The 92065-nt window shown below is 71.8% G+C and carries 87 protein-coding genes and 3 pseudogenes; 44 read left to right on the top strand and 46 right to left on the bottom strand.

Features of this window, described 5'->3' with window-relative positions; all coding sequences use genetic code 11:
- Positions 1-99 precede the first annotated feature (99 nt).
- Both ACFW48_RS06015 and ACFW48_RS06010 read right to left on the bottom strand, forming a co-directional pair.
- The gene (locus ACFW48_RS06015; RefSeq protein ID WP_386310847.1) at positions 100-1287 is read right to left on the bottom strand and encodes a cytochrome P450; all 1188 of its coding nucleotides are present in this window, start codon (positions 1285-1287) and stop codon (positions 100-102) included.
- Between the two features lie 52 nt (positions 1288-1339).
- Positions 1340-2536: a cytochrome P450 gene (locus ACFW48_RS06010; RefSeq protein WP_386310846.1), complete on the bottom strand. Its 1197-nt coding sequence runs from the start codon at positions 2534-2536 to the stop codon at positions 1340-1342.
- 84 nt (positions 2537-2620) lie between these two features.
- On the opposite strand from ACFW48_RS06010, the gene ACFW48_RS06005 reads away from it, so the two are divergent.
- From ACFW48_RS06005 to ACFW48_RS05990, 4 genes are all read left to right on the top strand, one after another.
- A complete protein-coding gene (locus ACFW48_RS06005) occupies positions 2621-3226 on the top strand; it encodes a TetR/AcrR family transcriptional regulator (RefSeq protein WP_386310844.1) in 606 nt (201 codons plus the stop codon).
- Between the two features lie 95 nt (positions 3227-3321).
- A complete protein-coding gene (locus ACFW48_RS06000) occupies positions 3322-4086 on the top strand; it encodes an ABC transporter permease (protein WP_386310843.1) in 765 nt (254 codons plus the stop codon).
- Positions 4087-4332: 246 nt separating this feature from the next.
- Complete coding sequence (selD, locus tag ACFW48_RS05995; protein WP_386310841.1) at positions 4333-5406, top strand: selenide, water dikinase SelD; 1074 nt, start codon at positions 4333-4335, stop codon at positions 5404-5406.
- Between the two features lie 102 nt (positions 5407-5508).
- Positions 5509-6144, top strand: a complete 636-nt coding sequence (locus ACFW48_RS05990) for a class I SAM-dependent methyltransferase (protein WP_386310840.1) — start codon at positions 5509-5511, stop codon at positions 6142-6144.
- Positions 6145-6250: 106 nt separating this feature from the next.
- On the opposite strand, the gene ACFW48_RS05985 is transcribed toward ACFW48_RS05990, so the two are convergent.
- Positions 6251-6424: a rubredoxin gene (locus tag ACFW48_RS05985; protein WP_386310839.1), complete on the bottom strand. Its 174-nt coding sequence runs from the start codon at positions 6422-6424 to the stop codon at positions 6251-6253.
- 142 nt (positions 6425-6566) lie between these two features.
- Between ACFW48_RS05985 and ACFW48_RS05980 the strand changes: the two genes are divergently transcribed.
- Both ACFW48_RS05980 and ACFW48_RS05975 read left to right on the top strand, forming a co-directional pair.
- Positions 6567-7574, top strand: a complete 1008-nt coding sequence (locus tag ACFW48_RS05980) for a polyprenyl synthetase family protein (RefSeq protein WP_386310838.1) — start codon at positions 6567-6569, stop codon at positions 7572-7574.
- Between the two features lie 65 nt (positions 7575-7639).
- A complete protein-coding gene (locus tag ACFW48_RS05975; RefSeq protein WP_386310836.1) occupies positions 7640-8461 on the top strand; it encodes an IclR family transcriptional regulator in 822 nt (273 codons plus the stop codon).
- Between the two features lie 82 nt (positions 8462-8543).
- Here the strand turns inward: ACFW48_RS05975 and ACFW48_RS05970 are convergent, their stop codons facing one another.
- Together ACFW48_RS05970 and ACFW48_RS05965 are read right to left on the bottom strand one after the other, a co-directional pair.
- Complete coding sequence (locus ACFW48_RS05970) at positions 8544-9206, bottom strand: ArsR/SmtB family transcription factor (RefSeq protein ID WP_386310834.1); 663 nt, start codon at positions 9204-9206, stop codon at positions 8544-8546.
- Between the two features lie 91 nt (positions 9207-9297).
- Positions 9298-10023 carry an ArsR/SmtB family transcription factor gene (locus ACFW48_RS05965; protein WP_386310833.1) on the bottom strand — a complete coding sequence of 242 codons (726 nt, stop codon included), beginning with the start codon at positions 10021-10023 and terminating at the stop codon, positions 9298-9300.
- Positions 10024-10151: 128 nt separating this feature from the next.
- Here ACFW48_RS05965 and ACFW48_RS05960 point away from each other — a divergent pair, with 128 nt between their 5' ends.
- Positions 10152-11087: a 4-(cytidine 5'-diphospho)-2-C-methyl-D-erythritol kinase gene (locus ACFW48_RS05960; RefSeq protein ID WP_386310831.1), complete on the top strand. Its 936-nt coding sequence runs from the start codon at positions 10152-10154 to the stop codon at positions 11085-11087.
- Between the two features lie 55 nt (positions 11088-11142).
- Here ACFW48_RS05960 and ACFW48_RS05955 read toward each other — a convergent pair whose 3' ends face one another.
- Together ACFW48_RS05955 and ACFW48_RS05950 are read right to left on the bottom strand one after the other, a co-directional pair.
- Positions 11143-12414 (bottom strand): MFS transporter, encoded by a 1272-nt coding sequence (locus ACFW48_RS05955; RefSeq protein WP_386310830.1) that lies wholly within the window; start codon positions 12412-12414, stop codon positions 11143-11145.
- A gap of 43 nt (positions 12415-12457) precedes the next feature.
- Complete coding sequence (locus ACFW48_RS05950) at positions 12458-13828, bottom strand: rhodanese-like domain-containing protein (RefSeq protein WP_386310829.1); 1371 nt, start codon at positions 13826-13828, stop codon at positions 12458-12460.
- A gap of 88 nt (positions 13829-13916) precedes the next feature.
- Here ACFW48_RS05950 and ACFW48_RS05945 point away from each other — a divergent pair, with 88 nt between their 5' ends.
- From ACFW48_RS05945 to ACFW48_RS05925, 5 genes are all read left to right on the top strand, one after another.
- Positions 13917-15092 carry a cysteine desulfurase family protein gene (locus ACFW48_RS05945; RefSeq protein WP_386310828.1) on the top strand — a complete coding sequence of 392 codons (1176 nt, stop codon included), beginning with the start codon at positions 13917-13919 and terminating at the stop codon, positions 15090-15092.
- Between the two features lie 125 nt (positions 15093-15217).
- Positions 15218-16486 carry an MFS transporter gene (locus ACFW48_RS05940; protein ID WP_386310826.1) on the top strand — a complete coding sequence of 423 codons (1269 nt, stop codon included), beginning with the start codon at positions 15218-15220 and terminating at the stop codon, positions 16484-16486.
- Positions 16487-17163: 677 nt separating this feature from the next.
- Positions 17164-18156, top strand: a complete 993-nt coding sequence (gene dhaK, locus ACFW48_RS05935; protein WP_386310825.1) for a dihydroxyacetone kinase subunit DhaK — start codon at positions 17164-17166, stop codon at positions 18154-18156.
- A gap of 49 nt (positions 18157-18205) precedes the next feature.
- Positions 18206-18805 carry a dihydroxyacetone kinase subunit DhaL gene (gene dhaL, locus ACFW48_RS05930; protein ID WP_386310823.1) on the top strand — a complete coding sequence of 200 codons (600 nt, stop codon included), beginning with the start codon at positions 18206-18208 and terminating at the stop codon, positions 18803-18805.
- The gene (locus ACFW48_RS05925) at positions 18798-19208 is read left to right on the top strand and encodes a PTS-dependent dihydroxyacetone kinase phosphotransferase subunit DhaM (RefSeq protein ID WP_386310822.1); all 411 of its coding nucleotides are present in this window, start codon (positions 18798-18800) and stop codon (positions 19206-19208) included. Before dhaL ends, ACFW48_RS05925 begins: the two co-directional genes overlap by 8 nt.
- A gap of 284 nt (positions 19209-19492) precedes the next feature.
- Here ACFW48_RS05925 and ACFW48_RS05920 read toward each other — a convergent pair whose 3' ends face one another.
- A complete protein-coding gene (locus ACFW48_RS05920) occupies positions 19493-20137 on the bottom strand; it encodes a TetR/AcrR family transcriptional regulator (RefSeq protein WP_386310820.1) in 645 nt (214 codons plus the stop codon).
- 137 nt (positions 20138-20274) lie between these two features.
- Between ACFW48_RS05920 and ACFW48_RS05915 the strand changes: the two genes are divergently transcribed.
- Positions 20275-21036 carry an SDR family NAD(P)-dependent oxidoreductase gene (locus ACFW48_RS05915; protein ID WP_386310819.1) on the top strand — a complete coding sequence of 254 codons (762 nt, stop codon included), beginning with the start codon at positions 20275-20277 and terminating at the stop codon, positions 21034-21036.
- A gap of 30 nt (positions 21037-21066) precedes the next feature.
- Here the strand turns inward: ACFW48_RS05915 and ACFW48_RS05910 are convergent, their stop codons facing one another.
- Positions 21067-21921 (bottom strand): glycoside hydrolase family 75 protein, encoded by an 855-nt coding sequence (locus ACFW48_RS05910; RefSeq protein WP_386310818.1) that lies wholly within the window; start codon positions 21919-21921, stop codon positions 21067-21069.
- A gap of 434 nt (positions 21922-22355) precedes the next feature.
- On the opposite strand from ACFW48_RS05910, the gene ACFW48_RS05905 reads away from it, so the two are divergent.
- Both ACFW48_RS05905 and ACFW48_RS05900 read left to right on the top strand, forming a co-directional pair.
- On the top strand, positions 22356-23360 hold the full coding sequence (locus ACFW48_RS05905) for a fibronectin type III domain-containing protein (protein WP_386310816.1): 1005 nt from the start codon (positions 22356-22358) through the stop codon (positions 23358-23360).
- 168 nt (positions 23361-23528) lie between these two features.
- Positions 23529-24080: a hypothetical protein gene (locus tag ACFW48_RS05900; RefSeq protein ID WP_386310815.1), complete on the top strand. Its 552-nt coding sequence runs from the start codon at positions 23529-23531 to the stop codon at positions 24078-24080.
- 13 nt (positions 24081-24093) lie between these two features.
- On the opposite strand, the gene ACFW48_RS05895 is transcribed toward ACFW48_RS05900, so the two are convergent.
- The 4 genes from ACFW48_RS05895 to ACFW48_RS05880 form a co-directional block, all read right to left on the bottom strand.
- Positions 24094-24645, bottom strand: a complete 552-nt coding sequence (locus ACFW48_RS05895) for a PadR family transcriptional regulator (RefSeq protein ID WP_386310814.1) — start codon at positions 24643-24645, stop codon at positions 24094-24096.
- A gap of 46 nt (positions 24646-24691) precedes the next feature.
- Positions 24692-26707: an FAD-dependent oxidoreductase gene (locus tag ACFW48_RS05890; RefSeq protein WP_386310812.1), complete on the bottom strand. Its 2016-nt coding sequence runs from the start codon at positions 26705-26707 to the stop codon at positions 24692-24694.
- Between the two features lie 113 nt (positions 26708-26820).
- A complete protein-coding gene (locus ACFW48_RS05885; protein ID WP_386310811.1) occupies positions 26821-27189 on the bottom strand; it encodes a hypothetical protein in 369 nt (122 codons plus the stop codon).
- 97 nt (positions 27190-27286) lie between these two features.
- Positions 27287-28168 carry a hypothetical protein gene (locus ACFW48_RS05880; RefSeq protein ID WP_386310809.1) on the bottom strand — a complete coding sequence of 294 codons (882 nt, stop codon included), beginning with the start codon at positions 28166-28168 and terminating at the stop codon, positions 27287-27289.
- A 243-nt stretch (positions 28169-28411) separates the two neighbouring features.
- On the opposite strand from ACFW48_RS05880, the gene ACFW48_RS05875 reads away from it, so the two are divergent.
- Positions 28412-30499, top strand: coding sequence for a SpoIIE family protein phosphatase (locus tag ACFW48_RS05875; protein WP_386310807.1), 2088 nt, complete (start codon positions 28412-28414; stop codon positions 30497-30499).
- On the opposite strand, the gene ACFW48_RS05870 is transcribed toward ACFW48_RS05875, so the two are convergent.
- The gene (locus ACFW48_RS05870; RefSeq protein WP_386310806.1) at positions 30492-31325 is read right to left on the bottom strand and encodes a putative protein N(5)-glutamine methyltransferase; all 834 of its coding nucleotides are present in this window, start codon (positions 31323-31325) and stop codon (positions 30492-30494) included. The two genes, ACFW48_RS05875 and ACFW48_RS05870, sit on opposite strands and share 8 nt — an antisense overlap.
- 172 nt (positions 31326-31497) lie before the next feature.
- A complete protein-coding gene (locus ACFW48_RS05865; RefSeq protein ID WP_386310805.1) occupies positions 31498-32562 on the bottom strand; it encodes a hypothetical protein in 1065 nt (354 codons plus the stop codon).
- Positions 32563-32704: 142 nt separating this feature from the next.
- Here ACFW48_RS05865 and ACFW48_RS05860 point away from each other — a divergent pair, with 142 nt between their 5' ends.
- The 7 genes and pseudogenes from ACFW48_RS05860 to ACFW48_RS05830 all read left to right on the top strand — a co-directional run bounded on the left by ACFW48_RS05860 (position 32705) and on the right by ACFW48_RS05830 (position 38922).
- Entirely contained in the window at positions 32705-33181 is a 477-nt protein-coding gene (locus ACFW48_RS05860; protein ID WP_386311121.1) for a MarR family winged helix-turn-helix transcriptional regulator, read from the top strand.
- 94 nt (positions 33182-33275) lie between these two features.
- A complete protein-coding gene (locus ACFW48_RS05855; RefSeq protein ID WP_386310803.1) occupies positions 33276-33881 on the top strand; it encodes a sulfite oxidase-like oxidoreductase in 606 nt (201 codons plus the stop codon).
- Positions 33874-34650 (top strand): ferredoxin reductase, encoded by a 777-nt coding sequence (locus ACFW48_RS05850; protein ID WP_386310802.1) that lies wholly within the window; start codon positions 33874-33876, stop codon positions 34648-34650. Before ACFW48_RS05855 ends, ACFW48_RS05850 begins: the two co-directional genes overlap by 8 nt.
- Positions 34651-34960: 310 nt before the next feature.
- Positions 34961-35545: a hypothetical protein gene (locus ACFW48_RS05845; RefSeq protein WP_386310800.1), complete on the top strand. Its 585-nt coding sequence runs from the start codon at positions 34961-34963 to the stop codon at positions 35543-35545.
- A gap of 193 nt (positions 35546-35738) precedes the next feature.
- The gene (locus ACFW48_RS05840) at positions 35739-36707 is read left to right on the top strand and encodes an acetylxylan esterase (RefSeq protein ID WP_386310799.1); all 969 of its coding nucleotides are present in this window, start codon (positions 35739-35741) and stop codon (positions 36705-36707) included.
- Positions 36708-36890: 183 nt separating this feature from the next.
- Positions 36891-38036 (top strand): annotated as a pseudogene (locus ACFW48_RS05835) (serine hydrolase domain-containing protein); the annotation flags it as partial.
- A 142-nt stretch (positions 38037-38178) separates the two neighbouring features.
- Complete coding sequence (locus ACFW48_RS05830) at positions 38179-38922, top strand: GntR family transcriptional regulator (RefSeq protein WP_386310797.1); 744 nt, start codon at positions 38179-38181, stop codon at positions 38920-38922.
- A gap of 18 nt (positions 38923-38940) precedes the next feature.
- On the opposite strand, the gene ACFW48_RS05825 is transcribed toward ACFW48_RS05830, so the two are convergent.
- Both ACFW48_RS05825 and ACFW48_RS05820 read right to left on the bottom strand, forming a co-directional pair.
- A complete protein-coding gene (locus tag ACFW48_RS05825) occupies positions 38941-39666 on the bottom strand; it encodes a class I SAM-dependent methyltransferase (protein WP_386310795.1) in 726 nt (241 codons plus the stop codon).
- A gap of 4 nt (positions 39667-39670) precedes the next feature.
- Positions 39671-40258: a PadR family transcriptional regulator gene (locus ACFW48_RS05820; protein WP_386310794.1), complete on the bottom strand. Its 588-nt coding sequence runs from the start codon at positions 40256-40258 to the stop codon at positions 39671-39673.
- Positions 40259-40336: 78 nt separating this feature from the next.
- Between ACFW48_RS05820 and ACFW48_RS05815 the strand changes: the two genes are divergently transcribed.
- The 3 genes from ACFW48_RS05815 to ACFW48_RS05805 all read left to right on the top strand — a co-directional run bounded on the left by ACFW48_RS05815 (position 40337) and on the right by ACFW48_RS05805 (position 43546).
- Positions 40337-40747, top strand: coding sequence for a nuclear transport factor 2 family protein (locus tag ACFW48_RS05815; protein WP_386310792.1), 411 nt, complete (start codon positions 40337-40339; stop codon positions 40745-40747).
- Positions 40748-41106: 359 nt separating this feature from the next.
- Positions 41107-42246, top strand: a complete 1140-nt coding sequence (gene rho / locus ACFW48_RS05810; protein ID WP_386310791.1) for a transcription termination factor Rho — start codon at positions 41107-41109, stop codon at positions 42244-42246.
- A 118-nt stretch (positions 42247-42364) separates the two neighbouring features.
- The gene (locus tag ACFW48_RS05805; RefSeq protein WP_386310789.1) at positions 42365-43546 is read left to right on the top strand and encodes a D-alanyl-D-alanine carboxypeptidase family protein; all 1182 of its coding nucleotides are present in this window, start codon (positions 42365-42367) and stop codon (positions 43544-43546) included.
- A 19-nt stretch (positions 43547-43565) separates the two neighbouring features.
- Here the strand turns inward: ACFW48_RS05805 and ACFW48_RS05800 are convergent, their stop codons facing one another.
- From ACFW48_RS05800 to ACFW48_RS05785, 4 genes are read right to left on the bottom strand one after another with little or no spacing between them, the layout of a single operon-like run.
- Positions 43566-44489, bottom strand: coding sequence for a glutaminase (locus ACFW48_RS05800; protein ID WP_383554045.1), 924 nt, complete (start codon positions 44487-44489; stop codon positions 43566-43568).
- Positions 44486-44638: a hypothetical protein gene (locus tag ACFW48_RS05795; RefSeq protein WP_386310787.1), complete on the bottom strand. Its 153-nt coding sequence runs from the start codon at positions 44636-44638 to the stop codon at positions 44486-44488. The genes ACFW48_RS05800 and ACFW48_RS05795 overlap by 4 nt, the downstream gene beginning before the upstream one ends.
- 37 nt (positions 44639-44675) lie before the next feature.
- Complete coding sequence (locus ACFW48_RS05790; RefSeq protein WP_386311120.1) at positions 44676-45692, bottom strand: asparaginase; 1017 nt, start codon at positions 45690-45692, stop codon at positions 44676-44678.
- A gap of 53 nt (positions 45693-45745) precedes the next feature.
- Positions 45746-46423: a FadR/GntR family transcriptional regulator gene (locus tag ACFW48_RS05785; protein WP_386311118.1), complete on the bottom strand. Its 678-nt coding sequence runs from the start codon at positions 46421-46423 to the stop codon at positions 45746-45748.
- Between the two features lie 186 nt (positions 46424-46609).
- Between ACFW48_RS05785 and ACFW48_RS05780 the strand changes: the two genes are divergently transcribed.
- The gene (locus ACFW48_RS05780) at positions 46610-47668 is read left to right on the top strand and encodes a fatty acid desaturase family protein (RefSeq protein ID WP_386310785.1); all 1059 of its coding nucleotides are present in this window, start codon (positions 46610-46612) and stop codon (positions 47666-47668) included.
- 14 nt (positions 47669-47682) lie between these two features.
- Here the strand turns inward: ACFW48_RS05780 and ACFW48_RS05775 are convergent, their stop codons facing one another.
- From ACFW48_RS05775 to ACFW48_RS05745, 7 genes are all read right to left on the bottom strand, one after another.
- Complete coding sequence (locus ACFW48_RS05775) at positions 47683-48519, bottom strand: undecaprenyl-diphosphate phosphatase (protein WP_386310783.1); 837 nt, start codon at positions 48517-48519, stop codon at positions 47683-47685.
- A gap of 121 nt (positions 48520-48640) precedes the next feature.
- Entirely contained in the window at positions 48641-49015 is a 375-nt protein-coding gene (gene crcB / locus ACFW48_RS05770) for a fluoride efflux transporter CrcB (protein ID WP_386310782.1), read from the bottom strand.
- Positions 49012-49401, bottom strand: a complete 390-nt coding sequence (locus tag ACFW48_RS05765; protein ID WP_386310780.1) for a DUF190 domain-containing protein — start codon at positions 49399-49401, stop codon at positions 49012-49014. The genes crcB (ACFW48_RS05770) and ACFW48_RS05765 overlap by 4 nt, the downstream gene beginning before the upstream one ends.
- Positions 49398-49841 carry a fluoride efflux transporter CrcB gene (crcB, locus tag ACFW48_RS05760; protein ID WP_386310778.1) on the bottom strand — a complete coding sequence of 148 codons (444 nt, stop codon included), beginning with the start codon at positions 49839-49841 and terminating at the stop codon, positions 49398-49400. Before crcB (ACFW48_RS05760) ends, ACFW48_RS05765 begins: the two co-directional genes overlap by 4 nt.
- 188 nt (positions 49842-50029) lie before the next feature.
- Positions 50030-50317 carry an ArsR family transcriptional regulator gene (locus ACFW48_RS05755; RefSeq protein WP_386310777.1) on the bottom strand — a complete coding sequence of 96 codons (288 nt, stop codon included), beginning with the start codon at positions 50315-50317 and terminating at the stop codon, positions 50030-50032.
- Between the two features lie 125 nt (positions 50318-50442).
- On the bottom strand, positions 50443-52008 hold the full coding sequence (locus ACFW48_RS05750; protein ID WP_386310775.1) for an arabinogalactan endo-beta-1,4-galactanase: 1566 nt from the start codon (positions 52006-52008) through the stop codon (positions 50443-50445).
- 56 nt (positions 52009-52064) lie between these two features.
- Positions 52065-54086 carry a beta-galactosidase gene (locus ACFW48_RS05745; RefSeq protein WP_386310773.1) on the bottom strand — a complete coding sequence of 674 codons (2022 nt, stop codon included), beginning with the start codon at positions 54084-54086 and terminating at the stop codon, positions 52065-52067.
- A gap of 184 nt (positions 54087-54270) precedes the next feature.
- On the opposite strand from ACFW48_RS05745, the gene ACFW48_RS05740 reads away from it, so the two are divergent.
- From ACFW48_RS05740 to ACFW48_RS05720, 5 genes are all read left to right on the top strand, one after another.
- Positions 54271-55596, top strand: a complete 1326-nt coding sequence (locus ACFW48_RS05740) for an ABC transporter substrate-binding protein (RefSeq protein ID WP_386310772.1) — start codon at positions 54271-54273, stop codon at positions 55594-55596.
- Positions 55593-56522: a carbohydrate ABC transporter permease gene (locus tag ACFW48_RS05735; RefSeq protein WP_386310770.1), complete on the top strand. Its 930-nt coding sequence runs from the start codon at positions 55593-55595 to the stop codon at positions 56520-56522. The genes ACFW48_RS05740 and ACFW48_RS05735 overlap by 4 nt, the downstream gene beginning before the upstream one ends.
- Positions 56519-57424 (top strand): carbohydrate ABC transporter permease, encoded by a 906-nt coding sequence (locus ACFW48_RS05730; RefSeq protein WP_386310769.1) that lies wholly within the window; start codon positions 56519-56521, stop codon positions 57422-57424. Before ACFW48_RS05735 ends, ACFW48_RS05730 begins: the two co-directional genes overlap by 4 nt.
- Complete coding sequence (locus tag ACFW48_RS05725; RefSeq protein ID WP_386310767.1) at positions 57421-58452, top strand: LacI family DNA-binding transcriptional regulator; 1032 nt, start codon at positions 57421-57423, stop codon at positions 58450-58452. The genes ACFW48_RS05730 and ACFW48_RS05725 overlap by 4 nt, the downstream gene beginning before the upstream one ends.
- Before the next feature lie 90 nt (positions 58453-58542).
- A complete protein-coding gene (locus ACFW48_RS05720; protein ID WP_386310765.1) occupies positions 58543-58959 on the top strand; it encodes a MarR family winged helix-turn-helix transcriptional regulator in 417 nt (138 codons plus the stop codon).
- Between the two features lie 15 nt (positions 58960-58974).
- Here the strand turns inward: ACFW48_RS05720 and ACFW48_RS05715 are convergent, their stop codons facing one another.
- Positions 58975-59376, bottom strand: coding sequence for an SseB family protein (locus tag ACFW48_RS05715; protein WP_386310764.1), 402 nt, complete (start codon positions 59374-59376; stop codon positions 58975-58977).
- A gap of 266 nt (positions 59377-59642) precedes the next feature.
- On the opposite strand from ACFW48_RS05715, the gene ACFW48_RS05710 reads away from it, so the two are divergent.
- Positions 59643-60245, top strand: a complete 603-nt coding sequence (locus ACFW48_RS05710) for a hypothetical protein (protein WP_386310762.1) — start codon at positions 59643-59645, stop codon at positions 60243-60245.
- Between the two features lie 176 nt (positions 60246-60421).
- Positions 60422-61867, top strand: a complete 1446-nt coding sequence (locus ACFW48_RS05705; RefSeq protein ID WP_386310761.1) for a glyceraldehyde-3-phosphate dehydrogenase — start codon at positions 60422-60424, stop codon at positions 61865-61867.
- Between the two features lie 477 nt (positions 61868-62344).
- On the opposite strand, the pseudogene ACFW48_RS05700 reads toward ACFW48_RS05705, so the two are convergent.
- Positions 62345-62741 (bottom strand): annotated as a pseudogene (locus tag ACFW48_RS05700) (FadR/GntR family transcriptional regulator); the annotation flags it as partial.
- Between ACFW48_RS05700 and ACFW48_RS05695 the strand changes: the two are divergent.
- The 3 genes and pseudogenes from ACFW48_RS05695 to ACFW48_RS05685 form a co-directional block, all read left to right on the top strand.
- Positions 62736-63169 (top strand): annotated as a pseudogene (locus ACFW48_RS05695) (oligopeptide/dipeptide ABC transporter ATP-binding protein); the annotation flags it as partial. The pseudogenes ACFW48_RS05700 and ACFW48_RS05695 sit on opposite strands and share 6 nt — an antisense overlap.
- Positions 63170-63264: 95 nt before the next feature.
- Positions 63265-65529 (top strand): hypothetical protein, encoded by a 2265-nt coding sequence (locus tag ACFW48_RS05690; protein ID WP_386310759.1) that lies wholly within the window; start codon positions 63265-63267, stop codon positions 65527-65529.
- Positions 65526-66209 (top strand): DUF6215 domain-containing protein, encoded by a 684-nt coding sequence (locus tag ACFW48_RS05685; RefSeq protein ID WP_386310758.1) that lies wholly within the window; start codon positions 65526-65528, stop codon positions 66207-66209. The genes ACFW48_RS05690 and ACFW48_RS05685 overlap by 4 nt, the downstream gene beginning before the upstream one ends.
- 2 nt (positions 66210-66211) lie before the next feature.
- Here ACFW48_RS05685 and ACFW48_RS05680 read toward each other — a convergent pair whose 3' ends face one another.
- From ACFW48_RS05680 to ACFW48_RS05665, 4 genes are all read right to left on the bottom strand, one after another.
- The gene (locus tag ACFW48_RS05680) at positions 66212-69595 is read right to left on the bottom strand and encodes a CARDB domain-containing protein (RefSeq protein WP_386310757.1); all 3384 of its coding nucleotides are present in this window, start codon (positions 69593-69595) and stop codon (positions 66212-66214) included.
- A 375-nt stretch (positions 69596-69970) separates the two neighbouring features.
- Positions 69971-71416: an argininosuccinate synthase gene (gene argG / locus ACFW48_RS05675; RefSeq protein WP_386310755.1), complete on the bottom strand. Its 1446-nt coding sequence runs from the start codon at positions 71414-71416 to the stop codon at positions 69971-69973.
- Positions 71417-71462: 46 nt separating this feature from the next.
- A complete protein-coding gene (locus ACFW48_RS05670) occupies positions 71463-72902 on the bottom strand; it encodes an NAD-dependent succinate-semialdehyde dehydrogenase (RefSeq protein ID WP_386310753.1) in 1440 nt (479 codons plus the stop codon).
- A 20-nt stretch (positions 72903-72922) separates the two neighbouring features.
- On the bottom strand, positions 72923-74191 hold the full coding sequence (locus tag ACFW48_RS05665; protein ID WP_386310751.1) for an aspartate aminotransferase family protein: 1269 nt from the start codon (positions 74189-74191) through the stop codon (positions 72923-72925).
- A gap of 220 nt (positions 74192-74411) precedes the next feature.
- Here ACFW48_RS05665 and ACFW48_RS05660 point away from each other — a divergent pair, with 220 nt between their 5' ends.
- On the top strand, positions 74412-76049 hold the full coding sequence (locus tag ACFW48_RS05660; RefSeq protein ID WP_386310749.1) for a PucR family transcriptional regulator: 1638 nt from the start codon (positions 74412-74414) through the stop codon (positions 76047-76049).
- A gap of 5 nt (positions 76050-76054) precedes the next feature.
- On the opposite strand, the gene ACFW48_RS05655 is transcribed toward ACFW48_RS05660, so the two are convergent.
- The gene (locus ACFW48_RS05655) at positions 76055-76177 is read right to left on the bottom strand and encodes a DUF6629 family protein (RefSeq protein WP_386310747.1); all 123 of its coding nucleotides are present in this window, start codon (positions 76175-76177) and stop codon (positions 76055-76057) included.
- Positions 76178-76274: 97 nt separating this feature from the next.
- Here ACFW48_RS05655 and ACFW48_RS05650 point away from each other — a divergent pair, with 97 nt between their 5' ends.
- Together ACFW48_RS05650 and ACFW48_RS05645 are read left to right on the top strand one after the other, a co-directional pair.
- Positions 76275-76487, top strand: a complete 213-nt coding sequence (locus tag ACFW48_RS05650) for a hypothetical protein (RefSeq protein WP_386310745.1) — start codon at positions 76275-76277, stop codon at positions 76485-76487.
- 76 nt (positions 76488-76563) lie between these two features.
- On the top strand, positions 76564-77244 hold the full coding sequence (locus ACFW48_RS05645) for a GPP34 family phosphoprotein (RefSeq protein WP_386310743.1): 681 nt from the start codon (positions 76564-76566) through the stop codon (positions 77242-77244).
- Between the two features lie 9 nt (positions 77245-77253).
- Here ACFW48_RS05645 and ACFW48_RS05640 read toward each other — a convergent pair whose 3' ends face one another.
- Positions 77254-78270, bottom strand: coding sequence for a hypothetical protein (locus tag ACFW48_RS05640; protein WP_386310741.1), 1017 nt, complete (start codon positions 78268-78270; stop codon positions 77254-77256).
- 28 nt (positions 78271-78298) lie between these two features.
- A complete protein-coding gene (locus tag ACFW48_RS05635) occupies positions 78299-79276 on the bottom strand; it encodes an LLM class flavin-dependent oxidoreductase (RefSeq protein WP_307852039.1) in 978 nt (325 codons plus the stop codon).
- A 64-nt stretch (positions 79277-79340) separates the two neighbouring features.
- On the opposite strand from ACFW48_RS05635, the gene ACFW48_RS05630 reads away from it, so the two are divergent.
- The gene (locus ACFW48_RS05630; RefSeq protein WP_386310739.1) at positions 79341-79613 is read left to right on the top strand and encodes a helix-turn-helix transcriptional regulator; all 273 of its coding nucleotides are present in this window, start codon (positions 79341-79343) and stop codon (positions 79611-79613) included.
- A gap of 53 nt (positions 79614-79666) precedes the next feature.
- On the top strand, positions 79667-80077 hold the full coding sequence (locus tag ACFW48_RS05625; protein WP_386310737.1) for a hypothetical protein: 411 nt from the start codon (positions 79667-79669) through the stop codon (positions 80075-80077).
- Between the two features lie 100 nt (positions 80078-80177).
- On the opposite strand, the gene ACFW48_RS05620 is transcribed toward ACFW48_RS05625, so the two are convergent.
- Complete coding sequence (locus ACFW48_RS05620; protein ID WP_375925592.1) at positions 80178-80357, bottom strand: hypothetical protein; 180 nt, start codon at positions 80355-80357, stop codon at positions 80178-80180.
- A 197-nt stretch (positions 80358-80554) separates the two neighbouring features.
- Here ACFW48_RS05620 and ACFW48_RS05615 point away from each other — a divergent pair, with 197 nt between their 5' ends.
- Together ACFW48_RS05615 and ACFW48_RS05610 are read left to right on the top strand one after the other, a co-directional pair.
- Entirely contained in the window at positions 80555-81877 is a 1323-nt protein-coding gene (locus ACFW48_RS05615; protein ID WP_386310736.1) for a M16 family metallopeptidase, read from the top strand.
- Positions 81874-83202, top strand: a complete 1329-nt coding sequence (locus ACFW48_RS05610) for a M16 family metallopeptidase (protein WP_386310734.1) — start codon at positions 81874-81876, stop codon at positions 83200-83202. The genes ACFW48_RS05615 and ACFW48_RS05610 overlap by 4 nt, the downstream gene beginning before the upstream one ends.
- A 278-nt stretch (positions 83203-83480) precedes the next feature.
- Here the strand turns inward: ACFW48_RS05610 and ACFW48_RS05605 are convergent, their stop codons facing one another.
- From ACFW48_RS05605 to ACFW48_RS05570, 8 genes are all read right to left on the bottom strand, one after another.
- Positions 83481-84767 (bottom strand): ABC transporter permease, encoded by a 1287-nt coding sequence (locus ACFW48_RS05605; protein ID WP_386310733.1) that lies wholly within the window; start codon positions 84765-84767, stop codon positions 83481-83483.
- Positions 84764-85762, bottom strand: a complete 999-nt coding sequence (locus ACFW48_RS05600; protein ID WP_386310731.1) for an ABC transporter ATP-binding protein — start codon at positions 85760-85762, stop codon at positions 84764-84766. Before ACFW48_RS05600 ends, ACFW48_RS05605 begins: the two co-directional genes overlap by 4 nt.
- A gap of 71 nt (positions 85763-85833) precedes the next feature.
- Positions 85834-86616: a class I SAM-dependent methyltransferase gene (locus ACFW48_RS05595; protein WP_386310730.1), complete on the bottom strand. Its 783-nt coding sequence runs from the start codon at positions 86614-86616 to the stop codon at positions 85834-85836.
- A gap of 18 nt (positions 86617-86634) precedes the next feature.
- Entirely contained in the window at positions 86635-87276 is a 642-nt protein-coding gene (locus ACFW48_RS05590) for a flavoprotein (protein WP_386310728.1), read from the bottom strand.
- Positions 87273-89120, bottom strand: a complete 1848-nt coding sequence (locus ACFW48_RS05585) for an ABC transporter ATP-binding protein (RefSeq protein ID WP_386310726.1) — start codon at positions 89118-89120, stop codon at positions 87273-87275. Before ACFW48_RS05585 ends, ACFW48_RS05590 begins: the two co-directional genes overlap by 4 nt.
- Before the next feature lie 61 nt (positions 89121-89181).
- Positions 89182-90258 carry a T3SS effector HopA1 family protein gene (locus ACFW48_RS05580; protein ID WP_386310724.1) on the bottom strand — a complete coding sequence of 359 codons (1077 nt, stop codon included), beginning with the start codon at positions 90256-90258 and terminating at the stop codon, positions 89182-89184.
- A complete protein-coding gene (gene lxmK, locus ACFW48_RS05575) occupies positions 90255-91427 on the bottom strand; it encodes a class V lanthionine synthetase subunit LxmK (RefSeq protein WP_386310722.1) in 1173 nt (390 codons plus the stop codon). The genes ACFW48_RS05580 and lxmK overlap by 4 nt, the downstream gene beginning before the upstream one ends.
- A gap of 135 nt (positions 91428-91562) precedes the next feature.
- The gene (locus tag ACFW48_RS05570) at positions 91563-91787 is read right to left on the bottom strand and encodes a LuxR C-terminal-related transcriptional regulator (protein WP_386310720.1); all 225 of its coding nucleotides are present in this window, start codon (positions 91785-91787) and stop codon (positions 91563-91565) included.
- Positions 91788-92065: the final 278 nt, after the last annotated feature.

Genomic DNA, 92065 nt, shown 5'->3' with positions numbered 1-92065 from the left:
CTGTCGGCGTCCGGGGGGGTCCCGCCGCGCGCGCCGGGGGCGCCGCCCCCCCAGCCGGGGGGGGGCGCCCCCCCCGGCCCCGTCCGTCGTGTACAACGGCTACCAGGTCACCAGTACCTGCTCGAATCCGGCCGTCAGCTTGCCCTTGCGGGCGGGCATCTCCTCGATCGGCACGGCGGGACGCAACCCGGGGAACCGCGGCAACAGCCGCGAGAAGAGGATCTCCAGCTGGAGCCGGGCCAGCGGCGCCCCCATGCAGTAGTGGTCACCCTGACCGAAGGCGATGTGCGGGTTGGGCGAGCGCCGGATGTCGAACGTCTCCGGATCAGGGTGGACCTCACCGTCGTGGTCGGCGCTGGGGCGGTCGAGAAGCACCAGTTCACCGGCCTTGACGCGCACTCCGCCTATGTCGAGGTCCTGCTTGGCGTACCGAGGGGACCAGCCCTCGGAGTGCGGCGCGATGCGCAGGATCTCGTCCAGGGCCGACGGCAGCAGGGTCATGTCGTCGAGCAGCTCCCGATGCGCCTCGGGATGGGCGAGAAGCAGCAGGACGCCGATGTCGATCATCGGAATCGTGGCCTCGTGGCCGGCGAACACCATCATCATCGCCTGGCGGGTGACGTAGTCGTCGTCGAGCGTCCCTCCCTCCGCCAGGCAGAGCGTGGACGTCAGGTCCTCGCCGGGCTCCTTGCGCTTCTTCCTGGTCAGCTCGCTCATGTAGGCGTACAGCTCCCCCAGGGAGGCCTGGGAGTGCTCGGCGTCGGTCATGTCGGAGATGCCGAGCGAGATCCTGCGGATCAGCTGGTGGTCCTCGGTGGGCACCCCGAGCAGTTCACAGATCATCAACGCCGGCAGCGGGAAGGAGACGATCGCGTGCAGATCCGCCGGCTGCGGCGAGGCCTCCAGCTGGTCGAGCAGCTGATCGGTGAGTTCCTCCAGTCGCGGCCGCAGCGTCCGCATGCGCTTCGGTGAGAAGTACGGCTGGATCAGTCGACGCTGCTTGGCGTGATCGGCCTCCTCCGTCTCGTACACCCCCGAGGGCCCGCCGAACCAGACGGAGTCGCTGGCCCTCGGCGCGCTGTCCGGGTCCGGATGGGAGTAGCCCAGCCTCCGGTCGGCCATCAGCTGCTTCACCACCTTGTGCCCCAGCGCGAGCCACGCCTCGTCACCGGCGGGCGTGATGACACGGTGGATGGGGGCCTGCTCGCGCAGCTCCGCGTAGCGTGGTGGAACGGTGAGTGCGTGCGGACAGGCGAATGGCAGCTCGGGCAACTCGTCGGTGGTCATGCATTCCTCCCCTGAGTACGTGATGGAGCCGTGTGAGCGGTTGTCGAGCGGGCTACCAGTTCACCGGGACCTCATGGAACCCGGCCGTGAGCAGCCCCCGGCGGATCGTCATCTCCTCGACCGGCACGGCGGGACGCAGGCGGGGAAAGCGGGGGACGAGCCGGGAGAACAACACCTCGAGTTCGAGGCGGGCGAGCGGCGCCCCCATGCAGTAGCGGGGTCCATAGCCGAAGGCCAGGTGTGGGTTGGGGCTGCGCCGGACGTCGAACTCGTCCGGGCGCACGTGGGCACTCTCGTCCCGATCGGCGCCCGGGCGTTCGAGGAGCACACAGTCGCCGGCGCGGATGGTCATGCCCGCGATGTCGATGTCCTCCCGGGCGTACCGCAGAGCCCAGGCCTCGGCGTGGGCGGACGCCCTGAGGATCTCATCGACGGCGCTCGGCACCAGATCGATGTCGTCGAGGAGGGCCTGGTGCTGGGCCGGGTTGGTCAGCAGCAGCAGTACTCCGAGATCGATGCTGGTGACGGTGGTCTCGTGACCGGCGAAGACCGTCATCATGGCCAGGTAGGTGATGTAGTCGTCGTCCAGGGTGCCGCCTTCGGCGGCGCACAGTACGGCGATCAGGTCGTCGCCGGGATCGCCGCTCTCCCGCTTCTTGCCGGTCAGTCGACTCATGTAGTCGTACAGCGCGGCCAACGACGCGCTGGATCGCCGCTGGTCGGCCATGTCGGAGATGCCGTCGGACCACTCACGGATGAGGGAGCGGTCCTCGGCGGGCACGCCGAGCATCTCGCAGATCACCAACGCGGGCAGCGGAAAGGCCACGAGCTCATGGAGGTTGGCGGGCTGGCCGACGTCCTCCATCTCGTCCAGGAGATCGTCGACGAGGACCTCGATACGGGGGCGCAGGGTGCGCATCCGCCTGGGCGAGAAGTACGGCTGCAGCAGATCGCGCATCCGCGTGTGGTCCGTCTCCTCCGTTTCGTAGTTGCCGGCGGGCCCTCCCAGCCAGGCTGAGTCACTGACGCGGGCGGCCTCCTCGGGGTTCGGGTGGGCCCGTCCCAACCGCTTGTCGGCGAAGAGCTGCTTGACGACGTCGTGCCCTACGGCGAACCAGGCCTCGTCACCTGCGGGGGTGAGCACTCGGTGCAGGGGACCGTCCTTGCGGAGCTCATGCACGCGCGGCGGTATGGACAGGCCGTCGGGGCGGGCGAAGGGCAGCCGAGGCAACTCGGCGGAACTGCTCATGGTTCCTCCCGCAACAGTGCAACTTCGGTTTGTATATCCTAGAGTTAACACTCCGAAGTAGACAACGCCCTTCGGAGGAACACCATGTCGTTGACGAGGGATCAGGCGCCCGCACCTCAAGGCCGTTCGGGAGGGGAGCGCCGGCTGCGCCGGCCCGAACGCCGGGAGCAGATCCTCGCCGCGGCCACTCGCGCCTTCTCCCGCGCCGGCTACGCGGACACGGGCCTCGACGCCATCGCCGCAGAGGCGGGCATCACGCGCGTACTGCTCTATCGGCACTTCGATTCGAAGAGCGACCTCTACCGCGCCGTGCTCGACCGAGCTTTCACCCGGCTGTCCGACGCGGTGGGGAGCGGCGGTTTCGGCGATGACAGCATCCCGGCCCTTCTCCGCGCCGCCGGCGAGGACCCCGAGGGTTTCCGACTCCTCTTCAGGTACGCGGCCAGGGAAGCGGAGTTCCGCGACCAGATGGACCGCTTCAGCGCCGACGCCGAGGCCGCCGCGGCACACTACCTCGCCGCCGTCGTCCCTGATCCGACCTGGGCGAAATGGGCGTCACAACTCGTGCCCACCGTGGCCATCGAGGCCGTTCTGTGCTGGCTCGACGCGGGCAGGCCGGACGCCGAGGCGGCAGCCCGGCGCATCGATCAGGCCATTCGCGGCGTCATCGCCAGCGTCATCGAGAGCTAGAGCCGGAGCAACACTATGCAATGAGTTCACGATGTTCTATGCTCACGATCTGTGTGAACCAGCAGCCTGCCCTGCCTTCAAGGATGTGAGCCCACATGCGTCGGCTGATCGCCGCAGAGTTCCAGAAGATGTTCACGACACGGCTGTGGCTGTGGCTACTCCTCATCTCGATGTGGCTGACATGGGTGTTCGTCTACATCGCCATCGAATACGGCGACGAGGCGGGCAACGCGCAGTCGGCACTCGACACAGCCGCGGGACAGCGCACCGTACTGGCCGCGTCGGTCATGGGTGCCGCACCACTGATCGCCGTACTGGCCGCGATCGGCATGTCCGGCGAGTACCGCCACAAGACCGCGACCTCGACCTTCCTCGCCACACCCCGGCGAGACCGGGTCGTCTTCGCCAAGATGATCACGTACCCACTGGTCGGCGTCGTCTACGGCGCGGTCAACTTCGCCTTGGCGGCAGCGATCGCCGTCCCCTGGCTGTCGAACAAGGACATCGACGTCTCACTCACCGGCAGCGGAATCCCAGGGGCCTTCCTCGGAGTCGTCCTTGCCGTCATGCTCTACGCCGTGCTGGGCGTGGCCCTCGGCGCCCTGATCCGGGAGCAGGTCGCCACCGTCGTGGCCCTCCTGCTGTACACCCTCCTCATCGAGGGACTCCTGGCCCGACTCGAGCCGCTGAGCGGGGTCGCGACGTACCTCCCAGGAGTCGCGGAACGCGCTCTCGCCCAAGTCCACCAATGGGACGTCGACTTCCTGGAGCCCTGGCAGGGAGGCATCGTCCTCGCCCTCTACGCGGCGGCTCTCGCGGCCTTCGGTGTGTTCCTCACCAAGCGGCGCGACGTGACCTGATCCGACCGCCGCACCCCGGCTCGGCAAGATCACCGACCACCCACTCCAGCAGCCTGCGGACTCCATACCACCTCCTGATCAGCCTGCCCGGCAGAGCCACCCCCGCCTCTGCCGGGCAGGCCTTCGCCCTGCGCGCACCGCGTCCCCTCACAGAACGCCGCACAACCGGCGTGCACCCTTTCGCCGACACCGGGCAAACTGCTAGCGTCATCAAGTCACGCAATTCCAAAGACATTTGGAGCATTGATGACCACCACTCCCTCGCCCCAACTTCCCCGCCTCACCTCGCTCTCCCCCGGCGCCGGGTGCGCATGCAAGCTGCCCATGAGCAAGCTCGAGACCCTCTTCTCCTCCTTGACTGCCGGCCTTCAGCCCGCATCCGGGGACCTGCTCATCGGGGCCCTCGAGGGTGACGACGCCGCCGTCCTGCGCCTCGACGAGGAGCGGGCGATCGTGCTCACCACGGACTTCTTCACCCCCATCGTCGACAACCCCAGGGACTGGGGCCGGATCGCCGCGGCCAACGCCCTGTCGGACGTCTACGCGATGGGCGGCAAGCCGCTCATCGCCGTCAATCTGGCCGCCTGGCCGGGCAGCGACCTGCCCATCGAGATGCTGGGCGATGTGCTGCGCGGTGGGGCCGACATCGCCACCTCGGCGCAGTGCGCGGTCGTGGGTGGTCACACCGTCGACGACCCCATCCCCAAGTACGGCATGGCCGTTGTCGGAATCGCCCACCCGGACCGTCTGTTCGCGATCGACAAGGTGAGCCCGGGCAACCAGCTGATTCTCACCAAGGCGATCGGCACCGGTGTCATCTCGACCGCGCTCAAGAAGGGCGCCGCCGACGAGGCGACCATCCAGGCCGCCGTGGACTCGATGACACAGCTGAACGCCGGCGGGAGCGAGGCCGCCCTGGAGGCGGGCGTCCGAGCGGCGACCGATGTCACCGGTTTCAGTCTGCTGGGGCACCTGCACCGCATGCTGCGGGCCAGCGGACTCGCCGCCTCGATCGACGCGGCGGCGGTTCCCCTGCTGCCCCAGGCGGCCGATCTCGTGGGTGAGGGGTTCGTGTCCGGCGGCACACGGGCCAACATGGACCGGCTGAAGGACGTGGTCGCCGTCGACAGCTCCGTGCCCGAGGAACTGTCGACCCTCCTGTTCGACGCGCAGACCTCCGGCGGCCTCCTCCTCGCCGTACCGGAGGACGACACCACGCTGCTCGACACACTGAAGAGCCAGGGCCTGCCGGCCGCCGTGGTGGGCCGCGCGGCAGCGGGCACACCGGGCGCGGTGACGGTCACCCACTCGTTCGCCTGACGACACTCTCGTCCACGGCTGGCATCCCGGAGGATCGTGTATATACTTCATGATGAAGTAGCTACGACATCTTGCGGGGTGTCGGCGAGGAAACGGGGGGCCATGACGACAAGCCGTCCGATCTTTGGACGCCTCTACCCTCGGATGAACCGGGCCATGCAAAAGGCCGGTATCTCCGTTCACCGGGAGCGACTGCTTGCCGGGCTGACCGGCAGAGTGATCGAAATCGGAGCGGGCGACGGCGCCAGCTTCCCTTTCTATCCGGCCGATGTGACTCACCTTTCCGCCGTGGAACCGGAACCTCACCTCCGAAAGCACGCGGAAAGCGCCACTGAGGGCGCGAAAATTCCGACCGAGGTGGTTGACGCGGCAGCCGATCACCTGCCGTTCCCGGATGCTCATTTCGACGCGGCCGTCGTCTCGCTCGTCCTGTGCTCCGTACAGGAGCAAACTGAGGCGCTGAACGAGATCATGCGCGTCCTGCGGCCGGGCGGTCAGCTGCGCTTCTTTGAGCACGTCCGGGCCGAGTCACCGGGGCTGCGCAGGGCCCAGCGCGTACTCGACGCCACCGTCGGCCCGACCTTGTGCGGCGGATGCCACAGCGGACGGGACACCCTTTCGGCGATCACCCGGACGGGGTTCCGTATCGAACAGTTCGAGCGGTTCCGCTTCCCCGAGACCCCCGTCCCCATGCCGGCCTCCCAGCACGTCCTGGGGACGGCCGTCGCGCCGGCCTGACCTTCCCCCGGTCCCGGCCGCACGCGACAGTTCCGGCGTCGCTCGAAGTTCCGGGCGGCGCCGGAATTCACTCCGACGCCGCCCGGACGAAATCGCGAGATCTCCGTCAGCGCAGAGTGATCTCGACCATCTCGAAAGTCGCCTTCGCGGCACCACACTCAGGACACGCCCAGTCATCGGGTATATCCGCCCACTGAGTACCCGGCGGGAATCCTTCTTCGGGCCAGCCCTTGGCCTCGTCATAAATAAAGCCACAGACCTGGCATTCCCAGACCTTCACATCGACTCCCTGATGTCGAACGTGCTTGGCAATCCTCTTGCACTTCACGGTGCGGTCTGTATGATAACAGCTAATCCATAGATACAGAAACTTATGGATTAATGGACAATCGGCGGAACGTACCAGGAAGCGGGGTGGCAGCATGCCTGTCCAAGACAGCCTTATACAGCGCGACGGCGTCGAACCTCTCGGGCAGCTCGTGGCGGACGAGCTGGAGAGGCGGTGGGCCGGCGGAGCGGGCGCACTCGACGCGATCTGCTACTACTCGCTGGTGCCGACAGGCAAGTTGTTCCGGCCCATCCTGCTGCTGGACTCGGCCCAGGCAGTCGGCGGCGATCCCGTGGCGGTGCTTCCCGCGGCCGCGGGGGCGGAGTGCGGCCACGTCGCCAGCCTCATCCATGACGACATCATCGATCAGGACGACCTGCGGCGCGGACGGCCGTCGGTACAGAGCAAGTACGGGATAAACGACGCCATAGTCGCCGGTGACGCCCTGATCTTCGACCTGTTCGCCTCGCTCGCCGAGTGCCGGCGAACCGGTGTCCCCGACAGTCGCGTCGCCAGGGCGCTGGGGGCCGTCGCCCACGCCGGCCTGGACCTGTGCCGGGGGCAGAGCCTGGAGGCGGAGCTCACCGCCAGTCGACGGTTCGACGCGGCCACCTACATCCAGGTCGCCATACTGAAGACCGCCGCGTTCTTCCGAGGGGCCTGTGAGAGCGGCGCCATCCTGGGCGGGGGCTCGTCGGAGCAGGTGGCGGCGCTGCGCCTGTACGGCGAGACGATCGGTACGGCCTTCCAGATCCACGACGACCTGCTGTCCTACCTCAGCAAGAGCGAGGTGACCGGCAAACCCGACGTCAGCGACGTGCAGAACGGCCGCGTCACGCTGCCGGTGATCCTCGCCCATGAGGCCGGCACTCCGGACGAGAGGCGGCAGTTGACGGATGCGCTGTTCCGGTCCTCGGACGCCGAGCAGGCTCTGACGGTGGTCACACGGATCGCCCGGAACACCGGGGCGATCGCCGCTGCCACCCACATGGCCCGCACCTACGCGGAGACGGCCAAGAACGCCGTGCTGACCCTGCCTCCCTCACCGAGTCGCGAGCGGCTCACCTTCTTCGCCGACGCCGTCATCAACCGGGACTACTGACATCACAGTCCTCTGACATCACAGTCCTCAATGGCGGCGAAAGGAGGCCGGCGTTCATGAATCCCGTGCGCAACGCAGCTTCCGAGGACACCCCCTCGGGTGCGGTCGAGAAGGCGGCACTGGTGCTGGAGGCCTTTCCGCCGGGGCGCACGGCTCTCGGCGTCACCGAGCTCGCCCGGAGGTGTCGCCTTCCCAAGTCGACGACCCACAGGATCCTGCAGGTCCTGGAAACCATCGGCATGGTCGAGCGCCAAGAGACCGGGTACCTGCTGGGGGCGCGTATCCGGCTGCTGGCCGACACTTACGACGGCAGATCACCCTCACAACTGAGGAACTGCGTGCTGCCCTGTCTGCTGGACCTCTACGAGGCCACACATCTCACGGTTCACCTCGGCGTCTGGAGCGGGGGGAGGGTTCTCATCGTGGAGAGCCTGCACGGCAGAACCGCCGCCATGACCTTCACCGAGGCCGGCTCACTCGTCCCCGCCCACTGCACCGCGCTGGGACGAGTGCTGCTGGCCCACGCCGGCGAATACGCACGCCTACGCGCTCTACGGGGCGGCCTGCGCTCCTACACAGCAGAGACCATGGTGTCGCCTGTGCTGCTGGCGCGGGAGCTGGAAGGTGTGCACCGCCTCGGGGTGGCGCACACGGCGAACCAGTTCCTGCCCGGAACGACGGAGGTGGCAGCACCGATCGTCGACGGCAACCGGTCCGTCGTCGCGGCCGTCTCCGTATCGGGGCCCACGGGGCGCTTCGACGGCGAAGGCGTCTCACGGCTGGTCCGTCATGCGGCGCAGGAGGCATCGCTGTCCCCCTGCCTGGGAGGCACGTCCCGGCCTGTCCGACGCCTGGAACGTCCGGACGGGGCCCTGCAGTACGTGTGAAGGGCCCGCAGCCCACGACCTGGCCGGCAGGGCTCCGCGGCCGAGTCCCGGAGGATGTCCCCGAGGAGGCTCGAAGGCACGCTCAGACCTTCTCGGCGGTCACCGGCAGACCGTCGACGCGCCACTCCAGCATGCCGTCCTCGAGGCGCACGGCCGAGCGGCCCTGGCCCCTGAGCAGGCGAACGGCCTCGTGGGCGAGTACGCAGTAGCTGCCGCGGCAGTACGCCACGATGTCCCGGTCCGACGGCAGGGCGGTGAGCCGTTCACCCAACTCCTCCAGGGGAATGCTGAGCGCACCGGGGATGTGCCCGGACAGGTACTCCTCGTGAGACCGCACGTCCAGCACTATCACATTGCCTTCCTTGGCCCTGGCCAGGAGTTCCTCCCTGCCGATGGCCTCGGTCTCCTCACCTAGGTATGCGGCGCGCGCCCGCTCGGTCTCGGCAATGTGGTTCTGCGCGACGTTGCGGATCAGCACATAGAGGGCGGCCACGTCATCACCGGCAAGCCGGTAGTAGACACGCGTGCCCTCTTTGCGCGTCGTGACGACGCCGGCACGCTTGAGCGCCTGCAGATGAGCCGAGGCAGTGGTGAGACCCAGCTCAGCCGCCTTGGCGAGCGACTCCACGGTCCGCTCGCCCTGGGCGATCAGATCGAGCAGCTCCAGGCGCTTGCCGCTGCCGAAGGCCTTCCCGATCCGCGCGAACTGTTCGTACAGCTCCGTCTTGAGCTGCGAGTTACCCATATCCACTCCCCAAGTATTCCTAGGATTACGGTAACAGCTCTTGACGGTCCTCTACCAGAGCGAGTCCGCCCTGTGAAGGGGGTACCGTCGGTCAAAAGGACTGATCCCGTACATCCCTTCCCCCCGCCCTGGGCGCGGGCGGCCGCCAGCCGCCCATGCCCGGGCTTTCCACCGGCAGTCCGGCGAGCCGCCACTCGAGCATCCCGTCCGCCAGGCGAACGGTCCTGCGCCCTCGGGCGGAGAGCAGCCTGGCCGCCTCTCTGGACAGCACGCAGTTGGCGCCACGGCAGTAGGCGACGACCTCCACAGTGTCCGCCAACTCCTCGAGCCGGGCCTCGAGCTCCACCAGGGGGATCGACAGGGCGCCGGGAATGTGGCCCGCCAGATATTCTTCGAGGGGCCGGACGTCCAGGACGACCGCCGTGCCTTCGGCCACCCTTTCCAGTAGTTCGTCGCGCGTGAGCTGGACCGTGTCGTCGGCACCGAGGTAGGCCTCCCTCGCGACACCGACCTCGGCCAGATGGCGCTGCGCGACCTGCTGCAGCATCACGCAGAGCCGTGCGACATCCTCACCGGCGAGGCGATAGCAGATACGCACGCCGTCGCGGCGCGCGGTGACCAGGCCCGTCTGCTTCAGCGTCTGCAGGTGCGCCGATGCCGTGGTCAGGTTCAGCCCCGCTGCCGCGGCGAGGATCTCGACACTCCGCTCTCCCTGGGCAAGCAGCTGCAACAGCTCCAGACGCTTGCCATTGGCCAGCGCTCGGCCTGCCGTTGCCAGCGTGTCGAAGAGAGCGGACTTGAGAGCAGCATCCACCATCACATCCTCCAGTTATTCATGGATAATGATATGAGAACCTCTTCCTTCGGTGCCACCCTTTCTTGGTCGTTTCCGCTCCACCGGCTCCGGGGGAGTCCGCCGACGCAGCTGGAGACAAGGAGAGTCCTGTGCAGGCAACAGCGCGTGTACCGGCGAAGGTGAACGTCCGTCTGAGTGTGGGCCCGCTGCGCGCGGACGGCTTCCATGAGCTCGTGAACGTCTTTCTCGCCGTCGGCTTGTACGACACCGTGACCGTCACACCCGCCGACCGGTTGCGAGTCACGTGCTCGGGGGAATCCGCCGACCAGGTTCCTCTCGATGCGACGAACCTCGCGGTCCGAGCGGCCGAGCTGTTCGCCGAACGCACGGGCCGCTCCCCCGGTGTGCGCATCCACATCGACAAGAACATTCCCGTGGCCGGCGGAATGGCGGGCGGCAGCGCGGACGCCGCAGGAACCTTGCTCGCCTGTGACGCGCTGTGGAGAACGGGCATGCCGCGTGCCGAACTCCTCTCCCTGTGCGCCGAACTGGGCAGTGACGTTCCCTTCGCTCTCATCGGAGGCGCGGCGATAGGCACCGGCCGGGGTGAGCGCCTGCGGCCCGTGGCGACGACGGGCACCTTCCACTGGGTGTTCGCCATCGCCGACGGGAGCCTGTCGACGCCGACGGTCTACCACGAGCACGATCGTCTCCCCCGGGACACGGTCGGTCCGCCGTCCACGCCGCCCGAACTGCTGGCGGCCCTGCGCCATGGTGACGCGGCGACCCTGGCGGACCATCTCGGCAACGACCTGCAGCCCGCCGCCCTCTCCTTGCGTCCGTCGCTGGCGGACACCCTTGAGGTGGGCACCGCGGCGGGAGCGCTGGCCGCGCTGGTGTCGGGCTCCGGGCCGACCACGGCGTTCCTCGTGAGGGATCAGGAATCCGCCCGGCATGTGGCCGCGGCCCTCCAGCGCTCCGGCACATGCCGTACGACCCGCGTCGCCTCCTCGCCCGCGCCAGGAGCGACTCTCGGCGGCGCCGAGCCGCCCTTCCGACCGGCTCACCTGAACCGTTGTCGCTGAGCGACTCCGAACGGGCTGCCCCACGGGCATGCCAGGCGCCCGGCGACGGGAGGACTCACCGAACTGGATGCTCGGTGATCCAGCGCGCGGCCACTAGGCCCGAGGCCGCGGTGAGGACGGCTGCGGCGATCACTGTCGCGTTCAGGCCGAGCGTGTCGGCGAGGATTCCGGCTACCAGCGCGCCCACCGCATAGCCGATGTCCCGCCAGAAGCGGTACGTGCCGAGCGCGCCCACCCGCCAGGCCGGGTGGGCGTGGTCGGAGACGGAGGCGATCAGGGCCGGGTAGACCATCGCGGTGCCGATGCCCAGGGCCACCGCGGAAAGAAGCCCGGCGAGCAAGGGCCGGTCCAGCAGGGCCAGGGCGAGGACGAATCCGGCGGCCTGGACCAGCATGCCGTACACAATCAGCGGTTTGCGGCCGACCCGGTCGGCGAGGTGGCCGGTGGGAATCTGTCCCATGCCCCAAAGGATCGGATAGAGGCCCTTGATGAGACCGACGGCGGCCAGGCCCAGGCCGTGCTCGGTGAACAGCAGCGGGAACACGCCCCACGTGAGGCCGTCGTTGAGGTTGTTGACCAGCCCCGCCTGGCTGGCGCCGCGCAGGGAACGGTCGCGCCAGGACGTACGGGCGAAGATGGCGGCCGTGGTCGTTTGCTGACCGGACGGCAACGGCTTGGAATGTTGGGCGAGTTCGAGGGCGACGTGGGCCGCGGTGTCCCGTACCGCCAGGGACAGGACGAGTCCGGCGGCAACGAAGACGACACCGATGAGCTCAGGGGCGGGACGCAGACCGTATTCGGTGGCGAGATAGCCAGTCAGCAGGGCCGTGGCACCGACGGCCGTATATCCCGCGGCCTCGTTCAGCCCCGTCGCCAGCCCCCGGCGCGCCGGTCCGACCAGGTCGATCTTCATGTTGACGGTCATCGACCAGGTCAAGCCCTGGTTGAGGCCGAGCAACACGTTCGCGGCGACAATCCAGCCCCAGGACGGCGCCCACGCCAGCGCGAAGGGCACCGGTATCCCGATCAGCCAGCCCGCCAGCAGCAGCTGCCGACGGCGGAACCGGGCGGTGAGGGAGCCGACGGCGAGGTTGGTCAGGGCCTTGGTGACACCGAACGCGATGATGAACGAGAAGACCGCCAGATCGCTCGTCAGTCCGAAGACGTCTGTGCCGATCAGCGGCACGGTGGTGCGCTCCAGGCCCACCAGTGCACCCACGCACACGTTGACGACAACGAGCAGGGTGAACTGGCCCAGGTTCTCGCGGAGTCCGAGCCTGACCGGTGGCATCGGCGCCGTCGTGTCATGGTCGATCGGGTCGTGCATCAGGCCCTCCGCGGGCTGTCTCGTCGGGGGCTCGTCGTTTCCTTCACTGGGCGTCGCCCTGGGCGAGCCGCTGCCCATGTGCCACGGCGTAGTCCTCCGGCGCGCCCCTCAGCACGGCAAAGTCACGATGGCCCGCGCGCTCGAGCAGGCTCGCAGCGGTCATCGCGCGCTCGCCGTGGCCACAGGCCAGCACCGCACCCCTGGGCGCTTCGGCGGTCCGTGCGGCGAGGTCGCCGAGTTCGATGTGGACGGCGCCGGGGACATGCCCGGCGGTGTACTCGGCCGCCTGCCGGACGTCGACGTAGGGTCGGTCCCCGGTCCGCTCGGCGGTGAGGAAGTCCGTGGCCAGCTGCGGGTTTCCGGCAGCGAGCCAGGCCGCCATACCGCCGTCCAGGTGGCCGGCCAGCCGCTCATAGCCGATTTTGTACGACTGCCAGACGACCTCGGCGAGGTTCTGGTCGTCGCGGGCGACGAAGGCGAGAGGCGCGTGCTGCGGCAGGAGCCAACCGAGCCAGGTGGCGAACTGGGCGCGCAGCGGGATGGACAGGGAGCCGGGGACATGGCCGGCGGCGTAGTCGGCCGCGGGCCGGACGTCCACGACCAGGCCACCCTCGGCGAGCAGCGCCCCCACCCGCGCGGGGTCCAGTGCGGGCAGCTCCGGCGCGGGGGGCAGGACGGCGGGGCCGCGCCGGTTGGCCTCGGAGAGCCGGTCGAAGTAGGCAGGGTAGGAACCGAGACCTGCGAGCAGCCGACGCACGAAGACGTCCTCGTTCGGAGCGGCCAGGAGCGGGTTGGCCCGCTTCTCGGCGCCGATCGTCGTGGTGCGCTCCGCTCCGGGCGGCGCTGAACAGAACGAGCCGGCTCCGTGAGTGGGCCACACCGCTGTCTCGTCCGGCAGACTCGACAGCCTGCGCAGCGAGCGGTACTGGGCACGCGTGAGCTCTTCTGCGCGGTCGGCGCCCAGGAGGTCAGTGCGGGCGGCGGAGCGCACGATCAGGGAGCCACCGGTGAACACGCCCAGTTCACGGTTGCCGTCCGCGAGAAGGAAGGCGAGGTGTTCGTCGGTGTGCCCGGGGGTGGCCAGGGCGCGCAGGGTGAGGCCGCCCAGATCCACCTCGTCGCCGTCCGCCAGGGGCGTGTGAGGGAACGCGCGCCGTCCTGATGCGGACGCCAGCACGGTGGCGCCGTGGTCGTGACCGAGCTGGACTGCACCCGAGAGGAAGTCGGCGTGCAGATGTGTGTCGGCCGCGTAGGCGACGGAGAGGCCGCGCCGCTCGGCGACCGCGCTCAGTGCGCGCAGGTCTCGGGCGGCGTCCACAGCGAGCGCGCGGCCGTCGCCCAGGTCGACGAGGTAGGCGCTGTTGCCGAGCCCTTCGTCGATGAGCGGTATCAGGTGGTCATCGGCGAAGCCCATGGCAGTCCTCCGTCCTGGGTGCGTCGGCTCATCCGAACCGACGCTTTCACTATTCCATGGATGTATGGAAGGTACCATGTCGGACACTATGACTCCTCGATCGAAGCCCCGGCACCCGGGCCTGGCCCATGGCCCGGTCTATCTGGACTACAACGCCACCACACCCGTCGATCCTCGAGTGGTCGAGGCGATGTCCCCGCATCTGACGGAGTTCTTCGGCAACCCCTCCAGCAGCCACTCGTACGGCGCCGAGCCCGGGACGGCCCTGGCCGATGCACGGGCGGAGGTCGCCGCACTGATCGGTGCCTGTCCCCACGAGATGGTTTTCACCGCCTCCGGCTCCGAGGCCGACCTCCTCGCACTGCGCGGCGTGGTGCTGGGCTCGGGCAGATCCCGCCCCCATGTGATCACTCAGGTCACGGAACATCCGGCCGTGCTGGAGACCTGCCGCGCGCTCCAACGGTTGCACGGGGTGAGGGTCACCGTGCTGCCCGTCGACGGCGACGGGCTGGTCGATCCGGCCACGCTGGCCGGCGCCTTCACGAAGGAAACGGTCCTTGTATCGGTGATGGCCGCCAACAACGAGACCGGTGCGCTCCAGCCGGTCACCGAGCTGGCCGCCCTGGCCCATGAGCACGGGGCTCTTTTCCACTGTGACGCCGCCCAGGCCGTCGGCAAGATCCGGGTCGATGTCGGCGCTTGGGACGTGGACCTGCTCACCGTGGTCGGGCACAAGATGTACGCCCCGAGGGGCGCCGCTGCCCTCTACGTGCGCGACGGTGTGCACCTGGAGCCGGTGGTGTACGGCGGCGGCCAGGAGCGTGGACTGCGCGCCGGCACCGCGAATGTCGCCCTCGCGGTGGCACTCGGTGCTGCGGCCCGGCTGGCCGACGAGGAGCTCGCCGACGGCACCGCCGACCGGATCGCGGCCCTGCGCGACGACCTCCACCAGCGCCTGACAACCGCGCTGCCCGGCCGCGTCCACCTCAACGGACCCGAGCGAAGGCGTCTGCCGAACACGCTCAACATCAGCGTTGACGGTGCGCTCGGGCATGAACTCCTCGCTTCCGCCCCCGAGATCGCCGCCTCGACCGGCTCCGCCTGCCACAGCGGTGCGCACACCCCTTCCCCCGTCCTGACCGCGATGGATGTGCCCACCGAGCGGGCCCTCGGCGCGCTGCGGCTCACTCTGGGGCGCTGGACCACCGAAGGAGACATCGACGTGGCGGCAACAGCCCTCGTGCGCGCCGCTGCGACAAACTGACCGGCCCCCGCCGACTGGGCCGAGGGCCCACGCTGAGCACGAGAGAGACAACCGATACCAACGCAACTCGCCCTCCGGCCCTGGTCGCCCCACCGATCCGCGCCTCACACACTTCCGGAAGCGACATGATCAGTACTGCGCCCACCAGCACGACAACCTCCATACCCGACCCCGGCCAAGCGCAGCACCACGTCCTGCGCGTTCTGGTGGCGTCCCAAGTCCTCAGCGGTGCCGGTCTGGCCGCCGGTATCACCGTCGGCGCGCTGCTCGCTCAGGACATGCTGGGCACCACCAGTCTCGCGGGGCTGCCGAGCGCCCTGTTCACCGCTGGATCCGCGCTCGCCGCCGTCCTCGTCGGCCGCATCTCCCAGGCCCGCGGCCGCCGTCCGGGCCTTGCGGCCGGATATTTCACTGGTGCCCTCGGCTCCGCCGGCGTCATCACCGCCGCCGTTCTGGACAACCCCGTCCTGCTGTTCATCGCCCTGTTCGTCTACGGCGCGGGCACCGCCACCAACCTCCAGGCCCGCTACGCCGGAGCCGACCTCGCCCCGGCCGGCCACCGCGCCCGCGCAGTCTCCACCGTCCTGGTCGCCACCACCCTCGGCGGCGTCGCCGGACCCAACCTCGCCGCCCCCGCAGGCACCCTGGCCGAACACCTCGGCATCCCCCACCTCGCCGGACTCTTCGTCATCTCCGGCGCCGCCTACGCGCTGGCCGCACTCGTCCTCGCCATCTGGCTGCGCCCCGACCCGCTGCTCCTGGCCCGCACCGTCGCCCAGGCCAAGGAAGCCGCCGCCGCGACCGACCCGGCCGCCGACGGCGGTGACGCCGACACCAGCGAGGGCCGCGGAGGCGTGGTCCCAGGCGCCCTGGTCATGATCCTCACCCAGCTCGTCATGGTCGCGATCATGACGATGACGCCCGTCCACATGCACGACCACGGCCACTCCACCGCCGCCTCCGGCCTCGTCATCGGCATCCACATCGGCGCCATGTACCTGCCCTCACCCCTGACCGGCTGGCTCGTCGACCGCTACGGCCGCATGAAGATCGCCGCCGCCTCCGGCATCACTCTCCTGGCCGCCGGCATCCTCGCCGCCGCAGCCCCCGGCGACTCCGTCGCCCTCCTCGCGCTCGCCCTCGCCCTGCTCGGGCTCGGCTGGAACTTCGGCCTCGTCTCCGGCACCGCGATCATCACCGACACCGTCCCGCTCGCCACCCGCGCCAAGACCCAGGGCCTGGTCGACGTCTCCATCGCCATCGCCGGAGCCACCGGCGGCATCGCCTCGGGCATCATGGTCGCCGCCACCAGCTACCCCGCCCTCGCCCTCACCGGCGGCGCGCTCTCCCTCGCCCTCCTGCCCGCCGTCGCAGCCACCGCCTACCGCCGATGAACCCGAGGAACGGTCGGTATTCGCGCTCCAGCTGACCGCCGAGGCCCGGCTGACCCGGACAGCGGCTCCCTGGCGCCCCGTCAGGGAGTAGACAACGCCCGCAGTGGCCCTACGAGCGCTCGGCGCCTCGGGGCAGCCTTGCCAACGAAGTTGGTCGTCGCAGGTCGGAGACATCCACCCGACTGACTTCGCTGACGACGGACAACTGCCGTCCGAGTCATATGGTGCGTCGGCACCATCACCTTCCGCCTGCCCCAGGCCCCCTAGGTCTCCTACACCGCCACGGCGTACGACGTCATCGAGTGCAACGGGAAGCTGCGACTGGAGCGGAGCCCGTCATCTGAAGCTTCTCCAGCCAGTGCGACAGCACCAGGGCCTCGTCACTCGTGAGCTTGATCATGGGCTACCGCTCATGCGCGCCCCTACGGCTCGCCCCGCCCTTGACCGCACAAACCTACTGGCCTCATACCTTGACCAACCACAAAGGGGCGCCCCCACGTCCGGACTCGGGACAGGGGCGCGCCCATGACGTTCTCGCGCGTGACCTTTCGCTGCCGCAAGGCCGATACTGCCGACAGCAACGCTCGGGTCGAGACCCGCCCGTCCGACCGACTTGACACTCCGTCACCAAAACGCAGGTCAAGGACTCGCCTGCGGCCCCTTCCCAGGAGGTATCCATGAAAATGCTCATCAACGTCCCGGAGACCGTGGTCGCGGACGCGCTGCGCGGTATGGCGGCCGCCCATCCCGAGCTGACCGTGGATGTCGAGAACAGGGTGATCGTGCGGCGGGACGCTCCCGTGGCCGGGAAGGTCGCCCTGGTGTCGGGGGGCGGCTCCGGGCACGAGCCGCTGCACGGCGGGTTCGTGGGGCCCGGGATGCTGTCGGCGGCCTGTCCGGGTGAGGTGTTCACCTCGCCGGTGCCGGACCAGATGGTGCGGGCGGCGGCGGCCGTGGACAGCGGGGCCGGGGTGCTGTTCGTCGTCAAGAACTACACCGGTGACGTGCTCAACTTCGACATGGCCGCCGAACTGGCCGAGGACGAGGGCATCCAGGTCGCCAAGGTGCTGGTCAACGACGACGTGGCGGTGACGGACAGCCTGTACACGGCCGGGCGGCGCGGTACGGGGGCGACGCTGTTCGTGGAGAAGATCGCCGGGGCCGCGGCGGACGAGGGCCGGCCGCTGGAGCGGGTGGAGGCGATCGCCCGGCAGGTGAACGACAGTTCCCGCAGTTTCGGTGTCGCGCTCAGTGCCTGCACCACCCCGGCCAAGGGCAGCCCCACCTTCGACCTGCCGGTCGGCGAGCTGGAACTGGGCATCGGCATCCACGGGGAGCCGGGCCGGGAGCGGCGCCCGATGATGACCTCGGGAGAGATCGCCGAGGCGGCCGTGGACGCGGTCCTGACGGACCTCACCCCGCGCAACCCGGTCCTGGTCCTGGTCAACGGCATGGGCGCGACGCCGCTGCTGGAGCTGTACGGCTTCAACGCGGAGGTTCAGCGCGTACTCGGTGAGCGCGGTGTCGCCGTCGCCCGCACCCTCGTCGGCAACTACGTCACCTCGCTGGACATGGCGGGGGCGTCGGTCACCCTGTGCGAGATCGACGAGGAGCTGCTCGCTCTGTGGGACGCGCCGGTGAAGACGCCCGGTCTGAGGTGGGGCATGTGAGGGTGGACGGGGAAGGGATCGCAAGGTACCTACCAGGCAAGGAGATCCAGTGCTCGACGCCGACTTCTTCCGCCGTTGGATGACGGCGACCGCCGCGTCGGTCGACCGCGAGGCGGAACGGCTCACCGCCCTCGACTCGCCCATCGGCGACGCCGACCACGGCAGCAACCTCCAGCGCGGCTTCACGGCCGTGGCGGCCACGCTGGAGAAGGAGGCGCCCGACACGCCCGGCGCCGTCCTGACGCTCGCCGGACGGCAGCTCATCTCCACGGTCGGCGGTGCCTCGGGGCCGCTGTACGGGACGCTGCTGCGCCGCACCGGGAAGGCGCTCGGGGACGCCGCCGAGGTGAGTCGGGAGCAGCTGGCCGAGGCGTTGCGGACGGGGGTGGACGCCGTCCGGACGCTCGGGGGTGCCGCACCGGGTGACAAGACCATGATCGACGCCCTGGTGCCCGCCGTGGACGCCCTCGGCGGCTCGTTCGCCGCGGCCCGCGCCGCGGCCGAGGAGGGGGCCGGGGCGACCGTGCCGTTGCAGGCGCGCAAGGGCAGGGCGAGCTATCTCGGCGAGCGCAGCATCGGGCACCAGGACCCCGGGGCGACCTCGGCGGCGCTGCTCGTCGCGGCGCTGGAGGAGGCGGCCGGTGAGTGACGGGAAGCTGGTCGGGATCGTGCTGGTGTCGCACAGCGCCGAGGTCGCCGCGTCCGTGGCCGAACTGGCGAAGGCCCTGTCGGGCGGTGGCGTGACGGTGCCGATCGCGCCCGCCGGCGGGACCGCGTCCGGCGGGTTCGGAACCAGCTCCGAGCTGGTGTCCGCCTCCGCCGCGTCCGTGGACCGGGGCGCCGGGGTCGCCGTCCTCACCGACCTCGGCAGCGCGGTGCTCACCGTCAAGGCGCTGCTCGCCGAGGGCGACGAGCTCCCGGAGAACACCCGTCTGGTGGACGCCCCCTTCGTCGAGGGCGCGGTGGCCGCGGTCGTGACGGCCGCGACGGGCGCCGACCTCGCGACCGTGGAGGCGGCGGCCGCCGAGGCGTACTCCTACCGGAAGGTCTAGGGGGTGTCGTTCGGATCTTGCCGGCGTCGCGGGGCGTGGCACGCGCATCCGCGGCGTTGTCGTCGGTTGCCAGGGCTCCGCCCTGCCGCCCTCCTCCGCCTTGCGGCCGCACGCACCACGCCCCGCTCGGGTGGACTGAAAGGCGCGGTCCCCCTCAGCCGACCTGATCCGAACGACACCCCCTAGCCGGGACCGTCCGGTGCCCCGGGAGGCGGCGGGAGGGCGCGCCCCCGCCGCACCGCATCGCCGTCTCCCCGCCCGGGCCACGCCACCGGCGTGGTGCGTCAGGTGAGGCCGCCCGCCGCCGCCCGGACCGCGGTGCGCAGGGTCGCGGCCAGTTCCGCCCGTGCCGTCGCGGCGTCGGCGCGGGTGTCTGGCGTGTGCCAGGCGTGGTGTTCGACCGCCGCGCGCAGCGCCGCGTTGAACATGGCCGCCCAGATCGCCGGCCGCAGATCGTCGGCGGGCAGCCCGGCCCGTTCGGCGAGGGCGCGGGCGAATGCCGGTTCGGCCTCGTCGTAGGTCTGCAGCCACACCGCGCGCAGGCCCGGTTCGGTGCGGGTCAGCCGTACCAGTGCCCCGACGGTGGCGTGGGCGGGTCCGGCGAGGAGTCGGTCGTCGTCCGCCGCCCGCTGCTCGAAGTCGAAGACCTCGTCGAGGGGGCGGCCGGGCCGCCACTGCCGCAGCGAGTCGGCGATCAGCTCGACGCCGGCCGCGAGCAGCGGGCGTACGCAGCTCTCCTTGGTCGGGAAGTAGCGCCACACCGTGCGCGCCGAGATGCCGGCCGCGCGGCCGATCTGCTCGCCCGTGGTCGCGGCGACCCCCTGGGTGACGAAGAGGTCCACGGCGGCGCGGGCGATCGCCAACCGGATCTCGGCCTTGCGTTCCTCGGTCAGGGGCGGTCGTCCTGTGCGTCCGCGAACTGCGGCCATCTGGTCCTCCGGGGCCGGTGGTGGTCTCCCGGAATTCTCCACGACTACTTTTTGTCGCTCACCGACATTAAGTCGTAGGCTGGCCCGGCAGCGGGCTCGGTCCCCTGGACCCTGGACCTCACGAGAAGGAGCACCACATGAGCGGCGCACCGGGCGGGCGCAGTGTCATCGTCACCGGAGCGGGATCCGGTATCGGGCGGGCCGCCGCCCTGGCCTTCGCCGCGCAGGGTGACCGCGTCGTGCTGGCGGACCTCAACGCCGAGGGCGCGGACGCGGCGGCCCGGGAGATCGAGGGCGCGGGCGGCACCGCCGTGGCCGTGGCGGGCGATCTGAGCGAGCAGGCCGTCGTCGACCGGGTGACGGCGACCGCGGTCGAGCGGTTCGGCGGGATCGACGTCCTGGTGAACAACGCCGGGATCATGGACCGGATGTCGGCGCTCGCGGACGTGAGCGACGCCGAGTGGGAGCGGGTGCTGAGGGTCAATCTCACCGCTCCCTTCCTGCTGACCCGCGCGGTGCTGCCGCACATGCTGGCGGCGGGCCGGGGTGCCGTGGTCAACACCGCCTCCGAGGCGGCCCTGCGCGGCAGCGCGGCGGGCGCCGCCTACACGGCCTCCAAGCACGGCGTGGTGGGGCTGACCAAGTCCCTGGCGGTGATGTACCGGGGGCGGGGCATCCGCGCCAACGCGATCTGCCCGGGCGGCACGCAGACCGCCATCACCGTCGACCCCGCTCAGGGCGCCCACGGGCCGGCCACGCTCGGCCCGCACTTCGTCAACCTCGGCCGGGTGTCGCAGCCCGAGGAGCAGGCCGCGGCGATCGTGTTCCTCGCCTCGGAAGCGGCGAGCAACATCAACGGCGCGATCCTGCCCGTCGACGACGGCTGGTCCGCGGTCTGACGCACCCCGCGCCCACGGGGCGCCAGGGGCTCACCCGCCGTCCACGAACTCCCGCGCCAGGCGCTCCCCCGACTTCTCGGCGGCGACCTCGTCCCCGATGGGCTCGACCTCACTGCCCTTGAAGACGATGTACGTCACACCGGACGCGGCACCGCCCCCGTGCGGGTCGGCCGGGATGCCGAGCGACTCCGCGGCGGCGTAGGAGGCCTCGCCGATGAGGTCGCGCGGGCCGATGTCGCCGACGACCGCGTAGCGCACCCGGTCCCCGTGGACGACCGCCGCGACCGATCCGCCGTGGACGTCGTACTCGCGGTGGTCCCAGATGTCGCTCGGCTCGGGCACGACGACGTAGGGCAGGCGTTCGGCGTCGAGGGGGCGGCCGTCCGACCCGGTGTAGGCGGTGGCGGGGGTGAAGTGCGGGTCGGTACCGCTGTTGCAGTGGTCACCGGGCCGGCCGTCGCAGTCGACGTCCAGGTCTGCCTTCCAGTACACGGCGTCCCGCGTTCCGCAGACCGGGATGTCCGCCGGCGCTCCGGCGTCGGCGCGGTAGCGCCCGCGCGAGACGGGGTCGCAGTCCCGCACCTTGGCCAGCAGGTCGGCTGCGCGGACGGGCCCGTCCTGCCGGGCCTCCTTCGCCCCTTCACCGGCACCTGCCTCGGCTCGGGGCCCGATCCCGGACGGCGGAACGGGCCCGGCCTGGGACGGCGGAACCGGTCCGATCCGGGTGCCGGACCTGTCCGCGCGGACCGGCGACGCCTCGTGCCGGTGACCGGAGCCGATCTGGGCCTGGGGGCCGGGGCGGGGCGGGAGCGGAGCGCCGGGGAACGTCGTGGGGGCGAGCAGGGCGGCGCTGGCCGCGACCAGTGTCAGCGACTGGACACGCACTATGTGGCCTCTCCTGGGGGACATGGACGAACACTCGGCCACATCTGTCCCCGAATCGTGCGCGCGGCCACCTTCTATGGGCCAGACGGTGCACGTCCGTGCCTCGGCTCTACGGGCCGGACGGTGCACGTCCGTGCCCCGGCGCGGCGCGGGGGCGGTGCGCTCCCGGGCGCGCGACCGGGGGCGGGCGGGCCGGGCCTGTACCGGCTCCGGTCCGCCCGGCCGCCCGCGCCGGCGCGGCACCAGCGACGACAGCGATCCGCGCCACCGAGCCCAACTCTTCCCATACGCAGGGAAGTTCGGCCGGGAGGAGATTCAGCATACGTAACCCTGCCGAGGGGCCACCGACACCGCCCTCTTGATGTGATCGCGTCACAGGCGCATATTGGTCCGGACCATTGCTGTCGAGCCGAAGCCGTCCTGGAGGCAGAGCCGTGCGAGACGCACCCGTTCCCGCTGTTCCCGCCCCTGTCTCCGTACTGCGCCACTGCGCCCTGCTCTGCGGAGCACTCGTCCTGGTCACGTCCTGCGGCTGGGGCATGGGCGACGACGGCGACGAGAGCGGCGGGCCGCCAGGGGCGCCGACGGGCGTCACCGCCGAGGCGGGCAGCGCCACGACCGTGCACGTGATGTGGAACGCGGTCGACGGCGTCGAGACGTACGAGGTCTATCGCGGCGGCACGTTGGTGAAGAAGGTGGAGGCGTCCGACCGCATGGTGGACGTCACCCGGCTGCGCCCCTCGACGGCCTACGCCTTCACCGTGCGGGCGCGCGACGCCGACGGGCGACTGGGGCCGCGCAGCCAGGAGGTGCGGGCGACCACCCCCGCCGCCGTCGCCGACGACTCCGCCCCGACGCGCCCGGCGGACACCCGCGGCCGGGCGGCGGGCAGCCGGGCGGTCCAGCTCACCTGGTCCGCCTCGACCGACGACCGCGGGGTCGTGTCGTACGACGTCTACCAGGGCGCGACGAAGGTGCACAGCGTCGGCGGCGGCCAGACGGCGGCCGTGGTCACGGGGCTGCGCGCGGGCACCCGGTACTCCTTCACGGTCCGGGCGCGGGACGCCGCCGACAACGTCTCCCCGGCCGGCGCCACCGTACGGCTCACCACCCCGGGCTCCGACGACGGCCGCGCCACCGCGCCCACCGCCCTGCGCGCGGCCTCCCACCACGCCGACGGAGCCTACTACATCGACCTCACCTGGATCCCGCCGCGCATCGACGGCCTGGTCACCGAGTACCAGGTCCACCTGGACGGCCGCCCGGCGACGTCACTCGTCTACGGCGCGGACGCGCCGCGGGACCGGGCGGAGTACAGCTTCTACGCGGGACCGGAGGCCGGGGTCACGCACCGGGTGCGGGTCCGGGCCAGGCTGTCCGACGGCACCTGGGGCGGCTTCTCGGCGGAGCGGAAGGTGACCACGGGCGGGGGCGGGTGACGTTCCGCCGGTTGCGCGCCGGGGCGGGGAACGCGTCACCTGGGCGGTCGCGCTCGGCATGCGGGCACGGCCGCCGCCCTGTTGGCTGCCCGTGAGGCAGCACGGGCGTTCCCGATCTCGGCGGCGCAAGGGATGTACCGCCAACCGTGCCGCCGGAGGGCAGTCCACATGCGCATCTCATCGCCACTTCTCCGCTCCGGCCTGACCGCGGCAGCCGCCGCCGCGCTGCCCGTCGCCCTGGCCGCCGGGCCGGCTTCCGCGGGCCCGGGGATCTCCGTGAGCACCACCGGGACCACCGTGTCGGTCACGACCACCGCCTGCGCCCAGCTCAACGGCAGTTGGGGCACCGCCTCGCTGCTCACCGGCAGTCAAGGGGACTTCGCCCAGGGGCGCCAGGTGGCGCTGTCCGGAACGAGTTCCGGACAGTCCGCCTCCTGGTCGGGCATCAGCCCGGGCACGTACACGGTCATCGTCATGTGCTCCAACAACAGCACCGCCGGCACCCAGACCGTCATCGTCTCCGCGGCACCCTCTCCTTCGCCCAGCCGCTCCGCCTCCCCCTCGCCCTCCGCGTCGCCACGCGGTGTCATGGGCGGTCTCGGCGGGGCCGTCCAGGACTACGGCACGCCCACCCTCGTGGCGGGCGGCGCGCTGGTCGGCACCGGCGTCATCGCCGCGGCGTGGTTCCTGCGCCGCCGCCAGAAGCCGTACCGCTTCTGAGCCGTGGCCGCCCTCACGCCCGCTCGTCACCCGGCAGCCCGGCGAACTCCGCCAGCGCGTGCCTGAGCCACTGGGTCCAGAAGGTCTCCAGGTCGATGCCGGCGCGCAGCACCAGGTGCCGCAGCCGGTCCTCGGTACTGTCCCTCCCGGGCGGGAAGTCCCGCTTCTCGATCTCCTCGTACTCGGCCAACTGCTGTTCGTGCAGTTCCAGATGGCGGCGCAGATCCGTCTCGATACCGGTGGTGCCGACCACGGCCGCGGCACGCAGCCGCAGCAGCATCGTGTCCCGCAGGGGCTTGGGGTCCTGTGCGGCGGCGGCCCAGCGGGCCAGTTCGGCGCGGCCCGCGGGCAGGACCTCGTAGGACTTCTTCTGCCCGCGGGCCGGCTGCTGGCCGGGCAGCGCGCGGATCAGGCCGTCCGCCTCCAGTTTTCCCAGCTCGCGATAGATCTGCTGGTGCGTCGCCGACCAGAAGTAGCCGATCGACCTGTCGAACCGGCGGGTCAGCTCCAGCCCCGACGACGGCTTTTCGACCAGGGCGGTGAGGATCGCGTGCGGGAGTGACATGGGCTCATCCTAGGGACGGCCCCCGCGCCTTCCGGCCCCCGTGGCCCTACAGCGCGGCCGCCAGCTCGGTGCCCTGCTTGATGGCGCGCTTGGCGTCCAGTTCGGCGGCCACGTCGGCGCCGCCGATGAGGTGCGCGCTGCGCCCGGCGGCGACCAGGTCGTCGTACAGGCCGCGGCTCGGCTCCTGGCCCGTGCACAGGACGACCGTGTCGACCTCCAGGACGGTGGACTCGTCGCCGATCGTGATGTGCAGCCCGGCGTCGTCGATCCGGTCGTAGCGCACGCCCGGGAGCATGGTGACGCCGCGGTGCTTCAGCTCGGTGCGGTGGATCCAGCCGGTGGTCCTGCCGAGGCCGGCGCCGACCTTCGACGTCTTGCGCTGGAGCAGGTGCACGGTGCGCGGCGGTGCGGGGCGCTCGGGCGCGGCGAGGCCGCCGGGCGCGCGGTAGTCCAGGTCGACGCCCCAGAGGCGGAAGTACGTCTCGGGGTCCTCGTGCGCCTTGTCGCCGCCGTCGGTGAGGTACTCGGCGACGTCGAAGCCGATGCCGCCCGCGCCGAGGATCGCGACGCGGTCGCCGACGGGGGCGCCGTCGCGGAGCACGTCGAGGTAGCCGACGACGCTCGGGTGGTCGACGCCCGGGATCTCCGGGGTGCGCGGAGTGACGCCGGTGGCGACGACGACCTCGTCGTGGCCGGCGAGGTCGTCGGCTGCGACCCGGGTGTTCAGCCGTACGTCGACGCCGTGTTCCGCCAGCTGGGTACGGAAGTAGCGCAGCGTCTCGTCGAACTCCTGCTTGCCGGGGACCTTGCGGGCGACGTTGAGCTGGCCGCCGGTCTCGCTCGCGGCGTCGAAGAGGGTGACCTCGTGGCCGCGTTCGGCCGCGCTCACCGCACAGGCCAGCCCGGCCGGTCCGGCGCCGACGACCGCGACGCGCTTGCGCCGCCGGGTCGGGGCGAGGACCAGCTCGGTCTCGTGGCAGGCGCGCGGGTTGACCAGGCAGGAGGTGATCTTCCCGCTGAAGGTGTGGTCCAGGCAGGCCTGGTTGCAGCCGATGCAGGTGTTGATGGCCTCCGGGCGGCCCGCCGCGGCCTTGGCGACGAAGTCGGGGTCGGCGAGCATGGGACGGGCCATCGACACCATGTCGGCCGTGCCCTCGGCGAGCAACCGCTCGGCCACTTCGGGGGTGTTGATGCGGTTGGTGGTGACGAGGGGAACCGTCACCTCGCCCATCAGGCGCTTGGTCACCCAGGTGTAGGCGCCGCGCGGCACGGAGGTGGCGATGGTGGGGATGCGGGCCTCGTGCCAGCCGATGCCGGTGTTGATGATGGTCGCTCCGGCCGCCTCGACGGCCTTGGCGAGGGTCACGACCTCGGCGAGGGTGGAGCCGCCCGGGACCAGGTCCAGCATGGAGAGCCGGTAGACGACGATGAAGTCCTCGCCGACCGCCTCGCGCACCCGGCGGACGATCTCGACGGGGAGGCGCATGCGGTTCTCGTAGGAGCCGCCCCAGCGGTCGGTGCGGTGGTTGGTGCGCGCGGCGATGAACTCGTTGATCAGGTAGCCCTCGGAGCCCATGATCTCGACGCCGTCGTACCCGGCCTCGCGCGCGAGGCGGGCGGTGCTGGCGTAGTCGTCGATGGTGCGCTCGACGTCGGCGTCGGTCAGCTCGCGGGGCACGTGGGGGCTGATCGGCGCCTGGAGGGGGCTCGGGGCGACGAGGTCGGCGTGGTAGGCGTAGCGGCCGAAGTGCAGGATCTGCAGGGCGATCCGGCCGCCCTCGCGGTGCACGGCCTCCGTGACGACCCGGTGCCGGTCCGCCTCCGCCGCGGTGGTGAGCTTGGCGCCGCCCTCGTACGGCCGGCCCTCGTCGTTGGGGGCGATGCCGCCGGTGACGATGAGGCCCACTCCCCCGCGGGCCCGGGCGGCGTAGAAGGCGGCCATGCGCTCGAAGCCGCGCTCGGCCTCCTCCAGGCCGACGTGCATGGAGCCCATCAGGACCCGGTTGGGCAGCGTGGTGAAGCCCAGGTCGAGCGGGCTCAGCAGGTGGGGGTAACGGCTCATCGGGCCCTCCGTGCGCGGTGTCGTGCCTCTGTTGTAGAGGACGGCCGCCTCTTTGTGCAACTAGTTGCATAAAGAGGCGGCGCACACCACACCGCCACGCCGGCGGGCCTCGGTCAGTGACTCTCCAGCCGTACGTGCAGTTCCCGCTCCTGGTCCCCGGAGGCCGTGCTCAGGTCGTGCACGGTGAACAGGGAGTCCAGGGTGGTGCGGAAGCGCTCGATCGCCCAGTAGCCGCCCTGCACGTCGGCCTCCACGGACGCCGTGAGCCGGGCGGGGTCGCACTCGCCCCGGGCCTCGGCCACGTCGAAGGTGCCGAGCCACACGGTGGGGCGCACCTCGTGGCAGTCCCGGGGCACCTCGTCCGAGCGCCGGTCGGACGAGAAGCACGTGCACAGGGCGTCGAACACGGTCCGGGCGTCCTCCTTGCTGCACCCGCTCAGCTCCACCGAGACGGACTCCGGATGCAGTCGCTCACCGTCCATCGTGATCGCTCCTCTCGTGGCCCATACCACCAGAAAAGCACCACCCGCGGCCGAGCACTACCGGCACGGTCCGGCCGTGACCGTGCCGGTGGACGGGTCAGCCCCGCGTGAAGCGGTAGGTCTTGCTGTCCGTCAGCACGCAGAAGCCCGGCGACACGACGATCACGCGCAGGGTGCCGGTACGGCGGTCGTAGTCGATGCCCTCCGTCTCGAAGCCGCCGGAGCAGGCGCTGCGCAGGGGCAACTGCCGCAGGGCGGTGACGTGGCCGGTGACGTCCGCGGTGCCGTTCGGCGCGGCGGACAGATCGATCCGCAGCAGCGGCTTGGTGATGCCGAAGAGGGTGCCCGCCGGGTCGTCGGAGGAGCACAGCAGCGTGGTCGCGTCGAGGAAGTCGCAGCCCTGGACGTCGCGCACGGCGTGGTCCAGGTGGACGGTGGCCGCCTGCGGGAGGTTCGCCGAGGACGAGGTGCTCGTGTTGACGCCGGGCGTCGGGAAGACCAGCAGCCGGTTCATGGTGCCCCACTCGCCCGCCAGCATCCACTGGCCGTCCGGGGAGATCGCGGACCAGGAGTTGTTCAGCGCCTCGCCGGGGCTCAGCGTGTGCACGTACTCCGACCAGCGCCCGTCCGGCGCCTGCACGCGGAACATCTTGGTGTTCCCGTCGTCCCGCTGGTACGGCTCGACGTAGTGGCCGTCGTAGGAGGCGTCGGGGTCGCCGACGTGGTTCCAGCCGCGACTGCTGAGCCCCAGGGGGATGGTGCCGATGCCCGTGTAGCGGTTGGGGCTGCCGGCCGGGACCTCGACCGAGGTGAGGCCCTGGCTCTCGGTCAGCGGGTCGGCTCGGTCGGAGCCCACCTCGGTCCAGGTGCCGGCGGCCGGCGTGGCCGAGGCGGCCGGACCGGCGAGGCCGACGGCGAGGGCGAGGGCGGCGAATCCGGTCAGGGCGGCGTGACAACGTTGCCGGGCGCGCAGGGGCATGGGCGGGCTCCTCGGTGGGGGGTGGGGCGGTACGCACTCGGCGCACAGTCTGTCCCGCTTGTGCGGTCATGTACAGACCAACCCTGCCGTGCTCCGTGCGGCGGCCGCAGCCGTGCCGGGTGATGCTGGAAGGAGACGGGCAGAGCCTCGGAGAATCGGCCCTGTGCGCGGTGGAACGCGGTAGAACAAGGGAGTCGGCATCAAAAGGGCGTGCCGCGTGGAACGGCGAAGGCGGGGCGTGGGATGAGTGCAGCCGGGTCTGCCGGATTCGGGGACGACGCGTCGCCGCGCGGGCCGGTGCGGCCCAGCGGGCTGCTCGACGTGCTGAACGTGGCCTCGGTCGTACTGGACACCGAGGGCCGGATCGTGCTGTGGAGCCCGCAGGCCGAGGAGCTGTTCGGATACACCGCACCGGAGGCGCTGGGGCAGTACGCCGCCCGCATCATGGTCCACGAACGCCATCTCGACCTGGTCGTGAAGCTGTTCGCCGACGTCATGAAGACCGGGCAGAGCTGGGCCGGGGCCTTCCCCATCCGGCGCAAGGACGGCGGCACCCGGCTGGTGGAGTTCCGCAACATGCGCCTCCTGGACGACCGGGGGGACGTCTACGCGCTGGGCCTCGCCGTCGACCGGTCCACCGTGCGCCGGCTGGAGCACGACGTGGCGCTGTCCACGCGGGTGATCAGGCAGTCCCCGATCGGGCTGGCCGTCCTCGACACCGACCTGCGGTACGTCTCGGTCAACCCGTCCCTGGAGACCATGAACGGCATGACCGCCGAGGAGCACCTCGGCCGGACGGTCCGCGAGGTGCTGCCCCTGGTGGACGCGGGCCCCCTGGAGGAGGCGGCGCGCCTGGTGCTGGAGACCGGACGGCCGATCGTCGGCCAGCCCGCGACCGGGCGGACCCCCGCCGACCCGGACCAGGAGCACACCTGGTCGCTCTCGCTGTACCGGCTGGAGGACGCCGTCGGCGCCGTACTGGGCGTGGCCGTGTCGGTCGTGGACGTCACCGAGCAGCACCGGGCGGGCGTCGAGGCGGAGGCCGCGCGGCGCCGGCTGGCCGCCGTCGCGGACGCCTCCGCGCGGATCGGCACCACGCTGGAGCTGGACCGCACGGCGCACGAGCTGGCCGGCGTGGCCGTGCCGGACCTGGCCGACATAGCGGCCGTGGACCTGCTGGAGGCCGTGGTGAAGGGCCGGCGCAGCACCCTGGGTCCGGCCGAGCCCGCGGTGATCCGGGCTTTGGCCGTCCAGGCGAACGACGCCCCACAGGCACTGCGGGCGGCCGATCCGCCCGGCCAGGTGGCCCGGTACGGGCCGGACCGCCTGGTCACCGAGTGCGTACGCACCGGCCGGCCGGTGCTGGTGGAGCGGGTGACGGAGGAGGACCTGCCGCGCATCGCCCGTTCACCGGAGGCGGCCGAGCTGCTGCGGAGCGCGGGTGTGCACTCCTACCTGGCCGTTCCGCTGATCGCGCGGGGCGAGGTGCTCGGCGCCCTGGACCTCAAGCGGATCGGCAATCCGCTGCCGTTCGGCGAGGACGACCTGCTGCTGGCCCGGGAGCTGGCCGTCCGCGCGGCGGTACAGATCGACAACGCCCGCTGGTACCAGAACGCCCGCGACGCCGCCCTCACCCTCCAGCGCAGCCTGCTGCCGAGCCATCCGGCGGTGACGGGCGGGCTGGAGGTCGCCTCCCGCTACCAGCCGGCCGAGGCGACCAGCGAGGTCGGCGGCGACTGGTTCGACGTGATCGAGCTGGAGGGCTGCAAGACGGCGCTCGTGGTGGGCGACGTGATGGGCAGCGGTATCGCGGCGGCTGCCTCCATGGGGCGGCTGCGCACCGCGACGAACACCCTGGCCGCCCTCGACCTCGATCCGGCGTTCCTGCTCGCACACCTCGACCGGACCACGGCCGGCCTGGACCAGGCCATCGCCACCTGCCTCTACGCGGTCCACGACCCGCACCGGCGGCAGTGTCTGATCGCCAACGCCGGGCACCTGCCGCCGGTACGCCTGCGCGCCGGCCGTCCGCCGGAGCTGCTGGACCTGCCCACCGGGGTGCCGCTGGGCGTGGGCGGCGTCGCCTTCTCGACCACCACCGTCGATCTGGAGCCGGGCGACCGGCTGGTGTTCTACACCGACGGTCTCGTCGAGACGCGCCGGCATCCGCTGGACGAGCGGTTGAACGCGCTCCTGGCCCTGCTGGAGGGCCCGGACCGCCCCCTGGAGGAGGTCTGCGACCTGCTCCTGCGCACGCTGCACGAGCCGGAGAACTCCGACGACGTGGCCCTGCTGATCGCCCGGGCCACGCCGCCGGACGTGCCTAGCTGAGGTCGCGCTCCCTGACGCCGATCACCACATGGGCGTACAGCTCCTCGCAGACCGCGAGGCGGGTCGTCAGGCCGGCGCGGGCGAAGGCCTCGACGGCCGCCGGTGCCTGGCGTTCGCTCGTCTCGGCCAGCAGGCAGCCGCCGGGCGCCAGCCAGCGGGGCGCCTCGGCCGCGACCCTGCGCAGCACTTCGAGACCGTCGGTGCCGCCGTCGAGGGCGACCAGCGGCTCGTGGTCCCGCGCCTCGGCGGGCAGCAGGGCGACCTCACCGGTGGGCACGTAGGGCACGTTGGCCGCGAGTATGTCCACCCGGCCGCGCAGCGTGGCGGGCAGCGGGTCGAACAGGTCACCGGCGTACACCCGGCCCCCGGCGTCCGCGAGGTTGCCGCGGGCGCAGCGCACGGCGGCGGGGTCGACGTCGGCGGCGTGCACCTCGGGCCGGTCGAGCGCGGCGGCCAGGGCGGCGCCGACGGCGCCGGAGCCGCAGCACAGGTCCACGACGACGGCCGCGTCCGGAGCGTGCGCGAGGGCCTCGGTCACCAGGAACTCGGTACGGCGGCGGGGCACGAAGACACCGGGGGCGACGGTGACGCGCAGGCCGCGGAACTCGGCCCAGCCCAGGACGATTTCCAGGGGCAGTCCGGTGACGCGGCGGTCCACCAGGGCGGTGAGTTCCCCGGCGGTGCGGGCGGCGCCCAGGAGGAGTTCCGCCTCGTCCTCGGCGAAGACGCAGCCCGCGGCGCGGAGCGCGGCCACGACGGAGTCGGGCGAGGGGAAGGAGGCGGAGAAAGGGGCGGGAATGGAAGAGGTGGAGAACAGCTGAGGCATGGAAGCCGAGAGCCTTTCGAGAACCGAAGGGCGCTCTCACGGTCACCCGTTGGCGGGGACCGTACTGCCGTGAGGTGAGAGCACCCGGGCCGACACAGCGGTAATGGGTCTCACCTCCCAGGCGTCCGGCGGCCGGGACTGTCCTCGGCCGCCGGTAACACTACCCCAATGATCAGACGCCGACGGCCTCCTCGGCCTCTTCGTCCGCCTCCTCCGCCGCGGACACCGTCTTCCGCTCGTTCGGCCTCGCGTGCTTGGCGGGGGTGGCCGACGCGGGTGCCGTACCGCCCCGCTCGCGGAGGGCGGCGACCGCCGTCACCAGGAGGCCGAGCAGCAGCCAGGCGACGAGCGTCCAGACGCTGCGGCCCAGTCCGTCGCCGTCGAAGTACAGCAGGCTGCGGGCGCCCTCGACGAACCCGGCGCCGTTCCAGAAGGCGTGCAGGGTGCCGAAGAAGCCGTTCTGCAGTTCGGGGCGGAACAGGCCGCCGGAGCTGGTGAAGTTGAGCATCACGAACAGCACCATCATGGCGAGCGTGGTCCACCGTTTGAGGAAGGTGTGCAGGCCCACGCCGATGAACAGGATGCCCGCGGCGTAGAGCCAGGCGATGCCCCACAGACCGGCGAGGTCGTGGTGGGCGAGGTGGAACACCGGCCCGGCGAGCAGGGCGCCGATCCCGCTGACGACGACGGAGACGCCGAGCGTGAGCAGCGCCCGCACGCGCGTCGAGAGGGCGGCGCCGGCGGCGCCGAGGGCGGCCACGGAGGCGTAGGAGCCGATGCTGACCGCGATCAGCAGGAAGAACAGGCCCTGGCCGGTGGGGTCGTCGTCGACCGGGGTGGCGACGTCGGTCACCTTCAGCGGGACGCCCTGCTGCTCGGCGAGCGGGGTGAAGACCTTCTCCGCCGCCATGGCGCCCATGTCGGACGCGGCGGTGGCCACCACGATCTCGGGCGCCTTGTCGCCGGGCACGTAGGCGCCGGTGATGTCGCGCGCCTTCAGCAGGTCGACGGCGTCGGCGCGGGTGGCGACGGTCCGTACGTCGAGGTCGTCGCCGGCCTCGTCCTCGACCGACTGGGCGAGCACCTTCGCCTCGGGGCCGGAGCCGACGACGGCGACCGGCAGATGGTTCGGCTCGGGGGTGACGAAGGCCCCCATGTACGCGAGTCCCATCCCGATGCACATCAGCAGCGGGGTGATCAGGTGCGTGAGCACGTGGCGCAGGGCGTGCGACCTCATCGCTCACATCCTCCAATGACTGGTTCCAGCGGTGGCAGGTGGTCGGCCGGGCGGCCGGCCGGGTAGTTGGCTTATACAACTCTCTCTTCAAGTTGTACTATACAACTAGCAATGCGGAGGAGGACCCGTGACGGCAGCCGAGATGCCCGATGAGACGACTGTCACCCCCGGTGGCCGCCCGGCGGAGGCCGTGGAGACCATCCAGCGGGAGATGACCGCCTTCGCCCGCCGCGCCCGCGCCTCGGCGGGCCGCATGCACCCCGAGCTGTCGCTGGTGTCGTACACGCTGCTCGGTCACCTGGAGGAGCGGGACGGCTGCCGGGCCACCGACCTGGCCGTCCACTACGCCCTGGACAAGTCCACCGTCAGCCGCCAGGTGTCCGCCCTGGAGCGCGCCGAACTCGTCGAGCGGCGCGTCGACCCGGACGACCACCGCGTCCAGGTCCTGCACCTGACGGAGGCCGGACGGCACATCCTGGCCCAGGTCACCGAAAGCCGCCGGACGGCCTTCCGGGAGCGGCTCGCCGACTGGCCCGAGGAGGACCTGGTCCGCTTCGCCGCGTATCTGGAGCGGTACAACGCGTGGCGGGAGGCCGACCCCGGCGAGGACCAGGGCTGAGGACCGCCTCCGAGAGCACGTACGGTTGACCGCGTACGCACTGACCACGCCGACCGCGGGCATCCCCTCGCGGCGGCCCGAAAGGCCCCACCGCATGAACTCCACCCGAGGCTTCACCGGGCGCCCGCGCGCCGCCCGGCCGGGACTGCCGCCCGGCCAGTACGACGCCGGTGACGACTGGCCCGTGCTGTCCGCCGAGGTCACGCCCGACGTGTCGCCCGCCGACTGGACCTTCCGCGTGAGCGGGCTGGTGGCCGAGTCCCGCACCTGGGACTGGGCCGGGGCGCACCGGCTGCCGGCGTCGGCGTACTCGGGCGACATCCACTGCGTGACCGGCTGGTCGAAGTTCGGTGTGCGGTTCGGGGGCGTGTCCCTCGACGCCTTCCTGGAGGCGGCGCGCCCGCTGCCGTCCGCCACGCACGCCGTCGCCTACGCACACACCGGCTACACCGCGAACCTGCCGCTCGCGGACCTGACCGGCGGGCGTGCCTGGATCGTGTGGGAGTACGACGGGCAGCCGCTCGTCCCCGAGCACGGCGGCCCGGCACGGCTGGTGGTGCCGCACCTGTACTTCTGGAAGAGCGTCAAGTGGATCGCGGGCCTGGAGCTGCTGGACCACGACGAACCGGGCTTCTGGGAGCAGAACGGCTACCACGCGCGCGGCAACCCCTGGGAGGAGCAGCGGTACTCCGGTGACTGAGACAGCGACGCACACGGCAGGGTCCTTCACTCCCCCGACGCGGTTCGCCGTGCCCGGGCGGATCGAGGTGGACGGCCGGGCGGCCGGGACATGGCAGACCGCCACCCTCACGGAGATCCGCCCCGAGACGCACCGCGCGTCCACCTTCCGGTTCGCCGTACCCGGCTGGGCGGGCCATCTGCCCGGCCAGCACCTGATGCTGCGGCTGACCGCCGAGGACGGGTACGTGGCCCAGCGCCACTACTCGCTGGCGTCCGCGCCGGACGACTCCGGGCACATCGAGCTGACCCTCGACCACGTCGAGGACGGCGAGGTGTCCGGCTGGTTCCACACGGTCGCCCGGCCCGGCGACCGGATCGAGGTGCGCGGCCCGCTGAGCGGCTTCTTCGCCTGGCCGGGTGACCGGCCCGCCCTGCTGCTGGGCGCGGGCTCCGGCGTAGTACCGCTGATGTCGATGGTGCGGCACCACCGGGCGCTGGGGCTGACGGTGCCGCTGCGGCTGCTGGTGTCCGCGCGCACTCCCGAGGAACTCATCTACGCGCGCGAACTCGGTGCGGAGACGACTCCCGTGTTCACCCGCGGCGCGCCGGCCGGGACGCCCGTGGGCCGGATGACGACCGCGCACCTGGCACCGCTCCTGGCCGCAGCGCCCGCCGACGGCTGGGAGGCCTACGTGTGCGGCTCCAACTCCTTCGCGGAGCACGCCTCCCGGCTGCTGGTGGCGGCCGGTCAGCCGGTGGACCGGATCAGGATCGAACGCTTCGGCTGACCCACGGCCGGGCCGCGGTGGCCGGCACCCCGCGCCCCGCCCCACTGATGGACGCCGCTCGGCCTGCGAAGCCTGGGCCGCACCAGCCGCGGCCCGGGTTTCCCCCGGGCACCGCTGGGCACCTGTCCGCGGCGCGGAGCAGTCGTCCGGCGTTGCGGGGTGGGCGACATGGTGAGCGAGGCGCGCCGAACGGGGTACCAGACCTGTGCGGGCACTCGCACGCGTGGCGCGACGCGGAGACACGGCGGCCCCCGCTCTCGTACGGCCGTCCGCCCGGCCCTCCGGTCGCTGTGATCGCGAGGAGGTCGACATGCGAACCCGGGTGCGCGGCTGGCGCATGCGGCGCAATCCGCTGCGGCGCCGGTCGGACGTCGTCGAGGCGTGGACCGTGCTGGTCGTCGCGCTTCTGCTGATCGTGGGGGCACCGCTGCTCGGAGCCGCCACGGCCTGGTGGAGCTACGGTCAGGCCCAGGCGGTCGCGGCGGAGCAGCGCGCGGAGCGGCACCGCGTCCGCGCCGAGGTGGTCGGCCGGACTCCCGACACGCTGCCGTCGGTGCAGGCCGGCGGGCAGCACTCGTACCGCGCGACCGTCCGCTGGAGCACGCCGGACGGTACCGACCGGAGCACCACGGCCCGTGTCCCGGCCGGCACCGGGCACGGTGACGCGGTCGACGTGTGGCTGGACTCCCGGGGCAGGAGCGTGCCGCCGCCGACGGACGGTGCCGCGATCTGGCAGCACAGCGTCACGATCGGCGTGTGCACCACCATGGGGGCGGCGCTCACGGTGCTCCTCGCGCACTGCGCCGTACGCAGGATGGCCATCCGGCACCGGATGGCCGAGTGGGACCGCGACTGGGCCCTCACCGAGCCCCAGTGGACACACCGCCGGGCCTGACGGCGACGCCGGTGACCCGATGACCTGGTCCGGCCGTCGGGCTCCGGCGCGGCCCTCGGCGGCGTTCGATCCGTCGAACCGCAGGTCAGATCAGTGGTCTGCCCGCCGACGATCTGGCGAGTCATCCGACCATTCACGTACGGTGTGATCATCCGTACGGTCCGGCCCTGTCTCCCCGCAAAGGCGGTTCTCGATGGCCCTGTTCGACCTTCCGCTCGAAGAACTCCGCGCCTACCGCAGCGCGTCGGCCGAGCCCGAGGACTTCGACGCGTTCTGGAGCAGGACGCTGGAGGAAGCCCGCGCGCACGATCTGGACGCCCGCTTCGAGCCGGTCGACACGGGACTGTCCACGGTGCGGGTGCACGACGTGACGTTCGCCGGGTTCGGCGGTCATCCGGTGAAGGGCTGGCTGGTCCTGCCGGCCGCGGCGGAGGAACCGTTGCCGCTGGTCGTGGAGTTCGTCGGGTACGGCGGCGGGCGCGGGCTGCCGCACGAGCACCTGCTGTGGGCGTCCACGGGCCGGGCGCACTTCGTGATGGACACCCGCGGCCAGGGCAGCGCCTGGGGCGGCGGTGGCGGGACGGCGGACCCCGTCGGCGGCACGCCCGCGTACCCGGGCTTCATGACCCGCGGCCTGGACGCCCCCGAGAACTACTACTACCGCCGCGTCTTCACCGACGCCGTGCGCGCGGTCGAGGCGGCCCGCTCCCACCCGCTGACCGACCCGGCACGCACGGTCGCCCTCGGGGGCAGCCAGGGCGGCGGCATCACGATCGCCGTGGGCGGCCTGGTGCCGGACCTCGCGGCCGTCGCGCCGGACGTGCCGTTCCTCAGCGACTTCCCGCGCGCGACCAAGCTCACCGACCGGCACCCCTACCGGGAGATCGGCCTGTACCTCAAGACGCACCGCGGCCGCACCGAGGACGCGCTGCGCACGCTGTCCTACTTCGACGGCGTGCACTTCGCGGCGCGCGGCCGGGCGCCCGCCCTGTTCTCGGCGGCCCTGGAGGACCAGACCTGCCCGCCGTCCACCGTCTTCGCGGCGTTCAACGCCTGGGCGCACGACGAGAAGGCGATCGAGGTGTACGACTTCAACGACCACGAGGGCGGCGGGCCCTTCCAGGAGGCGGCCAAGCTGCGCTGGCTGCGCTCGTACCTCTGAGTCCGCCCGTCCGCCCGTCCGCCAGACCGGCTGTCCGGCCGCCGCGTCGCGATCCCGCCACGGCCGGCTCGGCGGACCTCCACCCAGTCCGACCAGTCGGTATGTTCATGCAGCCGGGCCGCACCGTCGCGGCCAGGCTCCCGGCGTACGACGGAGGGCCCCACGTCCGAGGACGAGGCACAGGTTAACGGCCACTGCGACACCCGCTTCGCGGAGGTACGCACGGCGTTCGAGGAGAACTTCCGGGACCGCGGCGAACTGGGCGCCGCGGTGACCGTCACCGTGGACGGCGCGACGGTTGTGGACCTGTGGGGCGGGTGGGCCGACGCGGCCCGCACCCTGCCGTGGGAGCGGGACACGCTGGTCAACGTGTGGTCGACGTCCAAGGGCCCGACCGCCCTGTGCGCCCACGTTCTCGCCGACCGCGGACTGCCGGACCTCGACGCGCCGGTGGCCGTGTACTGGCCCGAGTTCGCGGCGGCGGGCAAGGAGAAGGTCCTCGTGCGGCACCTGCTGTCGCACCGTGCCGGCCTGTCCGGGCTGCGTGAGCCGCACTCGACGGCGCAGTTGTACGACTGGGACCTGACCACCGGTCGGCTGGCGGCCATGGACCCCTGGTGGGAGCCGTGTGCGCGGTCCGGGGACCACGCGATCACCTACGGCTTCCTGGTCGGTGAGGTCGTGCGGCGGGTGTCGGGGCTGCTGCCCGGGGCGTTCCTGGAGCGGGAGGTGACCGGGCCGCTCGGCATCGACCTCACCATCGGGTTGCCGGAGAAGGAGACAGGGCGGGCGGCCGAGCTGGTGCATCCGCGGGTGGCCTCCGACACCGAGCAGGCCGCGGTCTTCGCCCAGTTGGCGCCCGCGGCCGTGGCGGCGCTCGCCAACCCCGCGATCGGCGCCACGGGGGCCAACACCGCCGCGTGGCGGGCCGCCGAGATACCGGCGGCGAACGGACACGGCACCGCGCGGGCGGTCGCCGCGCTGTACGGGATCCTCGCGGGCCGGGGCTCGTACGACGGCCACCGTGTGCTGTCCCGGGAAGCCGCCGAGCGGGTGCGCCAGGGGCAGGGCACCTGCCGCGACCTCGTCCTCGGCGCCGGCTTCGCACACGCGACCGAGGTCGGGCTGGGGCTGTGGCTCAGCGGCCCCAATGGCTCCTACGGCCCCAATCCGCGGGCTTTCGGACACGACGGCTTCGGCGGCTCCTGCGGTCTGGCGGACCCGGACGCCGGGGTGCCGCCGGGCTACGTCATGAACCGCATGGGGCCGCACAGCGCCGACGACCCGCGGAAGACGGCACTGGTGGACGCCCTGTACGGCGCCTTGTGAAGGGGTGAGGGACGGTCGACGCGCGGGTGAGGTTTCGGCCGAACCGGCGGACCGCTCTTCCCGGTTGGTTTAGACCAATGATACTTCTGGTGGCGCACCGAGCCCGTACGGCTACCGCACGTCACCAACAGGAGGGCGCGGCATGGCCCGCACCACTTCGCACGACCGTCCCGTCACCGACACACAGCCTCTCTACTGGCGGGTGGCCGCAGAGCTGCTCGGCGAGCTGCGCGACGGGACCGTCCCACCGGGCGCCCGGCTGCCGGGAGAGCGCCGGCTGGCCGAGCACTTCGGGGTGAGCCGGGAGACCGTACGGCAGGCCCTGGAGGTGCTGCGCCGGGACGGTCTGCTCGCCACCGACCGGCGGGGCAGCCACGCCGCCCTGCCCGGCCCGCCGGCCCAGCACCCGGCATCCCTCACCTTCCCGGTCGGCGCCCGGACGGCGGAGCCGTGCACCGGCGACCGGGCCACCGTCGCCTGGGAGGTTCCCTCGCCGGAGCACGCCGCGGCACTGGGGCTGGCGCCGGGCCGGCCAACCCTGGTGCACCGCTACCTGTCCGCGACCGCCGACGGAACCGGCCGGCGGACCGCCGTGACCTCGTTCTCCGCCGTGGCGCTCGCCGAGGTCGAGGAGTTGGCCCGGTACCGCGACCGCGCCGACGGCACCGCCTCGGCAGAACTGCGGCGGGCCTACGACTGGATGCGCCGGGCGGGCCTGACCCTGCATCACCGGGACACGATCAGCCGCCTCGCGGACACTCCGTCGGTGCGGGTCGTGCGGCGGGTGCACGACCAGTACGCACGGCCGCTGGAGATCACGGACCTCCTCGTGGACGCCCGACAGGACGCGCTGGTCTACGAGTTCACCCTGCCGGCGGCCGGCTGACCCCGCCCGCGCCCGCCGTCAGGGCAGCCGCCGGGCCACGACCATCCGGACACGCGGGCTGCCGTCGGGCCGGCGCCCGAACTCCGGCAGGGCGTGCAGGGCCGCCCGGAAGCCGGCGCGCGCCAGTTCCCGGCCCACGTCCCCGAGCCGGAACGTCCGGTAGTACATGACGAACGGCGGCCGCCACAGCGCGTTGCGCACCCGCATCACGGCGTCGAAGCCGAGCAGCGTCCAGTAGCCGCGGGAGCCGGGGCGGGGTGGCGCGACGACGGGGAAGGCGAAGCAGCCGCCCGGTCGTAGTACGGAGCGCACCTGGGTGAACAGGCCCGGCAGTTCACGGGGCAGGAAATGCCCGAACGCCCCGAAGCTGACGACGAGGTCGAACTCGGCACCGAACGGCAGGGCGCGGGCGTCCGCGCGCACCCAGGAGACCGCCGGCCCCTCGGGCACGATCCGCCCCCGCGCGACCTCCAGCATGCCCGCGCTGAAGTCGACCCCCGTCACGCGCTCCCGGCACACCCGGGCCAGTACGTCCACTCCCGCGCCGGTGCCGCAGCACAGGTCGAGTCCGGCGCCGAACGGCCCCATCGGCGCCAGCGCCGAGGCCACGGCGTCGAGCACCCGGTCCGGCGTCCGGTACGGGGTGTGCTCGAACTTCGGGGCGAGCAGGTCGTAGCCGCGCTCGACCGACGACAGCGCCTGGACGGCGAGTTCGCGCAGGGTGGGGCCTTCGGGGCTGAACATCCGGTCAGCCTAGAGGCTGCCCGGCGGGCCCGGTGGGGGCGCGCCGCTCGCGCAGCACCGTGAGGACGCGCTCGCACCAGCGGGCGTTCTCACGCTCGAAGGTGATCCCGGCGAGCAGCGTGAGGTAGGGCCCGACGCGGTCGGAGTCCCGCAGGTGCTCCTCCTCGGTACGGCCGTCGAGGAGGCGCTCGCGGACGCGCTCGTAGCGGGCGAGTTTCCCCAGGGCCCAGGCCGTGCGCTCCTCCACCAGCTCGCGGACCCGCTCCGGGGCGACGCCGTCCATGGCCTGCATCTTGATCAGGAACTCGTCGCGGATGGCGGTGGGCCGCCGGGTCGGCTCGGCGGCGAAGGCGCCCAGCTGCTCCCGGCCGGCCGCCGTGAGCGAGAACAGCCGCTTGGTGGGCCTGCGTTCCTGCGGCACCGTCCGCGCCTCGATGAGCCCGTCGCCCGCGAGGCGCTCCAGCTCCCGGTAGAGCTGCTGCGGCGTGGCGGGCCAGAAGTTGGCGAGCGAGACGTCGAACACCTTGGACAGCTCGTAGCCCGAGGCCTCGCCCTCCAGCAGGGCGGCCAGGACGGCGTACTTGAGAGACATGTCGACACGCTAGCAAGCAGGGACTACTCTACTCCGCACCTATTCAAATAGTTCAGTACTTCTCATCGAGGAGATACGATGCAGGCATTCCGCGCGGCGGTCGAGGCCCACGACCTCGACGCCGTCGAGGCACTGCTGGCCGAGGACGTCGTCTTCACCAGCCCCGTCGTGTTCAAGCCCTACCACGGCAAGGCGATCACGACCGCGGTCCTGCGCGGCGTCGCCCGCGTCTTCGAGGACTTCCGCTACGAACGCGTCATCGGCGAGGCCGACGGCCCCGACCACGCGCTGGTCTTCACGGCGCGGGTCGGCGACCGCGAGATCAGCGGCTGCGACCTCTTGCACCTCGACGAGTCCGGCCGTATCGACGAACTCACGGTGATGGTGCGCCCGCTGTCGGGCGCGCAGGCACTGCAGGCCGCGATGGGCGCGCAGTTCGACCGGATCGCCCAGGAGGCGCAGGAGGCCCAGGGGCGTTCGGGCGACTGAGTCCGGCCCGGCACACGCGGAAGACGGAATAGAACGCCGCCCCGGCCTCGTTGAAGGGTGTGGGACGCATGGCACGTCCCACCCCACCGCCGCTCGACCACCCCCCGTGGTAGGCTGCGGTCAGCACTTGTGTACGCCCCCTGGGGCGCCGGTGCCAGTTTCCCTTCGGTTCGCCGACCCGCCCGTCCTGAGGCGACCGGCGCGTCCGCTTCTCAGCACAACCTCGTGAGCAGGGTCTTCCCCCGCCGTATCCGAGGTGCTGTTCCCGCCGTCCGGACGCGTGTCGTCCGACTCCTCGCACGGCTTCTCCCCTTCCTTCCGCATGCCCCATGCCCGTGTCCTCGAAAGGACCGAACACCATGACCACCACACTCGAACGCCCCCCGGTACAGCAGTCCCCGGCCGAGATCGCGAACGGTGTCCTCGACATCGACGCGGGCGGGAAGGGACATCTGCGGGGCAGCAGCCTCCAGCCCGAGCCGTCCGACCTCTCCCTCTCCCCCGCGCTGATCCGCCGCCACGGCCTGCGCAAGGGCGACCTGGTCGAGGGCGTACGCGGCGACCGGCGCACCCTGACCGACGTCGCCCGCGTCAACGGCCGCACGCCCGACCGGCAGGGCGGCCGACGGCACTTCCACGACCTGACACCACTGCACCCGCACGAGCGGCTGCGCCTCGAACACCCGGCGGCCGGCCTGACCGGGCGGGTCGCCGATCTCATCACCCCGGTCGGCAAGGGCCAGCGCGGCCTGATCGTGGCCCCGCCGAAGACCGGCAAGACCGTCCTCCTCCAGCAGATCGCCGCCGCCGTCGCCGGCAACCACCCCGACTCCCACCTGATGGTGGTGCTGCTCGACGAGCGGCCCGAGGAGGTCACCGACATGCGGCGCTCCGTACGGGGCGAGGTGTACTCCTCGACCTTCGACCGGAGCGCCAAGCAGCACATCGCGCTCGCCGATCTCGTGATCGAACGGGCCAAGCGGCTCGTCGAAGCCGGTGAGGACGTCGTCATCCTCCTCGACTCGCTCACCCGGCTGTGCAGGGCGCACAACAACGCCGCGTCCTCCGGCGGCCGCACGCTCAGCGGCGGTGTCGACGCCGGGGCGCTGCTCGGGCCGAAGCGGTTCTTCGGCGCCGCCCGGACGGCCGAGGAGGGCGGTTCGCTCACCATCCTCGCCACCGTCCTGGTGGAGACCGGCTCGCGCGCCGACGACTTCTACTTCGAGGAGCTCAAGGGCACGGGCAACATGGAGCTGCGGCTGAGCCGGGAGCTGGCCTCCCGCCGGGTCTTCCCGGCCGTGGAGATGACCGGCTCCGGCACCCGCCGCGAGGAGCTCCTGCTGTCCACCGCCGAGTCGACCGCCGTACGCGGGCTGCGGCGGGCCCTGGGCGGCCGGGACGAGCAGTCCGGCCTGGAGACGCTGCTGGAGCGGATGCGTCAGACGCCGGACAACGCCACCTTCCTGCGACGCGTCCAGCCGACGCTGCCCGCCGACTGACGCCGCGCGTCGGCCGGTACGCCCCGGCCGGCTCGCTCCCTACGGCATCCGGGTGCTTGCGGGCGCGACTCGGCCCGGGCAGCGTGGCGGTCCGGGGGCCCGTTCCTACGTTTGCGGTATGACTATCGGATTCTCATCCCGGGCGGCTCGATCCACCTGCGTGCTCTGCGTGGCAGGGCTGCTGACGCTCATGCCCGCCGCCGCGGCCGCCCGTGCGGTGCTGCCGGACCCGGGCCCGCCCGGCGGACCACGCGCGGCGGCGGCGCAGGCGTCGCTGCTGTACCGCTCCGGGACACAGGTCCGGCCCCGCCCCGGCGCACCCGGGGTGCCCGATGTCTCCGCGCTGTCCTGGGTGGTCGCCGACGCCGGCACCGGCGACGTGCTGGCGGCGCACGACGCGCATCGCAAGCTGCCGCCGGCCAGCACCCTCAAGACCCTGTTCGCTCTCACGATGCTGCCGGTCCTGCCGGGCGGGATCCGCCACGAGGTGAGCGCGGACGAGCTGACCGGCATCGGGCCCGGCAGCAGCCTGGTCGGTGTCGTCGAGGGCCACACATACCGGGTCTCCGACCTGTGGAACGGCGTCTTCCTCAACTCCGGCAACGACGCCGTCCACGTCCTCGCCTCGCTCACCGGCGGGTGGCGCGCCACGGCCGCCCGGATGCAGGCCGAGGCCCGGGCCCTCGGCGCCCGCGACACCCACGTGCGCTCACCCGACGGCTACGACGCGCCGGGCCAGGTGTCGTCGGCGTACGACCTGGCGGTCTTCGGCCGGGCGGGGCTGCGCAACCCGGACTTCGCGCGGTACTGCGCCAAGGTCGACGCGATGTTCCCCGGCCGGAACGGGGACTCGTACGGGATCATCAACACCAACCGGCTGCTCACCGGGGCGGACGGCGTGGAGCCGTACCCGGGGCTGATCGGCATCAAGAACGGCTACACCAGCAACGCCGGCAACACACTGATCGCGGCCGCCCGCCGCGACGGGCGGACCCTGGTGGTGACGGTGATGAACCCGCAGGAGGGCGGCGGCCACGCCGTGTACGAGGAGGCCCGCTCGCTGCTCGACTGGGGCTTCGAGGCCGCCGGGCACGTCGACCCGGTGGGATCGCTGGAATCCGGGGGCGCCCGGCCGCTGCCGGGTCCGCAGGCCGTGCCCGCGGCGGTCGCGGCGGCGCGGCCGTCGCGGGACGCCCCGGGCTGGCCGGAGACCGGTGCGATCGTGGGCGTCGCCGGACTGGGCGCGGGAGTCATGGCACTGGCGCTGCGGCTCAAGCTCGTGCGGGCCGACGAAAGTTGATGGTGTCCGGGCCATCCGGTCAGAAGACCGACAGGCCCGTGAGTGTCGTGAAGCGGTCCAGCGCCGCCACACCGGCCACCGAGTTGCCCCGTTCGTCCAGGCCGGGGCTCCACACGCACAGTGTGCAGTGGCCCGGCACCACCGCGATGATCCCGCCACCGACCCCGCTCTTGCCGGGCAGGCCCACCCGGTAGGCGAACTCACCGGCCGCGTCGTACGTCCCGCAGGTCAGCATCACCGCGTTGACCTGCTTGGCCTGGCTGCGGCTCAGCAGCCGGGTGCCGTCCGCGCGGATGCCGTGGCGGGCCAGGAACCCCGTCGCCAGGGCGAGGTCGGCGCAGGAGGCGGCGACGGAACACTGGCGGAAGTACTGCTCCAGCAGGACGGGCACGGGGTTGTCGATGTTGCCGTACGACGCCATGAAGTGGCCGAGGGCGGCGTTCCTGTCTCCGTGCGCGGTCTCGGAGGCGGCGACCTCCTCGTCGTAGGTCAGGTCCGGGTTGCCGCTCTCCGCGCGCAGGAAGGCGAGCAGTTCGCCCGCCGCGTCCCCGGTACGGGTGTGCAGGCGGTCGGTGACGACGAGGGCGCCCGCGTTGATGAAGGGGTTGCGCGGGATTCCGTTCTCGTACTCCAGCTGCACCAGGGAGTTGAACGGGTTGCCGGACGGTTCGCGGCCCACGTGTTCCCAGAGCGCGTCGCCCTCGCGGGACAGGTCGAGGGCGAGGGTGAAGACCTTGGTGATGGACTGCGCGGAGAACGGCTCCCGCCAGTCCCCCACCCCGTACACCGTGCCGTCCGGCTCGGCGACGGCCATGCCGAAGCGGCGCGGGTCGCAGGCGGCGAGCGCCGGGATGTAGTCGGCGGGCCGGCCGCTGCCGGGGGTCCGCTCGATCTCCTCGGCGATGCGCTCGAGGACCGGCTGGAAGGTCGTCCGCGTACTCATGCTCGCCATTCTTCCTCCGGGCCGCTCCCGGCGCGCGGTCGGGCGGGAACGGTGCGGCTGCCCGCCAGGATCCCCGGCTGCGGCGGGGCGGTGAGCCGCTCGGCGGACAGCAGGCCCTTCTTCAGGACGAGTTCGGCCTCGTCGAGCATGACGGCGTACGCCGAGAAGTCCTGCCCGAGCGGCGCACTACCCGCGCGAGGCGAGCGGAACGGCGTCCAGCGCGGGTACCGGACGTAGGCGTCCCACCGGTTCCCCGCCTCCGAGCAGCGGTTCACCCGCGAACTCCGTGAGCAGCCGCGGGGCGACACCGGCCCGCGCGAGCGCCGCCGCGGCGACCGGGACGCGGGCCCGGTCGGCGCCGTCGGCTATCTTCACGGCGATCGCACTGCCGTCGGGCCGGGCGGCGACCTGGACTCCCTCGAAGCCGTCCTTGGCGAGCAGCCCGGGCACGGCCCGCATCAACGCGGCGACGTCCCGGCCGGACCCGGAGGCCATCTCGGCGTGCTCGCGCATCGCGTCCGCCACGCGGGCCTCCGGGGTGCCGGGGACGGCGGTGGTGACGCGGGCGGCGGCGCGGGCGAGACCGTGCAGGGAGATCGCGAACAGGGGCGCGCCGCAGCCGTCGACGGTCACCCGGGCGACTCGCTGCCCGGTGAGGTCCTCGACGACCTCGGCGATCGCCTGCTGGAGCGGGTGGCCGGGGTCGAGGTAGTCGTCCAGCGACCAGCCGTTGAGCACGCAGGTGTACAGCATGGCGGCGTGCTTGCCGGAGCAGTTCTGGGCGAGCCGGGACGGGAGGCGGCCCTCCCTGACCCAGGAGTCCCGGACGACCGGGTCGAAGGGCAGGTCGGGCACGTTGCGCAGGTCGCTCTCGGTGAGTCCGGCGAGTTCGAGGACGCGCCGGGCGCCGGCGAGGTGGCGTTCCTCGCCGGAGTGGCTGGCGGCGGCGAGCGAGAGCAGTTCGCCGTCCAGCGGCAGGCCGGCGCGGACCATGGCGACGGCCTGGACCGGCTTGAGCGCGGAGCGCGGGTAGCAGGCGGCCTCGATGTCCCCGAGCTGGAGGCGTATCTCTCCGTCCGGGCCGAGGACGACGACGGAGCCGTGGTGGACGCCCTCGACGACGCCGCCGCGTACCAGGTGCGCGACGGGTGCGTGGAGGGGTTCACGGATGGGGGGAGGATCCGCGGGGGAATTGCCGTACATCACTGCCTGGGGGTCAAGGGCCGACGCGGTCGCCCGCGGCGGTCGGTGCTCGCTCACGTCTCGGGGGCGCCTTCCGTGGGGGTGTCCGTGCGGGTGGGGCGCACGATGTCGGTGAGGGTGGTCTCGACGCGGTCGAGATGGTGGGCCATGGCCTCTTCCGCGTCGTGATCGCTGCCGTCGAGCAGTGCCTCGTCGATGGCCCGGTGCTCCCGGTTGGACTGTTCGCGCCGGCCGCCCAGTTCGTTGAGGAATGCGGACTGGCGGGCCAGTGCGTCGCGGATCTCCTCGATGACCCGGCGGAAGACCGGGTTCTGGGCGGCCTCGGCCACGGTGAGGTGGAAAAGGGTGTCCATCGCCACCCACGCGGTGGTGTCCGTCTCCCGCTCCATGCGGTCCAGGAGGTGGGCGAGGCGGTCGAGGTTGTCCGGGGTGCGGCGGCGGGCCGCGTAGCCGGCCACCGGGATCTCGACGTGGCGGCGCACCTCCAGCAGGTCGCCGGCCGTGTAGTCGCCGAAGGTGGGGTCCTCGACGGCACTGGCGACGACGAAGGTGCCCTTGCCGGTCCTGGAGACGGTCAGCCCCATGGTCTGCAGGGCACGCAGGGCCTCGCGGAGTACCGGCCGGGAGATCTCCAGGGTGCGGCACAGCTCCGCCTCGGAGGGGAGCTTGTCGCCGATCGCGTACTCACCGCGCTCGATCGCGCCGCGGAGGTGGCCGAGCACCGCTTCCATGGCGCTGACGCGCCGCGGGACCGGGGCGGCTGTCTGCCTGTCTGACAGGTTCACGGGGTGATCCTGCGGGTCGGGCGGGAGGGCTGTCAAGGGAGGACCACAGGGCCGGGGGTGGTGCTAGCCACACCCCGCTTCGGGTGGCAGACGTCATTCTGCGGCCGTGGAACCGCCCGCATACTGAGGTACATGGCCAACTCAACGGTGCTCATCGAGAGCCTGCCCACGCGCGAACAGGAAAAGGGACGCGAAAAGGGAAGCGACTTTTCCGAACTCTCACGGCGCATAGCCGACGCGGGGTTGCTCCGGCGCCGCCCGCTCTACTACACGGTGCGTTTCGGTGCCGTCGCCCTCGCGCTCGCGGGCGGTGTCGCCGCCTTCGTCACCCTGGGGAACAGCTGGAGCCAGCTGTTCGTCGCGGTGGCGCTGGCCGTCGTCTTCGGCCAGCTCGGGCTGGCCGCCCACGACCTCGCCCACCGGCAGGTCTTCTCGCGCCGGCGCCCCAGCGAGATCGGCGGTCTCCTGGTGGCGAACCTGCTGCTGGGCATGAGCTACGGCTGGTGGATGAACAAGCACACGCGCCACCACGCGAATCCCAACCACGAGGAGAAGGACCCGGACGTCTCCCCCGACATCCTGGTGTGGTCGCGGCGCCAGGCGAGCAGGGCCAAGGGGCTTCCCCGCTTCGTCGGCAAACACCAGTCCGCCCTGTTCTTCCCGCTGCTGACGCTGGAAGGTCTCAATCTGAGTTTCAGCAGCTTCAAGGCCCTGCGCAGCCCGTCCATGAAGCGGCCGGTTCTGGAGGGCACGCTCCTCGTCGCCCATTTCGCCCTGTACTTCGGCGGTCTGTTCACGGTCCTCTCCCCCGGCAAGGCGCTCGCGTTCATCGCCGTGCACCAGGGGCTGTTCGGGGTCTACCTCGGGTCGGTCTTCGCTCCCAACCACAAGGGCATGCCGATGATCGAGGAGGGCATGCGGCTCGACTTCCTGCGCCGCCAGGTCCTCACCTCCCGCAATGTGCGGGGCGGCGTGCTCGTCGACGCCTTCATGGGCGGCCTCAACTACCAGATCGAGCACCACCTCTTCCCCAGCATGCCGACGCCCGCCCTCGGCAGGGCCCAGGTCATCACCGAGCGGTACTGCGCCGAACTGGGCGTCCCGTACTACCAGACGGGCCTGCTCGCCTCGCACCGCGAGGCGCTGCGGCATCTCAGGAGCGTCGGCGAACCGCTGCGCGACACCCCCTAGGTCCGGCTGCGCGGTCAGCCGTGCAGGACGCCCGCGCCGAGCAGCCCGAAGAGCAGGACGCCGACCGCGATCCGGTAGACGACGAAGGCGTTGAAGGAGTGCTTGGCGACGAACTTCAGCAGCCAGGCGATCGAGGCGTAGGCCACCACGAAGGAGACGAGGGTGCCGACCGCCAGCGGGGCGGCACCCGCCCCTGTGCCCAGGGCGTCCTTCAGCTCGTACAGACCGGCGCCGGTCAGGGCCGGGATGCCGAGGAAGAAGGAGAGCCGCGTGGCGGCCACCCGGTCGAGGTCGAGCATCAGGGCGGTGGACATGGTGGCACCGGAGCGGGAGAAGCCCGGGAAGAGCAGGGCGAGGATCTGGGAGCCGCCGACCAGCATCGCGTCCTTGAACGAGGTGTCGTCCTCACCTCGCTTGTGCCGCCCCGTGCGGTCCGCCACCCACATCACGCCGCTGCCGACGATCAGCGAGCCGGCGACCACCCACAGCGAGGCGAGCGGTCCCTTGATCAGGGGCTTGGCGGCCAGGCCGACGAGCACGATCGGGATCGTCGCGAGGATGACCCACCAGGCGAACTTGTAGTCGTGGTGGTAGCGCTCCTCCCGGTCGGTCAGCCCGCGCACCCAGGCGGAGAGGATCCGCACGATGTCCTTGAAGAAGTAGACCAGCACGGCGGCGATCGCACCGACCTGGATGACCGCCGAGAACCCGATGACCGCGTCGTCGTCGACGGGAATGCCCATCAGCCCCTCGACGATCTTGAGGTGACCGGTGGAGGAGACCGGAAGGAACTCGGTGACCCCCTCGACGGCTCCGAGGACGACGGCCTGGCCGATGCTGATGACACTCATGGGATCCCGTTCTGCTCGGGACTGCGGACGCGAGGGCGACAGTCGTGGCGGGGGCGGTCCTCCTGCGGCCGGCTCTCCTGCGGCCGGTCCCGTCCTACTACACGCGGGGCGGTGTCTCGCGTCAGGCCCAGAGCGCGTCGGCCAGTGTCACCCCGGCGAACGCCGCCCCCACGCCGGCCGCCACACTCACCGCCACGTTCAAGGCCGGCAGCAGGCGTGCGCCCGTCTCGGTCAGCCGGAGCGTCTCGTAGGAGAAGGTCGAGTACGTCGTGAGGGCACCGCACAGCCCGGTCCCGAGCAGGAGCCGCAGGTCGGAGCCCGCGGCTCCGGCGAGTGCCGCGCCGCTCAGCAGGCCCAGCACCAGACAGCCGACGACGTTCACCGTGAAGGTGCCCCAGGGGAAGACCGAACCGTGCCGGGACTGCACCGCGCGGTCGGTGAGGTAGCGGAGCGGGGCACCGACCATGCCGCCCGCGACGACCAGCAGCCAGTTCACGGCGACTTCTTACCCTTCGCGTCCGGTTCGCCGGTTCCGGTGGGTGTTTCCTCCCGGGCGACGTACCTGATGACCTCGCAGTCGTCGAGGATGACCAGGCCCTCGGTGACGAGTTCGTCGAGCAGCGGCAGGAAGTCCCGTACGCGCTCCTCCGTGTCGACGATGACGACGGCCACCGGCAGGTCTTCGCTCAAGGACAGCAGTCGGGTGGTGTGGATCAGGGAGGAGGCGCCGAAACCCTCGACGCCGCGGAAGACACTGGCGCCCGCGAGGCCCGCCGCGTGGGCCCGGTGGACGATCTCCGAGTACAGGGGGCGATGGTGCCAGGTGTCGTTCTCGCCGACGAAGACGGTGACACGCAGGGCTCTGCCGGTCAGCCTCGTCATGACTGCCTCCGTTCCAGGACGCGGCGGGCCGCCCATGCGGCGAGCCACACCGCCGTGAGTGCCGCGAGGGGCGTCGCGGCGACGTAGGCCAGGCCTGTGCGGACCTGGTCGGCGGCGAACAGGTTCCGGCCGTCGACGGCATAGGTCGAGAAAGTGGTGAAGCCGCCGAGCACCCCGGTGCCGAAGAAGGGCCGGACCAGGCGATGGGCCGCCCGCACCTCGGTGATGACCACCATGAACACGCCGATCACGGCACAGCCTGCGACATTGACCCAGAAGGTCGTCCAGGGGAAGCCGGCGGTCTGCGCCGGGCACCACAGGGAGGCCGCGTAGCGGGCGGCGGCGCCCGTGCCGCCGCCGAGGGAGACCGCCACGACGACCGGTGCCTTGCCGCGCCGGGCGGGTCGGACGGCGGCGTTCTCGGTGTTCGGGGCTGTCATGGTCGTACGTCTCCTACTCGCCGGGCAGGGGGGTGCCCCCGTTCGCAAGTAGGGACCGTTGGCGGCGGCCGTGCCGCGGTTCGGGTACGGCGGGCCCCACCGCCGCGCCGCGCGCACCAGGGCCGCGGCTGACAGTCAGCTTAGCGCCGGCACGGCCCCAGGGTCACTTCCAGCGGCCGCCTCGCGGTCTACCAGCCCTTCTCGAACATCCGCGCCACCTCGGCGATCCGCACCTCGTCGCGCCGGTAGTACGTCCGGCGGCGGATTCTGCTGGTGCGGAGCAGTCCGGTTCTCGCGAGCAGTTCGAGGTGGGTTCCGGCCGCCCGGCGGGGCACGCCGAGCTTCGCGGCGACGAGCTCCACGCGGACGCCGTACGCGACGACGTCCGCGTGGTGCTGCGGCGGGAAGTGGGCGGCCGGGTCCTTGAGCCACTCCAGGATGTCGAGACGCGTGCCGTGCACGGGGGTCCTCAGCATCTCGTCCTCCCTCCGTCCGGGCCCGCCCGTACCGTGTCCTTCCACTGTCCCGCAGCCGGGGCCCCGCTGTCCGGGACTCCGGCGCCTTGTCCGGTACCGGGCCGTCCCGTCCGGCACAGGAGGTGTCAGCGGTGACGGAACCACGCCATGGCCGGCAGCGCCCTGTCGTCGTAGCCGAACAGGGCCTGGTTCTCCCAGCCGTTGCCGGAGGACGGGTCGGTGGGGTCCCAGCCGTTGCCGTCGACGGCGGTCCAGGTCGCCTCCCAGTAGAAGACGCCGAGGCCGCGGCCGTTCGGGACGGCCTCCACGATGTCCGCCACCGTGTTCATCCACGCCGTCTGCCCGGCCGGGGTCGCCGGGTAGCCGGGGACCAGCTCGCCGGTGACGTCGATGATGTTCTCGTGCGCGTCCTCGCTGTCCAGCCGGAACGGGTAGGCCGTCTCGGCGACGAAGACCGGCTTGCCGTAGCGGGCGGCCGCGTCGTCCAGGGTGGTCTGGAAGTCGGACAGCGGGCCGTGCCAGTAGCCGTAGTAGGACAGGCCGATGGCGTCGAACCGGACGCCGTGCGCGACGGCGTTGTCGAACCACCAGCGGGTGCCCGTCAGGTCGCCGCCCTTGGCCAGGTGCAGCGCGACGGGGGTGGCCGCGTCGACCTTCTTGACCGCGTCGTATCCACTGTTGATCAACCCGGCGAGCTGCGTCCAGTTGTCCGTGGAGCCCTCGTTCCACAGCATGCCGCCGTTGATCTCGTTGCCGACCTGCACCATGTCGGCGCCGGTGCCCTGCGCCTTGAGCGCATCGAGTACGTCGTAGGTGTGGTCGTACACGTCCGTCTTCAGCCGGCCGTACGAGTGGCCGGCCCAGGCGGCGGGCTTGCTCTGGGCGCCCGGGTCGGCCCAGGTGTCCGAGTAGTGGAAGTCGATCAGCAGCTTCATGCCCCAGTCCTTGACGCGCTTGGCGGTCGCCAGCACGCGCGCCTTGTCGTTGTAGCCGTCGGCCGGGTTCACCCAGACCTTCAGGCGGGCGTAGTTCATGCCGGCGGACTCCAGGATGCCGAGCGCGTCGCCCGCCGATCCCGAACTCGTCCGGTAGGCCCCACCCTCGGCCTCGCTCTTGGCGAGGGACGAGACGTCGGCCCCCTTGACCGGCAGTCCGCGGGAGGTTCCCGGCGTGAAGGTCAGGTCGTCGACATTGATCCAGTTGCCGGCGTTCGCGTCACTGTTGATGCTGATGGTGCACTGGTTGGCAGTCACATTGACCGGCACGACGATCCGGATCCACCCAGCGGCGGACACCGGGAGATCGGTGCGCTGCTCGGCACCGCCGCAGTTCTTGAGGGCTATCCAGGCGGCGTTCTGGCCACCTCCCGAGCGCACCCAGGCGGTCAGCCGATAGCTGCCGTTGGTGAGGCCGGAGAGGTACTGGTACGTCTCGACCTTGTACGCGGACGAAGACCAGTGGCTCAGCCGGTTGCTGCCGCCGTGGCCTCCGGCCTCGGTGTACGAGGCGCCGGTCGAGCCGTACTCGGACCAGCCCGCGGGCGTGGCCGCTCCGCCGGCGTCGGTCTCGAAGCCGCCGTTGGTGAGGGTGCTCGCCGCCTGGGCGGTGTGGGCCGGCAGGGCGGTGAGGGTGAGGCCGGCAGCCACGAGGGGCGGCAGCAGCGCCTTGAGGGTGCGTCTGGGATGGAACATCGTCGTCCGTGGTCCCTTCGACTTGGGGATGGGGCGGAAACCAGCGATAACGAGGGCTAGCCGTCGAGCCGTACGACCCGCACGGCGCCGGCCGGGACCGCGAGGCGGCCCGCGGCGCGCTCCCCGGTGAGCAGTTCGGTGCCGTGCGCGTCCAGCGGCACCTTGGCGTCCGAGGCGGTGTGGTTGATCGCGAACAGGTAGGTGCCCGACTCGCCGGTGCGGCGCACCACTTCGACGTCGCGGGGCAGGTCGGCACGGGGGCTGATGCGCGCGTCCTGTGCCGCCCGGCCGAGGACGGCGTCCAGGCCTTCGGCGCCGAGGCGGGTGGAGACGTACCAGGCGGTGCCCTCGCCGAGGCGGTGGCGGGTGACGGCCGGGTGGCCCGCGGTCAGTCCGTCGGCGTACGTCCACACCGGCTCGGCGCCCCGCGGCACGACGAACTCCGTCCACACGTCGCCGGCCTGCTCGGAGCCGTCCGGGCCGGTGAGTCCGACCCGCTCGCCCGCGAGCAGGGGCGAGAACTCCTCGACGGTGAGGCCCAGCACGTCCCTGAGCGCGCCCGGGTAGGCGCCCTCGTGGACGGCGTCGTGCTCGTCGACGATGCCGGAGAAGTACGAGACGACGAGGGTGCCGCCGTTCTCGACGTACTCGCGGAGGTTTTTCCCGGCCGCCTTGGTCGCGAGGTACAGCGCGGGGACGACGACGAGTGGGTAGGCCGACAAGTCCGCTTCCGGGTGGGCGAAGTCGACGGTCAGGTGGCGGTCGTAGAGGGCTTCGTAGAAGGCGTCGGCGCGTTCGCGGGGATCGTGGTCCTCGCTGGGGCGCCACTGGAGGTTCTGGGCCCACCAGGACTGCCAGTCCCAGACCATGGCCGCGTCGGCTTCGGTGCGGGTGCCGCGGACGGGGTTCAGTGTGTCGATCGAGGCGCCGAGTCCGGCCACCTCGCGCCATACGCGCGTCTCGGTTCCGCCGTGCGGCAGCATCGCCGAGTGGAACTTCTCCGCGCCGCGCCTCGACTGCCGCCACTGGAAGAACATGGCGCCCTCGGAGCCGCGGGCCACGTGGGCGAGGGAGTTGCGGGCCATCTGGCCGGGGGCCTTGGCGGGGTTGCGTGGCTGCCAGTTGACGCCCGAGGTGGAGTGTTCGAGCAGCAGCCAGGGGGCGCCGCCCGCGACGGAGCGGGTAAGGTCGGCGGCCATGGCGAGGTTGACGTGGGTGCGGCGGCCGTCGGTGATCAGGTAGTGGTCGTTGGTGACGAGGTCGACCTCGCGGCCCCAGGCCCAGTAGTCGATGGAGTCGCACTGGCTGAGCGCGGTCATGAAGTTGGTGGTGACGGGGACGCCGGGTGACAGGCGGTGCAGGATGTCCCGCTCCGCCGTGAAGTTCTCGCGCATGATGGCGTCGGCGAAGCGCTTGTAGTCCAGGGCCTGGGCCGGGTTGCCCACCGTCGGGGTCGTGCGCGGCGGGTTGATCTGGTCGAGGTCCGCGTAGCGCTGGCCCCAGAAGGCGGTGCCCCAGGCCTCGTTGACGGCGTCGACGGTGCCGTAGGTGGTCGCGAGCCAGCGGCGGAAGTGCGCGGCGCAGGAGTCGCAGTAGCAGGCGGAGACGGGGACGCCGTACTCGTTGTGGACGTGCCAGAGCGCGAGCGCCGGGTGGCTGCCGTATCGCTCGGCGAGCCTGGTGGTGATGTTCGCGGCGGCGGCGCGGTAGTCGGCGTTGCTGTGGCAGATGGCGCCCCGGGAGCCGAACTCGAACCGCACCCCCTCGGCCGTCACCGGCAGCGCCTCGGGGTGGGCCCGGTAGAACCAGGCGGGCGGGGCGACGGTGGGCGTGCCGAGGTCGACGCGGATGGCGTTGTCGTGCAGCAGATCGAGGAGGCGGTCCAGCCAGCCGAAGTCGTAGGTGCCGGGGGCGGGCTCCAGCAGCGCCCAGGAGAAGATCCCGGCGCTCACCATCGTGACGCCGGCCTCGCGCATCAGCCGGACGTCCTCCTGCCAGGTCTCCTCCGGCCACTGCTCGGGGTTGTAGTCCCCGCCGAAGGCGAGCCCGGCCAGGCCCCTGGGGGTGGTCTCCGGCATGGATGTCTCCCGATGTAATCGATCAATTGGGAACGTACACACACACCAACGGCGGTGCGAGCCCAACATAACCGCACAGCAACAACCATTGACAAGTGTCCGGGATGTTTCTCTACTGTGAACGCTCACAGAAGCATGGCAGGTCTTCGCAGCAGGCGGAGACCCCAGGTCAGGGGAGAGTTCCATGCCGTACACGAAGCGCCGTCGCCTGGTGACCTCGGCCGTCGCCGTCGCCGTCGCCCTCGGGGCCACCACCCTCGCCGCCTGCGGCTCGTCCGACGACGGCGGCGACGCCCAGTCGGGTCCGGTCTCACTGACGTACTGGACCTGGACGCCCGGCATGGACAAGGTCGTCGACCTGTGGAACAAGGGCCCGGGCAAGAAGGAGCAGATCACCGTCACGGTGAAGAAGCAGGCGTCCGGCGACACACTGGTCACCAAGATCCTCACCGCGCACAAGGCCGGCCAGGGGCCCGACCTGGTGCAGGCCGAGTACCAGGCGCTGCCCACCCTGGTCAGCAACGACGCGCTCGCCGACATATCGGGCGAGGTCGGCGACGTGAAGGGCAAGTTCGCCGAGGGAGTGTGGCAGCAGACCACACTGGGCACGGACGCCGTCTACGCCGTCCCGCAGGACATCGGGCCGATGATGTTCTACTACCGCGAGGACCTGTTCAAGAAGTACGGCCTGAAGGTCCCGGCCACCTGGGACGAGTTCGCCGAGACCGCGCGCAAGCTGAAGAAGGCGGCGCCCGACAAGGACCTCACCACCTTCTCCGCCAACGACTCCGGCCTCTTCGCGGGCCTCGCCCAGCAGGCCGGCGCCCAGTGGTGGACGACCGAGGGCGACAAGTGGAAGGTCGGCATCGACGACGCGGCGACGAAGAAGGTCGCCGACTTCTGGGGCGGCCTCGTCGAGGAGGGCGCCGTCGACAACCAGCCGATGTACACCCCGGCCTGGAACAAGGCGCTCAACACCGGCAAGCAGATCGCCTGGGTCAGCGCCGTGTGGGCGCCCGGCACGCTGACCACGGCCGCGCCCGACACCAAGGGCAAGTGGGCCATGGCCCCGCTCCCCCAGTGGTCCGACGCCGAGAACCGCACCGGCAGCTGGGGCGGCTCCTCCACCGGCGTCACCACCGACTCCGAGCACAAGGACGCCGCCGCCAGGTTCGCCGAGTGGCTGAACACCGACGGCGACGCGCTGAGCGCCCTGGCCAAGGAGGGCGGCATCTACCCCGCCTCCACCTCCGCCCAGCTCAGCGGCGCCTTCACCAGCCCGCCGGAGTACTTCTCCAACCAGCCGGACTTCTACACCAGGGCCGCCGACATCGCGAAGACGACGGCGCCGGCCGCCTGGGGGCCGAACGTCAACGTCGCCTACACGGCCTTCAAGGACGCGTTCGGCGCCGCCGCCAAGAACAAGTCGGACTTCACCGCCGCCCTCGGCTCCATGCAGGAGGAGACGGTCGCCGACCTGAAGAAGCAGGGCTTCGAGGTCGCCCGGTGACCAGCACGACGGCACGCCGGAGGCCGTACGGGGTCAAGGGCGCCCCGTACGCCTTCCTCGTCCCCGCGATCGCCCTGTTCCTGCTCTTCTTCGCGCTGCCCATCGGCTACGCGGTCTACCTCAGCTTCCGCAAGGTGGAGGTCTCCGGGATCGGACTGGGCGCCGGGGCGCGCGAGGAGGTGTGGGCGGGTTTCCAGAACTACACCGACGCCCTCACCGACAGCGAGCTGCTGGACGGGGCGCTGCGCGTCCTGGGCTACGGCTGCGTCGTGGTGCCCGTGATGCTGGGCCTCGCCCTGCTGTTCGCCCTGATGCTCGACTCCGAGAAGGTGCGGTTCACCCCGGTCACCCGGCTCGCGATCTTCCTGCCGTACGCCATTCCAGGTGTGGTGGCGGCACTCCTGTGGGGCTTCCTGTACCTGCCGGACGTCAGCCCCTTCTACTTCGTGCTCGACCGGCTCGGTCTGCCGCAGCCGGACCTGCTGGACGGCGGTCCGCTCTACCTCGCGCTGTCGAACATCGCGGTCTGGGGCGGCACCGGCTTCAACATGATCGTCATCTACACCTCGCTGCGGGCCATCCCGGCCGAGGTGTACGAGGCGGCGAAGCTGGACGGTGCCTCCCCGCTGCAGATCGCGCTCCGGATCAAGATCCCGATGGTGGCGCCGTCACTGGTGCTGACGTTCTTCTTCTCGATCATCGCCACGCTCCAGGTGTTCAACGAGCCGACCACCCTCAAACCGCTCACCAACTCCGTGTCCACCACCTGGAGTCCGCTGATGAAGGTGTACCAGGACGCCTTCGGCAAGGGTGACATCCACGCCGCTGCCGCCCAGGCGGCGATCATCGCGCTCGTCACCCTGGTGCTGTCCTTCGGCTTCCTGCGGGCAGCGAACCGTCGCAACAAGCAGGAGGCAGCACGATGAGTTCCCTTGCCGTACGCAAGGCGCGGCCGGCGGCGGGCACCACGCCCGGCACGGCCCAGGGCCCGCCGCGGCGCCGCCGCATCGCGCTGGTCCCGACGCTCACACTGCTGCTCGGCGCGGTCTACTGCCTGCTGCCGGTGGCCTGGGTGGTCATCGCGGCCACCAAGTCGGGCAGCGAACTGTTCTCCACCTTCACCTTCCTGCCGGGCACGGGCTTCGCCGACAACGTGAGCGACCTGAGCGCCTACCGCGACGGCGTCTACTGGCAGTGGATGGCCAACTCGGCCCTCTACGCCGGTCTCGGCGCCCTGCTGTCCACGGTCGTGTCGGCGTTCAGCGGCTACGCGCTGGCGACCTACCGCTTCCGCGGCCGGGAGACGCTGTTCAACGTGCTGCTGGCGGGCGTGCTGATGCCGCCGGTGATCCTCGCCGTGCCCCAGTACCTGCTGCTGGCCGAGGCGGGCCTGACGGACTCGTACCTGGCCGTGCTGCTCCCCCAGATCCTCTCCCCCTACGGCGTCTACCTGGCGCGCATCTACGCCGCGGCGGCCGTGCCCGCCGACGTGGTGGAGGCCGGGCGGATGGACGGGGCGAGCGAGTGGCGGATCTTCACCCGGGTCGCGCTGCCGATGATGGTGCCGGGACTGGTGACGGTGTTCCTGTTCCAGTTCGTGGCCGTGTGGAACAATTTCCTGCTGCCCTACATCATGCTCAGCGACGACGAGAAGTTCCCGATCACACTCGGTCTCTACACGCTGCTGGAGCAGGGCGCGAACACGCCCGCGCTCTACACACTGGTGATCACCGGCGCCTTCCTCGCGGTGCTCCCGCTCGTCGCCCTCTTCCTGGTCGTCCAGCGGTTCTGGAGCCTCGACCTGCTCTCCGGGGCCGTAAAGTCATGACCATGAGCAACACGGGGGGCCGGCGCCGACCGCCCACGATCCACGACGTGGCGCGCGAGGCGGGAGTGTCGCGGGGCACGGTGTCACGGGTGCTCAACGGCGGGCACTACGTCAGCCCGGCCGCGCAGGAGTCCGTCAACGCGGCCATCCGCAAGACCGGTTACGTCGTCAACCGGCACGCCCGGTCGCTGATCACCGGGCGGTCCGACTCGGTGGGCTTCCTGCTCACCGAGCCGCAGGAGCGGTTCTTCGAGGACCCCAACTTCAACGTCCTGCTGCGCGGTTGCACCCAGGCGCTGGCCGCGCACGACGTGCCGCTGCTGCTGATGCTGGCCGGTACGGAGGACGAACGGCGGCGCATCACGCGGTACATCACGGCGGGGCACGTCGACGGCGTGCTGCTGGTCTCCAGCCACTCCGGGGACCCGGTCGCCGAGGAGCTGCGCGCGGCGGGTGTGCCGCTGGTGGCGTGCGGCAAGCCGATCGGGCTGGGTTCGAAGGTGAGTTACGTGGCCGCCGACGACCGGGACGGCGCCCGGGACATGGTCCGCCATCTGCTGTCACTGGGGCGGCGGCGGGTGGGTGTGGTCACCGGCCCGCTCGACACCCCGGGCGGTGTGGAGCGCCTGGCCGGCTACCGGGAGGTGCTCGGCGAGGCGGGTGTCGCCGTCGACGAGCGGCTCGTCGTCCCGGGCGACTACAGCCGGGCGAGCGGCGAGGTGGCGGCGGAGCGGCTGCTGGCGCAGGCACCGGACGTGGACGCCGTGTTCGTGGCCTCCGACCTGATGGCGCAGGGGGTGCTGGCGGCGCTGCAACGGGCCGGGCGGCGGGTGCCCGAGGACGTGGCGGTGGGCGGTTTCGACGACTCCCCCGCAGCGGTCGCCGCCAGTCCCGAGCTGACCACCATCCGGCAGCCCTGGGACCGGATCAGCGCCGAGATGGTCCGGGTGCTGCTGGCCCAGATCGGCGGGGACGACCCGGCGGCGGTGATCCTGCCGACGGAGCTGGTGAAGCGCGACTCGGCCTGAGCGAGCCCTTCGCCCCCCCCGTTCGCCGATCTTTGCACGCACACTAGTTGCACGGACAAGGAATCGTCGTTTCGGTGTTACCGTGCAGGTATGGCAGTCAAGACGGCCGGTGCGCGGCTCGAGGAGCGGTGGCGGGAGATCCTCTCGGTGCACGCGCGCACGATGTGCGAGATCGACCGCGTACTGCACCCGCACGGTCTGGGCGCGAGCGACTTCGAGGTGCTCGACCTCCTGGTGACCGAGACGCCAGAGGAGGGCGCCCAGTGCCGGGTGCAGAACCTGGTCGGCCGGGTCCACCTGAGCCAGAGCGCGCTGTCCCGGCTCATCGCCCGGCTGGAGAAGGACGGGCTGGTGGAGCGCTCGATGTGCGCGGAGGACCGCCGCGGTGTGTACGTCACCCTGACGCGCAGCGGCCGGGACCTGCACACCGAGGTACTGCCGCTGCAGCGGGCCGCGCTGGCCCGCATGCTCGGCGACGGCGACGTGGAGGACTCCCTCCCCTACTAGGGACGGGCCGGCCCTCTAGGGACGGGCCAGCAGGGTGCGCACGCCGTCCGACGTGAGCGTGAGGCGGTGCTCCGAGCCCGCGTCGATGGACAGGGACAGGTCGTCGGCCGGCCACTGCGCGGCGAGGGCGCCCAGCGGCACCATGCGGTAGCGGGAGACGTACGGCAGCAGGTCGGCCATCTCCAGCTCCGAGGTGAACACGGGCACCACCTGGCGGCCGCCCTGCTGCTCCAGCACCGGCAGCGCCAGCATCCCGGGATCGGCGGCGTCCTGGTCGTTCGCGTCGTCGGGTACCGGGACGAGGACGTCGCTGCTCGCGAGCGTGTCGAGCGCCGTCGTGTCCTCGGTGTTCTCGGCAAGTGCGTCCAGCGCCCGCTGGGCGGGCGAGACGGTGTTGTCGTTCGCGGGTGTTTCCATGGCAGATCCCTGGTAGCGACGGTGGTGGGCCCGCCCGATGGTCGGCACGGGGCGGTCCAGGCTCGCGTACCCGATCGCCCAGGGCGCAATCATGTTCGACGCCGGGCGCTGGGACGACCGAGTTCGATCACCCCCTCGCCCCCTCGCCCCGCTCGTCCCGCTCGCCCCCCCCTCGGAGTTACCGACGGCCCCGCCGACAGTGCAACCTTCCGGTCAATCCGCTCGTCCCACCCAATACCGGAACATCCACCCCCCGGGGGGACACAATGCGACGAAGCAGATCAGCATGGGCGGCGGTCCTGCTCACGGGCGCCTTGGGAACGGCCACGGTCGCGGCCGACGCGGCCCCGGCCGCCGACGCGCGGAACACCGTGCGGAACGCCGCGCACACCACGGCGTGCCCCACCGGCTGGGGCAGCCGGGACAAGACCCGCGTCGCGGGCACGACGACGCCCGTGCGAGACGTCAGGGCCGGGCGCCACGCGTGCTTCGACCGCATGGTCGTCGACGTGCCCGGGGCGGGCGCCGGCCGCCTCGGGCACGTCGTCCGGTACGTCGACCGGCTGCACCAGGACGGTTCGGGCCGCCCGATCGCGGTCGGCGGCGGAGCCGTGCTGGAGGTCCGGGTCGCCGCGCCCGGATACCGCCCCGAGACCGGCGCCCCCACGTACCCGGGCCGGGCCGGCCGGCCACTGCCGGGCGTCGACCTCACCGGGTACCGCACCTTCAGGGACGCCCGGTTCGCCGGCAGCTTCGAGGGCGAGACACAGATCGGGCTCGGCGTCCGCGCCCGACTGCCCTTCCGGGTGCTGGCACTGGACGGCCGTGTCGTGGTGGACGTCGCCCACTCCTGGAGCGGCGCACGCTGAGGCGGGTCGGGCCGGCGGACGCTCGGAGCCGGCGGGCGCTCGGGGCCGGCGGGCGCTCGGGGCCGACGCCCGTCGGCCTCCACCGGCACTCATCTGATCAGCAGGGGGCCCACTTGATCGATCAGAAGGGCGGTCGGGTTAGCATATGAGCGCCGCCTAGCTCGAAAGATAGAGACGTGACTGCCAACGACGACTCGTTCACCAACTGGAAGAACCGCGAAGAGATCGCGGAATCGATGATCCCGATGATCGGGAAGCTGCACCGGGAGCAGGACGTCACGATCCTGCTGCACAGCCGTTCCCTGGTGAACAAGTCTGTGGTCAGCATCCTCAAGACCCACCGCTTCGCCCGCCAGATCGCCGGCGCCGAACTGTCGGTCACCGAGACGATGCCCTTCCTGCGGGCTCTCACCACGCTCGACCTCGGTCCCTCGCAGATCGACATCGGCATGCTCGCCGCGACCTACAAGAGCGACGACCGCGGGCTGTCGGTGGAGGAGTTCACCGCCGACGCCGTCGCCGGGGCCACGGGCGCCAACAAGATCGACCGGCGCGAGGGGCGCGACGTCGTCCTGTACGGCTTCGGCCGCATCGGCCGACTCGTCGCCCGCCTGCTCATCGAGAAGGCCGGTTCGGGCAACGGCCTGCGGCTGCGCGCCATCGTGGTACGGGGCGGCGGAGAGCAGGATCTCGTCAAGCGCGCCTCGCTGCTGCGCCGCGACTCCGTGCACGGCCAGTTCCAGGGCACGATCACCGTCGACGAGGACAACAGCACGATCCTCGCCAACGGCAACGCGATCAAGGTGATCTACGCCGACGACCCGACGCAGGTCGACTACACGGCGTACGGCATCAAGAACGCCATCCTCATCGACAACACCGGCAAGTGGCGCGACCGCGAGGGCCTGTCGAAGCACCTGCGCCCCGGCATTGACAAGGTCGTCCTGACCGCGCCGGGCAAGGGCGACGTCCCCAACATCGTGCACGGCGTCAACCACGCCACCATCAAGCCGGACGAGCGGATCCTGTCCTGCGCGTCCTGCACCACCAACGCGATCGTCCCGCCGCTGAAGGCGATGGCCGACGAGTACGGCGTGCTGCGCGGCCACGTGGAGACGGTCCACTCGTTCACCAACGACCAGAACCTGCTGGACAACTACCACAAGTCGGACCGCCGCGGCCGCAGCGCGCCGCTGAACATGGTCATCACCGAGACGGGTGCCGCCTCCGCCGTCGCGAAGGCGCTCCCGGACCTCAAGGCGAAGATCACCGGCAGCTCGATCCGCGTCCCGGTGCCGGACGTGTCGATCGCGATCCTCAACCTGCAGCTCGCCCGTGAGGCCACCCGCGAGGAGGTCCTCGACCACCTGCGCGACGTGTCGCTGACCTCGCCGCTCAAGCGACAGATCGACTTCATCAGCGCCCCCGACGCGGTCTCCAGCGACTTCATCGGCTCGCGCCACGCCTCGATCGTGGACGCCGGCGCGCTGAAGGTGGAGGGCGACAACGCGATCCTCTACCTCTGGTACGACAACGAGTTCGGCTACTCCTGCCAGGTCGTGCGCGTCGTGCAGCACGTCTCCGGGGTGGAGTACCCGACGTACCCGGCCCCGGCGGTCTGATCCTCGGGCGGAGCGGGCGTGCGTGAGGGGCGGTGGGGCACGGCTTCCCACCGCCCCTCGCGCGTGCCGGGTCAGGACGCGAGACCGTCCACGAAGAGCTTGGTCAGCGCGATCGGCGCCGTGACGGCGGTGCCCACGACGACGCTCGACACGCCGGCCGCGTGGACCGCCGCGACGAGGTCGCGAAGGTGCTGCCGTCGGGGCGGGGCCGGACGGTGCCGTCGGCCCCGGCCAGGGCGATCTTAGTACCGCCCAGGTCGAGGCCGATCACCGGCGCGTCGAGGTGCGGTCCGGTCATCGGACCGGCGGCAGCCCCGCGCCGCGCAGGTGCCGCTCGACGTGGGCGACCGAGGCGTCGCCCAGCTGGATCTGCGGGGCGGCGGTGGTGCCGTGCGTGAAGACCCGGGACGCCGGCCTCCCCCGCGCGTGACACAGGCGTCTCGCGGCAAAGGCGCCTGTGCGGTCGTCGGAAGCCGGTCAGCGGCGGGCGCGGGCCTCCGCGATCCGATGCCGCACCGGCGCGTAGTGCTCGGCCAGCGCCGCCGCGAACTCGACCGGGTCCCGGTCCTGCAGGGCGTCCACGATGTACTGGATGGTTGGCGATGGTGGCCGCCTCGTGCTCGCGCGTGAAGACGTCGAGGTGCGGCGCGACGATGACGTAGACGTCCCAGAACGCCGTGGAGAGCTGACCGATGAGGTCGTTGCCGAGCGGAGCCAGGAGCAGGGTGTGGAAGGCGCGGTCAGCCTCGACGAAGCCGGGCCCTTCCCCGGCACCGGCTCTGCGCATCTCGTCGACGAGGGCTCGGAGGCGGCCGATCCGCTCCTCGTCGAGGGACCAGACGAGCCGGTCGGCCCTGCCGCGTTCGAACAGCGCGCCCAGATCCTCAACCTGCTGGTGGACCCGCGCGCCCGCCTCGGTCCGGGCATGGTGTTCATCTCCCACACGACGTGCGGACGGTGCGCTGTCCGGCGGACAGTATCGCGGTGCTGTATCTGGGCCGCGTCGTCGAGGGGGGCGGGGCCGCCGACGTCTCCGGCGCCTCGCGCCACCCGTACACCGAGGCGCTGCTCTCCGCCACGCCGAGCCTGCTGGAGCGCCCCGAGCGGATCGTCCTGCACGGGCCGGTGCCCTCGGCCACCAACCCGCCCTCCGGCTGCTCGTTCCGCACTCGCTGCGGGAAGGCGGACGACGCGTGCGCCACCGCCTTCCCAGCGGCGGCGGACGGCCCCGGCGGACATCGCCGGCGCTGCGTACGCCCTCAGCCGAGCGTCGCCGGGGAGGAAACCCTGAACGGAGGCTGACCTGCATCGGCAGACCGGGCCGGGGCATGAGTGTGATGGCGTTCTCCACTCGGACGCCGTGTCGCACGACGGTCGGCCGAAACGAGAATGGGGCCATGGACGCACTGGTTCGGCGCTCGCCCTGGGTCGAGGTGCTGGTCTGGTGCGTCGCGGTGCTGAGCCTGACCGTCCTGGCCGCGGCCGCCGTCGTACGCAGCACCGTGCTCGATCCGAAGTTCTACGGCCAGGTACTGGAGGACGAGCGGGCCTACCAGCGGTTCTACGACGAGGTGCTGGTCGACCCGGGCAGTACGCCACTGGCCCGGGAACTGCTGGACCGGCTGCCCGTTCCGCAGTCGACCATCACCTCGAACCTCAAGGTCGTGATTCCTCCGGAGACGCTTCGGACCATGGGTGACCGGCAGATCGCCGAGGTGATCCAGTACCTGGAGGGGGACCGCGACCGGCTTCGGGTCACGGTGGACCTCGAGCCCGTCGTCGCGAACGTCGAACGGCTCAGCCAGGCCTACTTCGGTGATGCCGTCGCCGCCCTGCAGCAACGGTCCGAACCGGACTTCCAGGCCTTCGTGCAGCGCCTGTCCGAACTGGCGGCACAGGTGGTGGCCGGTGAGGCGCCACTGGAGGGCCTGCCGTCGCTGCCGCTCTCCCACGGCCAGGCGGTCGCGGCCACGGACGCGCTGATGCGACTGGTGCCGTCGGACGCGCGCGCCGTCACCAGACCCACGGTGCAGACGGCACTGGACCGGGGCGACCTGGCGGCGGCGCTGGCCGCGGTCGCGCCGGTCGCGCTGACGGACCAGGTCCGCGCAGCCGCCGCGGAGTTGCTGCGGGACGCGGACAGGGGCGCCTGGGTCATCACCGTCGACCTCGATCCCTCGCACGAGGCGCTGGCCCCGGTGGACCGCGCACGGTCCATCACCCGCCTGTTCCAGGAGGTGGTGGAACCGGCGGCGGCCGTGCTCTGCGTCGCCGCGCTCACGCTGCTGTGGTTCTCCACGCCCTCCCCCGCCAAGCGCCGGCTGATGCCGCTCGGCTGGGTGCCGGCCGCCGCCGCCTCACTGCTGGCGCTGTCGGTGCTCCTCCTGCGTCTCACCCTGGGGGACGCGCTGTTCGACACCCCCGCGTCGTGGCCCCCGGCGGCGTCGGATCTCCTCGGTGACATCCGGGCCACCGCTGTCGACCAGCTTCTGACCACCGCGACCGTCGTCGCGGTGATCCTGCTCGCCGCCGGCGCCCTGCTGATCACCGTCGGCTGGGTCTGGCAGACCAGGCCCGGCGTGCCGGTGCTCACCGATCCGCGGCACGGCCCCACCCTGACCTTCGCCGTCACGGCGTGCGCGCTCGTGGGCACGATGCTGGCGCCGGTGGCGATCACCGGCTCCTCACCGCGTATCTGCCAGGGCAGCGCCGAGCTGTGCGACGCCCGCTACGACGAGATCGCCCAGCTCGCGTCGCACAACGCGATGGCCACGACGGCGGACCGGTTCATCGGCCCCCTGCAGGACCCGGACATCGTCGGCCAGCTCAACGCCGGGGTGCGCGTCCTGCTCCTCGACACCCACCGCTGGGAGCGACCCGAGGAGGTCGCGGACCGACTGAGCACCTCGGACTTCTCCCCGGCCCTGCGCCGCCGGCTCACCGGGGTCCTGGAGCGGGTGAACCCGCCGCACCCCGGTATGTGGCTGTGCCACTCGGTGTGCGGCGCCGGGGCTCTCGAACTGACACCCACACTGCGCCAGATCGGCGACTGGCTGCGCGCGAACCCCACGGAGGTCGTCACCCTGATCCTCCAGGACGGCGTCGACTCCGTGGCGACCCAGAGCGCCTTCCGGCAGGCCGGCCTGTCCGACCTGCTGTACGAGCCGGACGCGGACCCGGACCGGCCGTGGCCGAAGCTGGGGGACATGATCGACAGCGGCCGGCGGCTGGTCGTCTTCGCGGAGAAGGCCGACGGGCCCGCGCCGTGGTACCGGAACCTCTACCGGTACGGCATGGAGACGCCGTTCGCGTTCCGCAGCCCGGACGAGATGTCCTGCCTGCCGAACCGGGGCGGCGCCGACAAGCGGCTGTTCCTGCTCAACCACTTCGTCACGGCCGGCGGCGGGCTGCGGCTGGACGCCGGGGTCGTCAACTCCCGGCAGCGGGTGCTGGAGCGGGCGCACGCCTGTGAGCGGCAGCGCGGCAGACCGGTCAACTTCATCGCGGTGGACTACGCGACGATCGGCGACGCGCTCGGCGCGGTCGACGAGCTCAACGCCGAACGCCTTGCGGACGATTCCCGCTTCCCCGCCGGACGATCACCGGACAGGCTCCGCGACGCGCAAGGAACGCGCACGTCAGACGGGGGGCAGGGGACATGACGGAGGATTCCGCGAGACCCGAGAAGGGCATGAGCGCGGCGGCCCAGGCGATCGCCGCGGTGGTACTGGTCGGTGCGCTGGCGGGTGGCATGTGGACCATCGCGCGGGCCGACGCCCAGAGCTCCGGGAAACGGGGGCCGGCCACCTGCTCGGCCACGGACGACGCCCCGCCGTCGAAGCGCGTGTCCGGGATGCAGCTGTGTACGGCGCTGAACCGTCCGGACCTGCCCGCGCTTCTGGGAACGCCCGAGGAGCCGGCGCAGAACGCCTACGGCAACGACGACGCGACCGAACTCGCCGACGGCAGGAAGATCCCGACGCCCGAGGCGACCGTCAGGTTCGAGACCTACACGGTGAAGCTCTCGGCGTCCTACGACGATCTCCCGGTCGCCGGGACGGCCGACCTCCTGGGAGAGGCCGCGCAGGCGAAGAAGGTCCTGGGACGCGCGGCGGTCCTCTACTCGAACCGGACCATCGCCATTTCCTTCGGCGGCGACGGGGCGGACGCCGGCCCGGGCGGCATCGCCCGCAGCCTGTTGGTGGCCCGGGACACGAAGGACAGCGGCGGCTCCTACGAGCTGTCCGTCTGGCGCGAGGACGGCATGCCGCCCGACGACGCGATGGTGCTCCGCGTCGCCGAGCGGGTGCTGCCGGCGGTCCCGGGCTGGACCGCCGGCTGACCTCACCGGTTGATCTTGAACTGGGATCCCGGTTCGATCCGCACGTCCTCTTCGGCCGAGTTGGTGATCGTGACGTCGGTCAGGGTGGCGCTGCCGCGGGCACCGCCCATCGCGAGGATGCCTGAGCCGTTGTTGGATTTGTCGATGCGGACGTTCTGGATCTTGACGTCCGGCATCGCACCACCTCCCGTCTTGAACTGGATGCCGTCATAGGTCGAGTCGAGGATCTCGGTGTCCCGGATGGTCACGCCGGGGATGTCCTGCCCCTGCGCGAAGAGGGTGATGGCGCCGAACTCCTGGTCCTCGTTCCAGAACGCGCCGCCCGTCCGGTGCAGGGCGTTGCCCGCTATGAGTGTCTGACCGGAGAAGGGCAGCGGGTCGTGGTCGGTGGCGAGCATGATGCCGGGGTAGTTCATCGTGTCGGAGATGACGTTGTTCTCGATGGTGTTGCCGTGGCCGCCGTAGATCGCGATGCCGTTGGCCCGCCACGGGAGCTGGATCGTGTTGTTGCGGAAGTGGTTGTCGTGGCCGACGTCCACGGAGGTGTCCTTCACGTACTTGCTGGCCCACACGGCGAGCGAGTCGTCGCCGGTGTTGCGGAAGGAGGAGTTGTAGACCGTGGAGTCGCGGGTGCCGTTGGCGAAGTTGATGCCGTCGGCGTAGGTGTTGCGGATCCGCATGCCGGTGAACTGAAGGCCGTCACCGGGTCCCCACAGCTCGGGGATGTTCGAGTAGTCGCGGCCGGCCCAGACGCCGACGTTGGCGTGCTCGATCCACACGTTGGTGATCTTGGTGTCCTTGCCGAAGCGGCCGTTGAGGCCGACACCGCCCTCGTGGTTGCCGTCGCCGCCGCGGATGGTGCCCGAGCCGAAGATGGCGATGTCGGAGATCTGGGTGTTGTCGTCGATGTCGAAGCCGAAGTTGCCCTCGTGCGGGTGGTTGATGCCGCCGGCCTCGTGCGGCGAGGTCAGGGTGTGGAGCTGCGAGTGCCACATGCCCGCGCCGCGGATGGTGACGTCGCGGATGCCGACCTGGTTGTGCTGGCCGCGGTTCTGCGGGTCGTCGGTGAGGATCTTCTGCTCCTGGCGCCACTGCCCGGCCGGGATCCACACGCAGGGGATCTGGCCGTTCTGGTCGGCGGTGACGGCGCGCTGGATGGCGTCGGTGTCGTCGAGTCCGTCGCCGGGGACGGCGCCGTACTCGGTGATCGAGGCGCAGTTCGCCGGCTTGGGCGCCGGGGGCGCGACCTGCTCCAGGTCGATCAGGTCGATGACGTGGAAGGCGGCCGAGTCGCCGGCGTCGCGCTGGAGGCGGAACTCGGTGCCCTGCGGGAAGGTCCGGTCCAGCAGCGCGTGGGACTCGTCGAACAGCCGCCGCGCGTCGCCGCCGGGCCGGTTGGTGAGGCCCTCGGGATCGTCGGTGTTGCCGTACAGCCAGCTGTGCTTGGAGGACAGGGTCAGCTTCTGTACGAAGTCGCCGTCGGCGTAGAGGCTGATCGTGGCCTCCGCGCCCCCGCCGCCGGGGGCGTCGGGGACGGAGTTGCGCACCACGATGGAGTTGGTGGGTGTGGTGGAGGTGAACTCGACGTACTCACCGGTCGAGTCGAGCCGGACGGACTTGCGGCCGGACGACTCGGTGCCGAAGTTGGTGTGCCCGAAGGTGCGCTTGGCGTCGGTGGTGAGCAGGGTGCCGTTGTGACGGCCGTCCTCCGCCTCGTACTCGGTGTACGGCACGGCGGCGCCGCGTCCGACGACGAGGGACTTGGCGAGCACGTTGTTGTTCTCGTTGGTCTCGGTGACGACGCCGGTCGCGTCGGCGGTGGCGGAGAGCGTGACGCCACCTCCGGTCGCCGTCCAGGTGCCGCTGATCGGCACGTTCACCGTGGCACCGGCGGCCACCTCGCCGGTCGTGCCGTTCAGGGTGGTGGTGCCGGCCTGGAGCCGGGTCACCGAGCCGGCCTCGACGGCGCTCGTGCCGCGGTTGTGCACGGTGACGGTGAAGGAGACGCGGGCGCCCACGGCCGGGTTGGCCGGGCTGGTGGTGATGGAGCGTACCTCCAGGTCGGGTCCGGGGGCCCGGTCGACGACCAGTCGGTCGGAGGCGGTGCGGCTGTTGTTGGAGTCGTCCAGTTCGGCGACCGTGTCGCGCGGGTCCACCACCGCGGCGACCGCGTAGTCGCCGGCCGCGTGGGTGCCGGTGGCGACGGCGACCTCGGCGGACTCGCCGGGGTCGAGGGCGGGTACCTCGGCGCTGCCGGCGGCCGTTCCCTCCACGGTGACCTCGGCGGTCGTCGCGGCCGAACGCGCGGTGCCGGCGTTGCGGACCGTGGCGTTCACGGTGACCTCGTCCCGCTCTGAGGGGTCCGCGGGTGACCAGTCGAGGCCGGTGACGGTCAGGTCGGGCGCGGGCGCGGCGGTGCCGACGACCTGGAATTCGGCGACCTGGCCGCCGGGCGCTCCGGTGTTGGAGAAGAACCTGAGCCGTACGTCGGACACGCGGCCGGTGACCGGGATGGTGACCGTGTTGTCCTTGCCCGGGCTGAAGGAGTAGTCGGCGCGGGCGCGCAGCGAGGTGAAGTCGCTCTGGCCCTGCGCACGGCCGAGGACCTGGATGCTCTGGGTCCGGGCGGCCCAGACGGGGTCCGGGTTGAGCTTGGCGACCACGGCGCTGATGTCCGCGTCGGCGCCGAGCTGCACGGTGAGGTCGGCGGGGTGGCCGGCCGCTTCCCAGTAGGTGGAGGTGGAGTCGTCGGTGGCGTTGGCGGCGACGTAGGAGTGCACCGTCGAGGTGGCCTCGACCGGCTTGTTGCGGGCCAGGTTGGTGCCGGTGGGGGGCGGCTCGGTGACCACCTCCTCGCCGTACACCTCCAGTTCGGCCAGCTGTGCGGCGTTCCAGCCGGTGTTACCGGTGACGTGGACGCGGACGTAGCGCGCGTCGGAGGGGGAGGTGAGGTCGACGGCGACGGTGTTGGTCCGGTCCGGGCTGAACGCCCGTGCGGCCGAGGCGGCGAGCGCGCTGAAGGTGGAGCCGTCGGTGCTGCCCTGGAGGGAGAGGGTCTGGCTGCGGCTCTCCCAGCCGGCGGGCAGTTTCAGGACCACCCGTTCGACGTTGCGGGCCTCGCCGAGGTCGACCTGCACCCACTGGGGGAAGGAGCCGGCCGGGCCCTCCCAGTAGGACGCCTGGGTGCCGTCGGTGGTGTTGCCGGCCGGGTACGCGCCGTGCGAGCCGCCCGCCGTGGCCGGACGGCCGAGGGCGAGGTTGACGTCGGCGGCGGCCGTCGCGGCCTGCGCGCCGGCCACGAGGGGCAGCGGGAGCAGCCCGACCGTCATCAGCCCGGCCACGACGGCGCCCGTCAGCGACCGTCGGCCGAGGGATCTCCATCTCATGGGGGTCCTCTGTTCCGTGGGGAGTCGGGGAGCGCGACAGGTCGACGGGGAGGGGAAGCACCGACCATGCGCGCCAATTGAGCAGGACAGTCGATTCTTTGCGGAAAGTGCGTCATCAGGTTTCTATCGCGTCACCTGTTTGTCAACGGTCCTCGCTGCGGCGGGATTTGACACGTAAACAGCTTGCGTAGCTTGCAGGTCCCTTGCGTTCACGTTGAACTGGGAAGTAGCCGCCATCGAGACAAGAGGGTGCCGTTCGAACCTCGTCGCGCGCGCAAGTCATGCACCGGGACGAGAAACAGAAGGGCCGGCTCGGCGCCCGTAGGCGTCGAGCCGGCCCTTGCCGGTGCGGGGTCCCCCCCCCAGGGGGACGAGTCAGTCCGTGCCGAACTCCATGGCGGCGCGGTCCAGCAGCTCGTCGTCGCCGGAGACCTCGCCGCGGGAGGCGATGGCCTGCGCGCCGCCCTCCGGCATGGCGCCGATCAACCCGGTCGAGGCGGCCTGGGCGGCACCGATGGCGGGGTTGGCGGTGCCGATCAGGCCGAGCCCGGCGTACTGCTCCAGCTTGGCGCGCGAGTCGGCGATGTCGAGGTTGCGCATGGTGAGCTGGCCGATCCGGTCCACCGGGCCGAACGCGGAGTCCTCGGTACGCTCCATCGACAGCTTGTCCGGGTGGTAGCTGAACGCCGGGCCCGTGGTGTCGAGGATCGAGTAGTCCTCACCGCGCCGCAGCCGCAGGGTGACCTCGCCGGTGACGGCCGAGCCGACCCAGCGCTGGAGCGACTCCCGGATCATCAGCGACTGCGGGTCCAGCCAGCGGCCCTCGTACATCAGCCGGCCCAGGCGCCGGCCCTCGGTGTGGTACTGGGCGAGGGTGTCCTCGTTGTGGATCGCGTTGACGAGGCGCTCGTAGGCCGCGTGCAGCAGGGCCATGCCGGGCGCCTCGTAGATGCCGCGGCTCTTGGCCTCGATGATCCGGTTCTCGATCTGGTCGGACATGCCCATGCCGTGGCGGCCGCCGATGGCGTTGGCCTCCATCACCAGGTCGACGGGAGAGGCGAACTCCTTGCCGTTGACCGTCACCGGGCGGCCCTGGTCGAAGCCGATCGTGACGTCCTCGGCGGCGATCTCGACCGACGGGTCCCAGAACCGCACGCCCATGATCGGCTGCACGGTCTCCACGCCGGTGTCGAGGTGCTCCAGCGTCTTGGCCTCGTGGGTGGCGCCCCAGATGTTGGCGTCGGTGGAGTACGCCTTCTCCGTGGAGTCCCGGTAGGGGAGGTCGTGGGCGAGGAGCCACTCCGACATCTCCTTGCGGCCGCCCAGCTCGGTCACGAAGTCCGCGTCCAGCCACGGCTTGTAGATCCGCAGCTGGGGGTTGGCGAGCAGGCCGTACCGGTAGAACCGCTCGATGTCGTTGCCCTTGAACGTGGAGCCGTCGCCCCAGATCTGGACGTCGTCCTCGAGCATCGCCCGGACGAGGAGCGTGCCGGTGACGGCACGGCCCAGCGGCGTGGTGTTGAAGTAGGCGCGCCCGCCCGAGCGGATGTGGAACGCCCCGCAGGTGAGCGCGGCCAGGCCCTCCTCGACCAGCGCCGCCCGACAGTCGACCAGGCGCGCGATCTCGGCGCCGTAGGTCTTGGCGCGGTCGGGCACCGAGGCGATGTCGGGCTCGTCGTACTGGCCGATGTCGGCGGTGTACGTGCAGGGGACGGCGCCCTTGTCACGCATCCACGCGACCGCGACCGAGGTGTCGAGGCCGCCCGAGAAGGCGATACCGACGCGCTCGCCGGTGGGAAGGGAGGTGAGGACCTTGGACATAGGAAGAGTATGCATGACAATGCATGGCCATGCAAAGCCTGGGTGGTCACCGGGCCGGCATCGCGACGTACTGGTACTCCAGGAACTCCTCGATCCCCACCGTGCCGCCCTCCCGGCCGAGCCCGGACTGCTTGACGCCGCCGAAGGGCGCGGCCGGATTGGAGACGAGACCGGTGTTGAGGCCGACCATGCCGACCTCGAGGCGTTCGCTGACGCGCAGGGCGCGGTCGAGCCCCTCGGTGAAGACGTAGCCGACGAGCCCCCAGGGGGTGTCGTTGGCGCGGCGTACCACCTCGTCCTCGTCGTCGAAGGTGAGGATCGCCGCCACGGGGCCGAAGATCTCCGTACCCGTCAGGCGGCTGTCCGGACTGACATCGGTGAGCACCGTGGGCGGGTAGAAGCAGCCGGGGCCCTCCGGCGTACGGCCGCCGCAGAGGACCCGCGCGCCGCGCTCCACCGCGTCGGACACCAGGTCCTCGACCTTGGCGCGCCCGGCGGCGTCGATGAGCGGGCCGACGTCGACACCGTCCCGGGTGCCGGGGCCCACGACCAGCGCTTCCATCCGCCCGGCGAGGCGCCGCGCGAACTCCTCGGCCACCGAGCGGTGGACGAAGAAGCGGTTGGCGGCGGTGCACGCCTCGCCCATGTTGCGCATCTTGGCGATCACCGCGCCGTCCACGGCCACGTCCAGGTCTGCGTCGTCGAGGACGATGAAGGGCGCGTTGCCGCCCAGCTCCATCGACGCGCGTACGACCGTGTCGGCGCACTGGGCGAGCAGGAGCCGGCCGACCTGCGTGGAGCCGGTGAAGGACAGCTTGCGGATCCGTCCGCCGCGCAGCAGCGGTTCGCACACCTCCCCCGCCCGGGAGGTGGTGATCACGTTCAGTACGCCGTCCGGCAGTCCCGCCTCCTTGAGGATCCCGGCGAGGGCCAGGCTGGAGAGCGGGGTCTGCGGGGCGGGCTTGAGCACCATCGTGCAGCCGGCCGCGATCGCCGGGCCGATCTTGCGGGTGCCCATGGCCAGCGGGAAGTTCCACGGCGTGATCAGCAGACAGGGCCCGACCGGACGCCGGGAGAGCAGCATGCGGTTGCGTCCGTCGGGGAGGATGCCGTGACCGCCGTCGATACGGACGGCCTCCTCGGAGAACCAGCGGAAGAACTCCGCCGCGTACGCCACCTCTCCCCTGGCCTCCGCCAGCGGCTTGCCCATCTCGGACGTCATCAGGTGGGCCAGCTCGTCGGTGCGGTCGAGGATGATCTCGTACGCGCGGCGCAGGATCTCGCTGCGCGCCCGCGGTGCCGTGCGGGCCCACTCCTCCTGCGCCTGGAGGGCCGCGTCCTGGGCGAGCCGGGCGTCCTTGGGGCCCGCGTCGGCGACATGGCAGAGGATCTCGCCGGTCGCGGGGTCGTCCACGGGCATGACGGCGCCGTCCGCGGCGTCCGTCCAGGCACCGCCGATGAACAGCCGGGTCGGTGTGTCGGTCATGAGGTCCTTCCTCGCCGCGTTCATCGGTCCGCCGCTCCCGACGTGCCCGCCTCGACGGCGGCCGTCCACGCCCGGAGCCCCTCGTCGACGTCCGACTCGCCGATCACCAGTGCCGGGATCATCCGGACCACCTGGTTCCAGGCCCCGCAGAGCAGCAACAGCAGGCCCTCGTCGACGGCGGCCCGCTGGACCCGGGCGGCGGTCTCGGGGTCCGGCTCGCCGTCCCCGGTGACGAACTCGCTGCCCAGCATCAGCCCCAGCCCGCGTACGTCCCCGATGGCCGGGGTCCGGCCCGCCACCGTCTCCAGCCCGTGGCGCAGCCGCGCCCCCATGGCCTCGGCGTTCTCCACGAGCTTCTCGTCGCGTACGACGTCGAGCGTGGCGCAGGCCGCCGCGCACGCCACCGCGTTGGCGCCGTACGTGCCGCCCTGCGAGCCCGCCCACGCCTTGCGCATCAGCTCCTCGGACGCGGCGATCCCGGACAGCGGGAACCCACTGGCCAGGCCCTTGGCGGTGACGAGGATGTCCGGGGTGACGCCGAAGTGCTCGTGGCCCCAGAACCGGCCGGTGCGGCCCACGCCGGTCTGCACCTCGTCCAGGATCAGCAGGAAGCCGTGCCGGTCCGCGCGTTCCCGCAGGCCCTCCATGAAGGCGCGGGTCGCGGGGACGTACCCGCCCTCGCCGAGTACCGGCTCGACGATGACGGCGGCGGTGTCGGCGGGCGAGGAGATCGTCTGGAGGGTGTAGTCCAGCTCCCGGAGGGCGAAGCGGGTGGCGGTCTCCTCGTCCCAGCCGTAGCGGTAGGCCGTCGGGAACGGGGTGACGACCACGCCGCTCATCAGTGGTGAGAAGCCGGACCGGAAGCGGGTGCCGGAGGTGGTCATGGAGGCGGCGGCGACCGTACGGCCGTGGAATCCGCCGTGGCAGACCAGGACGTTCGGCCGTCCGGTGGCCTGGCGGGCCAGTCGCAGCGCCGCCTCCACCGCCTCGCTGCCGGAGTTGGTGAAGAACAGGCTGTCCAGACCGGCCGGCAGCACCTCGCCGAGCTTGTCCACGAGATGCCGCAACGGCGGGTGCATGACGGTCGTGTACTGACCGTGGACCAGCGTGGCCACCTGCTCCTGGGCGGCGGCCACCACCCTGGGGTGGCAGTGTCCGGTGCTGGTGACTCCGATGCCGGCGGTGAAGTCCAGATAGCGGCGGCCGTCCTCGCCATGGATGTGGACGCCCTCGCCCCGGACGGCCACCACGGGTGTGGCCTGGCGAAGGTGCGGCGACAGTGCGGTCATGCTCGTCTCCCGGCCTGGTCGTCGGTTGTGCTGCGGTTCCCCGAGCATGCCCGCGGTCCACGGCCGGACAACGCGTGATCTGTCCGGCCGGGGCGCGGTATCCGGACGATGTGTCAACCGTTTCGGCCCCACCGCGCCCGTCACCCGTGCCGCGGACGCCGCATCGGCGCCCTTGCGCAGGTCAGCACGGCTTGTCAGAGTGGCGGGGCAGGGAGGCACCGTGACCGAGAACCAGCGCAGAGCCCCGGTACCGGCAGGCCGTCCGCTCACCGTGGCCGACGTGCTGGCGCTGCCCGTCCTGGCCGGCGGAGATCCGCAGGTGGTCACCGGCCTGGACCACACCGACCGTCCGGTCCGCTGGGTGCACATCACCGAACTGACGGACCCGGCCTCCTTCCTCAAGGGCGGCGAACTCGTCCTCACCACCGGAATGCCGCTGCCCGACGACCCCGCCGGTGTACGCCGCTACGTGGACGAACTGGCCGCCGTCGGTGCCGCGGCCCTCGTCATCGAACTCGTCCGCCGCTACCACCGGCCGCCCGACGCCCTGGTGCACGCCTGCCGGTCGCGCGGCCTGCCTCTCGTCACCCTCGCCAAGGACGTCAACTTCCTGGAGGTGACCCAGGTCGTCCACACGCTGATCCTCGGCAGCCAGGCGGACGCGATGCGCAGGACCCAGCGCGTCCACGAGGCGTTCACCGCCCTCACCCTGCGCGGCGCCGGCCCCGAGGACGTGCTGCGCGCCGCGGCGGAGATGAGCGGGCACACGGTCGTGCTGGAGAACCTGGTCCACCGAGCGATGGCCTGCGAACCCTCCGGCAGTACGACGGAGGCCGCGCTCACCGACTGGGAACGGCGTTCCCGGGCCACCCCGCCCGCCGACCACACCGGTCTGCGCGGCCCCGAGGGCTGGCTCGTGGCCCCGGTGGAGTACCAGGGCGAGGGCTGGGGGCGGGTGGCCATGCTCCCCGGCCGGTCCGACTCGGCCGCGTCCCCGGACTTCGGGCCCGAGGACGTCACCGTGCTGGAGAGGACCGCGATGGCCCTCACCATCGCCCGTCTCACCCACCCCACGCCCTGGGAACGCACCGCGCACCGCAACGCCCTGCGCGACCTGGTCGAGCAGCGCCACCGCTCCCCCGCGGACGCGTGCGCCCGGGTCGCGGCGCTGGGACTGCCCACGGAGCACGCCCGCTTCGTCGCCGTACTCGTGGACGTCCCGGCGGCAGAGGACACCGCCAGGATCGAGCTTCACCTCGCCGAGGAGCTGAGCGCCACGGGGACCCCGGCGCTCGTCGGCCTCCTCGGTCCGACCCGCCTCGGCGTTCTGCTGACGCTGCGCCCGTCCCGGCCCTGGCGGCAGGCCGTCGAGCGGCTGAGCCGCACCGCACTGGGCCCGGCCCCGGGCGCGACCGTGTGCGCCGGCTCCCCGGCCACGGACCTCGGCGACGTCGCCCGCTCGTTCCGCGAGGCGGCCCGGGTGGCCGAGGCGACCGGGCCGGGAGAGCCCCTCCCTCCGGACCGCTCCTTCCACGAACGGTCCGACATCGGTCTGCGCCGCCTGCTGTTCGCGCTCCGCGACGACACCCGGGTGCAGGAGTACGCGGAGCGGCAGTTGGGCCGGCTCCTCGACCACGACGCCCGCCACGGCACCGACCTCCTGACGACCCTGCGCGGATACCTGGACGCCGCCGGCAACAAGACCGTCGCAGCCCGCGCCGGTGGGGTGTCCCGGGAGACCGTCTACCAACGACTGCGCACGATCGAACGGTTGCTCGGCCGCGACCTCGAATCCGGCGATCAGCGCACCGAACTCCACGTGGCGCTGCGGGCCCTTGACGCCCTGCGAGGGCGCTGACCCGCTCACCGCGCTCGGCGTGCGTTCACCCAGCCGAACAGGTCCACCGAGCACACCGCCGCGAACGCGCACCAGGTCGAGACGGACTCCAGCCGGCGTGGGGCAGGCCCACCACTTGACGCCCTCACCTGCCCGAGGGCAGGCAATTCCGGTCGTACTGCTACGCAGTACCACCACGGGTTCCTGTTCCACGGGCCTCCGCCGACCGCTGAGGGTCGGTCTTACATGGCCTCCGCAGGCCTGACTTCCCGCCCGTCCGCCGACGGCGGCGACCCCGACACCCGCGACGAGGTCGGCCTCAGCGCTCCAGCACATGACTGCGTCCTCGGGTCGGCCGACGGCCCCCTCATCCTCACCGATCCGATACGGCACGACCACGCCGACACGGCCGCGTCCCGTCGGCGAAGACCGGTGGTGCGGGAACGGAAGTACGGGTAGGGGCGTCCCAGAGAACGTAGGCGAGGATCTTCGTCGCCGACGCCCGGCCCCACCCGGACACCGGAGGAACGGACACATGGAAGCCCCCACGGAAACCCCCACCACTCTGGGTGAGCAGCTTCTGCTCATCTCGCTGGACGACGAGTCCGGCACCGCCAAGGAGTCGGCGAAGGTGGCCCCGGCGATCGCCGCGGCCTCGCTGGTGGAACTCGCGCTGGCCGGCCGGCTCGACGTGACGGACGACAAGGTCACCGTCGTGGACGCCACGCCGCTGGGCGAGCCCGCCCTGGACGCCGCGCTCGAAGCCGTCGCCGGCAGGGACCGGGTCGGCAGCACCAAGGACTGGATCAACCGGCTCAAGACCGACGCCGTGGCCCGGGCGAACACGGGCCTGATCGAGAAGGGGCTGGTCCGGGAGGAGAAGAAGAAGGTGCTCGGCCTCTTCCCCGTGCGCCGCTATCCGGAGGCCGACGGCTCGGTGGAGGCGGCGGTGCGGCAGCGCCTTGGCGCGGTCGTCCTGTCGGGCGCGGCGCCGGACGAGCGTACGGCGAGCCTGGTGGCCCTCCTGCACGGAGCGAAGCTGCACCGTCTCGCCTTCCCCGACGCCGACGCGCGCCGGGTCGAGGCGGCCATGGAGTCGGTCTCGCAGGGCCGGTGGTCCGCGACGGCGGTGCGCCACGTCGTGAAGGCCGCGGAGGACGCGCTGACGGCGATCATCGCGGTGACGGTGACGACGACGGTCGTCACGAACGGATGACTTCGGTCGTCACGAACGGCTGACGCCCCACTGAACGGCGGGGGCGCCGTCCTCGGTGAGCGTCTCCGCCAGCAGGTCGCAGTAGCGGTTCAGGTCCTCGTGCCAGCCGACGAACGAGGCGAAGTCCCGCATGTGGACGGCCAGTCGGAGGGTGGCCGCGCGTGCGGTGCCGGGCGGGAGAGCGGGCGCGCCGGCGGTGCCGGCACCGCCGGTGTACCCGGCGAGCAGGGCATGGGCCGCGGCCGGGTAGTCGACCGGCGGGCCCTGTCCGGCGGCGCCGAGGCCCCGTGCGGCGGCGGCACGCAGTTCGTGCAGTTCCCCGAGGATCCAGCCGAGATCGAGGGCCGGGTCGCCCCCGGTGACCTCCTCTCCGGTGAGCAGGGCGGCGTGGCCGCCGGCCGGGGAGGGGACCAGCCAGCCGGTGCTGGGCGCACCGTGCAGCAGGACCGCGCCTCCCCCGCCGGGCCGTTCGTTCGCGGCCTCGGACCAGTCCGTCAGCCGCGCCCACAGCGAGGGGCCGAGCCGGGTGCGGGCCTGCGCGCGCAGCCGGGTCGCCCCGGGGCCGGACTGCTCCCCCAGGATCCAGGCACGGAGCCGTCGCATGCCGGGGTGCGGCGGCCGCTCCGGGAACTCCCACGGCTCCCGGTGCAGTCGCCGCAGTGTCCTGCCCGCGTCCGCGAGCGCGCTCACCGAGAGCCGGAAGGCGGTGTCGTCGCCGGAGGGCAGCAGCCGGGCCACCGAGACCGCGCCCGGCACGCGGTACCGCACGCCCGGCCGCGCGGCGCGGTCCGGCGCCGGGCCGTCGGCCCACTCCCCCAGGGCGAGCCGGGCGCCGCGCAGGTCTTCCGCCACGTCACCGGCGGCGGTGTCGTCGACGCGCCGCAGTGCCGCGCCGACCGCCACGGGGGGAAGGCGCTGCGGGCGGGTGTGGGCCGGCCCGGGTGTGCGCAGCCAGCTGAATCCCGCGTCCCCGTGGTAGCGCACGGTGATCCGCAGATAGCGGGTGCCGTACTCGCGCACGGTCACGGGCTCGGCTTCCGAAGCGGCGGACGGCTCAGCCACCGTGCCGCCGCCGGACCGCCTCGATGATCTCCCCGACGTCCCGGAACGCCGCGTCCCGGCCCTCGGTGAAGAGCACCCCGCCGCAGTTGAGGACCACCTCGTCCACCCCGGCGTCCCGGTACTCGTCGAGCCGGGCGGCGATGTGGTCGGCCGAGCCGAACACGTAGGTGCCGCTGTCCACCAGGGAGACGGCACCGGCCCTCGGGTCGGAGGGATCGGCCTGTACACCGGCCCGGCGCAGCATGTCCGTGTAGTGGTCGGCGGCCAGGTGCCCGGCGGCGGCCGTGTGCGCGAGGACGTACGGGTCCCGTCCGCCGCGCTCCACCGCGACATGGACGACGGTCGCCACACGGCAGCGGGCGTCCCGGTCCTTGGCCCCTTCCTCCAGGGCGGGCAGCAGGGTGTCGGCGACGTATCCGGGCGGGGTCATCCAGGTGATGGCGACATCCGCGACGCCGCCCGCGGTGCGGGCCATGTTGGGGCGCAGCACGCCCACGCCGACCTCCACCCCGGGGTGGTCCATGGGGATCAGCCGCCCGCGCAGCGCGTGGTAGTCACCCGCGTGGTCGACGATCTCCCCGTCGAGCAGGGAGCGGACCGTGCGCAGGTAGTCCGCGGCCATCGTGCGCGGGCTGGCATAGGGGCGTCCGTTGAGGCTGCGTACGAACGCCGGTGCGCCGACCCCGTATCCGGCCACCACCGTCCGGCCGGTCATCAGGGCCAGGGAGCGGGCCTGGAGGGCGGCCTCGTACGGATGGCGCAGCGGCATCAGGGTCACGCCGGTACCGACGGGGACGCGTATCCCGGCGCCTGCGAGATGGGCGAACGCCTGGTGGGTCTCGACCTTGAGCGACTGGCCCGTCCACAACCGGCGCGCGCCGGTGTCCCGCACCAGTTCGGCGTAGGGCCGCAGGGCGTCCGGGGTGTCGGGCATGTTCGGCACGAGCATGCTCGGGAGCACGGCGGTCACAGGTAAGCACACCCTTCTGTAGCGGTTTCTTGACGACCTGTTGTGTTACTACTACATTCCTCGCATGAGCCCAGTGAGTCATCGCGAGGGAATGCCGATCTACAACCAGCTGAGAGTGCTGCGCGCGGAGCGCGGTCTCAGCAGGGTCGCGCTGGCAGAACTGGTGGAAGTGCATCCGCAGACCATCGGCGCCATCGAGCGGGGCGACTACTTCCCGAGTCTCGATCTGGCGTTCCGCTTCAGCGACGTGTTCGAACTTCCGGTCGAAGCGATCTTCAGTCGTCAGCCCTTCGTCCCGCTCTCCGCCCAGCTGTACAAGAAGGAGGAACGCTCGTGAGCCGGGAAGGTTCTGACGTGACGACGGGCCCGGTCCGCAGCCCCATGCGCCCCGTGGCACTCTCACTGTGCGCGCTGAGCACCGCCATGGTGGTGCTGTCACTCGTCTCGGACGGCAACGCGTTCTCCGACTCGTGGTGGCTCGTGGGCTTCGTTCTCTGGCTGCTGCTGTGGGGCGTGCTGCGTTCGATGACCCGCGGCGTGGCCGAGCGGCCGGTGGCGGGACTGGACGAACGCGAACGCGGACTGCGCGACCGGGTCTCCTTCATCGGATACCAGTGCGCGGTCGCCGCCGGCATGGCCGTCGTCCTGCTCATGGTCGTCTTCCAGAACGAGCCCGGGATGATCGAGCGGATGCCCGGGCTGCTGACCACGCTGATGCTGACCTCATCGGCGCTGCCCTCCATCATCCTGGGGTTGTCCGACACCGGCGTCGAGGACGCCGAGGCCGGTCCGGACGAGTGATCCGACCGCCCGGAACCGGCGACCCGCTATCGTGCGACAGGGCGGGTGCCCACCGATTGCGGCGGTGGGCACCCGCCCTGTTCTCAGCGGGTCACGCGGTTCAGCAGGAGTGGTCGAAGGTGTTGTCGACCGACACCGCCGAGACGGCGGACGCGGCGGAGATGCACGCCTGCGACGAGGTGGTGATGGTGATGGTGGCGCCCGGGGCCTCGACCGCCGGAACGATCTCGTCGGCGGCGGCGTAGGTGGAGTAGCCGCTGATGAGGGACTGGGTGTTCATGATGACTCCCGTCGAGTGATAGCGGAATCGAATGGCGGCCGAATCGGCGGTTTCCGCAATCGCGTTCTCCGGCCGTGGCTGAACCATTTCCCGGCCGGTGCCGCGATGGCAATGGAGTTGGCCGCATGCGGACAGTGGCCGCAATCGGTCAACGTCTTGCGTTGAGTGGGCACTTGTCCCGGCCTATGCTCGCCCGGATGATCCGAACTCAGCTGCGCCGCCTGGTATTGGACAATGGTCTGCGGGTACTGCTGGCCCCGAATACCGTGGGTGCCTCGGTCGGCGTCGCGGTGCACTACGGCGTCGGTTTCCGGACCGAACCCGAGGGGCGTACGGGCCTCGCGCACCTCTTCGAGCACCTGGTGTTCCAGGGCGGCCGCGGTGCCGCACCCGAGGGGTACCTGTCCCGGGTACAGCGCGCCGGCGGTTCCGGTGACGCCAGAACCCGCCAGGACGTGACCGTCTACTACGCCGCCGCCCCGGCCTCCGCACTGGAAATGCTGCTCGCGCTCGAAGCGGACCGAATGCGCTCACCCTGTATTTCCGAGCGAACCCTGCGCACGCAGACCGCGGTGATCGACGAGGAGATACGCCTCATGGTCCGCAATCGTCCGTACGGCGCATTCCCCTGGGCGCTGCCTCGCGTCCTGCACTCCCGGGCGGAGAACACCAGGGACGGGTACGGCGAGACCGTCGACCTGGCGGCCTTCGACGTCCCGCTGTGCGAGCGGTTCTTCGCCGACCACTACGGTCCCGGAAACGCCGTGCTGACCCTGACCGGCGCGTTCGACCCGGCGACGGCGGAGCGTCTGGTACGCGGGCACTTCGAGGCGCTGCCGACCCGTCCGTCGGTGGCCGCGCCCGACACGCACGAGCCGTTGCCTGATCGGGAGCGGCGGCTGACGGTCGCCGACCCGCACGCCGGTCCGCCCGCCGTGGCGGTGGGCTACCGGATGCCGGACCCGGTGACCGAGCGCGCCGATTATCTCGCCCACCTGGTCCTGGCCGCACTGCTCGGGCAGGGCAGGCAGGCCATGCTGCGTCGCGGGCCGGCCGCCGCGGCGGAGGTGTCGAGCCTCTCGGTGGGCTGCGGTCTGTTCGGGCTGCCGCTGGACACGGCGGGGCCCGATCTGCTGACCCTGTTCGCGGTGCACGAGAGCGAGCACGGCGCGGAGGACGTCCTGGCCTCGCTGGACGCCACGCTGGAGGCGCTGGCCAGGGACGAGGTGGAGGCCGGCCTGCTTCGTGCCACGACCGCCCGCTGGGCCGCAGGGGCGCTGCGCGAGCTCGGTGACCCGGGCACCCGGGCCCAGCTGCTCGGTCTGCGCGAGGCGCTGTTCGGCGAGGCCGAGTTGACGCGAGCGCTGCCGGAGCTGGTACGCACCGGGGTGACCGGGGAACAGGTGAGCCGCGCGGCCGCCCGACTCGCCTCCTCGCACCGGGCGGTGGTGCGCTTCGTGCCCGCGGAGGCCCCGCCGCACGGCACCGCGCGTGTCGTGCGGGAGAAGGCGGCGGCATGACCGGGGGCGCGGTGCACAGTCCCCGACGTCACGCCGCGGACGGGCGGCTGCCGCTGCCCGACGCCGACATCGTCCTCGGCAACGGGCTGCGGGTGGTGGTCTGTTCGGCGCCCGTCGTTCCCCTCGTCGAGGTCAGGCTCACCGTCCCGTACGCCGCGACGGAACCCGGGGAGGTGACGCGGTGCCAACTGCTGGCCGCCGTCCTGCTGCGAGGCACCGCGCACCGGGACGCGGACGGCTACGACGCGGCACTCGCCGCGCACGGCGCCTCCCTGGACGCCGCCGCGGACGCCCACAAGCTCACCGTCTCGGGGCACGCCATGGCCGACGCCCTGCCCGCCGTACTCGCCCTGCTGGCCGAGACCGTCCGCGAACCGAGGTTGACCCGGGACGTCGTCCTCCCCGAACGCGAGGCGCTGGCACGCCGAGTACGGCTGGCCACCCACCAGCCGGCGGCCCTCGCGCAGCACGCGCTGCTGCGGAGGCGGTACGGCGAGGAGGCCGCCGCCCGCCGGCAGCCGGCACCCGAACAGGCCGCCGCCTGCACACCGGACGACCTGGCCGCGTCGCACGCGCGGCACCTGGGCGCCCGGGGCGCGGTGCTCGTGCTGGTCGGAGACTTGAGGCCGGAGGAAGCCGTCGCCGCGGTCACGGACACGTTCGGGCCGTGGGAGGCCGGGCCGACGGCCGGGGCGCCCGAGGCGCCGTCGTGGTTTCCCGGCGGGCCGCTGCGCGGGGTGGAGCGTCCGGGCGCCGTGCAGAGCTTGATCCGGCTGGCCGCCCCCGCGCTACCCCGCACGGACCCGGATTACCCGGCGCTGCATCTGGCGCAGTTGGTCTTCGGTGGGTCCTTCGCCTCCCGGCTGGTCACGCGCCTTCGGGAGGAGAAGGGGTACGCCTACCAGCTCGGCTCGGGCGTGGAGTCCGTACCGGGCGCCTCGACGCTGATGGTCGAGGCCGACACCGCCGCGGAGCACACGGTGCCGGCCCTCGCGGTGATCAAGGCGGAGCTGGAGCGCATGGCGGCCGAGCCGCCGTCGATACGGGAGGTCGACGCCGCCCGTAGTTACGCGGCCGGCTCCACGGCGACCGCGATGTCGTCCCCGGGCGCGCTGGCGTCCGGCCTGGCGAACCTGCTGCACGTCGGGGTCGGTTCCGACTGGCTGCACAACTGGGGGCCGCTGCTGGCGGGCGTGCCGTACGACGCGGTCGTCGAGGCGGCTCGCCGGTTCTTCCGGCCCGCGCGTTTCACGGGAGTGGTCGTCGCCGACGAGGCGGCGGTGGCACCGCTGCGCCTGGGCGCCACCGGCGAACTCGTCTTCTGACGACGCAGCGGGGGCTGTGCCGCCGAGTACTTCGACTCGGTGGCACAGCCCCCGCTGCGTCGTGAGCGGATCGGGCGGGTCAGCCCCGGCTCTTCCTGATCCCCGCGATGACGGCGACCAGAAGGGCGATGCCGATGGCGATCCAGAGGGCGGTGCTCATGAGGGACTCCTCGTTTGTCGGGCGGCCCGGCGGGCCAGGTGGTGGTGTTCCGGACGGGATTGGGGGACGGGTGAAGGGGGACGGGTGAAGGGGGACGATTGACGGAAGGTACGGGCTCCTAGCGCAGCCGCAGCGCCTCGGCGAGCGGAACCCTGGAGCCGCTGCGCAGCACGCTGTTGGCGTACATCCGTCCGGCGACCCGGGTCATCCCGGCCACGGCGGCGACCGCCAGCACCAGGGAGAGGGCGATCTGCCAGACGGGAGCGATGCCGAGCAGCATGCGGGCCGGCATCAGGATCGGGCTGAGCGGCGGCAGCAGCGACAGCCACTCGATCAGCGGGTCGTGCGCGTCTTTGCTCAGCAGGGCTATGCCCAGCACGAACGGCGTGGTGATGAGCAGCATCACCGGTTGGACCACTCCCTGGAGGTCCTCCTGCCGGGAGACCCGCGCGGCCGCCGCGGCCAGCATGGCGGCGAAGAGGAAGAAGCCGAGGAGGAACCAGACGCCCAGCGTCACCAGCGTCCCGCCCACGGCGGTCGGCAGGGTGACGGCGCCGGTGCCCTGGGCGAGCGCCACCGCCGCGCCGCCGAGCAGCACGAGCTGGGTCAGGCCGACCACGGCCACGCCGATCAGTTTCCCGGCGAGGAGTTGCCAGGGGCGGATGGTGGACAGGAGCAACTCCACGACGCGGCTGGTCTTCTCCTCCACCACGCCCTGCGCCAGCATGATCCCGTAGAAGACGAAGAAGAAGTACAGCAGGCCGGTGGAGGCGAGGATCAGCGCGAACTGCTCGGCGGCGCTGTTCTCCGAGGGCTCCAGCGCGGCCACCCGCACGGTGGACGACGCCACGCGCTCCCTGAACTCGGCGGGATCCACGCCCGCGCGTGCCAGCTCCCTGGAGGTGCGCTCCTCAGCGGCCGCGGCCCGCACCACGGCGAGCAGCTCCTCGTCCGCCTCGTGCTCCACGGACAGCGTGAGCTGCCCGTCGGCGCTGCCGAGCACGGCCGAGAGTTCCCCGTCGCGCAGGATCCGGTCGATGCGGTCGCCGTCGACGGTGACGAACTCGAAGTCGCCCGTCTTCTGGGCCACCGCGGTGAGCGCCGGGCGCAGTGCCGAGGCCTCCCGCTCGACGCCGATCCTGGCCGGTCCGTCCTTGGAGGCGATGATGATCAGGGCGTAGGCGCCGAGTCCGAGCAACAGCCCCAGGGTGCTCAGGACGAAGGACTTCGTCCGCATCCTGCTGCTGATCTCCCGCCGGGCGACCAGGCCGACCGCTCGGCGGGCGGACAGCGCGCCGGGGCCGGGCCGCGATCCCGCGGTGTCCAGGTCCGGAGAGCCGGCCCGTTCTCCGTCCGGTGCGTCCTGGCCGTTGGCCCCGCCCGGCGCTCGTGCCACCGTGCTCATCGCTCACCGCCCGCGGCCCGGTTGTCCGCCGTCCGTCCGACGGCCGCCGTCGCGCCGGCGCCGGCCGTCTCCCCGGCGTCCTCCTCGGGCTCGTCCGTTCTGGTGACCAGGTCGCGGTACAGCTCGGTCAGCGGCGGGTGCTCGGACACGAAGGCGGAGACCGGCCCGGTGGCCAGCGCGGCGTGCAGCACCCGCTGGTCGTCCGCGCCCTTCGCCAGGCGGAGCCACGTACGGGTGCCCTCGCGGCTGACGACCTCCACGCCCGCCAGCCCCTCGGTCCAGTTCTCGCCCGCCCGCGGGGCGTCGACCAGCAGGCGGCGGTCGGCGTTCTCGCTCAGCTCCCGGACCGTCCCGCAGGCGATGAGCCGCCCGCCGCCGACGATGCCCACCCGGTCGCAGACGCGCTCGACGAGCGACAGCTGATGGCTGGAGAACATGACGGGCACCCCGTCGGCTGCCCGCTCCGCGAGCACGTCGCGCATGACGTCCACCGCCACCGGATCGAGGCCGGAGAACGGTTCGTCGAGCACCAGCGCCTTCGGTCCGTGGACCAGCGCCGCGGCCAGCTGGACTCGCTGCTGGTTGCCGAGGCTGAGGTTCTGGACCTCCTCCGAGGCGTACGAGGACAGCTCCAGCCGCTCGATCCAGCGGCCCGCGGCCGCCCGCGCGGCGGCCGGCGACAGGCCGTGCAACTCACCCAGGTAACGCAGTTGTTCGGCGACTCTCATACGCGGATAGAGTCCGCGCTCCTCGGGCATGTAACCGAACTGCCTGCGGTCGGCGAAGCCGACCGGACGGCCGAGCCACCGGACCTCGCCCGCGTCGGGCGTGAGGACTCCGAGGACGATCCGCATCGTGGTGGTCTTGCCGGCCCCGTTGCTTCCCACGAAGCCGAACAGCTCCCCCGCGCGGATGTCGAAGGTCATGTCGTCCACGGCCCGGCGTCTGCCGTAACTCTTCCGTACGCCATCGACCTCCAGCGCCGGCACGGCCATGTCACACACCTCCCGATGCAATGTGTTAACTGAGTGGAGTATTGCGTTAACACAACAGCCCGTCAAGTTGTTCAGACGGTTTGGCGCTCCACCACATAGACGTGCTTCTCCGCCTGGTCCGTGACGGGACTGCGGTCCCAGTCGGCCCAGCGGCCGGTCACGCGCAGTCCCGCGAGCCGGGCCATCACGTCGAACTCGGCGGGCCAGGCGTACCGGCTGACCTCGGGCACCTTCCGCAGTCGGCCGGAGCCCATGACCGTGTGGACGACCAGTACGGACTGGAGCGACTGGTTCACCTGGATCGTGTCGAGCAGCAGCGCGTCCGGCGCCAGGTGTCCGACCCTGGTCGTCGCCTCGGTGAGCCGGTGGTAGACCTGCGGGTTGTACGTCTCGAAGACCGCGGCCCCGCCGTCCGCGAGCGCGTCGTGGATGCCGCGCAGGCAGTTGATCTGCTGCTCCTGGGTGGGCAGCATGAAGAAGGTGTTGAGCGCGGTGAGGACGAGGTCGTACCGCTCCTCGACGGCCAGCGCGGCGAAGTCCCCCACCGCGGTGGTGACTTCGCCCGTCGGGTCGTTCTCGTGGAGTTTCGCCAGCATCGCGGGGGACGCGTCCACGCCGTGCACCCGGTAGCCGTGTGCGGCCAGCGGGATCGCCAGCCGGCCGGTGCCGACGCCCAGTTCGAGCAGCGAGGCGGGAGCGGGGCGCAGCTCCTGGAGGAAGGCGACCATGGAGTCGACGGCGGGTCCCGAAGCGGGGTAGAGCGAGTCGTAGATGTCCGCGAGCGACTCCCCGTAGGCGCTGCTGTCCTCCGAGTTCGGCCGCTGCCGGGTCTGCCGGGGTGTTTCCGTGGTCATGGTTGCCTCCGTGAGGTGTCAGGCGGGTGCGTGTTCCTGGTCGGGCCCGGGCTGGCCGGCGAGGTCGGCTGCCTCCAGTTCCGCCCGCAGGCCGTCGGCCGCGGCCAGCACTTCGGGGAAGGACGCGGGCGCCCACGCCTCGCGCTTCCCGCTGGTCGTGCTGCGGCCGGGATGCGGTGGTACGACGACCACGTTCCGGCGGGCGCGGAGTCTGGCGGTGTGTTCCGCGTACGCCACGCTCTCCGCGCCACCGGGTGGCAGCGCGGGTGCCAGCGCGATCGCGGCCCGCGTGCACTGGAGTGCGAGGACGGAGGGCGAGTCACCCAGTCCGGCGGCCATTCTGGCCAGGTAGTTCAGCGTCGCCGGCAGCACCACGACCGCGTCGGGCCACTGGGCGAGGTCGACGTGCCGGGCCCTGGGCTCCGGCTCGTCGGGCCACCGGTCGGTCAGTACGTCGCAGCCGCCGATGGCGGTCAGCGCCTCCCGGGTGACGAACCTGGTGGCCGCCCCGGTCAGTACGTACCGGACCTCGGTCCCGGGGTGGCCGGCCTTCAACCAGCCCGCCCAGAACGGGAGATGGGCGGCGGTCACCGAGCCCGTCCCGATCACCAGCAGGCGGCGCGCACCGACCGGTTCGACGGCGTTCGCCTTGCCGGTCACCGGGCCACCGCCCCGGCCACCGGCGCGGACGCGACCGGCCCGCCGGACGGGGTGGCGGCGGGATCGGCCGGGCCGGTACCGGCCGCGCGCCGCGCCGGGCCGCGCAGCGACTGTCCGTGCACGAGTTCCTGGTAGAGGGTGGAGCGCGTCAGCAACTCCTCGTGCGTACCCCGGTCGACGATGCGCCCCTCGTCCACGACCACGATCAGATCGGCGTCCTGGACCGTGGAGATGCGGTGCGCGACCACGATCACGGCGCGCTCGGCCGCGAGCGTGCGCATCAAAGCCCGCAGCCTCTCCTCGTTCTCGCTGTCGAGCTGCGAGGTCGGTTCGTCGAAGATGACGATGCGCGTGTCCCGCAGCAGGACGCGGGCGGCCGCGAGCCGCTGCCGCTGGCCTCCCGACAGGTCCTCGTCCCGGCCCAGCTCGGTGTCCAGGCCGTCCGGCAGCGCCTCCACGGCGCCGCGCAGCGCCAGCGCCTCCAGCGCCCGCCACAGCTCCGCGTCCGGGAGGGCGCCCCTCCCGTCGTCCCGCCCGAGCTGGAGGTTCTGCCGCACCGTGCCCTCCACCAGGGTGAAGCTCTGGTCGACGTAACTGATCTCGCCGCGCAGCTGGTGCAGGGGCCACTGCTCGACCGGGCGCCCGCAGACGGAGATACGGCCCGACTCCGGCAGGAGGAAGCGCTCGGTGAGTGCGAGCAGCGTCGTCTTGCCCGCCCCGGACGGCCCGACGATGGCGGTGAGCCCCCGCGCCGGGGCCGCGAAGGCCGCCTCGTGGATGATGGTGCGCCCGCCGTCCGTGTAGGTGACCGCGTCGAACTCCACCGCGGGCGCCGTCGGTGACGGCTCGACCGGCGAGGTGGCCCCGGAGTTCTCGGGGGCGACGGTGAGCACGCTGTTGAGCCGTCCGCGCGCGGCCAGGCCGCTCTGCATCCGTGCCACACCCGAGACCAGCATGGTCAACGGCGCGACGAGTTGCAGCAGATAGACGATGAAGGCGGCGAACTCGCCGATACCCAGGTCCCCGGAGGCGAGCCGGGCACCGCTGGTGACCATCACCGCGATGATCGAGAGCTGCTGGCCGAACTGCATGGTGGGTCCGACCAGGGCGGTCACCCGCGCGACCGATACGGCGGCCCTGCGCGCGTCCTCGACACTGTGGCCCAGCGTGGACGCCACCTGGCGTTCGGCGAGGAACGCCTTGACGGTGGGCAGGGACAGCACGGCCGCCGTCATCTGCTGCGACATCGTCCCGATGGCGTTCTGCTGGCGTTCCACACCGCTGCGGATCGACCGTACGCACAGGAAGATGCCGGCACCGGCGAACGTGAAGGTCGCGAGCACGACGAGCAGCAGGACCCAGTCCAGCACGCCCATGGCGATCAGGGTGCCCACGGCCAGGAAGAGTGAGGACGGTATCTGCGCCACGCCGACGTCCACCACGGAACGCAGCTGCGTGCTGTCGGAGTTGGCGCGGGCGACCAGATTGCCGGCCCCTTCGCGCCGCACCCTGCGCAGCGGCAGGGTCAGGATGTGCGAGACGATGCGGAACCGGGCCTCGGAGACCAGGCCCTCACCGGCACGGGCGAGCAGGTAGGAGGAGAGCGCCGACGCCAGCCCCGCGCCCACCGCGAGGCCCGCCATCATGAGCAGCGGGCCGACGGGGCGTTCGTCCTCCGCGAGAGCCATGACCAGGTCGCGGACCTGGAGCGGGAGGACGAGGGTGGCGGCGGCGGACAGGAGACTCAGCACCACCGCGGCGGCAACGGTGGCCTTGCGGCCCTTCAGAAGCTGTGTGAAGACCCGCAGTTCGTCGGTGCCGTCCGGGCTTGGTTCTCTGGCCATGTGAGGGCCTTCCTGCAGTGTGCGGTCGGGTCGGGCCACCGTCGTTCGCACGGCCGACGGTTCAGGTCGCGGCACCCTGCGCGGCCGGTGACGCGTCGCCGGTGGCCGGGACGCGGGGGGCCGGGCCGCCGGCCGGCGTGGACCGGGGGGCCGTGTTCCAGGGCCAGACGGCCGAGTCGAGGTTCCGGGCGGGGTCGGCGGGGTCGACGTTCGCCGCGACGCACGCCGCCGCCAGCTCGTTGGCCGTCGGACGCTCGCGGTGCTGCTGCGCCGCGGCCACGAAGGCCCGCGCGACGACATGCGCCCGGTGTTCGCCGAAGCTCAGTCCGCGCATGCCCGTACGGTCGTCCTTCGGCTCCCACGCGGCCGTCACGCCGGGCGCGACCACGTGGGCGAACGCGGGCGCGGGCCCATCCGGCAGGCCGGTGGCCAGGGCACTCTCGGTCACCGCGTCGACGGCGTCCCAGGAGCCGGAGCCCAGATAGACGACCATGCCGTCGTTGCGCGGCAGGCTCGACGGATTGGAGATGATCTTCGCGCGATACGTCACGGAGCGGCTCTCCAGGGCGCTCAGTACGCCGTGCCACAGCTCGGGCGCCGCGTCGGCGTCCGCGACCCGCAGATAGAGCCGCAGCAGATCGCCGCCGCCGGTGCGGCCCGTGCCGCTGTCCACGAGGAAGAAGCCGGGCGAGACGAGCGGGCGGGCCGCCGGGAGGTTCAGCAGCACCACCGGGCGCCCGGCATCGCCCGCCGTACGCCCGGTCTCCCGGAGCGTCACCGAGTCCGGGACGCCCACGCGCAGTCCGTCGATCTCCACGACCCGCCGGCCGGCGGCCGACCGACGCTCGGTGAGGAGCCCCGCGGCGACCGTCTCCGGGTGCGGAGTGGCCTTCGCCAGCCGGGCCTCGTAGTCCGGCGCGCGCAGCGTTCCGGGCGCTTCGCGGTCCCTGACCCCGCGCCCGGTGTGCAGCACTTCGTAGAGGGTGCGGGCGAGCGCGAAGCGCATCGCCGACGCGGATTCGGCGGTCACCTCGTCGTCCCGCACCCAGGCCGTTCTGCCGTCCGGCGCGATCCGCACGTCCGCCAGCGCGAGGCGCAGCCCGGCCGCGAGCACGGTCTCTTCGGTGCGCGTGGTCATGCGGCCTCCCCGAGTCCGACCGTGGAGACGAAGCTCCGCGGGTCGAGTAGCGCGGTCCTGCCGATGCCCGCCGCCGCCCGGACGATGGCCGACAGTCGGCCGCTCTCCCTGGTCGAGGCGATCAGCCGGTCGATCAGATGCCATCCGGCGTAGGACGTGGCACGCACCACGAGCCCGTCGTCGTCGGGGCCGCCGCCCTCGCGGTAGCCGCGGTGGAACGCGGAGACCAGCGGCAGCACACGGGTCAGCTCCTCGCTGCCGCGCGCCACGACCTCCTCATGGGTGAGGACGGCCGAGAACGCGTCGTCCGTCTCCTGCGCGGGGATCCTCAGCACCGCGCGGTGCAGCCATTCCCCGACGTACGCCCCGACGTCGCGTGCCGGGTCGCCGAGCCGGAACTCCTCCCAGTCGTTGACGTAGAACGCGGTGTCCGTGAGCAGGAACTGATCCAGCCGCAGGTCACCGTGGACGGGAACGCGGGCGACCTCGGCCTCGGTCGCCCGCAGCCGCTCCAGTCCCTCGAGCAGCGCGGAGTCGCGCTGCAACAGTCCCCATGCCTGGACGAAGGCGCCGGTGGCGTGGACGTACATCTCCAGCGGCAGCGACCGCAGGTCGTCGACCGGCGGGAACGGATGGGGGTCCGGCCCGGGGAAGTCCTCGTCCCGGAAGGGGAGTCGGTGCAGGGCGGCCAGCGTCCGGCCGGCCTGCGCCGACATGGACTCGGTGAACTCCCTCTCCGCGGCGAGTTCGCTGCCGGACCTGATGTCGTCCAGCATCCGGAAGACCAGCAGCCGCCGCTCCTCGTCTCCCCCGAGGAATTCGGGGCGGGGGAAGGGCCGGACGCCGCCCTTCGCGAGGCGCTCGAACGCCACGATCCTCCGGTAACGCTTCAGGGATTCCTCGGGACTCCCTTTGAGCCGTTTCACGAATACCGAATCGCCGGTGTCCGTGATGCCGGACCAGTTCTCGTTCCGACCGGGATAGGAATAGACCTCCGAGGCACTCAGCGAACCCAACCGGAGTTGCCCCAGAAGCTGTTCGACCGATGCACCCACGGGACTGTCGACAGCCGACGCGGAAGGCCGGCCCTGCGGGTATTTGATCTTTTCGCCTGCCACAGACGCTTTGTATCGTGGGGCGACGCCGCCGGACAACGAAGTGACCGGCATCGGCCATCGCCGGCGAGGGCGCGCCGGTCGCCGTACAGGACGACCGGCGGCGGTGCGGCGGGCCGCGAGGGGGGACGGTCTCCTCCGCGAACCGTCACCCGTCGCCGCCTTCTCCGCCCTTTCCGCCGTCCTTGCTCAGATGATTCTTCGGCGCACGGCCCACACCACTGCTTCTATCGGTGTTTCCACGTCCATGCGGTCGCATATCGACCGTATTTTGCGACGCAGCGTGCGGTCGCTCATCTCCATTCTGCGGGCGACCTGTGACATGGTGCAGCCCTGGGAGACGAGTTGCAGGATTCTCAAGTGATCGTTTCCTAGTTTGAGGTGGGGGTCTCTTAAGGAAGTACTACGATTCACCTATCAACCTCATGGTCGTCCGACGGTGGGGCGCCGGATTCCGATGTACCAAAACAGTTGAGGGAAGAGGCTGGTCGCGACCGATTCAGAGGTAATCCGAGTTCCGGACAGCGAGAACGGATCGACGATCCCGTCGGTCAACTGCCCGACGTCGTGGCGCCGATGACGGCGACAGCCCTGCCGACGGCGGCGGCAGAGAGGGCCGGAGCGGCCACGACGTTCTGGTCCACCTTGCCCAGCAGCATGAACTTCCCCCTTGACTGAGACCTCGTGAACTG

It is taken from the genome of Streptomyces sp. NPDC058812 (genome assembly GCF_042744565.1).
GTDB classification, from domain to species: Bacteria; Actinomycetota; Actinomycetes; order Streptomycetales; family Streptomycetaceae; genus Streptomyces; species Streptomyces thinghirensis.
The sequence above is the reverse complement of the archived record's forward strand: the minus strand, read 5'-3'. Positions and strand labels throughout refer to the sequence as shown.

Coding starts and splice junctions, on each gene's coding strand:
- ACFW48_RS06015 (WP_386310847.1), bottom strand. CDS start 1,287: ATGACCACCGACGAGTTGCCCGAGCTGCCATTCGCCTGTCCGCACGCA.
- ACFW48_RS06010 (WP_386310846.1), bottom strand. CDS start 2,536: ATGAGCAGTTCCGCCGAGTTGCCTCGGCTGCCCTTCGCCCGCCCCGAC.
- ACFW48_RS06005 (WP_386310844.1), top strand. CDS start 2,621: ATGTCGTTGACGAGGGATCAGGCGCCCGCACCTCAAGGCCGTTCGGGA.
- ACFW48_RS06000 (WP_386310843.1), top strand. CDS start 3,322: ATGCGTCGGCTGATCGCCGCAGAGTTCCAGAAGATGTTCACGACACGG.
- selD (WP_386310841.1), top strand. CDS start 4,333: ATGACCACCACTCCCTCGCCCCAACTTCCCCGCCTCACCTCGCTCTCC.
- ACFW48_RS05990 (WP_386310840.1), top strand. CDS start 5,509: ATGACGACAAGCCGTCCGATCTTTGGACGCCTCTACCCTCGGATGAAC.
- ACFW48_RS05980 (WP_386310838.1), top strand. CDS start 6,567: ATGCCTGTCCAAGACAGCCTTATACAGCGCGACGGCGTCGAACCTCTC.
- ACFW48_RS05970 (WP_386310834.1), bottom strand. CDS start 9,206: ATGGGTAACTCGCAGCTCAAGACGGAGCTGTACGAACAGTTCGCGCGG.
- ACFW48_RS05965 (WP_386310833.1), bottom strand. CDS start 10,023: ATGGTGGATGCTGCTCTCAAGTCCGCTCTCTTCGACACGCTGGCAACG.
- ACFW48_RS05955 (WP_386310830.1), bottom strand. CDS start 12,414: ATGCACGACCCGATCGACCATGACACGACGGCGCCGATGCCACCGGTC.
- ACFW48_RS05950 (WP_386310829.1), bottom strand. CDS start 13,828: ATGGGCTTCGCCGATGACCACCTGATACCGCTCATCGACGAAGGGCTC.
- ACFW48_RS05945 (WP_386310828.1), top strand. CDS start 13,917: ATGACTCCTCGATCGAAGCCCCGGCACCCGGGCCTGGCCCATGGCCCG.
- ACFW48_RS05940 (WP_386310826.1), top strand. CDS start 15,218: ATGATCAGTACTGCGCCCACCAGCACGACAACCTCCATACCCGACCCC.
- dhaK (WP_386310825.1), top strand. CDS start 17,164: ATGAAAATGCTCATCAACGTCCCGGAGACCGTGGTCGCGGACGCGCTG.
- ACFW48_RS05920 (WP_386310820.1), bottom strand. CDS start 20,137: ATGGCCGCAGTTCGCGGACGCACAGGACGACCGCCCCTGACCGAGGAA.
- ACFW48_RS05915 (WP_386310819.1), top strand. CDS start 20,275: ATGAGCGGCGCACCGGGCGGGCGCAGTGTCATCGTCACCGGAGCGGGA.
- ACFW48_RS05900 (WP_386310815.1), top strand. CDS start 23,529: ATGCGCATCTCATCGCCACTTCTCCGCTCCGGCCTGACCGCGGCAGCC.
- ACFW48_RS05895 (WP_386310814.1), bottom strand. CDS start 24,645: ATGTCACTCCCGCACGCGATCCTCACCGCCCTGGTCGAAAAGCCGTCG.
- ACFW48_RS05890 (WP_386310812.1), bottom strand. CDS start 26,707: ATGAGCCGTTACCCCCACCTGCTGAGCCCGCTCGACCTGGGCTTCACC.
- ACFW48_RS05885 (WP_386310811.1), bottom strand. CDS start 27,189: ATGGACGGTGAGCGACTGCATCCGGAGTCCGTCTCGGTGGAGCTGAGC.
- ACFW48_RS05880 (WP_386310809.1), bottom strand. CDS start 28,168: ATGCCCCTGCGCGCCCGGCAACGTTGTCACGCCGCCCTGACCGGATTC.
- ACFW48_RS05875 (WP_386310807.1), top strand. CDS start 28,412: ATGAGTGCAGCCGGGTCTGCCGGATTCGGGGACGACGCGTCGCCGCGC.
- ACFW48_RS05870 (WP_386310806.1), bottom strand. CDS start 31,325: ATGCCTCAGCTGTTCTCCACCTCTTCCATTCCCGCCCCTTTCTCCGCC.
- ACFW48_RS05865 (WP_386310805.1), bottom strand. CDS start 32,562: ATGAGGTCGCACGCCCTGCGCCACGTGCTCACGCACCTGATCACCCCG.
- ACFW48_RS05860 (WP_386311121.1), top strand. CDS start 32,705: ATGCCCGATGAGACGACTGTCACCCCCGGTGGCCGCCCGGCGGAGGCC.
- ACFW48_RS05855 (WP_386310803.1), top strand. CDS start 33,276: ATGAACTCCACCCGAGGCTTCACCGGGCGCCCGCGCGCCGCCCGGCCG.
- ACFW48_RS05845 (WP_386310800.1), top strand. CDS start 34,961: ATGCGAACCCGGGTGCGCGGCTGGCGCATGCGGCGCAATCCGCTGCGG.
- ACFW48_RS05840 (WP_386310799.1), top strand. CDS start 35,739: ATGGCCCTGTTCGACCTTCCGCTCGAAGAACTCCGCGCCTACCGCAGC.
- ACFW48_RS05830 (WP_386310797.1), top strand. CDS start 38,179: ATGGCCCGCACCACTTCGCACGACCGTCCCGTCACCGACACACAGCCT.
- ACFW48_RS05825 (WP_386310795.1), bottom strand. CDS start 39,666: ATGTTCAGCCCCGAAGGCCCCACCCTGCGCGAACTCGCCGTCCAGGCG.
- ACFW48_RS05820 (WP_386310794.1), bottom strand. CDS start 40,258: ATGTCTCTCAAGTACGCCGTCCTGGCCGCCCTGCTGGAGGGCGAGGCC.
- ACFW48_RS05815 (WP_386310792.1), top strand. CDS start 40,337: ATGCAGGCATTCCGCGCGGCGGTCGAGGCCCACGACCTCGACGCCGTC.
- rho (WP_386310791.1), top strand. CDS start 41,107: ATGACCACCACACTCGAACGCCCCCCGGTACAGCAGTCCCCGGCCGAG.
- ACFW48_RS05805 (WP_386310789.1), top strand. CDS start 42,365: ATGACTATCGGATTCTCATCCCGGGCGGCTCGATCCACCTGCGTGCTC.
- ACFW48_RS05800 (WP_383554045.1), bottom strand. CDS start 44,489: ATGAGTACGCGGACGACCTTCCAGCCGGTCCTCGAGCGCATCGCCGAG.
- ACFW48_RS05795 (WP_386310787.1), bottom strand. CDS start 44,638: ATGCTCGACGAGGCCGAACTCGTCCTGAAGAAGGGCCTGCTGTCCGCC.
- ACFW48_RS05790 (WP_386311120.1), bottom strand. CDS start 45,692: ATGTACGGCAATTCCCCCGCGGATCCTCCCCCCATCCGTGAACCCCTC.
- ACFW48_RS05785 (WP_386311118.1), bottom strand. CDS start 46,423: ATGGAAGCGGTGCTCGGCCACCTCCGCGGCGCGATCGAGCGCGGTGAG.
- ACFW48_RS05780 (WP_386310785.1), top strand. CDS start 46,610: ATGGCCAACTCAACGGTGCTCATCGAGAGCCTGCCCACGCGCGAACAG.
- ACFW48_RS05775 (WP_386310783.1), bottom strand. CDS start 48,519: ATGAGTGTCATCAGCATCGGCCAGGCCGTCGTCCTCGGAGCCGTCGAG.
- ACFW48_RS05765 (WP_386310780.1), bottom strand. CDS start 49,401: ATGACGAGGCTGACCGGCAGAGCCCTGCGTGTCACCGTCTTCGTCGGC.
- crcB (WP_386310778.1), bottom strand. CDS start 49,841: ATGACAGCCCCGAACACCGAGAACGCCGCCGTCCGACCCGCCCGGCGC.
- ACFW48_RS05755 (WP_386310777.1), bottom strand. CDS start 50,317: ATGCTGAGGACCCCCGTGCACGGCACGCGTCTCGACATCCTGGAGTGG.
- ACFW48_RS05750 (WP_386310775.1), bottom strand. CDS start 52,008: ATGTTCCATCCCAGACGCACCCTCAAGGCGCTGCTGCCGCCCCTCGTG.
- ACFW48_RS05745 (WP_386310773.1), bottom strand. CDS start 54,086: ATGCCGGAGACCACCCCCAGGGGCCTGGCCGGGCTCGCCTTCGGCGGG.
- ACFW48_RS05740 (WP_386310772.1), top strand. CDS start 54,271: ATGCCGTACACGAAGCGCCGTCGCCTGGTGACCTCGGCCGTCGCCGTC.
- ACFW48_RS05730 (WP_386310769.1), top strand. CDS start 56,519: ATGAGTTCCCTTGCCGTACGCAAGGCGCGGCCGGCGGCGGGCACCACG.
- ACFW48_RS05725 (WP_386310767.1), top strand. CDS start 57,421: ATGACCATGAGCAACACGGGGGGCCGGCGCCGACCGCCCACGATCCAC.
- ACFW48_RS05720 (WP_386310765.1), top strand. CDS start 58,543: ATGGCAGTCAAGACGGCCGGTGCGCGGCTCGAGGAGCGGTGGCGGGAG.
- ACFW48_RS05715 (WP_386310764.1), bottom strand. CDS start 59,376: ATGGAAACACCCGCGAACGACAACACCGTCTCGCCCGCCCAGCGGGCG.
- ACFW48_RS05710 (WP_386310762.1), top strand. CDS start 59,643: ATGCGACGAAGCAGATCAGCATGGGCGGCGGTCCTGCTCACGGGCGCC.
- ACFW48_RS05690 (WP_386310759.1), top strand. CDS start 63,265: ATGGACGCACTGGTTCGGCGCTCGCCCTGGGTCGAGGTGCTGGTCTGG.
- ACFW48_RS05685 (WP_386310758.1), top strand. CDS start 65,526: ATGACGGAGGATTCCGCGAGACCCGAGAAGGGCATGAGCGCGGCGGCC.
- ACFW48_RS05680 (WP_386310757.1), bottom strand. CDS start 69,595: ATGAGATGGAGATCCCTCGGCCGACGGTCGCTGACGGGCGCCGTCGTG.
- argG (WP_386310755.1), bottom strand. CDS start 71,416: ATGTCCAAGGTCCTCACCTCCCTTCCCACCGGCGAGCGCGTCGGTATC.
- ACFW48_RS05670 (WP_386310753.1), bottom strand. CDS start 72,902: ATGACCGACACACCGACCCGGCTGTTCATCGGCGGTGCCTGGACGGAC.
- ACFW48_RS05665 (WP_386310751.1), bottom strand. CDS start 74,191: ATGACCGCACTGTCGCCGCACCTTCGCCAGGCCACACCCGTGGTGGCC.
- ACFW48_RS05650 (WP_386310745.1), top strand. CDS start 76,275: ATGGCCTCCGCAGGCCTGACTTCCCGCCCGTCCGCCGACGGCGGCGAC.
- ACFW48_RS05645 (WP_386310743.1), top strand. CDS start 76,564: ATGGAAGCCCCCACGGAAACCCCCACCACTCTGGGTGAGCAGCTTCTG.
- ACFW48_RS05630 (WP_386310739.1), top strand. CDS start 79,341: ATGAGCCCAGTGAGTCATCGCGAGGGAATGCCGATCTACAACCAGCTG.
- ACFW48_RS05620 (WP_375925592.1), bottom strand. CDS start 80,357: ATGAACACCCAGTCCCTCATCAGCGGCTACTCCACCTACGCCGCCGCC.
- ACFW48_RS05615 (WP_386310736.1), top strand. CDS start 80,555: ATGATCCGAACTCAGCTGCGCCGCCTGGTATTGGACAATGGTCTGCGG.
- ACFW48_RS05610 (WP_386310734.1), top strand. CDS start 81,874: ATGACCGGGGGCGCGGTGCACAGTCCCCGACGTCACGCCGCGGACGGG.
- ACFW48_RS05605 (WP_386310733.1), bottom strand. CDS start 84,767: ATGAGCACGGTGGCACGAGCGCCGGGCGGGGCCAACGGCCAGGACGCA.
- ACFW48_RS05600 (WP_386310731.1), bottom strand. CDS start 85,762: ATGGCCGTGCCGGCGCTGGAGGTCGATGGCGTACGGAAGAGTTACGGC.
- ACFW48_RS05595 (WP_386310730.1), bottom strand. CDS start 86,616: ATGACCACGGAAACACCCCGGCAGACCCGGCAGCGGCCGAACTCGGAG.
- ACFW48_RS05585 (WP_386310726.1), bottom strand. CDS start 89,120: ATGGCCAGAGAACCAAGCCCGGACGGCACCGACGAACTGCGGGTCTTC.
- ACFW48_RS05580 (WP_386310724.1), bottom strand. CDS start 90,258: ATGACCACGCGCACCGAAGAGACCGTGCTCGCGGCCGGGCTGCGCCTC.
- lxmK (WP_386310722.1), bottom strand. CDS start 91,427: ATGCCGGTCACTTCGTTGTCCGGCGGCGTCGCCCCACGATACAAAGCG.